The organism is Aeromonas sp. PI_26 (genome assembly GCF_027854445.1).
GTDB lineage: Bacteria > Pseudomonadota > Gammaproteobacteria > Enterobacterales > Aeromonadaceae > Aeromonas > Aeromonas veronii.
In genome coordinates this window covers 57,672-171,293 of the sequence record NZ_JAJNOE010000002.1, presented here as the reverse complement: position 1 = coordinate 171,293, position 113,622 = coordinate 57,672, and the positions used below count along the sequence as shown (strand labels likewise).

General features: G+C 60.5%; 98 protein-coding genes and 1 riboswitch (1 of these 99 cut by a window edge). Of the genes, 54 read left to right on the top strand and 44 right to left on the bottom strand.

Annotation, left to right across the window (positions count from 1 at the left end; genetic code table 11):
* The 4 genes from rsmE to metK form a co-directional block, all read right to left on the bottom strand.
* Positions 1-380, bottom strand: partial view of a 16S rRNA (uracil(1498)-N(3))-methyltransferase gene (gene rsmE / locus LRL22_RS03255; protein ID WP_069556423.1) — the 5' portion only. It extends 352 nt beyond the left edge of the window; only the first 380 of its 732 coding nucleotides appear in the window; its start codon is at positions 378-380; its stop codon lies off the left edge, out of view.
* 119 nt (positions 381-499) lie between these two features.
* Positions 500-1,204: an endonuclease gene (locus tag LRL22_RS03250; RefSeq protein WP_139493634.1), complete on the bottom strand. Its 705-nt coding sequence runs from the start codon at positions 1,202-1,204 to the stop codon at positions 500-502.
* A 73-nt stretch (positions 1,205-1,277) separates the two neighbouring features.
* Positions 1,278-1,805: a SprT family zinc-dependent metalloprotease gene (locus LRL22_RS03245; RefSeq protein ID WP_270904714.1), complete on the bottom strand. Its 528-nt coding sequence runs from the start codon at positions 1,803-1,805 to the stop codon at positions 1,278-1,280.
* Between the two features lie 68 nt (positions 1,806-1,873).
* Positions 1,874-3,025, bottom strand: coding sequence for a methionine adenosyltransferase (gene metK / locus LRL22_RS03240; RefSeq protein WP_270904713.1), 1,152 nt, complete (start codon positions 3,023-3,025; stop codon positions 1,874-1,876).
* Positions 3,026-3,374: 349 nt separating this feature from the next.
* On the opposite strand from metK, the gene tkt reads away from it, so the two are divergent.
* Positions 3,375-5,366, top strand: coding sequence for a transketolase (tkt, locus tag LRL22_RS03235; RefSeq protein ID WP_005343828.1), 1,992 nt, complete (start codon positions 3,375-3,377; stop codon positions 5,364-5,366).
* A 192-nt stretch (positions 5,367-5,558) separates the two neighbouring features.
* Positions 5,559-6,233, top strand: coding sequence for a hypothetical protein (locus tag LRL22_RS03230; RefSeq protein ID WP_270904712.1), 675 nt, complete (start codon positions 5,559-5,561; stop codon positions 6,231-6,233).
* Between the two features lie 233 nt (positions 6,234-6,466).
* Here the strand turns inward: LRL22_RS03230 and LRL22_RS03225 are convergent, their stop codons facing one another.
* Positions 6,467-7,495, bottom strand: coding sequence for an NAD(P)H-quinone oxidoreductase (locus tag LRL22_RS03225; RefSeq protein WP_005358734.1), 1,029 nt, complete (start codon positions 7,493-7,495; stop codon positions 6,467-6,469).
* Between the two features lie 135 nt (positions 7,496-7,630).
* On the opposite strand from LRL22_RS03225, the gene LRL22_RS03220 reads away from it, so the two are divergent.
* The 3 genes from LRL22_RS03220 to LRL22_RS03210 all read left to right on the top strand — a co-directional run bounded on the left by LRL22_RS03220 (position 7,631) and on the right by LRL22_RS03210 (position 10,231).
* Entirely contained in the window at positions 7,631-8,503 is an 873-nt protein-coding gene (locus tag LRL22_RS03220; protein WP_005358736.1) for a LysR family transcriptional regulator, read from the top strand.
* Between the two features lie 145 nt (positions 8,504-8,648).
* Positions 8,649-9,512, top strand: a complete 864-nt coding sequence (gene hchA, locus LRL22_RS03215) for a glyoxalase III HchA (RefSeq protein WP_104015454.1) — start codon at positions 8,649-8,651, stop codon at positions 9,510-9,512.
* Positions 9,509-10,231, top strand: a complete 723-nt coding sequence (locus LRL22_RS03210) for a PA1136 family autoinducer-binding transcriptional regulator (RefSeq protein ID WP_270904711.1) — start codon at positions 9,509-9,511, stop codon at positions 10,229-10,231. Before hchA ends, LRL22_RS03210 begins: the two co-directional genes overlap by 4 nt.
* A gap of 72 nt (positions 10,232-10,303) precedes the next feature.
* On the opposite strand, the gene LRL22_RS03205 is transcribed toward LRL22_RS03210, so the two are convergent.
* Positions 10,304-11,569 (bottom strand): RidA family protein, encoded by a 1,266-nt coding sequence (locus tag LRL22_RS03205; RefSeq protein ID WP_270904710.1) that lies wholly within the window; start codon positions 11,567-11,569, stop codon positions 10,304-10,306.
* A gap of 1,180 nt (positions 11,570-12,749) precedes the next feature.
* Here LRL22_RS03205 and LRL22_RS03200 point away from each other — a divergent pair.
* A complete protein-coding gene (locus LRL22_RS03200; RefSeq protein ID WP_270904709.1) occupies positions 12,750-13,622 on the top strand; it encodes a hypothetical protein in 873 nt (290 codons plus the stop codon).
* 22 nt (positions 13,623-13,644) lie between these two features.
* On the opposite strand, the gene LRL22_RS03195 is transcribed toward LRL22_RS03200, so the two are convergent.
* Positions 13,645-14,766: an anhydro-N-acetylmuramic acid kinase gene (locus tag LRL22_RS03195; RefSeq protein WP_270904708.1), complete on the bottom strand. Its 1,122-nt coding sequence runs from the start codon at positions 14,764-14,766 to the stop codon at positions 13,645-13,647.
* A gap of 312 nt (positions 14,767-15,078) precedes the next feature.
* Positions 15,079-16,404: a peptidoglycan DD-metalloendopeptidase family protein gene (locus tag LRL22_RS03190; RefSeq protein WP_270904707.1), complete on the bottom strand. Its 1,326-nt coding sequence runs from the start codon at positions 16,402-16,404 to the stop codon at positions 15,079-15,081.
* 109 nt (positions 16,405-16,513) lie between these two features.
* Between LRL22_RS03190 and tyrS the strand changes: the two genes are divergently transcribed.
* A complete protein-coding gene (gene tyrS, locus LRL22_RS03185; RefSeq protein ID WP_040066622.1) occupies positions 16,514-17,713 on the top strand; it encodes a tyrosine--tRNA ligase in 1,200 nt (399 codons plus the stop codon).
* Between the two features lie 42 nt (positions 17,714-17,755).
* Here the strand turns inward: tyrS and LRL22_RS03180 are convergent, their stop codons facing one another.
* The gene (locus tag LRL22_RS03180) at positions 17,756-18,691 is read right to left on the bottom strand and encodes a LysR family transcriptional regulator (protein WP_270904706.1); all 936 of its coding nucleotides are present in this window, start codon (positions 18,689-18,691) and stop codon (positions 17,756-17,758) included.
* A 108-nt stretch (positions 18,692-18,799) separates the two neighbouring features.
* Between LRL22_RS03180 and budA the strand changes: the two genes are divergently transcribed.
* Both budA and alsS read left to right on the top strand, forming a co-directional pair.
* On the top strand, positions 18,800-19,594 hold the full coding sequence (gene budA / locus LRL22_RS03175) for an acetolactate decarboxylase (RefSeq protein ID WP_270904705.1): 795 nt from the start codon (positions 18,800-18,802) through the stop codon (positions 19,592-19,594).
* Positions 19,595-19,612: 18 nt separating this feature from the next.
* Complete coding sequence (gene alsS / locus LRL22_RS03170) at positions 19,613-21,283, top strand: acetolactate synthase AlsS (RefSeq protein ID WP_005338504.1); 1,671 nt, start codon at positions 19,613-19,615, stop codon at positions 21,281-21,283.
* 114 nt (positions 21,284-21,397) lie between these two features.
* Here the strand turns inward: alsS and LRL22_RS03165 are convergent, their stop codons facing one another.
* Complete coding sequence (locus LRL22_RS03165; protein WP_270904704.1) at positions 21,398-22,810, bottom strand: MATE family efflux transporter; 1,413 nt, start codon at positions 22,808-22,810, stop codon at positions 21,398-21,400.
* A 73-nt stretch (positions 22,811-22,883) separates the two neighbouring features.
* Entirely contained in the window at positions 22,884-23,822 is a 939-nt protein-coding gene (locus tag LRL22_RS03160; protein WP_064338523.1) for a LysR family transcriptional regulator, read from the bottom strand.
* Between the two features lie 498 nt (positions 23,823-24,320).
* Here LRL22_RS03160 and LRL22_RS03155 point away from each other — a divergent pair, with 498 nt between their 5' ends.
* Positions 24,321-25,613 carry an HAAAP family serine/threonine permease gene (locus LRL22_RS03155; protein WP_005338498.1) on the top strand — a complete coding sequence of 431 codons (1,293 nt, stop codon included), beginning with the start codon at positions 24,321-24,323 and terminating at the stop codon, positions 25,611-25,613.
* Between the two features lie 91 nt (positions 25,614-25,704).
* Here the strand turns inward: LRL22_RS03155 and LRL22_RS03150 are convergent, their stop codons facing one another.
* Together LRL22_RS03150 and LRL22_RS03145 are read right to left on the bottom strand one after the other, a co-directional pair.
* Positions 25,705-26,424: a substrate-binding periplasmic protein gene (locus tag LRL22_RS03150; RefSeq protein WP_245096953.1), complete on the bottom strand. Its 720-nt coding sequence runs from the start codon at positions 26,422-26,424 to the stop codon at positions 25,705-25,707.
* A gap of 91 nt (positions 26,425-26,515) precedes the next feature.
* Positions 26,516-27,538 (bottom strand): MBL fold metallo-hydrolase, encoded by a 1,023-nt coding sequence (locus LRL22_RS03145; RefSeq protein WP_270904703.1) that lies wholly within the window; start codon positions 27,536-27,538, stop codon positions 26,516-26,518.
* Between the two features lie 154 nt (positions 27,539-27,692).
* On the opposite strand from LRL22_RS03145, the gene LRL22_RS03140 reads away from it, so the two are divergent.
* The 6 genes from LRL22_RS03140 to pdxY all read left to right on the top strand — a co-directional run bounded on the left by LRL22_RS03140 (position 27,693) and on the right by pdxY (position 37,170).
* Positions 27,693-28,592 (top strand): LysR family transcriptional regulator, encoded by a 900-nt coding sequence (locus LRL22_RS03140; protein ID WP_270904702.1) that lies wholly within the window; start codon positions 27,693-27,695, stop codon positions 28,590-28,592.
* Between the two features lie 88 nt (positions 28,593-28,680).
* Complete coding sequence (gene yjeH, locus LRL22_RS03135; RefSeq protein WP_270904701.1) at positions 28,681-29,961, top strand: L-methionine/branched-chain amino acid transporter; 1,281 nt, start codon at positions 28,681-28,683, stop codon at positions 29,959-29,961.
* 392 nt (positions 29,962-30,353) lie between these two features.
* A complete protein-coding gene (gene cadC, locus LRL22_RS03130; RefSeq protein ID WP_270904700.1) occupies positions 30,354-31,907 on the top strand; it encodes a lysine decarboxylation/transport transcriptional activator CadC in 1,554 nt (517 codons plus the stop codon).
* Positions 31,908-32,671: 764 nt separating this feature from the next.
* On the top strand, positions 32,672-34,006 hold the full coding sequence (gene cadB, locus LRL22_RS03125) for a cadaverine/lysine antiporter (RefSeq protein WP_069554518.1): 1,335 nt from the start codon (positions 32,672-32,674) through the stop codon (positions 34,004-34,006).
* A 77-nt stretch (positions 34,007-34,083) separates the two neighbouring features.
* Positions 34,084-36,216 carry a lysine decarboxylase CadA gene (locus tag LRL22_RS03120; protein ID WP_270904699.1) on the top strand — a complete coding sequence of 711 codons (2,133 nt, stop codon included), beginning with the start codon at positions 34,084-34,086 and terminating at the stop codon, positions 36,214-36,216.
* A gap of 93 nt (positions 36,217-36,309) precedes the next feature.
* On the top strand, positions 36,310-37,170 hold the full coding sequence (pdxY, locus tag LRL22_RS03115) for a pyridoxal kinase PdxY (RefSeq protein WP_270904698.1): 861 nt from the start codon (positions 36,310-36,312) through the stop codon (positions 37,168-37,170).
* Between the two features lie 76 nt (positions 37,171-37,246).
* Here the strand turns inward: pdxY and LRL22_RS03110 are convergent, their stop codons facing one another.
* Positions 37,247-37,684, bottom strand: coding sequence for a PliI family lysozyme inhibitor of I-type lysozyme (locus tag LRL22_RS03110; protein WP_040066645.1), 438 nt, complete (start codon positions 37,682-37,684; stop codon positions 37,247-37,249).
* A 58-nt stretch (positions 37,685-37,742) separates the two neighbouring features.
* Positions 37,743-39,776: a M13 family metallopeptidase gene (locus tag LRL22_RS03105; RefSeq protein WP_236301710.1), complete on the bottom strand. Its 2,034-nt coding sequence runs from the start codon at positions 39,774-39,776 to the stop codon at positions 37,743-37,745.
* 180 nt (positions 39,777-39,956) lie between these two features.
* Here LRL22_RS03105 and tilS point away from each other — a divergent pair, with 180 nt between their 5' ends.
* Complete coding sequence (gene tilS / locus LRL22_RS03100; protein WP_270904697.1) at positions 39,957-41,315, top strand: tRNA lysidine(34) synthetase TilS; 1,359 nt, start codon at positions 39,957-39,959, stop codon at positions 41,313-41,315.
* An 89-nt stretch (positions 41,316-41,404) separates the two neighbouring features.
* Here tilS and LRL22_RS03095 read toward each other — a convergent pair whose 3' ends face one another.
* Positions 41,405-42,307: a GGDEF domain-containing protein gene (locus LRL22_RS03095; protein ID WP_204380084.1), complete on the bottom strand. Its 903-nt coding sequence runs from the start codon at positions 42,305-42,307 to the stop codon at positions 41,405-41,407.
* Positions 42,308-42,425: 118 nt separating this feature from the next.
* Here LRL22_RS03095 and LRL22_RS03090 point away from each other — a divergent pair, with 118 nt between their 5' ends.
* A complete protein-coding gene (locus LRL22_RS03090) occupies positions 42,426-44,378 on the top strand; it encodes a monovalent cation:proton antiporter family protein (protein ID WP_162519638.1) in 1,953 nt (650 codons plus the stop codon).
* A 28-nt stretch (positions 44,379-44,406) separates the two neighbouring features.
* On the opposite strand, the gene LRL22_RS03085 is transcribed toward LRL22_RS03090, so the two are convergent.
* The 4 genes from LRL22_RS03085 to LRL22_RS03070 form a co-directional block, all read right to left on the bottom strand.
* The gene (locus LRL22_RS03085; RefSeq protein ID WP_270904696.1) at positions 44,407-45,552 is read right to left on the bottom strand and encodes a patatin-like phospholipase family protein; all 1,146 of its coding nucleotides are present in this window, start codon (positions 45,550-45,552) and stop codon (positions 44,407-44,409) included.
* A gap of 111 nt (positions 45,553-45,663) precedes the next feature.
* Positions 45,664-46,542, bottom strand: coding sequence for an alpha/beta hydrolase (locus LRL22_RS03080; protein ID WP_270904695.1), 879 nt, complete (start codon positions 46,540-46,542; stop codon positions 45,664-45,666).
* Positions 46,543-46,624: 82 nt separating this feature from the next.
* Positions 46,625-47,221: a TetR/AcrR family transcriptional regulator gene (locus LRL22_RS03075; RefSeq protein ID WP_270904694.1), complete on the bottom strand. Its 597-nt coding sequence runs from the start codon at positions 47,219-47,221 to the stop codon at positions 46,625-46,627.
* Between the two features lie 113 nt (positions 47,222-47,334).
* Positions 47,335-47,979 carry a response regulator gene (locus tag LRL22_RS03070; protein WP_005338467.1) on the bottom strand — a complete coding sequence of 215 codons (645 nt, stop codon included), beginning with the start codon at positions 47,977-47,979 and terminating at the stop codon, positions 47,335-47,337.
* Between the two features lie 170 nt (positions 47,980-48,149).
* On the opposite strand from LRL22_RS03070, the gene LRL22_RS03065 reads away from it, so the two are divergent.
* Positions 48,150-48,776, top strand: a complete 627-nt coding sequence (locus tag LRL22_RS03065; protein WP_270904693.1) for a glutathione S-transferase — start codon at positions 48,150-48,152, stop codon at positions 48,774-48,776.
* Between the two features lie 75 nt (positions 48,777-48,851).
* Here LRL22_RS03065 and LRL22_RS03060 read toward each other — a convergent pair whose 3' ends face one another.
* The 5 genes from LRL22_RS03060 to LRL22_RS03040 form a co-directional block, all read right to left on the bottom strand.
* The gene (locus LRL22_RS03060) at positions 48,852-50,963 is read right to left on the bottom strand and encodes an alpha-amylase (protein ID WP_270904692.1); all 2,112 of its coding nucleotides are present in this window, start codon (positions 50,961-50,963) and stop codon (positions 48,852-48,854) included.
* A gap of 229 nt (positions 50,964-51,192) precedes the next feature.
* Positions 51,193-52,359 carry a hypothetical protein gene (locus tag LRL22_RS03055; RefSeq protein ID WP_042079851.1) on the bottom strand — a complete coding sequence of 389 codons (1,167 nt, stop codon included), beginning with the start codon at positions 52,357-52,359 and terminating at the stop codon, positions 51,193-51,195.
* A complete protein-coding gene (locus LRL22_RS03050) occupies positions 52,359-52,730 on the bottom strand; it encodes a GtrA family protein (RefSeq protein WP_005338463.1) in 372 nt (123 codons plus the stop codon). The genes LRL22_RS03055 and LRL22_RS03050 overlap by 1 nt, the downstream gene beginning before the upstream one ends.
* Complete coding sequence (locus LRL22_RS03045; protein WP_005338462.1) at positions 52,727-53,746, bottom strand: glycosyltransferase family 2 protein; 1,020 nt, start codon at positions 53,744-53,746, stop codon at positions 52,727-52,729. The genes LRL22_RS03050 and LRL22_RS03045 overlap by 4 nt, the downstream gene beginning before the upstream one ends.
* A gap of 55 nt (positions 53,747-53,801) precedes the next feature.
* Positions 53,802-54,347 (bottom strand): hypothetical protein, encoded by a 546-nt coding sequence (locus LRL22_RS03040; RefSeq protein ID WP_236368024.1) that lies wholly within the window; start codon positions 54,345-54,347, stop codon positions 53,802-53,804.
* Between the two features lie 316 nt (positions 54,348-54,663).
* On the opposite strand from LRL22_RS03040, the gene LRL22_RS03035 reads away from it, so the two are divergent.
* The 4 genes from LRL22_RS03035 (at position 54,664) to LRL22_RS03020 (ending at position 58,015) form a co-directional block, all read left to right on the top strand.
* Positions 54,664-55,428 carry a substrate-binding periplasmic protein gene (locus LRL22_RS03035; protein WP_270904691.1) on the top strand — a complete coding sequence of 255 codons (765 nt, stop codon included), beginning with the start codon at positions 54,664-54,666 and terminating at the stop codon, positions 55,426-55,428.
* 92 nt (positions 55,429-55,520) lie between these two features.
* Complete coding sequence (locus LRL22_RS03030; RefSeq protein ID WP_270904690.1) at positions 55,521-57,005, top strand: L,D-transpeptidase family protein; 1,485 nt, start codon at positions 55,521-55,523, stop codon at positions 57,003-57,005.
* A 165-nt stretch (positions 57,006-57,170) separates the two neighbouring features.
* On the top strand, positions 57,171-57,716 hold the full coding sequence (locus LRL22_RS03025) for a DUF882 domain-containing protein (protein ID WP_139493770.1): 546 nt from the start codon (positions 57,171-57,173) through the stop codon (positions 57,714-57,716).
* Positions 57,717-57,763: 47 nt separating this feature from the next.
* A complete protein-coding gene (locus LRL22_RS03020) occupies positions 57,764-58,015 on the top strand; it encodes a lipoprotein (protein ID WP_005338457.1) in 252 nt (83 codons plus the stop codon).
* An 85-nt stretch (positions 58,016-58,100) separates the two neighbouring features.
* On the opposite strand, the gene LRL22_RS03015 is transcribed toward LRL22_RS03020, so the two are convergent.
* Positions 58,101-58,715, bottom strand: coding sequence for a trimeric intracellular cation channel family protein (locus LRL22_RS03015; protein ID WP_005338456.1), 615 nt, complete (start codon positions 58,713-58,715; stop codon positions 58,101-58,103).
* A gap of 146 nt (positions 58,716-58,861) precedes the next feature.
* The gene (cysZ, locus tag LRL22_RS03010; RefSeq protein ID WP_069526274.1) at positions 58,862-59,626 is read right to left on the bottom strand and encodes a sulfate transporter CysZ; all 765 of its coding nucleotides are present in this window, start codon (positions 59,624-59,626) and stop codon (positions 58,862-58,864) included.
* 213 nt (positions 59,627-59,839) lie between these two features.
* Here cysZ and LRL22_RS03005 point away from each other — a divergent pair, with 213 nt between their 5' ends.
* The 3 genes from LRL22_RS03005 to ligA all read left to right on the top strand — a co-directional run bounded on the left by LRL22_RS03005 (position 59,840) and on the right by ligA (position 66,505).
* Entirely contained in the window at positions 59,840-63,214 is a 3,375-nt protein-coding gene (locus LRL22_RS03005; RefSeq protein WP_270904689.1) for an AAA family ATPase, read from the top strand.
* 15 nt (positions 63,215-63,229) lie between these two features.
* The gene (gene zipA, locus LRL22_RS03000) at positions 63,230-64,399 is read left to right on the top strand and encodes a cell division protein ZipA (protein WP_206874796.1); all 1,170 of its coding nucleotides are present in this window, start codon (positions 63,230-63,232) and stop codon (positions 64,397-64,399) included.
* A gap of 99 nt (positions 64,400-64,498) precedes the next feature.
* A complete protein-coding gene (gene ligA, locus LRL22_RS02995; RefSeq protein ID WP_270904688.1) occupies positions 64,499-66,505 on the top strand; it encodes an NAD-dependent DNA ligase LigA in 2,007 nt (668 codons plus the stop codon).
* Between the two features lie 81 nt (positions 66,506-66,586).
* Here ligA and LRL22_RS02990 read toward each other — a convergent pair whose 3' ends face one another.
* Positions 66,587-67,561: an ABC transporter substrate-binding protein gene (locus LRL22_RS02990; protein ID WP_139493609.1), complete on the bottom strand. Its 975-nt coding sequence runs from the start codon at positions 67,559-67,561 to the stop codon at positions 66,587-66,589.
* Between the two features lie 445 nt (positions 67,562-68,006).
* Here LRL22_RS02990 and nrdD point away from each other — a divergent pair, with 445 nt between their 5' ends.
* The 4 genes from nrdD to LRL22_RS02970 all read left to right on the top strand — a co-directional run bounded on the left by nrdD (position 68,007) and on the right by LRL22_RS02970 (position 71,538).
* Entirely contained in the window at positions 68,007-70,124 is a 2,118-nt protein-coding gene (nrdD, locus tag LRL22_RS02985; protein WP_042079841.1) for an anaerobic ribonucleoside-triphosphate reductase, read from the top strand.
* A 100-nt stretch (positions 70,125-70,224) separates the two neighbouring features.
* Positions 70,225-70,734, top strand: a complete 510-nt coding sequence (gene nrdG, locus LRL22_RS02980; protein WP_270904687.1) for an anaerobic ribonucleoside-triphosphate reductase-activating protein — start codon at positions 70,225-70,227, stop codon at positions 70,732-70,734.
* Between the two features lie 64 nt (positions 70,735-70,798).
* The gene (locus LRL22_RS02975) at positions 70,799-70,969 is read left to right on the top strand and encodes a YqaE/Pmp3 family membrane protein (RefSeq protein WP_005338440.1); all 171 of its coding nucleotides are present in this window, start codon (positions 70,799-70,801) and stop codon (positions 70,967-70,969) included.
* Between the two features lie 176 nt (positions 70,970-71,145).
* On the top strand, positions 71,146-71,538 hold the full coding sequence (locus LRL22_RS02970) for a TonB family protein (protein WP_042055245.1): 393 nt from the start codon (positions 71,146-71,148) through the stop codon (positions 71,536-71,538).
* Positions 71,539-71,594: 56 nt separating this feature from the next.
* Here the strand turns inward: LRL22_RS02970 and LRL22_RS02965 are convergent, their stop codons facing one another.
* The 5 genes from LRL22_RS02965 to LRL22_RS02945 form a co-directional block, all read right to left on the bottom strand.
* Positions 71,595-71,951, bottom strand: a complete 357-nt coding sequence (locus LRL22_RS02965; RefSeq protein ID WP_042055249.1) for an MliC family protein — start codon at positions 71,949-71,951, stop codon at positions 71,595-71,597.
* 143 nt (positions 71,952-72,094) lie between these two features.
* Positions 72,095-72,859, bottom strand: a complete 765-nt coding sequence (locus tag LRL22_RS02960; protein ID WP_106842426.1) for a substrate-binding periplasmic protein — start codon at positions 72,857-72,859, stop codon at positions 72,095-72,097.
* Positions 72,860-73,030: 171 nt separating this feature from the next.
* On the bottom strand, positions 73,031-74,128 hold the full coding sequence (locus LRL22_RS02955) for a DUF2955 domain-containing protein (RefSeq protein ID WP_270904686.1): 1,098 nt from the start codon (positions 74,126-74,128) through the stop codon (positions 73,031-73,033).
* Positions 74,118-75,173 (bottom strand): HlyD family secretion protein, encoded by a 1,056-nt coding sequence (locus LRL22_RS02950; RefSeq protein ID WP_270904685.1) that lies wholly within the window; start codon positions 75,171-75,173, stop codon positions 74,118-74,120. Before LRL22_RS02950 ends, LRL22_RS02955 begins: the two co-directional genes overlap by 11 nt.
* Position 75,174: 1 nt before the next feature.
* Entirely contained in the window at positions 75,175-75,687 is a 513-nt protein-coding gene (locus tag LRL22_RS02945) for a MarR family transcriptional regulator (RefSeq protein WP_199427507.1), read from the bottom strand.
* 322 nt (positions 75,688-76,009) lie between these two features.
* Here LRL22_RS02945 and LRL22_RS02940 point away from each other — a divergent pair, with 322 nt between their 5' ends.
* From LRL22_RS02940 to LRL22_RS02920, 5 genes are all read left to right on the top strand, one after another.
* A complete protein-coding gene (locus tag LRL22_RS02940) occupies positions 76,010-76,156 on the top strand; it encodes a hypothetical protein (RefSeq protein WP_270904684.1) in 147 nt (48 codons plus the stop codon).
* A gap of 517 nt (positions 76,157-76,673) precedes the next feature.
* On the top strand, positions 76,674-77,990 hold the full coding sequence (locus LRL22_RS02935; RefSeq protein WP_219296055.1) for a 2-hydroxycarboxylate transporter family protein: 1,317 nt from the start codon (positions 76,674-76,676) through the stop codon (positions 77,988-77,990).
* A 23-nt stretch (positions 77,991-78,013) separates the two neighbouring features.
* The gene (locus tag LRL22_RS02930) at positions 78,014-79,564 is read left to right on the top strand and encodes an NAD-dependent malic enzyme (RefSeq protein ID WP_270904683.1); all 1,551 of its coding nucleotides are present in this window, start codon (positions 78,014-78,016) and stop codon (positions 79,562-79,564) included.
* 17 nt (positions 79,565-79,581) lie between these two features.
* On the top strand, positions 79,582-81,150 hold the full coding sequence (locus tag LRL22_RS02925) for an ATP-binding protein (RefSeq protein WP_263084395.1): 1,569 nt from the start codon (positions 79,582-79,584) through the stop codon (positions 81,148-81,150).
* A 3-nt stretch (positions 81,151-81,153) separates the two neighbouring features.
* Positions 81,154-81,849, top strand: a complete 696-nt coding sequence (locus LRL22_RS02920; protein WP_005338420.1) for a response regulator — start codon at positions 81,154-81,156, stop codon at positions 81,847-81,849.
* An 81-nt stretch (positions 81,850-81,930) separates the two neighbouring features.
* Here LRL22_RS02920 and LRL22_RS02915 read toward each other — a convergent pair whose 3' ends face one another.
* Positions 81,931-82,830, bottom strand: a complete 900-nt coding sequence (locus tag LRL22_RS02915) for a DMT family transporter (protein WP_270904682.1) — start codon at positions 82,828-82,830, stop codon at positions 81,931-81,933.
* A gap of 233 nt (positions 82,831-83,063) precedes the next feature.
* Between LRL22_RS02915 and LRL22_RS02910 the strand changes: the two genes are divergently transcribed.
* Positions 83,064-83,849, top strand: coding sequence for a helix-turn-helix transcriptional regulator (locus tag LRL22_RS02910; protein ID WP_270904681.1), 786 nt, complete (start codon positions 83,064-83,066; stop codon positions 83,847-83,849).
* Positions 83,850-83,929: 80 nt separating this feature from the next.
* Here LRL22_RS02910 and exaC read toward each other — a convergent pair whose 3' ends face one another.
* Positions 83,930-85,447, bottom strand: coding sequence for an acetaldehyde dehydrogenase ExaC (gene exaC, locus LRL22_RS02905; protein ID WP_100646534.1), 1,518 nt, complete (start codon positions 85,445-85,447; stop codon positions 83,930-83,932).
* A 236-nt stretch (positions 85,448-85,683) separates the two neighbouring features.
* On the opposite strand from exaC, the gene LRL22_RS02900 reads away from it, so the two are divergent.
* The 11 genes from LRL22_RS02900 (at position 85,684) to LRL22_RS02850 (ending at position 95,828) form a co-directional block, all read left to right on the top strand.
* A complete protein-coding gene (locus tag LRL22_RS02900; protein WP_270904680.1) occupies positions 85,684-87,363 on the top strand; it encodes a sigma-54-dependent Fis family transcriptional regulator in 1,680 nt (559 codons plus the stop codon).
* A gap of 129 nt (positions 87,364-87,492) precedes the next feature.
* Positions 87,493-87,903: a VOC family protein gene (locus tag LRL22_RS02895; RefSeq protein ID WP_107682390.1), complete on the top strand. Its 411-nt coding sequence runs from the start codon at positions 87,493-87,495 to the stop codon at positions 87,901-87,903.
* 101 nt (positions 87,904-88,004) lie between these two features.
* On the top strand, positions 88,005-88,694 hold the full coding sequence (phoB, locus tag LRL22_RS02890) for a phosphate regulon transcriptional regulator PhoB (RefSeq protein WP_005338414.1): 690 nt from the start codon (positions 88,005-88,007) through the stop codon (positions 88,692-88,694).
* An 8-nt stretch (positions 88,695-88,702) separates the two neighbouring features.
* Complete coding sequence (gene phoR / locus LRL22_RS02885) at positions 88,703-89,998, top strand: phosphate regulon sensor histidine kinase PhoR (RefSeq protein ID WP_005338413.1); 1,296 nt, start codon at positions 88,703-88,705, stop codon at positions 89,996-89,998.
* A 330-nt stretch (positions 89,999-90,328) separates the two neighbouring features.
* Positions 90,329-91,303, top strand: coding sequence for a PstS family phosphate ABC transporter substrate-binding protein (locus LRL22_RS02880; RefSeq protein ID WP_005338411.1), 975 nt, complete (start codon positions 90,329-90,331; stop codon positions 91,301-91,303).
* Positions 91,304-91,484: 181 nt separating this feature from the next.
* Positions 91,485-92,291, top strand: coding sequence for a M48 family metallopeptidase (locus tag LRL22_RS02875; RefSeq protein ID WP_005358873.1), 807 nt, complete (start codon positions 91,485-91,487; stop codon positions 92,289-92,291).
* Positions 92,279-92,785: a GNAT family N-acetyltransferase gene (locus LRL22_RS02870; protein WP_118854181.1), complete on the top strand. Its 507-nt coding sequence runs from the start codon at positions 92,279-92,281 to the stop codon at positions 92,783-92,785. Before LRL22_RS02875 ends, LRL22_RS02870 begins: the two co-directional genes overlap by 13 nt.
* 108 nt (positions 92,786-92,893) lie before the next feature.
* Entirely contained in the window at positions 92,894-93,796 is a 903-nt protein-coding gene (locus LRL22_RS02865; protein ID WP_005338407.1) for an ROK family protein, read from the top strand.
* A gap of 41 nt (positions 93,797-93,837) precedes the next feature.
* Entirely contained in the window at positions 93,838-94,563 is a 726-nt protein-coding gene (locus tag LRL22_RS02860; RefSeq protein WP_270904679.1) for a copper homeostasis protein CutC, read from the top strand.
* A 150-nt stretch (positions 94,564-94,713) separates the two neighbouring features.
* The gene (locus tag LRL22_RS02855) at positions 94,714-95,325 is read left to right on the top strand and encodes an FKBP-type peptidyl-prolyl cis-trans isomerase (protein ID WP_005338405.1); all 612 of its coding nucleotides are present in this window, start codon (positions 94,714-94,716) and stop codon (positions 95,323-95,325) included.
* 188 nt (positions 95,326-95,513) lie between these two features.
* A complete protein-coding gene (locus LRL22_RS02850) occupies positions 95,514-95,828 on the top strand; it encodes a DUF2845 domain-containing protein (protein WP_139464172.1) in 315 nt (104 codons plus the stop codon).
* Positions 95,829-95,880: 52 nt separating this feature from the next.
* On the opposite strand, the gene LRL22_RS02845 is transcribed toward LRL22_RS02850, so the two are convergent.
* Positions 95,881-96,099, bottom strand: coding sequence for a DUF1107 family protein (locus tag LRL22_RS02845; protein WP_005338403.1), 219 nt, complete (start codon positions 96,097-96,099; stop codon positions 95,881-95,883).
* A 203-nt stretch (positions 96,100-96,302) separates the two neighbouring features.
* Here LRL22_RS02845 and yfcD point away from each other — a divergent pair, with 203 nt between their 5' ends.
* Positions 96,303-96,785 carry an NUDIX hydrolase YfcD gene (yfcD, locus tag LRL22_RS02840; protein WP_107682387.1) on the top strand — a complete coding sequence of 161 codons (483 nt, stop codon included), beginning with the start codon at positions 96,303-96,305 and terminating at the stop codon, positions 96,783-96,785.
* Positions 96,786-96,868: 83 nt separating this feature from the next.
* Here the strand turns inward: yfcD and LRL22_RS02835 are convergent, their stop codons facing one another.
* On the bottom strand, positions 96,869-97,795 hold the full coding sequence (locus LRL22_RS02835; protein ID WP_270904678.1) for a phenylacetate--CoA ligase family protein: 927 nt from the start codon (positions 97,793-97,795) through the stop codon (positions 96,869-96,871).
* A gap of 155 nt (positions 97,796-97,950) precedes the next feature.
* On the opposite strand from LRL22_RS02835, the gene LRL22_RS02830 reads away from it, so the two are divergent.
* Both LRL22_RS02830 and LRL22_RS02825 read left to right on the top strand, forming a co-directional pair.
* The gene (locus tag LRL22_RS02830; RefSeq protein WP_005358893.1) at positions 97,951-98,424 is read left to right on the top strand and encodes a peroxiredoxin; all 474 of its coding nucleotides are present in this window, start codon (positions 97,951-97,953) and stop codon (positions 98,422-98,424) included.
* A gap of 126 nt (positions 98,425-98,550) precedes the next feature.
* Complete coding sequence (locus LRL22_RS02825; protein ID WP_005343920.1) at positions 98,551-99,519, top strand: calcium/sodium antiporter; 969 nt, start codon at positions 98,551-98,553, stop codon at positions 99,517-99,519.
* An 88-nt stretch (positions 99,520-99,607) separates the two neighbouring features.
* Here LRL22_RS02825 and LRL22_RS02820 read toward each other — a convergent pair whose 3' ends face one another.
* The gene (locus tag LRL22_RS02820; protein ID WP_270904677.1) at positions 99,608-100,774 is read right to left on the bottom strand and encodes a type III PLP-dependent enzyme; all 1,167 of its coding nucleotides are present in this window, start codon (positions 100,772-100,774) and stop codon (positions 99,608-99,610) included.
* A gap of 507 nt (positions 100,775-101,281) precedes the next feature.
* A riboswitch (glycine riboswitch) is annotated at positions 101,282-101,397 on the top strand.
* Between the two features lie 107 nt (positions 101,398-101,504).
* Between LRL22_RS02820 and LRL22_RS02815 the strand changes: the two genes are divergently transcribed.
* Positions 101,505-102,881: an alanine/glycine:cation symporter family protein gene (locus LRL22_RS02815; protein ID WP_270904676.1), complete on the top strand. Its 1,377-nt coding sequence runs from the start codon at positions 101,505-101,507 to the stop codon at positions 102,879-102,881.
* 114 nt (positions 102,882-102,995) lie between these two features.
* On the opposite strand, the gene LRL22_RS02810 is transcribed toward LRL22_RS02815, so the two are convergent.
* Positions 102,996-103,712, bottom strand: a complete 717-nt coding sequence (locus LRL22_RS02810; protein WP_270904675.1) for a lipoyl protein ligase domain-containing protein — start codon at positions 103,710-103,712, stop codon at positions 102,996-102,998.
* A 102-nt stretch (positions 103,713-103,814) separates the two neighbouring features.
* Positions 103,815-105,212 carry a nucleobase:cation symporter-2 family protein gene (locus LRL22_RS02805; RefSeq protein WP_040066712.1) on the bottom strand — a complete coding sequence of 466 codons (1,398 nt, stop codon included), beginning with the start codon at positions 105,210-105,212 and terminating at the stop codon, positions 103,815-103,817.
* A 246-nt stretch (positions 105,213-105,458) separates the two neighbouring features.
* Between LRL22_RS02805 and LRL22_RS02800 the strand changes: the two genes are divergently transcribed.
* Positions 105,459-106,580 carry a GGDEF domain-containing protein gene (locus tag LRL22_RS02800; RefSeq protein ID WP_270904674.1) on the top strand — a complete coding sequence of 374 codons (1,122 nt, stop codon included), beginning with the start codon at positions 105,459-105,461 and terminating at the stop codon, positions 106,578-106,580.
* Positions 106,581-106,613: 33 nt separating this feature from the next.
* On the opposite strand, the gene LRL22_RS02795 is transcribed toward LRL22_RS02800, so the two are convergent.
* Both LRL22_RS02795 and LRL22_RS02790 read right to left on the bottom strand, forming a co-directional pair.
* Complete coding sequence (locus LRL22_RS02795) at positions 106,614-106,862, bottom strand: YciN family protein (RefSeq protein WP_005338382.1); 249 nt, start codon at positions 106,860-106,862, stop codon at positions 106,614-106,616.
* A gap of 123 nt (positions 106,863-106,985) precedes the next feature.
* Entirely contained in the window at positions 106,986-108,365 is a 1,380-nt protein-coding gene (locus LRL22_RS02790; protein WP_270904673.1) for an MATE family efflux transporter, read from the bottom strand.
* A 120-nt stretch (positions 108,366-108,485) separates the two neighbouring features.
* Between LRL22_RS02790 and LRL22_RS02785 the strand changes: the two genes are divergently transcribed.
* Both LRL22_RS02785 and LRL22_RS02780 read left to right on the top strand, forming a co-directional pair.
* The gene (locus LRL22_RS02785) at positions 108,486-109,343 is read left to right on the top strand and encodes a helix-turn-helix transcriptional regulator (protein ID WP_270904672.1); all 858 of its coding nucleotides are present in this window, start codon (positions 108,486-108,488) and stop codon (positions 109,341-109,343) included.
* A 69-nt stretch (positions 109,344-109,412) separates the two neighbouring features.
* Positions 109,413-111,107, top strand: coding sequence for an NAD-dependent malic enzyme (locus LRL22_RS02780; RefSeq protein ID WP_100654267.1), 1,695 nt, complete (start codon positions 109,413-109,415; stop codon positions 111,105-111,107).
* A gap of 85 nt (positions 111,108-111,192) precedes the next feature.
* On the opposite strand, the gene LRL22_RS02775 is transcribed toward LRL22_RS02780, so the two are convergent.
* Complete coding sequence (locus LRL22_RS02775) at positions 111,193-112,230, bottom strand: OmpA family protein (protein WP_270904671.1); 1,038 nt, start codon at positions 112,228-112,230, stop codon at positions 111,193-111,195.
* Positions 112,231-112,461: 231 nt separating this feature from the next.
* On the bottom strand, positions 112,462-113,460 hold the full coding sequence (ompA, locus tag LRL22_RS02770; protein ID WP_270904670.1) for a porin OmpA: 999 nt from the start codon (positions 113,458-113,460) through the stop codon (positions 112,462-112,464).
* Positions 113,461-113,622: the final 162 nt, after the last annotated feature.

Below are 113,622 nucleotides of genomic sequence, written 5' to 3'. Positions count from 1 at the left end.
TTCTTCTCCAGTCGATCGGCCGGCAGCTTGACGCCGCAGCGCTCGGAGAAGAGCGGGGTGATGCAGGTGACGCCCAGCTCCACCGATTTCTGGATGGTGAAGTCCATCTTGTCGCCACGGCTGATCACCTGACCGAGGTGGATGGCCAGCGGTGACTCCACTGATTGGACGTCGCAGCGGTCGATGGTCACTTCCACCGACTTCTTGCCGACGCTGGCGATGGTGGCGGGATATTGATTGCCATCGCCGTTGAACAGCTCGAGCTGCTGGCCCGGCTGCATGCGCAGTACCCGGCCGATATGGTTGGCGCCGTCTTCCGACAGGGCGATGGTCTGGCCAACTTGCAGGGTGGCCGGTTCATAGATACGTGGAATGCGCATGTCTGCTAGTCAGTCTCTTGCTTGGAAACCCTTTATATCCTGCGGCGAGCAAGGCTCACGCGGCAGTGGGGAAGGGCTTCATGATAGGAGGGGCGATCCCCCTCCCTGGTCAAATGGGGTTATTGGCACTGCTTTTCAATAAAGGGATTGGTATTGCCCTGCAGCTTGCCGATGCGGCGGTTGCGCTCGCACTCCCAGCCCTCTGCCGGGTATTGGCGATCCCAAGCTTCAAACAGTTTACGCTGTTGCGCTGCCAGACGCAGCCCATACTGCTGGCTCATGTAGAGGTAGGCGCGAGCAATCTGGCCCCGCACCGGCCCCTTGGGCGGCTGCACCCGACGATCCTTGAAATCCACCAGCATCTGGCACTGACCGTACTGATCCGGCTTGCCGTTCCAGTCGGAGAAGCGGTAATTGGCCCGGTCGCCGTTCACTTCGCCAATGGCGGGGAAGAGGTTGTGCATGTCCCCCTCCATCTTGTTGAACTCGGGACTCGCTTTTTCGCAATTCTTGCGACCGCCATCCTGCCAGCACTGCAGCTGGTGGCCGAACTCCCAGGCCGGGACCACGTGTTCCCACTCGATGCGGGCGGCGCGCTTGGCCTGCTTGCGCGGCTCATAGCCGCAACTGGCGAGATCCGGGCGCATCGATTTGCCCTGATAGTCGATGTCACAGCCGCAGTAGAAGGTGGTGACCGCAGGCTGGCTGCGATAGAGCTTCACCAGATCCTGCTTGGCTTCGCGAAAGGTCTGGGCGTGCAGGGGGGCGCTGAGCAGCGGCAAACCGGCCAGCAGGGTCAGGGCGAGGGAGGAGATGAAACGCATGGGATTCCTTGCAAACGGGGTGATTGACGAACGATGGCGGGCACCCTACCACAGGGGCGCGACACAAGCTGGCTTACTGCTCTGGCTCCGGCCGTTCCCGCTCCAGCGGTTGTTTGCAGCGGCGGCAGTGATAGCGGGCCTCGCCACGCACCACCTTGTTGTGGCGGCGTATCGACAGTTGATGCTGCTGGCAGAGGCAGCGATAGGGCACGGTGCGCTGGGCCAATACTGCCAGATCGAAGCTGTGGGTGGTTCTGGGCTCAAGGCCGAATACCTCCCGCATCACCGATTGCCACTGACGGCCGTGGGGTAGCACCCGGTTTTTGCCGCGTCCTTCACCCCACAGGGCATAGACCAGCAGATGGGCCACCTCGTGGGGCACCACCTCATCCAGAAACGCCTGCTGGTTGGCCTGATAGAGGGCGGGATTGAAGCGCAGCTCCCAGGTTTGCAGCCGCGCCGAACCCGCCGCCCGGCCCCGCATATTGCAGTAGATCCGCGGGCGGGGGAAGGTGCGGCCAAGGTGCGCCTCGGCCTGCACAAAGCAGGCTTCTACGCGTTGTTGCAGCAGGGCGACAAGCTGGGCAGGGGTGGCAGACATCAACATCTCGTCAGATAGCGGATAAGCAAAAGGGGAGCCAGGCTCCCCTTTTATCACAACAGCGAGCCTTACAGGCCAGCAGCAGAACGCAGCAGCTCGGCCTTGTCGGTCTGCTCCCACGGGAACTCGTCGCGACCGAAGTGACCGTAGGCAGCGGTAGCCTGGTAGATCGGGCGCTTCAGATCCAGCATTTCGATCAGGCCATACGGGCGCAGTTCGAAGTGCTCGCGCACCAGCTTGACCAGCAGCTCTTCAGCGACCTTGGCAGTGCCGAAGGTTTCAACGCTGATGGAGGTCGGCTCGGCCACGCCGATGGCGTAGGAGATCTGGATTTCACAGCGATCGGCCAGACCGGCGGCAACGATGTTTTTGGCAACGTAGCGGGCGGCGTAAGCAGCGGAGCGGTCAACCTTGGAAGGATCCTTACCGGAGAAGGCGCCACCACCGTGACGGGCCATGCCGCCGTAGGTGTCGACGATGATCTTGCGACCGGTCAGACCGCAGTCACCCATCGGGCCGCCGATAACGAAACGGCCGGTCGGGTTGATGAAGTATTTGGTGTCCTTGTTGACCCACTCGGCCGGCAGCACCGGCTTGATGATCTCTTCGCGTACCGCTTCAACCAGATCTTTGTGGCTGATGGATTCGGCGTGCTGGGTAGACAGCACCACGGCATCCACACCGATGATCTTGCCTGCATCGTCGTAGGCAAAGGTCAGCTGGCTCTTGGCATCCGGACGCAGCCACGGCAGGGTGCCGTTCTTGCGCACTTCAGCCTGACGCTTCACCAGCCGGTGAGAGTAGGTGATGGGGGCTGGCATCAGCACGTCGGTTTCGTTGGTGGCGTAGCCGAACATCAGGCCCTGGTCGCCAGCGCCCTGCTCCAGCGGATCGCTGCGGTCAACACCCTGGTTGATGTCCGGGGACTGCTTGCCGATGGCGTTCAGCACGGCGCAGGAGTCAGCATCGAAGCCCATGTCGGAGTGGGTGTAGCCGATTTCACGTACGGTATCACGCACGATCTCTTCGATATCAACCCAGGCAGAGGTGGTTACTTCGCCGGCCACCATGACCATACCGGTCTTGACCAGGGTCTCACAGGCAACGCGTGCCTTGGTATCTTGCTTGAGGATGGCGTCCAGTACCGCATCGGAGATCTGGTCCGCAATCTTGTCGGGATGGCCTTCGGAGACCGACTCGGAAGTAAACAGCTTTGCCATGATAAGAGTCTCAGCTTGTCTGGGTTATCGCCACAGCAATAACCGGATGAATGGGATGGTGTAGAGGTATCTACATCTGGACGTCTATTTTAATTAGCGCCCCCCGTGATTGCCAGCACTATTTTGTCGCGCAGTGTCCAATGGGTCACAAGCGGTGCTCTCCTATCCCGAAAGGGATGGAAATCAAACGTTTTTCTCTGGTTGCTTTGGTCAATAGAGGGCAAGAAAAGCGATTGTCCTCCCAAAGCCACTTTATTCATCCAGATAATATTTGCACGCCGCGCGCCCTGCTGGGACAATAACGCGCCTTAATCTTGGCCATCAAATGAAGCAATCGCAGGAGATTCAGATGCCTTCTCGTAAAGAGCTTGCCAATGCCATTCGTGCATTGAGTATGGATGCCGTTCAAAAAGCCAACTCCGGTCACCCGGGCGCCCCCATGGGAATGGCGGATATCGCCGAAGTGCTGTGGCGTAGCCACCTCAGACATAACCCGAACAACCCCAAGTGGGCCGACCGCGACCGTTTCATTCTCTCCAACGGCCACGGCTCCATGCTGCTGTACTCCCTGCTGCACCTCTCCGGTTATGACCTCTCCATCGACGATCTGAAAAACTTCCGCCAACTGCACTCTCGCACCCCGGGTCACCCGGAGTACGGCTATGCACCGGGCGTTGAAACCACCACTGGCCCGCTGGGTCAGGGCATCACCAACGCCGTTGGTATGGCGATCGCCGAAAAAGCCATGGCTGAGCAGTTCAACCAGCCGGGCCACGACATCGTTGACCACTACACCTACGCCTTTATGGGCGACGGCTGCCTGATGGAAGGTATCTCCCACGAAGCGTGCTCTCTGGCAGGTACCCTGCAACTGGGCAAACTGATCGCGTTCTGGGATGACAACGGTATCTCCATCGACGGTCACGTAGAAGGCTGGTTCACCGACGACACCGTCAAGCGCTTCGAAGCTTACGGCTGGCACGTTATCCCGGCTGTTGACGGTCACAGCCCGGAAGCCATCAATGCCGCCATCGAAGCCGCCAAGGCCGAGACCGGCAAGCCGACCCTGATCTGCTGCCGCACCATCATCGGTTACGGCTCCCCGAACAAATCCGGTTCTCACGACTGCCACGGCTCACCGCTGGGCAACGACGAGATCGCCGCTGCTCGTGCCTTCCTGAAGTGGGACCACGCGCCGTTCGTTATCCCGGCCGATATCGCTGCCGAGTGGAACGCTCAGGAGAAGGGCGCCAAACTGGAAGCCGACTGGGCTGCCAAGTTCGCTGCCTATGAAGCCGCTCACCCGACTCTGGCTGCCGAATTCAAGCGCCGTACCGCTGGCGAACTGCCGGCCAACTGGGCTGCCGAATCCGCCAAGATCATCGAAACCCTGCAAGCCAACCCGGCCAAGATTGCTACCCGTAAAGCGTCCCAGAACTCTCTGGAAGCCTTCGGCAAGCTGCTGCCGGAGTTCATGGGCGGCTCTGCTGACCTGGCGCCTTCCAACCTGACCATGTGGTCCGGCTCCAAGTCTCTGACCAACGACGATGCCTCCGGCAACTACATCCACTACGGTGTACGCGAGTTCGGCATGTCCGCCATCATGAACGGTATCGCCCTGCACGGTGGTTTCATCCCCTACGGCGCCACCTTCCTGATGTTCATGGAGTATGCCCGCAACGCCCTGCGCATGGCCGCCCTGATGAAGCAGCGCGCCATCTTCGTTTACACCCACGACTCCATCGGTCTGGGTGAAGATGGCCCGACTCACCAGCCGGTTGAGCAGATCGCCTCCCTGCGTCTGACTCCGAACATGAGCACCTGGCGTCCGTGTGACCAGGTTGAATCCGCCATCGCCTGGAAACACGCCATCGAGCGTACCGACGGCCCGACCTCTCTGATCTTCTCTCGTCAGAACCTGGCCCAGATGGACCGTACTGCCCAGCAGCTGGCCGACACCGCCAAGGGTGGCTACGTGCTGAAGGATTGCGCCGGTACTCCGGAGCTGATCCTGATCGCCACCGGTTCCGAAGTGGAACTGGCCGTTGCCGCCTATGAGCAGCTGACTGCCAAGGGCCGTGCCGTGCGCGTGGTCTCTCTGCCGTCTACCGACGTGTTCGACGCTCAATCTGCCGAGTACAAAGAATCTGTCCTGCCATCTTCCGTCACCAAGCGTGTGGCCATCGAAGCCGGCATCGCCGACTACTGGTACAAGTACGTCGGTTTCGGCGGCAAGATCATCGGTATGACCACCTTTGGTGAGTCCGCACCGGCCGAGCTGCTGTTCAAGGAATTCGGCTTTACCGTGGAAAACGTGGTTGCGACCGCTGAGTCCCTGTAATAGCTGACTATTGGGCCACGATGGCTCAATAGCCGGAACGATAAAACGCCCTCCATCGCAAGATGGGGGGCGTTTTTTATTCACATTAGAGATTTTTATTAGTGTTGATTTGTTATATCAAAAGCTTTTATCCTTGATTATGTAAGTTCAGATATAGAAAAATAATTCACGACGATGCATAAAAGGAACAATATGGACCGTTTTCGGTTGATAACAAAAAAACTATTAAGTACTAATTATAAGAATAGTATTCTAATAGCATCACTCATTACCATGGTTGTATCCCCAATATTTATTTATGTTAATATTTTTAATGGTGGGATATCACATGAACACTCTCGCTGGGCTGAGTTTGGTTCAGCTATTGGTGGGATCTATGCCCCAATAGTTGGGGGGCTCACGTTATTTGTTTTACTCCGTCAGGTTGGTTTGCAGAAACAGGTAAACGACCAGTATTATTTACAGCAGGCAAGAGAGGATATCGAGTTTTATGCGTCACAATTATCGACTATCCTCGATGACCCCTTGGTTGGTGACGTGTCATTGCGTGCGGTGCTTCATGAGAGGTTTATGTTATGTAACACTGAAACGTTATCTTCTGAAGAGATGAAAGAGATTGCTATCGATATTCATCGAATAATACCTAAATCGATTGATATGTGGTCTGCAATTTATCATATTTTAATCGGTTTAACTGCTGTTGATTCTGCTCAATTCAAAATGACATTATCGTCATCTAAACAGAAGCTTATTGCATTACTTAGTATAGAAATTTGTGTGGCTTTAGATAATCTTCATTTTTCTCGGTCACATGAAACTTGTAGCTTCAACTATGAGTTTAGCCCCTACTTGGATAAAGTTAATTAAAAGTCCGTAGGTTCGATTCATGTACAGCTCGTAGGTTCGATTAGCGAAGCGTAATCGGACGTTCGCGTTCTTTTAGACGGTGCCATAAAAATAATGCCCTTCCTGTTACCTAAAAAAGAGACCGGCATATAGCCGGTCTCTTTTTTATTTACCGCAACATTACACCTGCGGCGGGGTACTTTCCGCGTTGGATATCACCGCATCCACCTCGGCCTGCTCCACTATGGGCCTTATCAATCTGACGACAAGGGTGCCATGGTTAATACCAGCTTGCCGATATGACGGCCTGAATCCAGCAAATGGTGGGCGGCCGCCGCCTCATGCAGCGGGAAGGTCTGGTAAACCTGCGGTTTGACCTCGCCGCGTTCGATAAATGGCCAGACATGAGTTTGCAACTGGGCAATCAGTTCGGCTTTTTCTTGCGGAGTCCGCGAGCGCAGGGTGGATCCGATATGGGTCAGCCGCTTTTGCAGCATGGGAAACAGATCCAGATTGGGGGCGGCGCCCGCAATAATGCCGATCTGGACTATGCGACCATTGATGGCGGCCGCTGCATAGTTGCGCGCGACATACTCCCCGCCAATGATATCGAGAATGATGTCGGCGCCATGGCCATCGGTGGCGGCATGCACGGCCTCGACAAAATCCTCCTCCTTGTAGAGCACGGCCACATCGGCGCCCAGCTTGATGCTGGCGGCCTGCTGCTCGGGTGAGCCGACCGTGGTGATGATTTTGGCGGCGCCAAATGCCTTGGCCAGCATGGTGGCGGTCGTGCCGATGCCGGAGGCGCCGCCATGAATCAAGATGATGTCGCCTTTTTTAAACTGGCCCCGTTCAAACATATTTGACCAGACCGTCATAAAGGTTTCCGGCAGTGCCGCGGCTTCGACAAAGCTCAATCCGGGCGGCAGGGGCAGGACATTGCTCTGGTGGGCGACGCTGTACTCGGCATAGCCGCCACCCGAAATCAGCGCGGCGACCTTGTCGCCAATCTTGAGATGGGTTACCTGCTCCCCTTTGGCGACCACGACCCCGGCGACCTCCAGCCCGGGAATATCCGATGCCCCTGCCGGAGGCGGGTAGAGCCCTTTGCGCTGCATCACATCCGGCCCATTGATGCCGGTCGCATAGTGCCGGATCAAGACCTCATCGGGCTTGGGCGCCGGTGTGGCGCGGGTGGTCAGTTGCAAGACATCGGGGCCACCTGGCTGGGTAATCTCTACCGCGCTCATGGTGGCGGGAATGGAATAGGCGTTATGCATCAGCGGCTCCTTGTAACGAGGTGATATGCGGTTCCCCGGATGGGATGAGCACCAAGATAGTGGAGATTACTGATGAATAAACGCAGTATTATCCCTTATCTGTAATGCAAAAATGCATTTCAACCGGGAGTCGTGATGAACTGGGATGATGCGAAAATTTTTCTGGCGTTGCATCGGGAAGGGAGCCTGCGAGGCGCCGCCCGTGTGGTCGGGGTCGATCAGGCCACCATTGGCAGACGGATTGCCGCACTGGAGCATCGTCTGGCGGCCACGCTGTTTCTCCGCACATCCAAAGGGTATGTGCTGACCCATGTCGGGGAGATAGTGCTGGCCAGCGCCCAGCAGATGGAGCTGGCGGCCATTGATTTTGTGCGGGCGGCGCAAGGGGTCGACAACCGCTTGGTCGGTGAGGTCAGCGTGGCGACCACAGACACCCTGGGGATGGATTTTCTGATACCGGCCCTGACCGAGCTGCATCAGCGTTATCCCGATATCAGGGTCATCCTCAATACCTCGACCCAGGTGGTCAATCTGTCCCTGCGGGAAGCGGATATCGCGATCCGGACGGTGAAGCCGGACAATCCTGACCTGATTATCCGCAAGCTGGCCTCCTGGCCGGTCGGGTTGTATGCCTCCGCCGACTATCTGGTTCGCCATGGCATTCCCGAAGCGGGCACCGGTTTTGCGGGCCATTCGCTGGTGGTGTATGAGCCCCACTGGCAGAGCGCTCGCTCGCCAATGATGCTCGAAGAGGCGGCCGAGGGGGCCACGGTCGCTGCGGGAGTCAATACCAGCCTGATGCTGCGTCAGGCCCTGTTGATGGGGCTGGGGCTTGGCGAGGTAGCGGTTCCGCTCGCAGAGCAAGCCGGGTTGGTGCGGGTCTGGCCCGAGCGGCAGTTACAGCAATCCTACGATGTGTGGTTGGTGACCCATCAGGATGTGCAGCATGCCGCGCGGGTCAGGGCGGTCATGGATGCCATCGTCAGGGCATTTGCCGCGATGGCCTAAGTCTGGCGGGGATTCTGTTCAGGTTTTGTCGCAGCGTGGTCACACCTCTTGCCATAGTCATGGCGGTTGAGGGAAAACCCTCATTTACTTGGTCTCTGACAGTCAATACTGTGAGACCGAGTCCACCACTACTGGAGCTTGACCCATGACCGACATGCTTGTTGACGATAAACAACCGACCCCGGATCCGGCAGAGCAGAATGCCTTCTTCCCGTCGCCCTACTCCCTGAGCCAGTTCACCTCGCGCAAATCTGACCTTGCCGGGGCCGACTATCCCGCTCCCTATCGGGAGGGGCGCTGGAAGATCCTGCTGATCGGGGCCGATGAGCGTTATCTGCCCACCGACAACGGCACCCTGTTTTCCACCGGCAACCATCCGGTCGAAACCCTGCTGCCCATGTATCACCTCGACAAGGCGGGCTTTGCCTTTGATGTGGCCACCCTCTCCGGCAATCCGGTCAAGTTCGAGTGGTGGGCCATGCCCGGCGAAGACGAAGAGGTGCTGGGGCTCTATGCCAAATATCAGGCGCAGTTCCGCCAACCGGCCAAGCTGGCCGATCTGCTGAAAGAGGCGCTGGCCGCCGACTCGGACTATATCGGCGTCTTTATTCCCGGCGGCCACGGCGCCCTGATGGGGCTGCCGGAGAGTGCCGAGGTGAAAGCGCTGCTGGAGTGGGCGATGGCCAACGATCGCTTCATCATCTCCCTCTGTCACGGGCCTGCTGCGCTGCTGGCGGTGGCCAATCCAGAGACCTTCGCGGGCTACAAGATCTGCGCCTTTCCAGACGAGCTGGATGCCCAGACCCCGGCAATTGGCTATATGCCTGGCCACCTCACCTGGAAGTTTGGCGAGAAGCTCAAAGAGATTGGCTTCGAGATCGTCAACAACGGCATCTCGGGAGAGGTGTGCCGGGATCGCAATCTGCTGACCGGTGACAGCCCGCTGGCGGGCAATAACCTCGGCAAGCTGGCCGCTACCACCTTGCTGGAGGCGGTTGCCAAGCGATGAGGTTGTCGTCGTCGCCAGCCAATGCGCTGCAGGTCGCGGTGGCGCTGGAAGGGTGCCAGCGGCTGGAGGAGATCCAGCAACTGGTGCGCGCTTTTGCCACCCCGCTGGGGTATCACCGCTTTGCGCTCTTCTCCATCAGTGCCAGCGAGGAGGGGGTGGTCGAGCATCTCTACTGGCTTGAGGGGGAGTGGCTGGAGAGCGGCGAGGCGGTCGACCTGCATGCCTATATGCGCGAGTGCCCGATGGCGATGCATATCAGGGAGCGAGACCAGCCCTTCTTCTGGAGCAAAACGGTTGGCGCCGTTGGCGAGCAGTACCGTATCGTTCGCCAGCCTGAGGGGCCGGGCCGACATGGCTTGCAGGTACCCGTCTATGGGCCGCTGGGGCTGGAAGGGGCGATGAGCTTTGGTGGCGATCAGATCGATGCCAGCGCTCCCGCTCGGGTTGGCCTTGCGCTGATCGCGGCTGCGGCTTTTCATGCAGCTCGTCGGCTGATGGAGATGCCGGTAGCGGGTCACGAGCGTGGCCTCACTGGGCGCGAGCGCGAAGTGCTGGAGTGGGTCTCTCGGGGTTGGCGCCATGCCGATATCGCCACCACCCTGACACTCTCGGTGCGCACGGTCGAGAACCATCTGCGCAGTGCCCGCCGTCGACTCGGTGTAGCCACCACGGCAGAGGCGGTCAGAGTGGCGATCAGGAACCGCGATATCGAGGGCTGAGGGGCCATCCCTTTGTCTGGAATGTAAAAAGAGACCGGCCATCAGCCGGTCTCTTTTTTATTTCCCGCAACATTACACCTGCGGCGGGGTGCTTTCCGCGTTGGACATCACTGCATCGATTTGTACCAGAGCACCGGCGGGAAGTTCACTTACCCCGATTACGGTGCGGGCAGGCAGGTAGCCCGGGAAGTATTTGGTGTAGACGGCGTTGACCGCATCCAGATCCGCGATATTGCCGAGCTGGATATTGACCTTGACGATATCGTCCATCACATGGCCGATGCTCTCCACAATTGCCTTGATATTGCTCAGGCTCTGGGCGGTCTGCTCCTTGATGCAGCCAGCCAGGATCTTGCCAGTGGCGGGGTCTATCGGTAACTGCGCAGAGAGATGGTTGTAGTGGGAGAAGGCGACAGTCTGGCAATGGAGCGTGCTGCGCGGTGCCTTGTCGGTATTGCGGGCGCGGATCACCAGATTGTGACGGTCTTCCACCAGTTGCGGCGGGGTGCCGTCACCGTGGGAGATGACCGCATCCATCTGCACCCGTGACCCCATGGGCAGGGCAGCGGCGCTGACCACAGAGCGGGCAGGCAGATAGGCCACGGCGCGGGCAATGGCGGAGTCGGGGAAGAAGGTGGTGTAGACCTCGTTGACGGCCTCCAGATCGGCCAGATCGGTCAGATAGACGGTAACCTTGACGATATCGTCAAACGGCACGTCGATGCTCTCCAGCACGTGCTTGATGTTGCGCAGGCACTGACCCGCCTGCTCCTTGATGCCACCGGCGACCAGTTGGCCCGAGGCGGCCTCGACCGGCAGTTGCGCACCGATATTGTTGTAGTGGGAGAAGGCCACGGTATGGGTGGAGAGCGGATTGTGCGGCGCCTTGTCACTGTTGCGCGCTAGTTTAATCAGCGGGCAGGGGGCTTGCGGGAAGGTGCCTTCGCCGTTGGAGATGATGGCATCGATCTGCACCAGCGCGCCCAGCGGCAGGGCGGCGACGGCGAGGGTGGTGCGGGTCGGCAGATAGCCCGGGAAGAATTCGCGATAGACGGCGTTGACTGCCTCCAGATCCGCCATCTCTTTGAGGAAGATGGTCGCTTTGACCATATCGTCCATCACATGGCCGATGCTCTCGATGATCGCCTTGAGGTTGCTCAGGCACTGTCTGGCCTGCGCGGTGACATCGCCACTCACCATCTTGCCGGTGGCGGGATCGACCGGCAGCTGGGCGGAGATATTGTTGTAATGAGAAAACGCCACCGTTTGGGTGCAGGGGCTCAGATCTTGGGGTGCATGGGGGGTATTTCTTGCCGACTTGATGATGGTGCCACTCATAGATATGCCTCTTTTTAATATTTGTTGTTCATTCAGGTACAGGTTTACCCCATCTTGTTGTGTGCCACGGCCACTGCGCCAGCGACGGCATCCCCGGTTATTATTTGTGATCCACTCAATCGCTGAGAGGAATAAGGGAGAAGAGGACAGGGTAGATATTTCAGACGCTGCGATTCTATGAGTGGCTATCAGGGGTTGCAAACCGCTTATTGCATTTCTATGAGATGGCTCAATGGGCGCAAATTTAATCACATTGCTATTCAATTCACCCGAAATAGGAGCCAATTTGTGTGCAAATGGTGCCGAACCGGCGGACAGCCTTGTCCTGACTGGGTTTGCTCTCCCCCTCTTCGGGATATTGGCGTGTGAATAAAGGGTTAATATTATGCGCCGATGTGCAAATAATGCATATTATGGTGCATGGATATCTGTTTTCAGCTCTTTTAAGGGGCTATGAAAATTCCCGTTAATATGCATATCCACCTTATTAAAGATACCTCTGGAATATAATTCACGGCTTTTGCATTCCTCTCTGTTAATGATGATTCCGGCATACTCGATGACGCCTTGCTGGCAGCCGGGATCTGTTATTAACACCATAAAATTCTATGCCATGAATTTGCACGGCAGATCTGCCCCGGCTGCACAGGAGTGGGGAGCATGGCGTTGGCGTGACGGTGTGCAGGAGCGGTGGCGCTCGATAAGAGATGGCGATGGATGAGAGGTGGCGTTGGATGAGGGGCGGTGGTGGCAATCCGCTTATCTTCACGCCGGTTGCATCCCTCGATGTGTGGGGTTGCCCCGCGTCGTCGATTTTTCCACTTTTTTGCGGCTTTGTCTGATCTCCCTCTTATCTTTTGCTGGTTGTGATGATTGGGATGGTTTTCAGGGCTCGGGAACAGCTCAGGTGATTTCGCAGGAATAAAGTTCAATGTGCTGTTTTTAAAGGGAAATTCGTCAAAAAATGGATTTATTGACCGCTTTTTATGGTTTCTTGATGAAACTGTTAATTAGTGGCGTGATTGCGAGTCAGGTCGCTTTTTTCACTCGCTATTAATCGTATGATTAATAAGGTAATCAAGGAGCCCTGACGGAGAGCATCGATGCACCGGCAGGCCATTGCCCAGGATTGGCAAGCGAGATCGCATCGCGATCATCATTACCTGACTGTGGAGGATTTATGCTGGGTTTCGTTCTGGGCGATATGTATTGTCAAACATCTGGGCAGCGGTTACCTCCTCGCCTGGGAAAGAGTTTTCCCATTCCTGCCGATTACCGACTGCGCGGCCGGGTATCCGCCGCCATCATGACCATCGAGAGCCTGCTCGATACCCCTTATCCGCAAAAGCAGTTTCGTGATCTGGTCTTTGGCGCCTTTATCGAGCGCCAGCGTAGGCTGTTTGGCGAACATGTGATTGTTGCCCGCATGGAAGGGGAGGAGGGGCTGGAGCTGTCGATTGATCTCTCGTTTGTCAGCACCGCCGTACCTGTGGGCCTGCTGGCCATCTCTGAAGAGCTGGCACTCGCCACGGCGCCGCGTCCCAAGAAGAGCCATCCCCACTACAAGGCGCTGTGCAAGGCGATCGACTGCATGGTGATGCTGATGTTTTATGGCAAGGTGATCCGCCAGCGTAATACGGTGTTGGAAAATATCGCCCATCAGTTTGGTTATCAGCCCGCGGCGACCCTGACGGCGCGTGTTGGCAAGGGTGGGGAGGATGATTACGACGCCTTCATGGTCAATATCATGACCTGTATTGCCCACTCCAACTCGCTCAAGGAGGCGCTGGAGAACGCCAGCCGGATGGGAACTCAGGAGCCCGCTTTCTTCTGCATCGTCGGGGCGATTGCCAGCACCCTGTGGGGCATTCCCAGACTGTGGGCGTATCAAGCCTCACAGTTGATCCATCGCTCCCACCATCACTACATCCAGAATCTGCTTCGCTGTGAAACCCGTGCCGGGCGGCGCCATATCAATCTGGAGCCGCCAAAGCCCCCGCTGTTTGCACCGATCCGGCAACAGGTTGTGCGTCTGTTCAAGGGGGCACACTGATCCGCAGCCCCCTTGTCATCACTCAGGCGGGATAAAGCGCCCCCAGCACAGCCGGACGGCTGGCACCGGTGACGGCGGGCAGGTTGCCCGGCTTGCGGTGGACAAAGCACATGGCCAGCCAGGCAAAGGCTGCGCCTTCCACCCAGTCGGGGGCCAGCCCCAGCTCGGCGGTGCTGGCGATGCGCCATGTAGGCAGCAGGCTGGCCAGCTCCTTCAGCAAGGGGGCGTTATGGGCACCGCCGCCGCAGACAAACAGCTCGGCTTTCGGCTGGCTGGCACCGACTGATTCGGGCCGGGCGGGCAGTTGGCGGGCGATGCTGTGGCAGGTGAGCGCTTGCAGGGTGCGCTGCACGTCCACGGGGGCGTATGAAGTGCCTGCCAGCTCCCCATCGAGCCAATTGAGGGTAAACATCTCCCGTCCGGTGCTCTTGGGGGCGGGGGCGGCGAAATAGGGGTGAGCCAGCAGTTTCTCCAGCAGGGCCGGGATGGGCTTGCCACTGGCGGCCCATTTGCCACCGGCGTCATAGCTGCCGCCGTGGGGCTGATGGCGGCGATACCAGCCATCGAGCAGGGTGTTGGCCGGGCCGGTATCAAAACCATATACCCCGCCCGGATTGCCCGGCAGCACCGAGATATTGGCGATGCCGCCGAGGTTCAGTACCACTCGCAGGGCGCCGGGCTTGGCAAACAGCGCTTGATGGAAGGCGGGCACCAGCGGCGCCCCCTGACCGCCGAGGGCCATATCCATGGTGCGAAAATCGGCGATAACGTCGATGCCGGTCAGGGCGGCCAGCAGGGCGGCATTGCCGATCTGCAGGGTAAAGCCGAGCTGGGGACGGTGGCGGATGGTTTGGCCGTGGCTTCCGATGGCGCGAATATCTTTGGGTTCGAGCCGCGCCTTGGCCAGCAACGCGTGGGTGGCGGCGGCAAACTCTCGCGCCACCAGATTATCGGCCACCCCCATGCGGTCGATTTCGTTGTCGCCCGGGGTGCAGAGTGCATGCAGCGTGCGGGCGGTCTCTTGTGGCCAGGGGTGACAAAGCGCCGCTTCGACCCGCAGTTCATCACCGGCGATCATCACCAGCACGGCATCAATGCCGTCCATGCTGGTTCCCGACATCAGACCGATATAGCGTTCAGCCATGTGTCTCCTTACATTGCTGTTCGAAAATACGGTGTGCAGAGAGGGTGAAGAGGGGAACGGCTTTCATCCCATGCCACATGGCGTGATCTTTGACATCAGACCGATATAACGCTCAACCATGTTGCATCCTCAATGCGGACCGGAAAAAGAGTGAGAGAGACAGGATAGATAAGCCCTTGCTTCCGTGCCACATGCCGCTCCCAGTGTTCCATCTCATCTTATGCTTGAAAGTGGACTCATTTCAATCTGATTGCCTGGCACGGGTTCAATAAAAGGGGCTGGCAGGGCCTTCACCCTGCCAGCCCTGATGGCTTAGTTGCCGCGACTATCCCGCTTGTTCTGGGCCAGCTGCAGCTCGGGGTTGTCGAGCTTGGCCAGTTGCGGCATCGCCAGCTTTTTGAAGTTGGCCAGCTCGCGTCCGCTCAGGGTCTCTGCCTGCGGCAGGGTGAGGGTGCGCGGGTTCTTGTGAATGCCGCCCACCACGAATTCGTAGTGCAGGTGCGGGCCGGTGACGCGGCCGGTGCCACCCAGAGTGCCGATGGTCTGGCCCTGCTTCACCCGCTGCCCCTTGTTGACGGTGCGCTTGGAGAGGTGCAGGTACTTGGTCACATAGTTGCCGGCATGCTTGATAAAGACGTAGTTGCCGTTGAACTGGTTGTAACCGGCGGCCACCACGCTGCCGGAGCCCGCCGCCATGATGGGGGTGCCCACTGGCGCCACATAGTCGATGCCGTTGTGGGGGCGGATCTTGCCGGTCACCGGATGGAGGCGGCGCGGGTTGAAGTTGGAGCTGATGTATTTGAAGTTGACCGGCGCACGCAGGAAGCTCTTGCGCATCGCCTTCCCTTCCGGGGTGTAGTAGTTGCCATCTTCATTGAGCACGGCGCGGTAGGCGGTGCCCTGGTTGACGAACTCCGCCGCCAGAATATCGCCGGAGGCGACCCGCTCGTCGTCGCGGAACTTGTCTTCATAGACCACCCGGAAGCTGTCCCCCGGCTGCAAGTCCTGGGCAAAGTCGATGTCCCAGCCGAAGATGGCGGCCAAGTCCATGATCTGATCTTCGGTCATCCCCGCATCCACCGCGGCGCCCCAGAAGCTGGAGCGGATCTCCCCTTTGCTCACCTGTTCGCGGGTGTCGAGGGCGATTTTGACGTTGCGGGCGACAAAGGTCTCCTCCTTGCGGCTCACCTTGAGCGCCTGCTCCAGACTGTGGGGGTAATAGAGGCTGTGTAGCTCGCCGTTCTCGGTGAGCTTGAAGGTGAGCTCCTGCCCCGGTTGCAGCATCCGCAGGGGATCGCTGCCCTCGAGTTGGTCGATTAGGTGCAGATCCGTGGTGCTCAGGCCAATGCGCTGGAAGATCACCCCCATGTTGTCGCCACGGCGCACCTTCACCTGCTTGGTGATGTAGCGCGGCTTGGGCGGGGTAACGGGCTGGGCGGCTTCGGCAGTCAGCTCGTCGTTCAGCGCGTTATCGTTAGCTGGTTCCCGCAGGGCAAGCTCGTTGCCGTTTTCATCGACCCGTGTTGCTACTGCCTGTTCGCTGGGCCAGGCAGCCAGCATCATGATCATGATGCTCAAGATCAGCACCATCTTGCGGTGCCAGTGGGGGAGTGCGTTGAAGGCGTGCCAAATAACCATGAGAAGCAGATGAAGTCGGGCAGAATGGACGGATTTTACAGCCTTTCCAATTGGCCCGCCATTCCAGTAATATGTTTGGCCCTGTGGAATCGTGATGGAGAGTCAAAAAATGTCCCAGCTCGAGGTGGCGCTAGCCGAGATCAAGCGCGGAGCGGAAGAAATTCTGGTTGAAGAAGAACTTGTCGCCAAGTTGAAGGAAGGGCGCCCGCTGCGCATCAAGTTGGGCATGGACCCGACGGCCCCCGACATTCACCTGGGTCATACCGTGATCCTCAACAAGCTGAAGACCTTCCAGGATCTGGGCCACGAGATCATCCTGCTGATCGGTGACTTCACTGCCATGGTGGGTGACCCCTCCGGCAAGAACGCCACCCGTCCGCCGCTCTCCGAAGAGGCCATCAAGCATAACGCCCTCACCTATGCGGAGCAGGCGTTCAAGATCCTCGACCCGGCCAAGACCCGCATCGAGTACAACTCGACCTGGCTGAGCGAGCTGGGTGCGACCGGCATGATCAAGCTGGCGGCCAAGCAGACCGTGGCCCGCATGATGGAGCGCGACGACTTCAAAAAGCGCTACACCGGCGGCCAATCCATCGCGATTCACGAATTCCTCTATCCGCTGCTGCAAGGCTATGACTCGGTCGCGCTGAAGGCGGACGTTGAGCTGGGCGGTACCGACCAGAAGTTTAACCTGCTGATGGGCCGCGAGCTGCAAAAAGATGCCGGCATGGCGACCCAGTGCGTGCTGATGATGCCGCTGCTGGTGGGTCTGGATGGCGTTAAGAAGATGTCCAAGTCCGCAGGCAACTACATCGGCGTCCACGACGCCCCGGGCGAGATGTTCGGCAAGATCATGTCCATCACCGACGATCTGATGTGGAACTACTACGAGCTGCTCTCCTTCCGTCCGCTGGTTGAAATCGAAGAGTTCAAGGCGGGCATCGCTGCCGGTACTCTCAACCCTCGCGATGTGAAGATCTGGCTGGCCAAAGAGATCATCGCCCGTTATCACGATGAAGCGGCGGCCGAAGCGGCCCACGAAGATTTCACCCAGCGTTTCTCCAAGAACGCCATTCCGGACGAAATGCCGGAGGTCGAGCTGGCACTGGAAGGCGAAGGTCTGGCCATCGCCAACCTGCTGAAAGAGGCCGATCTGGTGGCCACCACCTCCGAAGCGCTGCGGATGATCAAGCAGGGTGCGGTCAAGGTGGATGGCGAGAAGCTGGAAGATGGCAAGGCACTCATCGGTGCCGGTACCGCCGTCTATCAGGTCGGCAAGCGCAAGTTTGCCCGCGTGACTGTCAAATAAGCAGTACCGTCAAATAAGCAGTCGCATCAGGCAAGCTGGTCATCAAACCGGTTCAAGCTTGTTCAACAGGGCCTCCTTCGGGAGGCCTTGTCGTATATGGGCGGCACGGATCTGGGCGATAAAGTGCCGCAGCACGGCACTGCTTGGGTGTGGTCGTGTCGCCAGACTGATACTGGTCATCATGCCGTTGCCCTCAATGGAGTGATAACTGACCCCGAGCGGGCGCAGCGCCGCCACCGAGCTGGGCACCAGAGTCACGCCAAAGCCCGCCTGCACCATGCCGACGGTAGAGATCACCTGCGGGCATTCGGGCCCCAGTATCGGCTCAAACCCCGCCTCCCGGCAGAGGCCCACGATGCCGTCATAGAGCCCGGGCCCGATGGCGTGGGGAAACAGAATAAAACTCTCGTCCTTCAGGCTGGCCAGTGGCAAGGGGCCCGGCTTGGCCTTGGGATGGCTGGTCGGCAGGGCGATCAGCAGCGGCTCCTGCTCGATAAGGTGATGGGCAAAGCCCTCGCTGCCCCGGCAGGGGAGCCGCAAGATGGCGGCATCCAGCCGATCGTTGCGCAGCGCCTCCACCAGTGCCGGCATGGTGCCCTCCTGCGGGCTGAGGGCCACCTCGGGGTAGCGCTCCCGGTAGTCGTGCAGCAGGGTCAGCACAGCGGGGTGGAGCACGGTGGAACCGGCAAAGCCGATCCGCAGTGCCCCCTGCTCGCCCCGGGCAATCCGCTTTACCTTCAGTTTTGCCGCATCGGCCAGCGCCAGGATCTGCGCCGCATCCCGATAGAGGCTCTCGCCCGCCTCGGTCAGTTCGACACTGCGGGTCAAACGGCGCAGTAGCGGGGTGCCGAGGGTCTCCTCCAGCTTGCGGATCTGCTGGCTCAGCGGCGGCTGGGCCATGTTGAGTGATTCGGCTGCGCGGGTGAAATTCTGCTTTTCAACAACGGCCATGAAGTAGCGGAGCGTACGAAGTTCCATATCGATTGAGTCTCAAAGTCATGGGATCAGCGTATTGGTGTTGAAATGTGAACCAAGTCACCATTGGATCCGAACGCTAACAGGATTCACGGTGGAGGTGAAACCCGAATGGAACATATTGCAACATCTGACAGTGCCGGGTGCAGCTGTGCCCTCGAAGTGAGCCAGCAGTTTTCCCGCTGGCGCAGGCAGCATGACGGTGGCGAGATCTACCAGAGTTCCCTGATGAGCGCCCTGCTGGCGGGGGTCTACGAAGGGGAGACCACCATGTGCGAGCTGCTGCGCCACGGCGACTTTGGCCTCGGCACCTTCAACCACCTAGATGGTGAGCTGATCGCCTTCGAGCGCCAGATCCACCAGTTGCGCTCCGATGGCTCGGCCCGGCCCGCCCGCGCCGATCAGAAGACCCCCTTTGCGGTGATGACCCATTTTCGCCCCTGTCTGGAGCGTCGCTTCGATCACCCCCTGAGCCGTGACGAGATCCACCAGTGGGTGGATCGGCTGGTGGGATCCGACAACGTCTTTGTCGCCCTGCGCCTCGACGGCCAGTTTGAAACAGCCAAGGTCCGTACCGTGCCGCGTCAGGAGCCCCCCTATCGCCCCATGCTGGAAGCCATCGAACAGCAGCCGCTATTCCGCTTTGCCGCGGTGGCGGGAACTCTGGTGGGCTTTCGCTGCCCGCCGTTCGTGCAGGGGGTCAATGTGGCGGGTTTTCACGAGCACATGATCACCGCCGATCGCAAGGGGGGCGGCCATCTGCTCGACTACACCATGGCCCACGGCACCCTGCGGCTTTCTGTGGTGCGTCACCTCAATCTGGCCCTGCCATCGGATCTCGCTTTCCGGCAGGCCGACCTCAACCCCGCCGATCTCGATCGCGCCATTCAGGCCGCCGAAGGCTGATAGACAAGGAGCAATATCATGGAAAACAGACAGTGGAAGTGCGGTGCCGAGCTGGTGGTTCGTCATCTGGAGGCGCAAGGGGTCAAGCAGGTGTTCGGTATCCCGGGGGCCAAGATTGACCGGGTGTTCGATGCGCTGGAGGACTCCCCCATCGAGACCATAGTGGTACGCCACGAGGCGAACGCTGCCTTTATGGCTGCCGCCGTGGGGCGTCTCACCGGCAAGGCGGGGGTGGCGCTGGTCACCTCGGGCCCCGGTTGCTCCAACCTCATTACCGGGCTGGCGACCGCCACCTCGGAGGGGGACCCCATGGTGGCGCTGGGCGGTGCGGTGCGCCGTGCCGACGGCCTCAAGCTCACTCATCAGAGCATGGATACGGTCAACCTCTGCCGTCCGGTCACCAAGTTCAGCGCCCAGGTCAACAGCGGGGCGGCAATTTCGGAAGTGATGGCCAACGCTTTTCGCGCCGCCGAGCTGGGACGGCCGGGGGCGGCGTTTGTCAGCCTGCCGATGGACATCATCAACAAGCCGGTGCAGGGCAATGTGCTGGTGCCCCGCGAGGTGCCGGAGCCGGGCTGCGCCGATGAGCAGAATATGGAGCAGGCATTGACCCTGCTGCGCAATGCCCAGAATCCGGTGGTGCTGCTCGGCCTGATGGCGAGCCGGCCGGAGAATGCCGAGGCGGTGCGCGCCTTCCTCGACAAGGCGCGGTTGCCGGTGACCGGTACCTATCAGGCCGCCGGGGTGGTGGACAGCTGCCACTTCGATGACTTTGCAGGACGGGTCGGGCTCTTTAACAACCAGCCGGGGGATCAGCTGCTGGCTGGGGCCGATCTGGTGATCTGCATCGGCTACAGCCCCATCGAGTACGACCCCGTGCTGTGGAATGGCGATCGGGAGCGGCGCATCCTCCATATCGACGTGCTGCCCGCCGATATCGACAGTAGCTACTGCCCGACCGCTGAGCTGGTGGGGTCGATCCGCGCCAACCTGTTGCAGCTGACCCGCATCATGGGCAATCCGAAAATCCGTCCCCCCGAGGTAGATCGGCTGCTGCAAGGGGTACGCCAGCAGCGACTGCGACTGGCAATGCGGGCCGACGATCTGCACGGCAATCCTGTTCACCCCTTGCGTATCGTGCGCGAGCTGCAGGATCTGGTGCGCGACGACATGACCCTCTGCGTCGACATGGGCAGCTTCCATATCTGGATTGCCCGCTACCTCTACAGCTTCCGCGCTCGTCAGGTGTTGATCTCCAATGGTCAGCAGACCATGGGGGTGGCACTGCCGTGGGCTATCGGCGCAGCGCTGGTACGGCCGGGGGAGAAGGTGATCTCGGTATCGGGGGATGGCAGCTTCATGCAGTCGAGCATGGAGCTGGAGACGGCGGTGCGGCTCAAGAGCAATATCGTTCACATCATCTGGGTCGATAACGGCTACAACATGGTCGCGATGCAGGAGCAGCAGAAATATTGCCGCACCTCCGGCGTCTCTTTTGGCCCCATCGACTTCAAACGCTATGCCGAATCATTCGGGGCGGCCGGGTTTGCGGTGCGCTCGGCAGACGAGTTGCGCGCCACCCTGCGGGCCGCGCTGGCGGTGGAGGGGCCTGCTGTGGTGGCCATTCCGGTGGATTACTCCGACAACCCGGGGTTGATGGCCCAGCTCAGGCCAGAAGTATTGGCATAAGTGTGGGCAGCAGTGCTGGCCTGGCTTGTTGTGTCAGCGTAAGCAGACCCGCCCATATAGCAAAAACCGGCATCAATGATGCCGGTTTTTTATTGTTTTGCGGGATGGGTGGCCTTAACGGGCCAGCTGGACGGCGGCGCGTGCGCGGGCCGGTTGCGGGCGCTGTTTGGCTTTTGGCGCGCAGGCCATCTTCAGGCGCAGCCACTCGCGCCACAGCAGCCAGCAGAGCGGCAGGGTGAGCAGCAGCACGGTCGCGGGCTGGGCCATCAGAACCCCATCACGGCCCCACAGCAGCGGCAGCAGGAAGATGAGCGGCAGCAGCAACACGGTTTTGGCGATGGAGATGACCAGCGCCTGACGGGTACGCGCCATGGATTGCAGCAGCACTATGCCGAACATGATGATCCCCTCCAGCGGAATGGCACCGAGGTTGAGGGTCAGGCTGCTGATGGCAGCGGCCAGCAGTTCGGGATCCTTGTCGCCGGTATAAAGCATGGCGACCTGTCCCGGCAGTAGCTGGATGGTGAGCCACACCAGCATGCCGTAGATAAAGGTGAACTTGAGCCCCATCTCCATCAGGTACTTGAGGCTGCGATGGCGCTTGGCCCCCGCCGCCTTGCTGATGAGCGGCTGAATGCCGAACGCCAGCCCCTGCAGAATGACGATAAAGACCGCTTCGGTGTAACCGGCCACGGTAAAGCCCGCCAGATCCTTCACATTGCCGTACACCATCAGCTGGCTGTTGTGCAGCATCAGCAGCAGGCCGAGGTTGAACTGGGCAATCAGGCTAGGCAGGCCGGTAAAGAGCAGGTGCGGCATGGCGGGGAGGTTGGGCACCAGATCCCGCCAGCTGAGGCGAAGCCGCGCCCAGGGGGTAAAGAAGTAGCCAAGGCCGATCAGGCTCACCGCACCCTCTGCCATCAGGGTGGCTTGCGCGGTACCGATCAATCCCAGTCCCAGCAGACCCACCATGATGTAGTTGAGGATGATATTGAGCACGGCGCCGCTGCTCACCAGCACCATGGCCAGTTTCGGGCGACCATCGTTGCGCAGCAGATAGGGGACCGCCAGATTGCTGGCCAGCAGCAGGGTACCGCCGCCAATCCAGGTGAGGTAGTCACTCGCCTGTTTCCAGGTCTCGGTGCCCTGTTCTATTCCCAGCCCCAGCAGGATATCGGTGTGGGTGTAATAGAGCAGCACCGGCGCAACGCCCCCGAGTCCGGCCAGCAGCCAGAGGGCGTTGACCAGCGCCTGACGGGCCAGCGTGTCGTTTTTCGCCCCTTGCTGGAAGGAGATGGCGGTGGCCGCCCCCATGCTGATCATGGCGGCCAGACCGATCAGCACCATGATGACCGGATAGACCAGGTTTATCCCGGCGAGGCCAGCGGCGCCGACATAGTGGCCGACGAAGATGCCGTCGATGAGGTAGTAGGCCCCCGAGACCAGCATGGCAAGAATGGAGGGGAGGGCGTAAGCCCAGAAGCGACGGGTCATGGCCCGTTGCCGCAGTGTTAAATAGGCAGACATATCTGTTCTCTCGGGGAGTTCGATTATCGAACAGCTAGTCTAGATTAATACTTATTTGGTGATAATCAGGGTTTCACTTGATGAATTGCTGAGTATTACTCATTAATCCGGGGTTTTGGTAGTGCGCCTTGAGCATGTCGATCAGGATGCGCAGCCCGCTGCCCAGCTGATGCCGACTGGGATAGAAGAGATAGAAGCCGGCAAAGGTGGGGCACCAGGGCTCCAGCACGGTGAGCAGTTTCCCCTCCGCGACCTTCTGGCTCACCTCCTCTTCCAGACAGTAGGCGAGCCCCAGCCCCGCCTCGGCGGCGCCCAGATAGAGGGCCGGGGTGCTGGTGGTGAGCGGCCCGGTTACTTCGATCTCCAGCATGGTGCCGTCGGCGGCAAAGGCCCAGCGATAGTGATGGTGCGGAGTGAGGCGATAGCCGATGCAGGCGTGGCGGCTCAGCTCGCTCGGGTGCTCCGGCGTACCGTGCTCCGCCAGATAGGCCGGGGAGCCCACCACCAGATAACGTTGGGGCGGGCCGAGGGGGATGCCGATCATCTCCTTGGGCAGCAGATCGCCATAAAAGAGCGCGGCATCGTAGCCATCTTCAATCAGTCGGGGCATCAGCTCCTGCTCCACTACCTCCACCTGCATCCGCGGATAACGGGCCAGATAGTCGATGAGTACCGGTGCCAGCAGGCTGTCGATGGCGCCGCGGGGGGCGCAGAGCTTGAGCCTTCCCACCGGTTCATCGCTGTTGCGGGCTAGCTCGCAAAGCGCCTCTTCCAGGGTATTGAGGGTGGGGAGCAGCTGCTTGAGTAGCCGCTGGCCCGCTTCGGTCGGTACCACGGCGCGGGTGCTGCGGTTGAGCAGCCGCACCCCCAGACGGGCTTCCAGCCCCTTCAGGCTGTGGCTGAGGGCGGAGGCGGAGACCCCGAGTTCGAGGGCGGCCTTGCTGAAACTGCGGTGACGGGCGACGGCGGCAAACACTGCCAGTTCGGCGAGATCGGTACGGGTAATGGTCATCATCAATCAACAAAAAGGCGTAAGTCACAAGGGTACGCCAAGGCCGTGCTGCACACAATCCGCGCTAAACGGGTGGCTTGTTGCAAATATGTAGCTGCTCGCAGGCCATTGATTCCAGTGAAACTAAGTTGAATTGTTAAAAAAAACTCACAATAAGGCGCTTTTAGTGTGATCTTGGTCGTCCGAAAGGCGACCAAAATCAAACTTTGGTTGATTAATTCAAAAAAACGCTGTGATTAATAAGGGCATTTAATTAAAGTCAGCCCATCAAGAGTGGCGCACGTTAATCGGTTGTTAAGTGAAACGGGCGCCGACCCTGAGGGTCAAAATCTCGCACTGTTGTTTGTTGCAATCCTGTTGTCACAAGGAGTGATGGCGAGGTTGCCGGGGGGCGAGAGGTTAATATCAAGGACGGACAGCAGGCGTTCCAGGGAGATGGAACCGGGCCAAGGCCCGACCAAACAAGAATCCCATTTTCCTAGATGACAGGAACAACGTATGTCTGACATGAATATTGCAGCTGATGGTCGTTTAGCCAGCAACACCTCCCGCGGCGTCAACAAGGCCGATGTGGTCTGGATGCTGGGTCTGTACGGTACCGCGATCGGTGCCGGTGTGCTCTTCCTGCCAATCAACGCCGGTGTAGGTGGCCTGTGGCCGCTGGTTGCTATGTTGATTCTGGCGCTGCCGCTGACTTTCTTTGCTCACCGTGGTCTGACTCGCTTCGTGCTGTCCGGCTCTACCCGTGATGGAGACATCACTGAAGTAGTAGAAGAGCACTTCGGCAAGACCGCAGGCAAATTCATCACCCTGCTCTACTTCTTTGCCATCTACCCGATCGTGCTGATGTATTCAGTCGCCATCACCAACACCGTCGAGAGCGTGATTGTTCACCAGCTGGGCATGTCTGCACCTCCCCGTGCCGTTCTGTCACTGGCTCTGATCCTCGGTCTGATGGCGGTTGTTCGTCTGGGCGGCCAGGTTATCGTCAAAGCGATGAGCGTGCTGGTATTCCCGTTCGTGCTCACCCTGATGGGTCTGGCGTTCTACCTGATCCCGCACTGGAACGGTGCCATCATCACTGAAGCTCCGGCCCTGTCCGACGCCTTCAACGGTGACTTTATCAAGACCCTGTGGCTGGCTATCCCGGTAATGGTGTTCTCCTTCAACCACTCCCCGATCATCTCCTCCTTCGCGGTGGACAACAAAGGTCGTTACGGTGAAGGTGCCGAGAAGAAGTGCAGCAACATCCTGCTGGGCGCCCACGTCATGATGGTGATGACCGTTATGTTCTTCGTATTCAGCTGCGTACTGAGCCTCTCCCCGGCTGACCTGGCTGCTGCCAAAGAACAGAACATCTCCATCCTGTCCTACCTGGCCAACCACTTCGATAACCCGGTTATCGGTACTGTGGCTCCGCTGATCGCCATGGTTGCCATCAGCAAATCCTTCCTGGGTCACTACCTGGGTGCGCAAGAAGGCATGAACGGCCTGATGGCCAAGGCGCTGCGCGAGAAGGGCAAGAACGTTGACACCAAGCAACTGAACAAAGTCACTGCCGTGTTCATGATCCTGACCACCTGGGCCATCGCTACCATCAACCCGAGCATCCTCGGCATGATTGAAGACCTGGGCGGCCCGATCATCGCAATGCTGCTGTTCCTGATGCCGATGTACGCCATCACCAAGGTTCCGGCCATGCGCAAATACGCTGGCAACATCAGCAACGGCTTCGTGACCATCATCGGCCTGATCGCCATGTCCGGTATCATCTACAAGCTGATTGCCTGATAACTCCGGTTACCAAGTTGAATGAAGAAGCCGCCTCGCAAGAGGCGGCTTTTTTTATGGGTGTTTGGGGCGCTAAGCGGATGCGGTATCGCTACTTCATCAGCTTCTTCACCTCATCGCTGGCCAGCGCCTTGTTGAATTTGTCCCGCGCCTCTTTCCCCTTGGCAGAGTTGGTAAAACAGACGTGGAGGGACTTGTCCTCGAGGATCTTGCCGTTGAAGCCGAGGTTGGCGGCAACGTCCTTGAGTTGGGGATCGCTCTCCAGCAGATAGGTCATCACATTCTGGTCGATGACCGCCAGATCGAGCCGACCGTTGCCGAGCTTGAGCAGGTTCTGGCTGTCCGAGCTGGTGGCGTCAGCCGAGAGCACCTTGCTGGCCACTTTTTCGTCGAACTCGGTGGTATTCACATAGCCGGTGACGACACCAATTTTCTTGCCCTTGAGGTCATCAAGGCTCTGCCAGGTGACCGGCTGATCGGCTCGCTGGGCAAACCCGAGAGGGCCGTTACCTATGGGGTCGGAGAAGAGGCAGCTGCTCTTGGGGTCGAGATACTCGGGGAAGTAGCCCAGTACCTCGGGGTTGTTGGTTGCCTCGTCCACGGCCCGTTGCCAGGGATAGAACTTGATGGTCAGCGGGTCGCCAGCCAGGGCAAAGGCTGCGGTCACCACCTGACTGCTCTTGCCCTGTTCAGGGAGGCTGGCGCTGGTGTAAGGGGGCCATTCAAGGCTGGTCAACACCGCCGCCTGAGCGGCCGACATGCCGAACAAGGGAAGAGTGGCCAGGGCGAGGTGCTTCCATTTCAGGCTCATAGAGATAACTCCTTGTGGTCAAACACCCCTTAAAGATAGCCCCCGGTGTCGATTGCGGATGCCGGCCATGGCTGACCGGCATCCGTGCCAGCTATTTATTGTCGATATTCTCCGACTGCCAGAGGGCATAGCCCTTGCCGGAGGCCGTGGTGGGCAGATCAATCTGCATCAGGTCGTTGCCGATGACAAAGGGGCCCGAGTAGCGGGCGCGCAGATCCTGCGCCAGATCTTTGACCATGATCTTGCCGTTGAGGCCGATATGGCTGAACACGGTCAGCGCCGGTTGGGCTTCGTTCATTACCCGGGCCGCCTGCTCAGGGGAGGCGAGGTGACCGGCGATCGCCTTGTAGCCGGGGTTGGCCTTCATCTGCTCGGCAGAGGTCATGGAGACGCAGTGCACCAGCAGGTCGGCCCCTTTGGCCTGCTTCACCACTTCGGGGCTGTAGCGGGTATCGCCGGAGAGCACCACGCTGTGGCCGTGGTAGTCGATGCGATAGCCGAATGACGGCTTGATGTTGACCCCGTGGTCGTTGTCAAAGGCGGTTACCTTGACCCCGTCATGGTTGTAGACCACCCCGGCGGTGACCTCGTGGCTGTTGATCTCCACCCCGTCCAGCGGCGTTCCCTCATCCTTGACCCGGGTGGCGATGTCGGTGGCGTAGGCCTGCTGCAAGCCACGGGCGAGAGCTGTGGTGCCTTTGGGGCCGTAGAGTTCCATCGGCGCGTGGCGCTGGCCATAGGCCGGTTGCAGCCAGCCGGTCAGCCAGAGATCCGCCAGCCCGTTGGTGTGGTCGGAGTGAAAGTGGGTGAGGAAGAAGGCGTTGACCCGGCCGATGGGGATATGCAGCTGCCACAGGCGAGTGGCGGAGTTGCGGCCAAAATCGAACACCAGCTTCTGGTTGCCCGCTTCGACCAGGGTGCTGTAACCGCCCCGGCTGATCTGGGGCACCGGAGTGCCGGTGCCGAGCAGGCTGACCCGAAAGATATCGGGCCGGGCCTGAGTTGCTGAGGCAGGGGCATGATCGTGGTTGCTGATAAAGCTGCTCTCGGCGGCCTGACTGGCGCCGCTGGCCAGCAGACCGACCAGCAGGGCGGCCAGATAGGTGCTTTTCATGGGAATTTATCCTGTGGGGGAGGGATGGCATCACTGTATTGGCAACTAAAAGTTGAATAAATTGGCTAAAATCCATTTCTTACTAAACTTTTGGTTGTGAATAGAGCCCTCGTCGCGGGCCAAACGGCCTTGAAACGGGCAAAAAGGAGGGGTTGTGGACCGATTGACCAGCATGCGTATCTTCACCCGGGTGGTGGATCTCGGCTCCTACAGCGCGGTGGCGAGCGAAGAGGGGGTCAGCGCCCAGATGGTGGGCAAGCATGTGCTGGGACTGGAGCAGTGGCTGGGGGGCAAGCTGTTTTACAAGACCACCCGCCAGCAGACTCTCACCGAGCTGGGCCAGCTTTTTCTCGCTCGCTGTCAGCGGGTACTGGAGGAGATGGCATTGACCGAGTCGCTCACCCAGAATCTGCTGGCCGAGCCGGCCGGACGGCTGCGCATCGCCGCCCCCCTCAGCTTTGGCCACCACCGGCTGGTGCCGCTGCTGCCTGCTTTTCTCGACCGTTACCCCAAGCTGGATCTGGATCTGCAGCTCACCCCCCGCTGGGTCGATCTGGTGGAGGAGGGGTTCGATGCCGCCATCCGCACCCTGCGTCCGCAGGATGAGGCGCTGATTGCCCGTCCGCTGCTGACCCAGCACTACCGGCTCTGCGCTGCTCCCGACTACCTCAATCGCCACGGCGTGCCCCGTCATCCGGCCGATCTAGTTCGCCACCAGTGTCTGCACGGCAACTGGGGGGAGCACGAGCGCTGGCAATTTGTTAGCCAGGATGGCCAGAGCGAGGAGGTGCGGGTCGCCTCGCGCCTGCGCATCAATCACTGGCCAGCCTTGTTGACGGCTGCGCTCTCGGGGGCTGGCATCACCTTGCAGCCCGCCGAACAGGTGCGTGAGCATATCGCTGCGGGGCGTTTGCTGCCGCTGCTTGGTCGCTATCAGAGCCCGGCCAAGACCCTCTACTTCATCTATCCGGCGGCGCGGCGGCAGGTGCTCAAAATCACCCTGCTGGGGGATTTTCTGGCCGAATCCCTGCAAGCTGAGTCCGAGCCTGAATAAAAGGCTGCATATTCTCGCTGCCGTGCTTAACAAAGGGGCGGGGCAGGCCTAACATGGCGGGATGTTTTTTTAGTCAGGACAAAAGGATATGTCTGGGTTGAAAAAGGATCTCGGGCTCTGGCAGGGGATGGGGCTGCTCACCACCTCGCTGCTCGGCACCGGGATCTTCGTGGTGCCGGCGACCGCTGCCTCGCTGGCGGGCGGGGCATCGCTGTGGGCCTGGTTACTGCTGATTCCGCTGGTGCTGCCCATCGCCTTTACCTTCGCCCGCCTCGGGCGCCGCTATCCCCATGCGGGCGGTGCGCCGCACCTGATTGGTCTCGCCTTTGGCAATGGCGCCGAGCGTTTCTCTGCCTTTCTCTTTCTGGCGGTGCTGCCGGTGGGGCTGCCCGCCGCCCTGATGATCGCTGCCGGTTTCTGGCACGCCCTGCTCGAGATGGGGGAGTGGGCCCTCTGGGGTATCCAGCTGCTGACCCTGCTCGGGGTCTTTCTGCTGGGGCTGCGTGGGGCGCGATCTTCCGGCAACCTGCAACTGCTGATTGCGCTCGCCATTTTGGGGCTCACCCTGCTTATCTGGTTCAAGGGGGAGGTGAGCTGGCGCGATGCAGCGCGACCGCTGCCGAGCGCGGACGAGTGGCCCCCTATGGCCACCGCGCTGGCGGTGATGTTCTGGTGTTTCGTCGGGCTGGAAGCCTTTGCCCACATGGGGGAGGAGTTCAAGCGGCCGGAGCGGGACTACCCCATCGCCCTGCTTGGCGGTGTGCTGCTGGCGGGGCTTATCTACTGGATCCACTCGCTGGTGGTGCTCAAATATGGCTTCTACGGCGATGAGGCGAAAAACGCCACCGCTATCCCCTCCCTGCTGGCGCTGCTGTTCGGCCCCACCGCCAAGTGGCTGGTGGCAGTGCTCGGTTACCTCTCCTGTTTTGCCAGCATCAACATCTACATTCAGGGCTTTGCCCGGCTGATCTGGAGCATGGCGCGGGAAGGCAAACTGCCCCCCTCGCTGGCCGTGCTCACCGCGCGCGGCGCGCCGCTGCGGGCGCTCGGTCTGGTGCTCGCCATCTGTCTGATCTGTATCACCCTGATCATCTGGCTGCGACTGCCCCTTGATGAGCTGATCCGCTACGCCAACGGCAACTTCGTGCTGGTCTACCTGCTCTGCATGGCGGCGGGCTGGCGTCTGCTCGGCGGGGTGGGTAAGGGGCTGGCGGGGATAAGCGTGCTGCTCTGCGCTCTGGTGCTGGTGGCGCTCGCCACTCAGGTCCTCTATGCGGTGGTGCTCAGTCTTGGCTACGGCAGCTTCTCGTTGTGGCGGCGTCATCTGCGCCGCAGTCGTCAGCAGGATGCGCTCCCGCTGGCGAAGTAACGTCTCCCCGATAGTCGAAGAAATGAGAAAGCCCTGATGTTCAGGGCTTTTTGATTCCGGTATATGTGATGTTCATATGAATACTAGTTGGCACGCTATTTGCCGAAAAGTGCGGTGTCGGATCAACTCAACGGCGATTTATAGCCAAAAAAAGTGGGATCCAGCTCCCGTTTTGCTTAAAGTGATCCCTTCCGATCCCGGTGGTCGGAATGCCCGCAAGGATGCCCTTCAGACGTAAACAGGATGGCCTGGCCAGACTGACTCTCAGAGATGTGATTGCTTCGGTTCTCTTTTTATCTGTCACCTGTGGTGATAGCGCCTTGTTCCGTTCAGTCAGCCCGGGTTTTGCGTCTCTCTCATCGTGCATTGTCACCATCTGCAGCGAGTGAATCATGAGCGAATCGGTTTTTGAGATCCACGACTGGACCCTGAGCGTTGACGACAACATGTTGTGTCGCCCCGACCGTGAGGTCTACCTCGAACCCAGACTGGTCAATCTGTTGCGGTTTCTGGCCCACAATGCCGGCACCGTGTTTGGCCGCGATGCCCTGATCAACGAGGTGTGGGATGGCGCCGAGGTGACCGATCAGGTAGTGACCCAGTCCATCTTCGAACTGCGCAAGATCCTCAAAGATGGTCGCACCGATGCGACCGACTATATCGTCACCGTACCCAAGCGCGGCTACAAGCTGGTGGCACCGGTGCGGCCGTTGCAGGTGGTTTCCGCGGTGATGGCGGACGAGCAGCCCGCGCCCGCGGTCAATACCGCTCTCTCCGACAACCCGACGCTCTCCGATCTGAGCCCGCCCGTGGCTGAGCAGGATGATGATGCACAGCCCAATGTCGCCCCTTTTCCCGCCGGGCCCCTGACCCGCGCCATCTCCACCCATGCCAAGGATGCTCGCAGCCGCTGGAAGATGGTGAGTTTCGATATCTTCGTTGCCATCGTGCTGATCGTCATTGTCAGCATGCTCAGCTACCAGCACACCAGCCCCCAGGTACACGCCATGCTGGATCCCAATCTGCTGGTGTTCCGCTTCCACTCCGGCATGGATGACAACAACGAGAACGTGCGCCTCGCCGATGGCATTACCCGCGCCCTGATGGGGGAAGTGGCCGTGGCTACGCCGCTGCGGGTGCAGTACGGCGCCACCACTCTGATGGGGGGCATCATGCCCGGCAAGGAGCTGAGTGTGCGGGTCACCCGCCAGCCGCGCGGCACCTATCTCGATCTGGAGTATCGCAATATCAACACTAACCGGGTGCTGTTCAGCCATCAGTACCAGCTCAGTCGCCACAGTGTGCACGGCGTGTTGCAGGCCAGCAGTCAGGATCTGCTGCGCGCCCTCGACCAACCCGATGCCGAGCCGGGGATGGGCTGGCCGACCGATGATGCCTCCCTGATGGCGATGATGGAGGCGCAGTACTACATCAACAGCCGGGATCCGGTCGCCCTCAAGCGCGGCATCGATCTGCTGGAGCAGGCGCTGATTGCCCATCCGGATCAGCCGCTGCTGCTGGCGGAGCGCTATCTGGCTGGCGAGGCGCTGGCCACCCTGGCGGGCAAATCCGAGAGCGAGCGACTGCAGGGGATTGGCACCCATCTCGCCAGCGTGGTGCAAAACAGCGGCGCCCTGCCAGCCCGGGTGTGGGAGGCGTTGACCCTGCAGGCGATCCTCAACGGCCAGCAACAGCAGGCCAACTATCTGCTGGAGAAGGCGGCGAGTCGCGGCCGCTCGGTGCTCTATTACATACTGCAGGGCAAGCTGGCGGAGCTGGATGGTCGCCCCGAGGCGGCGGGGGATGCCTACAGTCAGGCCTTCCTGATGGAGGCGACCGAGCAGACCTATCTGCTCTGCCAGCAGCTCGGTTTCTACAGCAATATGGAGAGCCTCACCCCGGCTCTGTTCAATGCGCTGGGTCAGAGCAAGGTGAAGCTCTTCTAACACCGCAGTGTTGGTTTTCCCCCGGTCGGCGCGGTTGCCGACCCCATCCACAGGCTGCCTTCGGGCGGCCTGTGCGGTTTCTGCTTGTTTCAATCCTGCTTGTTTGCCACCGGGGATAGTCGCTCTGGTGCGGCCCGATTTATCCCCCCGCAGATCCCCCGCTATCCCCCTTTGCCTTTGCCTTTGTCTTGCTCGCGGCATTCGCTGCACTCGCGTTTGTTCGGCTTCACGCCGCGCACGCAGCTTGTGACATCTGCTCATTGTCGGTTGCGGGATAAGCTGTCTGTCTCGACCCATTTCTCATTGCTTACCGGTTATCGCCGTTGCGCTTTACCTCTGAGTTTGGATTGTGATGAGCCGAGCTGAGGGGCGAACAGGAGGTGAGTGGCCACTCAGGGTGATGGTCAGCTGGGCGTTCGGATGGTTACAAGGGGAGGGGGCGCAATGGGCGCTGCTTTATCCCGGGTTTATCTGACCAAAAATATCAAGACGGCGAGATAAGGGGGTTATCAAGGGGCAAAAACGGGTTGGCCGGATATCAAGGTTTTATCAAGAAGGCTGTGTGATGTGATGTCAATTTACTGTTTTTAAATGGTTTTTATCAAAAATAATGAGGCAGCGAAAAAAGTTGGCTCATATTTTTATCCGTTAGCTGGTCTTTATGTTTTCCGGGGATGAGAGGCCTAGTCTGTGCCCATTCTTTGGCGGGGCGTTCCGCCAAATGTGTATGTGACGACCCGACCTTTTATAGAACCGGAGATCTTATGTCCCTCGATACGAGCAAGAAGATTGGCCTTATCGCCTGTACAGGTGTGGTGGCCGGCAACATGATGGGGAGTGGTATTGCGCTGCTGCCTTCGGCACTGGCCACCATCGGCTCCATCTCTGTCTTTAGCTGGGCAATCTGTCTGGTAGGCGCCATGGGCCTCGCCTTCGTCTTCGCCCGCCTGGCTACCAAGAACCCGCAAGAGGGTGGCCCCATTGCTTACGCTGGCGAGATCTCTCCGGTGTTCGGTTTCCAGACCGGTGTGCTTTATTACCACGCCAACTGGATCGGTAACCTGGCTATCGCCATTACCGGCGTCTCCTACCTCTCGGTCTTCTTCCCCATTCTCAATAGCCCAATTCCGGCCGCCGCAGCCACCATCGCTGCCGTCTGGATCTTCACCTTCGTCAACCTGCTTGGCGGTAGCTGGGTGAGCCGACTCTGTACCCTGGGTCTGGTGCTGATCCTGCTGCCGGTTGTCGGTACTGCAGTGATGGGTTGGGGTCATTTTGATGCCACTGTCTACAGCCAGAACTGGAACACCACCAGCGGTAGCGACCTGCATGCTGTCATCAGCGCCGTGCTGATCTGCCTCTGGTCCTTCGTCGGTGTTGAATCTGCCGCCGTCTCTTCCGGCATGGTGAAGAACCCCAAGCGCACCGTACCGCTCGCTACCATGCTGGGTACCGGTATCGCCGGTGTTATCTACATCCTCTCTACCCAGGTGATCAGCGGCATGTTCCCAGCCGGTGAAGTGGCAGCCTCCGGCGCCCCGTTTGCCATGGCCTCTTCCGCCATCTTCGGTAGCTGGTCTGCGCCGTTTGTCTCTGCCTTCACCGCCCTGGCCTGCTTCACCTCGCTGGGCTCCTGGATGATGCTGGTGGGCGAGGCGGGCAAGCGTGCCGCCAACGACGGCAACTTCCCGAAAATCTACGGCGAAGTGGACAAGAACGGTGTGGCCAAGAAGGGGCTGATCCTGGGCTCCCTGAAGATGACTGCCCTGATGATTGGCCTGACCGCCTTCACCTCCCAGTCTGCCCACGCTGCCGACCTCTTCAACGTGCTGACCACAGATGCGGTGCTGCTGACTATGCTGCCCTACTTCTACTCCAGCATTAACCTGATCCGCTTCGAGGGCATGACCTCCCGCAGCATCGGCGCGATGATCTTCTCCGGTGTGGCCTGTGTCTTCTGTCTGGTGGCCCTGATGGGTGCCAAGGGTTCCAACCTCACCGCTACCTTCGTGGTGTCGCTCATCATCCTGATGTTCTACGCCAAAAAACTGGGTCTGCGTCAGCACGATGCCCTGCTGAACGAACAACCCAGCAACTGATTTCCCCTTTTATCTTCCGAGCGCTCTTCACTCACCATCCCTGATGGAGAGCGCCCCTTTACGTGTGGAGCATTACGATGAATATCATTGCCATCCTCAACCACCTCGGCGTTTTCTTTAAAGAAGAACCTATTCGCCAGCTGCAAGCCTCCCTCGAGCGCAAGGGTTTCGAGGTTGTTTATCCGGTCGACGTCGCCGACCTGCTGAAACTGATCGAGAAGAACCCCCGCGTTTGCGGCGCCATCTTCGACTGGGACAAATACTCTCTGGGCCTGTGCAAGGAGATCCATGATCGCAACGAGAAGCTGCCGATCTTCGCCTTCGCCAACGACCAGTCCACTCTGGATATTCACCTGACCGACCTGCGTCTGAACGTACACTTCTTCGAGTACCGTCTCGGCATGGCTGACGACATCGCCCTCAAGATGGGTCAGGCCACTCAGGAGTATCAGGACGCTATCCTGCCGCCGTTCACCAAGGCACTGTTCAAGTACGTGGAAGAGGGTAAATACACCTTCTGTACCCCGGGTCACATGGGCGGTACCGCCTTCCAGATGAGCCCGGCCGGCAGCATCTTCTATGACTTCTATGGCCCGAACGCGTTCAAGGCTGACGTCTCCATCTCCATGCCGGAGCTGGGCTCCCTGCTGGATCACTCAGGTCCGCACAAGGAAGCCGAAGAGTACATCGCCCGTACTTTCAACGCCGATCGCTCCTATATCGTTACCAACGGCACCTCCACTGCCAACAAGATCGTCGGCATGTACTCCGCGCCGGCCGGCAGCACAGTGCTGGTTGACCGTAACTGCCACAAGTCGCTCACTCACCTGATGATGATGAACGACGTGACGCCGATCTACTTCCGTCCGACCCGCAACGCCTACGGCATTCTGGGTGGTATCCCGCAGAGCGAATTCAGCCGCGACACCATCGCAGCCAAGGTTGCCGCGACACCGGGTGCCCAGGCTCCCCGTTACGCCGTCGTCACCAACTCCACCTATGATGGCCTGCTCTACAACACCGGCTTCATCAAGGAGAGTCTGGATACCCCTTACATCCACTTCGACAGTGCCTGGGTGCCTTACACCAACTTCAGCCCGATCTATGAAGGCAAGTGCGGCATGAGCGGTGAAGCGATGCCGGGCAAGGTGTTCTACGAAACCCAGTCCACCCACAAGCTGCTGGCGGCCTTCTCCCAGGCCTCGATGATCCACATCAAGGGTGACGTGGAGGAAGAGACCTTCAACGAAGCCTTCATGATGCACACCTCCACCTCGCCGCAGTACGGCATCGTGGCATCTACCGAGATCTCTGCCGCCATGATGCGTGGCAACACCGGCAAGCGTCTGATCAAGGACTCCATCGATCGCGCCATCTCCTTCCGCAAAGAGATCAAGCGTCTGCGTGATCAGAGCGAAGGCTGGTTCTTCGACGTATGGCAGCCGGACAACATCGACACCGTCGAGTGCTGGAAGCTGGATCCGAAAGATGACTGGCACGGCTTCAAGGACATCGATGACAACCACATGTACCTGGATCCGATCAAGGTCACTCTGCTGACTCCGGGTATGGGCCGTGACGGCCAGCTGCTGGAGAAGGGCATCCCTGCCTCTCTGGTCTCCAAGTTCCTGGACGAGCGCGGCATCGTGGTCGAGAAGACCGGCCCCTACAACATGCTGTTCCTCTTCTCCATCGGTATCGATCAGTCCAAGGCGATGCAGCTGCTGCGTGCCCTGACCGAGTTCAAGCGTGGCTACGACCTGAACCTGACCATCAAGAGCATCCTGCCGAGCCTCTATCGTGAAGACCCGAGCTTCTACGAAGGGATGCGTATCCAGGAGCTGGCGCAGAGCATCCACGATCTGACCTGCAAATACCGTCTGCCGGAGCTGATGTTCAAGGCGTTCGACGTGCTGCCGGAGATGAAGATGACCCCGCATGCTGCATGGCAGCAAGAGCTGGCGGGCAATCTGGAAGAGGTGCCGTTGCGTGACATGGTTGACCGCATCAGCGCCAACATGATCCTGCCGTACCCGCCGGGAGTTCCGTTGGTACTGCCGGGCGAGATGGTGACCCAGGATTCTCTGCCGGTGCTCGAGTTCCTCGAGATGCTGTGCGAGATCGGTGCCCACTACCCGGGTTTCGAGACCGACATCCACGGCCTCTATCGTCAGGCCGATGGCAGCTACACCGTCAAGGTGCTGCGTTAATCGACAGTGACAACAGTCGAAAGTGACAACAACGGGCCGCAAGGCCCGTTTTTCCCTCCGGAATTCCTGTTCTTATTGCGTGAGTCGCCAACCATGAAGCGAGTGCTCTCCATTCAATCCCACGTAGTCTTTGGCTGTGCCGGCAACAGCGCCGCCGTTTTTCCCATGCGTCGCCTCGGGATCGAGGTGTGGCCGATGAACACGGTGCAGTTTTCCAACCACACCCAATACCGCGAAGGCTGGCAGGGGATGGTGATGCCCGGCGGCCATATCCGTCAGCTGGTAAACGGCCTGGCGGAGATCGGCGTGCTGGCCGAGTGCGATGCGCTGCTGAGCGGCTACCTCGGTTCGGCCGAACAGGGGGAGGAGATCCTGGCGGCGGTGGCCCGGCTCAAGGCGCTCAATCCGGCCGCCCTCTATTTTTGTGACCCCGTGATGGGTCATCCCGACAAGGGGTGCATAGTGGCACCCGGCGTCGCCGATTTTCTGAAACACCGGGCACTGGCCTGCGCCGATATGCTGGCCCCCAATCTGCTGGAGCTGGAACAGCTCACCGGCCGCGATATCCGCAATGTGCCGGAGGCCATCGAGGCGTGCCAGCAGCTGCGCGCGCAAGGGGTCAAGCTGGTGATGGTCAAGCATCTGGGCAAGGCTGGCTTTGCCATGGACCGCTTCGAAATGCTGCTGGTGTGCGAGGAGGGGACTTTTCACCTCTCCCGCCCGCTCTACCCTTTTGCTCGCCACCCCATCGGGGTGGGGGATCTGCTGATCGCCACCATGCTGGCCAATCTGCTGGCCGGTTGTACCCCGGTAGCGGCGTTCGAACTTACCAACGCCAGCGTGGATGCGGTGCTGGCTCGTACCTGGCTGGCGGGGGCCTACGAGCTGCAACTGGTGGCGGCCCAGCACGAGATGGCGCTGCCGCAGGTCTCCATTCGGGCGACCCGCCTCTAGGCTATTTACGTCAACAGCAGAAACAACAAAGCCCTGTTCATCAGGGCTTTTTATATTTCAGATTCGGGGAGATGGCTTAGTCTTGCGGGCTTTTGAGCGCCTTGACCACATCCTCTTTGGGCTCCAGCTCCTTGACCTGATTGAAGATCTCCAGCTCCCCTTGCGGGCTGACGGTGTAGGCATCGGCATCCTGATAGCTGCCGCTGCCAGCGCTCTCGATGATGACCACCAGCTCGGGCTGTTTGTCGCCATTCAAATCGACCAGTTTCAGCTCCCGGATAAAGCCGTTGCGGGCCATCACCTTGCCATCCTGAAACTCATCCAGTGGAAATTGGGCGTTCTGACCCGAATAGAGCCGCACGTCATAGCTGCCGATGGAGGCGGGCTCACCGGCCCCCTGCGCTACCCGGATCACCTGCCCGGAGGGGAGGGTCAGCTGCTTGCTAAATCCCTCTTCGGCTTGTGCCGCCAGCGGCAGGGTCAGCAGCCCTGCCATCATCAATGCTCTGTTCATCTTGCAACCTCTTGCTGTCTCTTGAGTGCGGGCTCCCGGGGAGCCCGCCGTGATGTTGCTACCAGATCTTCACCCGCTTCTGGGGCGGCAGATAGAGCTTGTCCCCCGGCTGGATGTTGAATGCCTCGTAGAAGGCGGGAATGTTCGGCACCACACCGTTGACCCGGTACTCGGGCGGCGAGTGGGGGTCGGAGCGCAGCAGCATCTGCATCAGCTCGGGGCGATACATCCCCTTCCACACCTGCGCCCAGCCGAGGAAGAAGCGCTGTTCGCCGGTGAAGCCATCCAGCACCGGCGCCTCCTTGCCATCCAGTGACAGCTCATAGGCCTTGTGGGCGATGGTGAGACCACCCAGATCGCCGATGTTCTCCCCCAGGGTGAACTGGCCGTTGACGAACTGACCGTTGATGGGCTCGAAGCGGTTGTACTGGGCCACCAGCCGGCTGGTGCGGAAGCGGAACTCCTTGAGATCTTGCGGCGTCCACCAGTCGCGCATCATGCCGTCGCCGTCGGATTTGGCCCCCTGATCATCAAAACCGTGGCCCATCTCGTGACCAATGACCCCGCCGATGGCGCCGTAGTTGACCGCATCATCCGCCGTCATGTCGAAGAAGGGGGGCTGCAAAATGGCCGCCGGGAAGACGATCTCGTTGTTGCTCGGGTTGTAGTAGGCGTTCACCGTTTGCGGCGACATGTGCCACTCGTCCCGGTCGACCGGCTTGCCGAGGCGCGCCAGACTGTCTGCGTATTCAAAGGCTTGGGAGCGTTGCAGGTTGCCGACCAGATCATCCGGTTTGATGGTGATGGCGCTGTAATCCTTCCACTTGTCGGGGTAGCCGATCTTGGGGCGGAACTTGGCCAGCTTCTCGAGTGCCTGTGCCTTGGTCTCGGGCGACATCCAGTCGAGCTCCTTGATGCTCTGGCCGTAGGCGGTGCGCAGGTTCTCCACCAGCTGCTCCATCCGCTCCTTGGCCGCTGGCGGGAAGTAGCGGGCCACATAGAGCTGGCCGACCGCTTCACCCAGATGATCGTTCAGCACCCCGAGCGCCCGCTCCCAGCTGGCGCGCTGCTTGGGCGTGCCGCTCAATGTGGTGCCGTAGAAGGCGAAGTTGGCCCGGTCGGTCTCGCTGTCGAGATAGGGGGCGTAGTCGGTCAGCAGTTGCCACTTGAGGTAGGCCTGCCAATCGGCGATGGGGGTCTGGGCCATCACCTGATCCAGCGCGCTCAGATAGGTCGGCTGGCCGATGATGAGCTCCGGCTGGCCAGCAATGCCCGCGGCATTGAGATAAGCCTGCCAGTCGAGATGAGGGGCGAGCCGTGCCAGTTCACTGGCGGGGCGCTTGTTGTAGTTCTTCTCCCGATCCCGCAGCGCGACGTTGTCCCACTGGATGGTGGCGAGCCGGGTTTCGAGGGCCAGAATCCGCTTGGCCTTGCCGCTCGGGTCAGATTCCCCGAGGCGGCTCAGCATGGCGGCGATATGCTGCTGGTACTTCTGGCGCAGGGCCTGACTCTCGGGATCCTGCTTGAGGTAGTAGTCCCGATCCGGTAGCCCCAAGCCCCCTTGGTAGAGGTAGACCGCATAGCGGTCAGGGGACTTGGCATCGGCGTCGATCCAGATGCCGAACGGCGCGCCGCCGCCCATGCGGCCCGATTGGGCAAAGGCACGGGCCAGCGCGGCCTGATCACCGATCCGATCGATGTCGGCCAGCGCCGGTGCCAGCGGGGTAAGCCCCTTGGCGTCACGGCCTGCCTGATCCAGATAGCTGGCGTAGAGATCGCGGATCTGCTGGGTCGGCGTGCCGGTGGCGGCCTCCTGCTTGGCCAGCCCCTCGACCAGCACCCGCACATCGGCGAGGGATTTGTCCCGCAGCATGTAGAAGGCGCCATCGGCGGGTCGATCGTCGGGGATCTTGGCGGTGGCGAGCCACTTGCCATTGACGTAGCGGAAGAAGTCATCGCCGGGTTTGACCTGGGTGTCCATATTGGCCAGCGCCAGCCCGGAGTGTTTGGGGGAGTCTTGCGGTGCCTGACTGCAGCCAGCCAGCAGGGCCAGTCCAATCAGGCCGGCCAGTAAGCTTTTCTTATTGTTCATCTTGTTTGATTCCAATTCGGATTGTTTGCTTCCCTGCCCATCTTCCTTGCTCCAACCGGTTGTGCGACCGCCTTGCGGCCTGCCTGGTGGAGAGGGCGGGCGAGCCTCACTCTAGCAGCAGGGTTGCAGCTTGATAAGCCCGACTCTGCTAAGATCGGCCGGTCCGTTTTGGGGAAGCCTATGATTTCTGATCTTTATTCTCGCTTTTGTCTGACTATGCCAGCGCCGGAAGGTTCCACCGGTCTGCTGGTGGCCTTCAGTGGCGGCCTCGACTCCACCCTGCTGCTGGTGCTGGCGGCCCAGTATGCCCGCGAGCATGGCCTGCCAGTTCGCGCCCTGCACGTGCACCACGGCCTCAGTCCCCATGCCGATGAGTGGGTCGCTCATTGTGAAGCCGTGTGTCAGCAATTGGCGGTGGAGCTGCTGGTGGAGCGGGTAACACTGGCCCGTGGCAATGGCGAGAGTCTGGAGGCGCAGGCCCGCACAGCCCGTTACCAGCGGCTGACCGCCCGGATGCGGGAGGGGGAGTGGCTGCTCACCGCCCACCATCAGGACGATCAGCTGGAGACCCTGCTGCTGGCCCTCAAGCGCGGCGCCGGTCTGCGTGGACTGGCGGGGATCCTGCCAAGCCAGCCCTTTGCCGGCGGCCTGCTGCTACGGCCGCTGCTCGATATGAGTCGCGCCGAGCTGGCCGAGGCGGCGGCGAGCCTCCCCTTTGGCTGGGTGGAGGATGAGAGCAATCTGGACGTGAGTTATGACCGCAACTTTTTGCGCCAGACGCTTATCCCCCAGCTCAAGGCGCGCTGGCCCGCCATGGCCCAGACCGCGGCGCGCAGCATGGCCCTGTGCGCCGAGCAGGAGGCGCTGCTGGATGAGCTGGCCGAGAGCGACTGGCAGCTGGCGGGCGAGGGGGAGGCGCTCCATATCGGCCCGCTGCACGCCCTTTCACCCACCCGGCGCAACAACCTGCTGCGCTACTGGATCCGCCGTCAGGGGGGGGAGATGCCATCACGTGAACAGCTTGCCCGACTGTGGCAGGAGGTAGCGCTGGCGCGCGGCGATGCCAATCCCCGGCTCAACTGGGGGCGCCAGAGCTGCCGCCGTTTTCAGGAGCGGCTCTATCTGGTGAGCCCGGACTTGCAACCCTGCCATCAGGTATTGCCGCTGACAGTGGGTGAGCCGCTGACCCTGCCGGACGGGCTGGGTGAGCTGGTGGTACGCATGGCGGAGCACGGCGAGGGGCTGCTGCGTGCCCCCCGAGCGGACGAGCCGCTCTCGGTGCGTTTTCAGGTAGCGCCCGGGATCCCCCTCAAACCGGTGGGGCGAAGCGGCAGTCGGCGGATGAAGAAGCTGCTGCAAGAGTATGGTGTTCCCTCGTGGCAACGGGGACGCATTCCCATCCTCTACTATGGCGAGCAGGTGGCGGCGGTGGTGGGGCTCTTTGTCTGCGACGGTTTTATGGCACAGAGTGCCGGGCTGGTCTGTCACTGGCAGGGAAACGGTGCCGCCCCAATCCTGCCCGAGCAGGATCTTGCATGAGGTGATCTCGGTGTGAGGGAGGATTAGCCCCAAAAAAAGAAGCTCCGGTCACATGGCGCGCATGTGCCGGAGCAAAGAAGAGTTCGGGATTATTCGTTAGAGCTGGCCTTGCCTGCTTTTTTGCGGGCGTAGAGGTGGCTGTCGGCCGCCTCGTAGAGGCTCGGCACATCGACCCCGGATTGCCAGCTGGCGGCGCCAAGGCTGCATCCGACCGAGAAGGTGCTGAGCTCCTTGTTGGTCATCAACATATGCTGCAGTCGCAGCCAGACCGGGCGCCACGCCTCGGGTTCGGCCGGTTGCAGCAGCAGGGCAAATTCATCTCCCCCGAGCCGGAAAGCTTGATCCGTGCTGCGGATGCACCCCTTGAGCAGCTGGGCGAAGCGACTCAGCACCAGATCCCCCACCGGATGACCCCAGGTGTCATTGATCTGCTTGAAGCGATCGAGATCCAGCAGCACCAGCACCAGACCGTGGGGCTCTCGGCTGTGCTGCTCGATGGCGCGACCGATGGCCTCGTCAAAGTAGGAGCGGTTGCCAAGGCCGGTCAGGTGATCGAGCCGGACCAGCTGATCCAGTTTTTCCAGCCGCAGATAGAGGGGCAGCAGCAGGCAGAGCAGCTGATGGTATTGCATCAGTACCCGTTGCTGGCTGCCGCTCAGCGGATGTTCCAGCTCGTAGTGAAGCTGGCCGAGCAGCTGGCCATGCTGACCGCGCAGCTCGAACGGATAGTTGTGCAGGTTGAGGGTGGCCAGCGGCGGGTGCTGGATCAGCACATGGGGCTGGCCACAATCGAGGTAGAGACTGTGGATCCTGACAATTCTTGCCGCACGATCGGCAAAAGTTGTCAGCAGACCGCCGAGATCGCTCTGCCCCAACAACTGCTCGAGCAACTGGTTGCGTTCAACGCTGGGCAACGGCGTGAGCCGCTCCATCTGGCGAACCCACTGCTCGATGCCATGGCTAAAGCCATTAAGTGACGACGTATTTTCCATGGTCTTCCACCTGTAACACCTGACTACTGTCTCCTCCCTGCAATTGGCATGCCCAATATATCTTTCCTGCCCGCCAGATCGGCTGACTAAGCTTAAGTCGATAAAAGGAGAGGAAAATTTGTACACCGACCTGTTGATCCTGCTGTTCGCCGCCGTCCTGCTGGTGGCAACTTTCCGGCGCCTCGGCTTGCCGGTGATCCTCGCCTACCTGATTGCCGGCGTCTTGCTCGGCCCCCACGGGCTGGCGGTGATCACCGGCCAGTCGATCATGCAGACCATTGCAGAGCTCGGGATCGTCTTTCTGATGTTCTCGCTGGGGCTGGAGTTCTCCCTGCCGAAATTGCTGGCGATGCGGCGATTGGTGCTGGGGGTGGGGATGTTGCAGGTGCTGCTCACGTCACTGCTCTTCTTCGCCATCGGCTGGTGGTGGGGGCTGGGTCTGGCCCAGTCGCTGGTGGTGGCGGGGACGCTGGCGCTCTCCTCGACGGCGGTGGTGATCAAGCAGCTCGGCGAGCAGAAGCAGCTCCATACCCGCCGTGCCCAGCTGGGGGTGAGCGTGCTGCTGTTTCAGGATCTGGCGGTGGTGCCCCTGCTGGTGATGATCCCGATCCTCGCCCAGCCGGAAGTGCAGGGGAGCGCCCTTGCCGCCGAGATCGCCTGGGCCACCCTCAAGGGGCTGTTTGCCCTCTTCACTCTGCTGGCGGTGGGTAAGTGGTTGCTGCCGCTGCTGTTTCACGAGGTGGCGCGGGCCCGCTCCGACGAGCTTTTTGTGCTGAGTGCCCTGCTGGTGGCGCTGCTGGCTGCCTACATGACCCATTCGCTGGGGTTGTCGATGGCGCTGGGGGCGTTTCTGGCGGGGATGATGCTGGGGGAGTCCCACTACCGTCATCAGCTTGAGGTAGACATCAAGCCCTTTCGCGACGTGTTGATGGGGCTCTTCTTTATCACCATAGGCATGGCCATGGAGTGGGAGCTGGTGGCGCGGGCATGGTGGCAGGTACTGATCTGCGTGGTGTTGCTGGTGCTGTGCAAATCTCTTCTGGTGCTGCTGGCCGGGCGGCTGATGGGGGAGCGCAAGCGCGACAGCATGGCCGCCGGTATCATGCTCAGTCAGGTGGGGGAGTTCGGCTTCGTGCTGCTGGCGCTGGCGCTCCACCACGGCTTGCTGGATCAGCAACTGGTCTCCCTGCTGATCGGCATCGGCATCATCTCCATCGCCATGACCCCCTGGCTGGTGACCCAGGCCCATTCGCTGGCTCGCAGCCTCACCGATCCGGCGCTGCTGACTCGCTCCGAAGTCGCCCAGTCGGGCCTGAGCAAAAACCAGCACGTCATCATCGCCGGCTTTGGCCGGGCGGGGCAGACCTGTGCCCGCTTTCTCAAGCTCGAGGAGATCCCCTTTCTGGCCCTCGATCTTGACCCGGAGCGGGTGAGCGAGGCCAAGCTGGCGGGGGAGCAGGTGGCCTTCGGCGATGCCAGCCGCCGCGATATTCTGCTGGCCGCCGGGCTGCTGCGGGCGCGGCTGGTGATCATCACCTTCGATGATCGCAAGCGGGTGGAGGCGATGCTGGCACTGATCCGCGAATTGGCGGGGGATCTCAAGGTGCTGGTGCGTACCCGGGATGACAGTTTTCTGGAGCAGTACAAGCAGGCGGGGGCGTTTGAGGTGATCCCCGAATCCCAGGAGGGGGCCCTGATGCTGGTCTCCCACCTGCTGCTCAATTGCGATATCCCCATCGGTCGGGTGATCCGCCGGATGGAGCTGGAGCGCAGCAGTCAATATCGCTTTCTGCACGGCTTCTACTGGGGGGATCAAAGCGCCAGCAATCTGGAAGCGGATCAGCTGCTCGAACGCCTCCATCCGCTGTTGCTGCACGATCAGGCGTGGGCGGTAGGCCGTGAAGTGCGCGAGCTGCCGCTCGATGAGGTGCGGATCAAGGAGGTGCAGCGCGGGGATCAGAGTCTGGAACCCAGACCCGAGTTGGTGCTGGCGGCTGGCGATCGACTGATCCTGTTTGGCACCGTGGTGGCGATGGAGCAGGCGGAGCAGCGTTTGCTGGAGGGGCGCTGAGCCCCCTCGCACTCATCGGCCGCGTCCTTTACTCCCGCTCTTTTGGTAGCCCTTCGATATCGAGGAAGGCGACGACCCGCTCCCGCTCCCTCAGGGTGTCCTGATAGCCCAGCTTGATCAACTGCTGGCAGTAACCCGGATAGAACATCAAAAAGCTGGCCAGACTGCTGGTCTCATCCCCCTTCACGCCCAGCACCCGCAACAGCCGGCGCAACTTTAGCGGCAGTTTGCGCAGATAGGCCAGTGCGATGGTGTCGAGATCCTGACTCGGTTTCAGCACACAGGTCTCCACCCGCTTCAGCTTGAGGCGGTTGCGCTCCCGCTCTGGGATAAGATCCAGAGTCTGGTTGATGCGCCACAGCCGCTCCAGATCGGAGTTGAGGGTGTCAGTAAAGACCGTATCGAGCAGATGGCTGGCAATATTGGAGCTGGTGAGGTGGCCGTGGTGATGGGTCGGTGCTGAGTGCTCAGGCGGATCTAGGGCGATCAGAAGGATCCGTTCACCCCCCAGATGGATGGCGGGGCTGAGCGGGCTCAGCTGGTGGATGGATCCGTCGCCGTAGAACTTCTCGCCGATCCGGGTGGCCGGAAAGACGAAGGGGAGCGCCGAGGAGGCGAGCAGATGCTCAGATGTAAGCACTGTGCGCACCCCGCGCCGTCTGGCCCGCTCCCACGGATGGTGGTCGGCACGCCCCTGAAAGAAGGTGGTGGAGAGGCCGTCATCGTAATCCGACGCCGTGATGGCGAGCGCCTCCAGACTGCCGTAGAGGATGTTATCATCGATCCGATGATAGTCGATGAGCTGATCCAGCAGGCGGTGCAGCGGCGCGTTGTCAAAGAGGTGAAAGGCGTGGTTGGTGTGGGGGTTGATCAGCCCCGCCGACCCCTCGTACAACAACCGCCACAGCAGGCGCCCCGGGTGAAAATCGAAGATGTGGTGAGTCTCGAAGCGGCGCCAGACCCACTCCAGCTTGCGCACTCCCAGATGGAAGCAGGAGGCGTAGCAGGCCAGTGCAGTGACATTGATGGCCCCCGCCGAGGTGCCACAGAGGATGGGAAAAGGGATGCCGAGATTGCGCGGGTAGAGCTCCGCAATCGCCTTGAGGGCACCGACCTGATAGGCGGCGCGAGCACCGCCACCGGTGAGCAACAACGCTGTATTGGGTCTGGCCATATGCTGGCGCCTTATTGTGTACTGACAAGAATGTTCCCACTGACAAGTTAACTATAAGGCGCTGTATCAAATATAAAAACGGGCGCTCGCCCGTTTTTTCATGGCCCCATGTCAAAGGGCGCGGTGAGGATTTTCCGGCCGCGCCAGCTGATCGAAGGCGGCGAATACCGGGGCGCTGGCGAGGATGCGACCGTGGCCCAGACCCCGGGTGCTCACCAGCCGGGTATGACCATCCTGACTGGCCCGCAAGGAGTCGCTATGGGGGGCGAATCTGTCCTCCTCGTCATGCACGATCATTGCCGCACCGCTGCGACTGGCGAGGCGACCCAGCGGATCGACCGTGCTCAAGGGGTGCTGGTACTCTTGCTCAATTTCCTTGACCACCGCATCGAACAACCGGATGGAGTAGCCGGAGCGCGCCACCATGCCGTAGAGCTGGGGCACATAGTCGAGCACCGGCGAAATCAACAGCAGCGGCAGGGTATCGATACCCGGCTGACGGCTGGAGAGGGTGACGGCGCCTCCCATGCTGTGGGCGATGACCCCGTGCAGCGGGCCTGCTTCGCTGGCCAGCTTGGTCGCCAGCTCGTCGAAGGCGCGCACGAAACGGGGCAGGTGACCAGTGTTGCCCGCGCTCTGGCCGTGGGCCGGATGATCGTAGGCAATTGCGGTGAAACCCTGCGCGGCGATATGGCTCATCAGCGGATAGAACTGGCTGGCGCTGCCGGACCAGCCGTGCATCAGCAGCCACAGCGGCCCCTGACCGAGCCGATAGCTCATCAATACCCCTTCGCTGGTATGGACGGCCTGCTTCACCAGACCGGCTGGTTCGTGGCCACCGCGCTGGTTGCGCTGGGGGGTGAGCAGCAACTTGCTGGCGGTGCGCTTGGCATGGGTGGGGGCGAGTCTGTGGTGCAACCGGGTGCCGATCCCCAGCAGCCATTTGCTCGGGCTGAAGCGGCGGGTGTTGAAGTAGATCTTGCTGCTCATGGTCATCCTGTGGTTTTTATGTGCGAACGGTCGTGCTTTTTTGTCGGTTTTTAAAAAGTCGTGTTGAACGGATGCTAAAACATCAGCGCCAGCTGGCGAGCAGAGCATCCACTTCGGGCCAGAAGTGGCGAGCCGGATCCTGACACAGTTCGAGGTCGTTGAACACCTGATCCGCCAGATAGAGGCCATAGAGGCGATAAACGGCGCGCCAGGGATCCATCTCGCGTCGCCACTCGCCTGCGGCCTGACCCTGCACCACCTGACGGGCCAGATAGTCGAGCCAGAAGCGCACCAGTTGCCGGGCGGCTTGCTGCACCTGGCTCTTTTGCTCATGGCCATCCTGCACCGAGGTCCAGGCGTCGAGGAACATGCAGCGTCCGGCGAAGCAGTGGTTCCAAGCCTGCCAGGCACGCAGCAGGGCGATCAGCTTGTCGTGCTGGCTCTGGTGCTCCTGCTGGCGTACCGGCTGGATCACCCGCAGCCGGAACACCTCGGCGGCGTACTCCAGCACGGCGATCTGCAGATTGTCTCGGGATTGAAAGTGGGCAAACAGGCCGCTTTTCGACATCTCGCAGGCGCTGGCCAGCGAGCCGATGGTCAGGCTCTCCAGCCCTTGCTGGCTCGCCTGCTCAAAGGCTGTCTGCAAAATGTTGTCCCGGGTCAGGCGACCTTTGCTCATCACTCTCTCCTCGTTGGCGCTGGCAGCATAAAGTACGATCGTGCTAATTGTCGAGCAACAAATAGCCAGCATGGCTGGCTATGTCGTCTCGCGCGTGTCGCCGCGTTCGGGGCTCAGCTCTCCTTGATATCGAGCTGTTGCAGGGCGATAACCGCCTGAGTGCGGTTCTTGACGCCCAGTTTTCTGAAGATGGCGGTGATATGGGCCTTGATGGTGGCTTCAGAGACGTTGAGCTCCCAGGCGATCTGTTTGTTCAGGCTGCCATCGCGCAGCATGATCAGCACCTTGTACTGCTGGGGGGTGAGGCTGGCCAGCTTGCTGGCGAAATCGGGGCCATCTTCCGATTCGGGATGGAGCGAGATGCCTTCCGGCACCCAGTTATCCCCCCCGATCACCGTATTGAGGGCATTGACCAGCTCCTTCATCGGTACCGATTTGGGAATGAAGCCGAGCGCCCCGAGCCGCAATACCTGCTGGATGATGGCCGCATCTTCCGAGGCGGAGACCACCACTATGGGCAGGTCGGGATACTGGCCGCGCAGGTGGGCCAGCCCCTCGAAGCCATTGGCTCCCGGCATCTTGAGGTCGAGCAGCAACAGGTCGACCTCGGGGTGCTCGCCGAGCAGGCTGGTCAGGCTATCGATGGAGTCCGCTTCCAGCAATTGAGCGTCGTTGATGGCCATGTGCACCGCTTGGTAAAGGGCGCCCCGAAACAGGGGGTGGTCATCTGCGATGACGATGGTAAATTGGCTGTCCATATTTCGGTTAATGGCTCACATTGTTGCTAACTGATTGTTTTGAAAAATCAAACTAGCATCGCTCACCAAGAGGGTCAAACCCGCCGGTGCGCAAATGTGAAGCGAACATCGGATGTTTTGCCATCAGGGCAGATCGGCCGGTCGCAGGCAACTCATGCAGGAGGCAACAGATGGGATCCTTGGTATTGGCGGTGGGCACCGGCTCCACCTGGGCGATGCGGGCGGCACTGGTGCTCGCCATGAGCGGGCTGGCGTGGCAGGAGCAGGTGTTCGATCTGGAGGATGCCAAGTCGCTGGCGCGGCTCAAGCGGTTGGCACCGGCCGGTCTGGTGCCCTGGCTCGAACACGATGGCGTGCGGGTTCAAGACTCGCTGGCCATCGCTGAATATGTTCACGAGCTCTGTCCCGACCGCCAGCTCTATCCCGTTTCGCTGGCCGAGCGGGCACAGGCTCGCAGCCTCTGTGCCGAGTTGCACGCCGGATTTCGGCAGATCCGTTCTCTGCTCCCCTTCTTTCTTGGGGCGCCAACCCGTATCGATCCCCCGGTGGAGGCGGTCGGTGAGCTGGCCCGTTTGCAGGAGATCTGGTCGCAGGCGCGGGGCCCCTTCTACTTTGGCGAGGCGGGCATTGTCGATGCCTTCTATGCGGTGATGGCCTATCGGCTGGCCAGCTACGGCATCCTGTTACCCGGTCAGGCGGGAGTCTATCAGCAGGCGCTGCTCTCTTGGCCTCTGTGGCAGGAGACCCTGCTCAAGGCGCGGTTGCAGTGGCCGGTGGCGGCGCGCCAGTCACAGTGAGCCTTGGCAGATAGATAAACGAGAGAGGGGAGCCAGTGGCTCCCCTCTCTGTTGCTGGTATATATGGCCCAAGAGTTACTTCTGCCGACCGGCAAAGACCACCACCACCTTGTCATCCCCCTTCTCCCGCACAAAGGCGTAGGGGGCATTCGAGAGTTTCTGGTGGCTGCCTGCCGCAATGGCCGGATGGGCGGCGCGGAATTGGCCCAGTTGCTGCCAGTGCTTGACCAGCTCAGCCTTGTCTCCGCTAGCCAGATCCTGCCAGTTCATGTCCGAGCGCAGCGCCTGATCGAACACCCCGCCATCCTTGGCCAGCCCGCGGCCGGACTCGTCGCCGTAGTAGAGCTGGATGCCGCCTGGCAGCAGCATAAAGCTGTTGGCGACCCGGCGCTGTAGCGGCACATCCTGATAGTCGCCAAAGAACAGCTTGGTGTCGTGGGAGCTGATGTAGCTCAACACGTTGAACTCGGGATCCTGATTGATGCGGCTGGCGTAGCTGGCATAGGTGGGCTCGGCGCTGGCCATGCACTGGGCCTGGGGCAGGGCGAACTCGCGCTGATAGTCGAAGTTGATCAGGGAATCGAAACCGTTCTGATACCAGAAATCCTTGGCCACCCCGTGATCCCACACCTCGCCCACCATGTAGAAGGGCAGATCGTCGAGGGCCTTGCCCGGGTTGTTGGTCTTCCACTCCTTGAGTGCAGCAGTGCCCGCCTGCTTGAGCTTGGCCCACACCTCAGGCTCCAGATGCTTGACGGTGTCGGCGCGGAAGCCGTCGATGCCAAAGCGGCGCACCCAGTCGGTGTGCCAGGCGATCAGGTAGTCGCTCACTGTAGCGTTGGGCAGCGCCTTGGCGAGGGTGTCTTTTTTCGCGGCCAGCAACGGCGGCAGCCCTACCGGTTTGGTCGATTCGGTCAGAAAGTCCGGCAGCCCCGCCACCGAGCCGGTGACATCGTCGGTGCCGGGCTGCGGGTAGCCGGGCAGACCGGCGCGCACCCAGTCACCGCTCCACCACTTGTTCCACGCAGGTGATTGATAGTCGATGAACTGGTTGTAGCCATGCCAGTTGAGACCGCCGCTCGGGCGCCACTGGTTCCAGACGGTCGGCAGCTTGGCTGTGTTCTGGGTCAGTTCGGTGAGTCCCAAATCTTGCAGATCGGCGAGAGTGGCGTAACCGGCGTGGTTCATCACCACGTCGAGGATGATCCGCATGCCGCGCTTGTGGGCCTCGTCCACCAGGGTTTTCAGGCTCTCTTCATCGCCGTAGTTGGGGTCGATTTTGGTGAAGTCGAGCGCCCAGTAGCCGTGGTAGGCGTAGAAGGGGAAGTTGCCCTGCTCGCCACCGCCGATAAAGCCGTGCACCTGCTCCACCATGGGGGTGATCCAGATTGCGTTCATGCCGAGGCTCTTGATGTAGTCGAGCTTCTCGGTCAGCCCCTTGAAGTCACCGCCGTGCCAGGTGGCCACCTCGTCCTGACCATCTTTCTGGCGGCCGAAGCTGTGGTCGTTGGCGGGGTCACCATTGTGGAAGCGATCGGTCAGCAGAAAATAGACGCTCGCCTGATCCCAGCTGAACGGTGCTGGCTTGGCTGCCTTGACTGGCTCGAGCAGCAGCAGGCCTCCGCTCTCTTTGCTCGGGGCCAGGGTCAGTTTGCCCTGTTTGACCACCGCCTCCTGTTTTGAGTAGGCATCCCTCAGTCGGGTGCCGTCGGGCCAAGCCCCTTTCAGGGATACCGTGACCGGGCCGCCATCCCAGCTGATGCAGGGCTCTTCTGGTGGCTGGCGCTTGAACTCGCTCTTCTTGGTCGCCCGCAACACCTTGAGGCTGGGGGTATCCGGGTTGAAGGTGAACTGATACTCCCCGGCCAGCATCACCCGCAGGGTAAAGCTCTGATCCTTGCTGCATTTGTCCATGGGCTGTGCGGTGCCGAAGGGGAGCGGTCTGCTCTTGCTCGGGCCAAAGCTGGTGCCGCAACTGTTGTCTGCATCGCTGATACGGATCTGGTGGCTCCCCTTGGCAAGGGGATGGGTCAGCTCCACCGTGCCCTTGTCCAGCGCGATCGGGGCCGAGACCGGTTGACCATCCACATAGAGGCGAACCTCGGGGGCGGCCATCGCCTGTTGGGTGAACAGAGGGGCGGCCAGCAGTGCAAGCCAGAGGGGGGATAAGTTTTGAGCACGACGCATAAGCCATTCCTTGAGCAGGGCAGTTCGGACAAGGGCCCATTCTAGGAGCAGCAAAGCGCGCCTTGGATCGGCAAAACGCCGATTTGTGACTTCAGTTCAAATGGTTACGTTTTCAAGCCGAGGAAAGTGTGACGGAGAGGAGATGGGAGGCTCTGTCGATAAAAATAGCGGCCATAAAAAAATGCCGGTCAGGTGACCGGCATTTGGTGTATCAGGCATCGTCGTCACATCAGACGGTGAAGAACTTGAAGTTGACGAAGGCCACCGCGATGAAGGAGGCAACCATGCCGCTAATGCAGAGCACAGCAGGGCGGATGGCGGGCCAGCGATGGGTCAGCAGAATGATGGCCAGCAGGGTCGGGTAGAGCCCGAACATGTAGCGCGGCATGGCGTTGAGGCCGGTCATCAGCGGGATGGTGCAGCAGATGAACATCAGGGTCGCTTCGGCCCAGCGCTTCTGGCTGAACAGGTAACCGTTCAGGCACCAGCCGAAGATCACCATGATGGAGAGGTAAGCCTTGCGGCCGCCCAGTTCGAAACCGCTCAGCCACCAGTCCAGCGGGCTGTCCATGTAGCGACCCCAGGCCACCTGAATGTGCTTGAAGGCAAAGGCATCACCGGTCAGGTGATAGAGGTAGACCATGTAGGCAAACAGGCCAAACGGGATCATCCAGAGGGTGAACACCACCTTGAAGGCGCGCTCGGTGAAGCGGAAAAATTCCCGCCAGCCGTAGGCTTGCAGCGCCAGGATCAGTACCGGGAAGACCATCATCACCCCCAGGTTGCGGGTGGCGGAGATACAGACCCCCAGCACGGCCACCATCAGCCACTGCTCCCGATAGGCGAACAGGAACATCCCCAGCATCAGCGCCATAAAGGTCGACTCGGTATAACCGGAGACGAAGTAGGCGGAGAAGGGGGAGAAGGCGAGCAGCCAGACGCCGAAGCGGGCGGTATCGTCCCCCAGCTTGAGCTGACGCAACACCAGCAGCATCAGCGGCAGGCTGGCGAAGAAGGAGATATTGGTAACAATGATGAGGCCGATCAGGCTCTCGACATTGAACAGGTTGGAGATGGCACCGGAGACCATCGGATAGAGAGGCATAAAGGCCCAGTTGGCCGCATTGCCCTTGCTCAGCCAGCGCGGGTAGAGGTCGTAGCCGTTCTCGATGATGCGCTGGAACCAGACGCAGTCGAACTGGCAATAGGCCTGCAGCGGGCCGATGTCGGGGGAGCCATAGAGCTGGACACCGAAGTAGCCCATGCCATACAGCGCCACCCGGCTCAGCATGAAGGCGGCGATGATCATCAGCCAGTCACGACCGCTGATGCGCAGTGACGGGCGATAGGGGAGTGCAGCCCCGGTTAGCGGGACAGTATTGGTCATATCATTCATCAGGCAAAAACCCAGACGCGAGAGAGAACGTAAGTGAGGACAGTAACGGTCAGGGTGGCGATGACCACCGGCAGCAGACCAGAGAGCCCTGCAAACAGCAGGCCGCTCAGGATCAGGTTACGCACCGCCAGCGAGAAGAGGGCGACCAGCAGAAACTTGCTGGCGGCTCCCTGCTTCTGGAAGGTGATGTAGCGGTGACCAAAGAAGGAGAACCAGAACGCGATGGCAAAAGCCAGCGTGGTAACCAGGTGCTCCGAGATGGTGGGCCAGGTATGAAACAGTGCGATGGAGGTGCCAAGGTCGACGAGGGTAGCCCCCCCGCCGACAAAACCGAAACGTACCAGCCGCCAGAATTCCTCGCGGGAGATCATTGAGGCGCTTGCTCCTGCTGCTCTTGCGGGTTGCTGTCAGCGCTCTGTGGTTTGGCCGCATCTTGCTTGGCATACTGGCCATAGACCCCTTCAATGAGGTAGACCGGGCGCTGTTTCACTTCCACAAACATGCGGCCGATGTATTCGCCGATGATGCCGAGCGACAACAGCTGGATACCGCCGAGGAACAGCACTACGGACATCAGTGAGGCATAACCGGGTACGTCGATGCCGAAGAAGACCACCTGGGTCACGATCTTGAGGATGTAGAGGAAGGCGACGAAGGAGACGCCGACACCCACATAGCTCCAGACCCGCAGCGGCCAGCTGGAGAAGCTGAGCAGACCGTCGAGGGCGAAGTTCCACAGTTTCCAGTAGTTGAATTTGGTTTCACCGGCGTGACGGGCCGGGCGCTCGTAGGGGACGCCAACGGCACGGAAACCGGCCCAGGCAAACAGACCCTTCATGAAACGGTTGCGCTCTGGCAGCAGCTTGATCGCCTCGACCACGCGACGGTCGATCAGGCGGAAGTCACCTGCGTTCTCCGGCAGCTTGGTGCTGGTGGAGAGGGCGTTGAAGAAACGGTAGAAGCCACCGGCAGTCAGGCGCTTCATCGGGGTATCGGCGCTGCGATCGACGCGGATGCCGTAGACGGTGTCATAGTCACCGGTCTGCCACAGTTTGACGAACTCCAGGATCAGGGCAGGCGGGTCTTGCAGATCCACGTCCATCGGCACGATGGCATCCCCTTTGGCCTGATGCAGACCGGCGGTCAAGGCCGCTTCTTTACCGAAGTTGCGTGCCAGGTTGACCAGGGTTACGCGCGGATCGCGGGCGATGGCCTGCTCGACCACTTCACGGGTGCGGTCACGGCTGCCATCGTTGACGAATACAATTTCAAGCTGGTCTTTCAGCGGGGCCAGTTCGTTGTCTATCGCGTTGATGAAGGCATCGATGCTCTCTTCCTCGTTGTAAACGGGAACGACCAGAGAGAGTCGAAAATCTGGATGCGACATAAGAACGTCCTTATTTGGGATAGTTGTTTTTATAAAATGGTATTCGGGGCAAGGATCACTGGGCTACGGTCAAACGTACCGACTGCACATTGATGGGAGTAGGTGCCGAGAGCGCCAGAAAATTGGGGCGCTTGGGATCTGCCGTGAGCGAGTCGCCGGGCAGACTGAGGCGGATTTCGTTGATGCCCGCTTTGGCCAGTTTCACCGTGGTGGTGAAGTCGTGACCCAGCGCCACTTTCAACAGGGCTCCGGCTTCCGGGCTGTTGATGCGGGCCTGTACGGTAAGCTGATCCGGATTGGCCGCCTGCTTGGGCAGCACAAAGTAGAGACCGCCCTGACCGCTGAGCAGGGTACCTTCGTCGCTCGGCTTCTTGGCCCAGCCTTCGCTGGAGAGGAAACGGCTCGGCTTGGTCAGATTGAGCTCGTTACCCGGCTGATAGGTCATGCTGGAGTTGTGTTCCCAGAAGCGGGTTTTGCCTTCCAGATAATAGAGTTTGTAGGCCAGGCTCACGTTGGGGTGAGCAGCCAGATAGAGGGTGTAAATATAAAAACCGCTTAACGCCAGAATGGCAGTCAAAAAACCGAACTTTTTGTACGTCATATCACTCTCTATGCCTGACAGAATGGGTAGGCCGATGTCGCGCATATGCTAATCCAATTGCAAAAAAAGCATAGTGGATCACAAAAAAATATTTGGTCACATATTAACCCCTTTTTACCCCTGTTCCAAACGTTGCTGTTTCCCGGTTAAACAGGTCTGGCGGGGCGCAGGTTGCCAGTAGTGCTCCGGCAGGGCAATTGGCAAATAGAAGCGCTTTGCTGCGTCATTTTCTAGCGGATGCGATAGTCATCTGGCCTCTATCGCCATTTTGCAGGGGGCGATTTATGATGACTCACCTATTCGTCAAGGATGACATATGAAGTGGATCTCTTGCTGTCTGTTGCTTGGATTATGGGCGCCAATGGCATTGGCCAGGGCTTTGTGTCCCGAGCCTATTCAGGTCGGTTACGATAACTGGCCCCCTTACCATTATTACGAAGCCGATTCACCGCAAGAGGTGCGCGGTTATGCCGCCGAGGTGCTGACGGCTGTGCTCACTTCCATGCACTGCAAGGTCAACTATGTGGAGCTGCCCTGGAAGCGGGTACTGCACGAAATGGAGTATGGCGAAATAGATATGGCGATGGAGGCGAATATCAATGATGAGCGCGCCCGTTATGCCTGGTTTTCCGACTCCTACAACCCGGGGCGCACCTTGCTGTGGATCCGCAAGGGCAGCCATTACCCCGAGCAGGATCTGGCGAACTGGCTGGCCAGTGGTTACTCCCTCGGCGTTACCAAAGAGTACTTCTATGGTGAGGAAGTGATGTCGCTGCTCGCTCGCTATGCCAAACAGGTGAGTGCGGTGAGCGACCAGCAAAATTTTGAGAAGCTGGCCCGCGGCCGGATCGACGGTTTTCTCGGTGACATGCTGGCTACCCCCAGCGCCCTTAACAAGGAGGGGATGAGCGGTCTGTTCACCAGTCACCCCATGGTGGTATCTGAATCGCCGAGCTTCTTTATGTTGGGCAAGCGCAGCTTTTCGCCGCAGTTCTTGCAACAATTCAATCAGGCGTTGGCGCGGTTCAAGGAGACAGATGCGTATGACATTATCTGGCAGCGTTATGCCCCCGGGCGCTAGCAAAGTATTGGCCGTTCACGCATCATGAGCGGCCTGAGCATCGGGTCTGCTTGTCAGGCCTGACAGAGTGAACAAACCGTTTTGAGGTACCCATGGGGATGAAGTATTGGCTGGCCCTTGCCAATCTGGTGTGGCTGGGATGTTTGCCCGCTGGCGCGGTACATGCGACCGAAGCACAAGTCGTGGTGGCGGCCAGTGAAGCCGGACACGACTGGTATCAGGGCAGTCAGGCCGAACAGGCCCGTGTCGAGCTGGAGCAGCAGTTGCAAGAGGCTGTGCTAGCCCAGCTGCACCCCGATTTTTTCACGCTGTGGAAGCGTCTGCAGGCCACCCCTGCAGACAAGCGTGGTGCCATCTATGACGACATTTTTACCAAGCTGAGCCGTTTCCAGCACGCCTGGCGGGGGATGGATCTGGTCTCGCGCGAGCAGATGAAGACCCTCAAACTCGATTTGAACCGCCCTGTGGTAACCCAACCCAGCGATGATGACCTGCTCACCCAGGTGAAATCTCTGCGCCCCCAGGTGGCGGAATACGAGGCGGTGCGGGCCAAAGTGCACAAACTGCTGGCAATGCCGATGGCCAGCAAGTGGCCGACCCTCGATATGCCGACCCTGCGTGCCGGAGAGAGCTCCACCGAGCTCGGCCAAATCCGCGCGATGCTCAACGAGCTGGGCGACAGCGCCCCGAGCCATGGTGATCAGATTTACGATGGTGATACCGAGCAGGCCATCAAGCAGTTCCAGCGTCGTCACGGTCTCACCGCGGACGGCATTATCGGTCGTCAGACCCGCTCCTGGCTCAATACCGGCCCGCAAGTGCGCGCCAGCCTGCTGCTGCGCAACCTGTGGCGTCGTGATCTGGTGGATCAGCTCGCCGGTGGCCGCTACGTGTTGGTCAATATTCCCGACTACCGTCTGAGCGTGGTGGAGTCCGGCAACGAGGTATTCACCAGCCGGGTCATCGTCGGCAAGGAGCAGCGAGCCACGCCCATCCTCGCCAGCGAAATTCGCTCCATCGTGCTCAATCCCTCCTGGCATGTGCCGCGCTCCATCCTGAGCAAGGACATCCTGCCCAAGCTGGGTCGCGATCCCGCGTACCTGAGTCGCGAGCAGTTCGAGGTGATCGACAGCGAGGGCAATCCGGTCCAGTTCACCGAAGAGGGGTGGCATCAGGCGCTGGCCGCCGGTTTCCCCTATCGCCTGCGGCAAAAGCCGGGGGATCATAATGCTCTGGGGCGCTACAAGTTCTACCTGCCCAACAATGACGCCATCTATCTGCACTCCACCCCGCGCAAGGCGCTGTTCGAGCAGGGGGCGCGCGCCTTCAGTTCGGGCTGCATCCGGGTGGAGCATGCGGACGATCTGGCCGAGCTGTTGCTGGCGGACTCCCGCTATCAGCCGGACAAGGTGGCCAATATCCTCAAGGAGAGCCAGACCAAATGGTTGCCGCTCACCACGCCGATCCCGGTCTTTACCGTCTACTGGAGCAGCTGGATCGACGAAAATGGTCGCCAGCAACTGCGCAACGATATCTACGGATTTGATCGGGTCAGCTTCCAGAGCCGCCTGCTGTGATCCCTGCCACAGAGTGAAAAGCCCGGCCTGTGCCGGGCTTTTCTATGGGCGATTGAGGTTTGACAGGGCCCCCCGCCGGAGGGTAGTTTCAAGCGCCTGTATCACATTCAATCAGTGATCTTATTCAACTATTTTTCGCTTGAATCTGCGATGGACGAACCCCTTATGCTGGAACAAGAGATAAGTCGACGTCGCCTGTTGTTGGGAGCCGGTTGCCTGCTGGGCAGCTCGCTGATCACCTTCCCTGCACTGGCCAGCCGCAGTACCACCGGGCGTGAACTCAGTTTCTTCAATCTCAATACCGGCGAGCGGGTGCGCGCCAGCTATTGGGAGAATGGCCACTATCTGAGCGACGGGTTGGCCGAGCTCAACCACATCTTCCGCGATTACCGGCGAAATGAAGTGTTCAACATCGACAAGAAGCTGTTTGATCAGTTGTTTCTGTTGCAGCACAAGCTGGGCCGGCGCAGCGAAATCCAGCTGATCTCCGGCTATCGCGCCCCGGCGACCAATCGTCAGAAGCGCCACAAGAGCCGCGGCGTGGCCAAGCACAGCTACCACACCTTGGGGCAGGCGGTGGATGTGCGGATCCCCGGCGTACAGCTGGCCCATCTGCGCAAGGCGGCGCTCCAGCTCAAGGTGGGTGGGGTTGGTTACTATCCCCGTGATAACTTCGTTCACCTCGATACCGGCCCGGTGCGCAGCTGGTAAAGGGGTTGGCAAACTGCCAAGCTCTTCCCACCAGAGAGGAGATAGCGATGAAAAAGATAGTGATTGGCGGCCTGATCGCCCTGTTGTTGACCGGTTGCAGCAAGCTCAACCGTGAAAATTACGACCAGTTGAAGATGGGGATGAGTTACGCCGAGGCCAGCACCATTCTGGGCAAGGCGGAGCGTTGTGATGATGCCTTGGGCACTACCAGTTGCCTCTGGGGCGGGGAAGGGAAGAACATCAAGATCCGCTTTATCGCCGACAAGGCGACCTTCTTCAGCTCGGAAGGGATTAACTGAGTCGCAGACCGTCCATGAAAAAAGCGCCGCTCGGGCGCTTTTTTGTTGCTCGCAATCCAACCCGCCTCGCCAGAAGCTGGCGTACTCAGTGGGTCGCGTACTGGTAGTTGAAGGTGGGCAGACCCCACTTGAAGCGTACCGCCAGCAGCCGCAGCACAAAGCCGATCCCGATGGAACCGAACGCGGCCCAGTTGGTCGGCAAGCCCTGATCCAGCGCCAGACAGTAGAGGGCTGCGGTGATCAGCGAAATGGCTGCATAGAGCTCGCGACGAAATACCAGTGGAATCCGCTGGCAGAGCAGGTCCCGCAGCACACCGCCAAAGACCCCGGTCACTACCGCCATGATGCAGGCAATACCGGCGCCGTGGCCCATATCCAGCGCCCGGGCCGCACCGAAGATGGAGAAGACCACCAGTCCCAGGGCATCGAGGGCCATGAACAGCTTGCCGAGGTAGCGCATCAGGGGGGCGGAGACCACACCCGCCATCGCAGCTGCGGCAACCAGCAGCACGTATTCCGGATGTTCAATCCAGAGCAGCGGATAGTGGCCGAGCAGCACATCGCGAATGGTGCCACCACCGATGGCCGTCGCCGAGGCGATGATCACCACACCAAACAGATCCATCCGTCGCCGACCCGCGGCCAGCGCGCCGGTCATCCCTTCGGCCACCAGGCCAACCAAGAAGAGTGCATGTAACATGAGATATCCCAGGGAACGAGAAAGGCCAGAATCCTACCAACTCGTGTCATATGGGACAAGCTATCGAATGCATGCATTAATTTAATTCATGCTAAATGCGAAAAAGGCACCGTTTCGGGTGCCTTTTTCTAATCAATTTTCAAGGGTTAGCGCCCCAACTGCTCCTTACGGTAGTGATCGACCCACATGGCGGTGGCGCCACAGATAGCAACCGGCATCACGAAGAGGTTCACCACCGGAATGGCGGAGAAGAGGGTCACCAAAGCGCCGAAGCTGAGGCATTTGCCGCGGCGCTGCTTCAAGGCATCGCGCATGGTGATGAAGTCGATCTTGTGGTTGTCGAACGGATAATCCACATACTGGATCGCCATCATCCAGGCGCTGAACAGGAACCAGAGCACAGGCGCCAGGGTCTGGCCCACCACCGGGATCAGGAACAGGATCAGGCAGCCGATGGCCTTGGGCAGGTAATACTTCAGCTTGGTCCATTCGCGGCCGAAGGTGCGTGGCACATCCTTGACGATATCCAGCATGCCGCTGTCATTGGCGGGCTGACCGGTGAGGATCTGCTCCACCTTCTCCGCCAGCAGGCCGTTGAAGGGGGCGGCTACCCAGTTGGCAACCGAGCTGAAGATAAAGGAGAAGACCACCAGTATGGTGATGAGGGCGATGGGCCAGAGCAGATAGTCCAGCCAGTCGAGCCAGGCGGGGATCTGCTGATGGAGCCAGGCGAACAGGCCGTCCAGTTGCAGCAGCAGGGCATAGAAGGCCCCGGCAAACAGCACGAAGTTGACCAGCAGGGGGATCAGCACAAAGGTGCGGATGCCCGGTTGGCGAATGAGGGAAAACCCGCGCAGAAAGTAGTCTGCACCGCTGATTGAATCTTTGACCATATGGGGTGATTGGCTCATGTGAGCTCCATCTATGCATGGGAGAACTGCCAGCATATTACAAACAAGCCTTTGATTTGGTAAAGTCGCCGACTATTCCTTATTTCGTGCCGTGGCGACCAAAAATCGGGCATGAATGGGGATGATGCCTGCATATTACAAACAAAGCCGGGTCTGGATTTGATAAAATCGCCTGCCCGCCTCCTCTTTATTTAGTCACTGATACAGGTCGCCATGCGTCTGAAACTGATCAAACTCGCCGGCTTCAAGTCGTTCGTCGAGCCGACCCGCATCGAACTGTCGGCAGACATGACCGCCGTGGTGGGCCCCAACGGCTGTGGCAAATCCAACGTCATCGACGCGGTGCGCTGGGTGTTGGGGGAGAGCTCCGCTCGTCATCTGCGCGGCGAGAACATGACCGATGTCATCTTCAACGGCTCTATCAATCGCAGTGCGCACGGGCGCGCTTCGGTCGAGCTGGTGTTCGACAATCCCCACAACCGGGTGCCCGGCGAGTTTGGCCGCTTTACAGAGATCTCGGTGCGCCGCGAAGTGCTGCGCGATGGCTCCAACCACTATCAGATCAACGGCCAAAAGTGCCGCCGAAAGGATGTGACCGACCTCTTCCTCGGCACCGGTCTTGGCCCCCGCAGCTACGCCATCATCGAGCAGGGCACCGTCAGCCGACTGGTGGAGTCGCGTCCGGCCGATCTCAAGCTCTTTATGGAAGAAGCCGCCGGGGTCTCCCGCTACAAGGAGCGGCGCCGCGAGACCGAGCAGCGCATTCGCCACACTCAGGAGAACCTGGAGCGCCTCGGCGATATTCGCGGCGAGCTGGGTTCGCGCCTTGACCACCTCAAAGCCCAGGCCGAAACGGCCGAGCGCTACAAACAGCTCAAGAGTCGTTCGCGCGCAGCTCGCGCCGAGCTGATTGGCTCCGAGTTGTGGGCGCTGGAGACGCGCCTTGGCGAGGCTAAAACCGAACTTGCGCAGGCCGAGCAGGCGCTGGCGGCGCTCGATGCCAAGCGCACCGCCGATGAGGGGCGCCACGTCACCCTGTCGGTCGCCAGACAAGAGGCACAAGCCGAGCAGGCGAGCCGTCAGCAACAGATTTTTCTCGGCGGGCAGGCCATCGCCCGTCTCGAGCAACAGCAACTGCACCAGAGTGAACTGGGGCGCGACTGGCAGGCCCGTGCAGAGGCGCTGGGCGAACGGATTGCTACCCGCAAGGCGCAGCTTGCCAGCCAGCAGGATCAACTGACCGAAGGGGTATTGCGTGCAGAGCAGGAGAGCGCCCGGCTGGAGCAGTGTGAGCAATTGCTCACCGAGCAGCAGGAGGCCCGCCAGCACGCCAGCGAGCAGCTGGAGCAGGCCCGCCTGTGTCAGCAGCAGTGGCAACAACAGTTGGCCGGGTTGCAGGGGCAGCTCAATCAGACCCGTACCCGGTTGGGTGGTTTGCAGGAGCTGCAAGCCAAGACCCGGCTGGCGCGCCTCAAGCTGGAAGATGAACGCGCTGGCCCCCTCGGTACAGAGGCCGACGATCTGCAACCGGCCCTCGATGCCCTGAGTGGTGAGCTGGAGCTGACGCGGGCGGCCAATGGCGAGCTGACCGAGCAGCTGGCGCAGGCGGTCGACACCCATGAACAACTCAAGCAGCAGCATGGCCAGCAGTTGAGCCTGCAACGGGAGCTGGAGGCGCGGCTGGCGACCTTGGATCAGATCCTCGGCGAACAGATGGAGGGGGCGACTCTGGCCGACCGGTTGCAGGTTGCCCCCGAGTGGGCACAGGCGCTCGATAAAGTGCTGGGTCGCTGGCTCACCGCAACGCCGGCGGACGAGTGCAATCTGGCGCAAGAGGGGCTCTGGATTGGCCCGGCGCAACCGGCGGTTGCCGGTACGCTGGCGGCGCAACTGGGTGGTGAGCATATTCCTGCCTTCCTCAACGCCATCTGGCTGGTGGAGAGCCGGGAGGCCGCATTGGCCCGCCAGCCAAGCCTTGCGGCCGGTGAGTCGGTACTGACTCCTGCTGGCGACTGGCTGGGGCCAAACTGGGCAGATCTGGGGCAGGGCGTGGCGCTCGGCACCATGGCGCTGCTCGGTGAGCGTGAGCGGTTGCATACCGAGCAGGAGAAGGTTGCCGCGGGGCTGGCACAGCTGAGCGAGCAACTTGTCTCAGCCGATGCCCGGCGTGCCCAGCTTGCCAGTGCGCAGGAGTTGTCGCAGCGAACCTTGCGCGAGCAAGAGCTGAAATGGCAACAACTGCGCGAAGCCTGGAGCCTGCAACAGGGTCAGCGGCAGGAGCGGTTGCAGCGGCTCGGTCAGCTCGGCGAAGAGCTGATCCGGCTCGATCAGGAGCAGGCCGAAGAGGCAGAGCGACTGGCCAGCGCCCGCGAACAACTGGAACTCGATGAGGCGCGCCTTGCCGAGTTGCAGGAGCAGGGGGAGCCGCTGACGCAAGGGTTACAGGTTGCTCAGGAGCAGCTGACCCGCTGCGAGCGGGCGGTCGACGAGGCCCGTGCGCGCCGCGAACAGCAACAAGCGACCTGCCAGCGTTTGCAACTGGAGTTGGGCAATCTGCGCCAACTCATTACCATGGGCGAAGAGGAGTTGGCGAGGCTCGGACTGGAGCTGGCCGGGTTGAAAGGGCCGGATAGCGAGGCAGTGCCGGATCTGGCGCCCCTGTTGGCCGAGCAGCGCAATCTGGAGGCGCAGCAGCTTGCCTGCCATCAACGGCTTGCGGAGCTGGAGCGCCAGCTCGGTGAGCTGGAACAGGCCAGAAGTGCCGATCACAAGCAGCTGGTGACGTTGCAAGAGAAGCTGGCAACCCTGCGCCTTGAGCGCGAACGTAACCTCACCCGTCGACAGGGGCTGCACGAGCAGTTCGAAGAGCTGGGGGTTCGACTGGTCGATCTCGATCAGGCGGTGCTCATCGCCGCTGATCGCAGCAAGTTGCGGCAGGAGATCCAGACCCTGGAGGGGCAAGTGGAGGCGCTCGGCGCCATCAACCTGGCGGCGCTGGAGGAGTACGAAGAGGCGAAAACTCGGGCAACCTATCTTGAAAATCAGTGTCAGGATCTCGAGCAAGCGCTGGAAACCTTGAGCCAAGCCATTAAAAGAATTGATAAAGAGACACAAATACGGTTCCGGGACACTTTCGATAAGGTCAACGAAGATTTAAAATCCCTGTTTCCGAAAGTGTTCGGTGGGGGCAGTGCCTGGCTTGAGCTCACCTCTGATGATCTTTTGGAGGCCGGAGTGAGCATCATGGCGAGACCTCCGGGTAAGAAGAATGCTACCATTGCCCTGCTTTCCGGGGGGGAGAAGGCGTTAACCGCGCTTGCGCTGGTTTTTGCCATCTTCAGACTCAACCCAGCACCTTTTTGTCTGCTGGATGAGGTGGATGCACCGCTCGATGAAGTGAACGTCGGTCGCTTCTGTTCTCTTGTCAAAGAGATGTCGAGCACAGTACAGTTCGTTTACATCAGTCATAATAAGGTCTCCATGGAGATGGCTGAGCAGCTGGTTGGCGTCACGATGCAAGAGCCCGGGGTTTCTCGCATTGTGTCGGTCGATATCGGTGAAGCCGTCGCTTTGGCTGAGCAAAACTAGAAAGAGAAGCAGCTAATGCAGGAATTGCGTTACATCTTGGTTGCCCTGGGCGGTATTGCTATTGCGGCATTGCTCATTCACGGGTTGTGGAGCAACAAAAAGAATCGTCAGGCACCGATCAAAGAGAAACCGATTGGACGGATGGACTCCAAGTCGCGGGATCGTGATAACGACGCCTTCGACAGCGATGGCATCGGCCAGGTACGTGTGGTCAGTGGTGGCCGTCGTGCCGAGCCCAAGCTGCGCAGTGAAGAGAGCCGCCAGCCGGAACTCGGTCGTCGCCCTGCCGTCCCCGCCTTTGATGATGAAGATGACGAGGACGATCTGCCGCCGCCCGTAGTGCGCAAGCCTGCTGCCCGCCCGGTTCCGCCGCCTCCTGTCTATGAAGAGGAGGAAGTGTTCGACGAACCGCTGCCCGAGGAGCTCGACGAGGCGCCCGCCGCGCCGGTGCGCAAACCTGCTCAGGTCAATCGTCGTACCCCGGTCTACCGTTCCCGTCCCCAGCGCGAGCCCATGATGCAGTCGCTGGATGACGAGCCGCTGGTCGAGCCCGCCTATGCGACCGCCCCGACCTTTGGTGCCCGTGCAGAGACAGTCCGTACCGCCGACACCGTTCGTGCCGAACCGGTGCGTGCTCCCGAGCCGGAATATCAGCCGCAGCCCCGTCATGTGGCTCCCGAGCCTGTTTATGAAGAGCCGGCCTATGTGGCACCTGCTCCTGTGGTGGAAGAGCCGCGCATGGCCCCCCAGCCGGTCGAGAAGATCTGGCAGGATGTCTATGTCATCAACCTGATGGGCCGTCCGGGTCACGACTTGCAAGGTGCAACCCTGCTCTCATCCCTGATGGCGCTGGGCTTCAAGTTTGGCGAGATGGATATCTTCCACCGTCACGAAGATGCCAATGGCAAGGGTGAAGTGCTCTTCTCCATGATCAACATGGTCAAGCCAGGCACCTTCAATCCGTACCGGATGGAACAGTTCACCACGCCGGGTGTCTCCCTGTTCATGCAACTGCCGCTGCGCAGCAATGCCGCGTTTGCCTTCGAGGACATGCTGCAAGCTGCCGATCAGCTGGCCAGCGATCTCGATGCCATGCTGACCGATATGGATCGCAGCCCGCTGAGCGACGAGACCATTGCCCGTTACCGTCATGAGCTGGCTGCCTACGAGGCCAGTCGCGACTAATACGCCATGCGGGTCGAGTGAAGAAAAAGTGCGGTACCCAGGTACCGCATTTTTGTTTCTACCCCGGCCGTATGTTCAATCACACTTCGAGACTTTTTCATGAGCGACACCCTCTCCCGCCACCGTCAATTGTGTGAACTGCTTACCGAATATGGTCACCAGTACTATGTGCTGGATAACCCCACAGTGCCGGATGCCGAATACGACCGTCTGATGCGCGAATTGATCGCACTGGAGGCTGACCACCCCGAGCTGAAAACCCCGGCTTCGCCGAGTGTGCGGGTCGGCGGTCAGCCGCTGACCGCCTTCAAACAGGTGCGCCACGAGATCCCCATGCTGAGTCTGGACAACGTCTTTAGCAGCGAAGAGCTGCAGGCGTTCGAACAACGGATGAGCGATCGCCTCAAGCGTGACGTGCGTTTCACCTTCTGCTGCGAGCCCAAGCTCGATGGCTTGGCGGTGAGCCTGCTCTATGTAAATGGCCAGCTGGTGCAGGCGGCCACCCGGGGCGATGGCGCCACCGGTGAGGAGATCACCGAGAACGTGCGCACCATCAAGGCCATTCCGCTCGCATTGCGGGGCACTGGCTGGCCAGAGCGGCTGGAGGTGCGTGGCGAAGTCTTTATGCCCAAGGCCGGTTTCGAGGCGATGAACGCCAAGGCACTGGCCGCAGGCGAGAAGGTGTTCGTCAACCCGCGTAACGCCGCCGCCGGCAGCCTGCGTCAGCTCGATTCACGTATCACTGCCAGCCGTCCCCTGAGCTTTTACGCCTACGGCGTCGGTGTCGGCGGCGAGCAACTCGGTGGCTCTCACTTTGGTCGCCTCAATCAGCTCAAAGAGTGGGGGCTGCCGCTTAGTCCCGAGGTGAAACTCAAAGAGGGGGCTGCCGGTTGTCTGGCGTTCCACGACGACATTCTGGCCCGCCGTGGCGAGCTGCCCTATGAGATCGACGGCGTGGTCTACAAGGTGGATGCTATCGCTCTGCAAGAGGAGCTCGGCTTTGTGGCACGCGCGCCGCGTTGGGCGACCGCCCACAAGTTCCCGGCGCAGGAAGAGATGACTCTGCTTGAGAACGTCGAGTTTCAGGTTGGCCGTACCGGCGCCGTGACGCCGGTGGCCAAGCTCAAACCGGTGTTTGTCGGCGGTGTGACTGTCTCCAACGCCACCTTGCACAACGCCGACGAGATAGAGCGCCTTGGCGTCATGGTCGGTGATACCGTGATCGTGCGCCGGGCAGGGGACGTGATCCCTCAGATCGTTGCCGTGGTAGAGGCACAGCGCCCTGTTGATGCGCGCGAAATTCTCTTCCCGACCGAGTGCCCGGTGTGTGGCTCGGCAGTGGAGCGGCTGGAAGGAGAGGCGGTTGCCCGCTGCTCCGGTGGCCTGTTCTGCGAGGCGCAGCGCAAGGAGGCGATCAAGCACTTTGCTGCCCGTCGCGCCATGGATGTGGACGGCCTTGGCGACAAGATTGTCGAGCAGCTGGTGGACAAGGGACTGGTGAAGACCCCCGCCGATCTGTTCAGCCTCAATGCCATCCAGCTGGCCGGGCTTGAGCGGATGGGGCAAAAATCGGCCCTCAATCTGGTAGCCGCCATCGATGCGGCGCGCAGCACCACCCTGCCGCGCTTCCTGTTTGCCCTGGGGATCCGTGAAGTGGGGGAGGCGACAGCGCTCAATCTTGCCAACCACTTCCTCACCCTGGATGCTCTGCGCGCGGCTTCGGTGGATCAGCTGCTCGAAGTGGCCGACGTGGGCGATGTGGTGGCCAAGCATGTCTACTACTTCTTGCGTCAGCCCCATAACGTGGAGGTGCTGGAAGCCTTGCTGGCTGCCGGCATCCATTGGCCGGCCATCGAGAAGAAAGAGGCCGCGGAGCAACCCTTTGCCGGCAAGACCTTCGTGCTGACCGGCACCCTGACCACCTTGTCGCGCAACGATGCCAAGGCGGCACTGCAGGCACTGGGCGCCAAGGTGGCTGGCTCTGTGTCAGCCAAGACCGATGTGCTGGTCGCGGGGGAGGCGGCCGGTTCCAAGCTGACCAAAGCACAGGAGCTCGGCATTACCATCTGGACCGAAGAGGAGCTGCAACAGGCGCTGCAGGGCTGATAGCCCTCACCAAGCCTGCTAACCGCAGCACCCGATAAAAGAGAACCCGGCATGGCCGGGTTCTCTTTTTTGTTTCGGCGGTCACTCACGCCAGAGGATCTTGTGGCGCCATTTGTCGGGCACTGTGAGCTGCCAGCGGGCCAGCTCGCTCTTGCTGAAGACATATTCGCCGCGCAGGGCCGCGCGTGGGGAGATGGTACGGGGCAGGGTGCCCGCCAGTATGGTGTTGATGAGGCTGGCTGCCTGTATCCCCTGATCGTGGCCGTCCAGCACCAGCCCACCGATGGCCATCCCATTGCCGACGGTAAACTCCCAGAAACAGAAGAGCGGCACTGGCGTGTTGGCGCTGGTCCACTCCAGCACCGTCTTTTCGCTTACATGCTTGCCATTGTCATCGACCAGCGTGTGGTAGAGGCCGAGGAAGATTGCCTGATAGCCGTTTTTCTTGGCGTTGAGCACCGCCTCCTGCCAGAGGCTGTAATCCCCCATCAGCTGGCTGTTGACCCGGGTCTGACCGACCCGCAGCTCGGTCTGGGTCTTGAATTCATCCTCAATGGCAGTGAGGGCCACATTACTGGAATCAAACAATACCAGCGCCTTGTCGAGCCCCCCCATCATCTGGCTTATTTCGCTGATGTTGCGCTTGAGCAGGGGACGCTCCAGCACGCCGGTGATCTTGGGGTGGCCGACAAAGCCCTTGAGCCGCGGATTCTCGTTCATGCCGAGAAAGACCACCGGGGTACCCAGCGAGGCGATCTCGTTGGCCAGATAGTTGATGGCGTTGTCATCCCCCAGTACTACCAGATCCGGTTTGCTCTTCAGATAAAAGGCGATGGCTTGCTGGGCGATCTCGTCGAACTTCTCCCGTGGATGGCGTTTGGTGTCCATATAGAAGTGGGTGATCTTGTGCTCCCCCTGCAAGCCATCGAGCAGCCCCTTGTTGTAGCTTTGGTCCCACAGGTATTCGGGATGGTAGCTACTGATCACTAGAATGTTGGCGGCCCAGAGCGGCAGAGAGAGGGTGGATAACAGTAGCAACAGCAGAGAGGTGCGCATGGGTTGTCCCTTGTCGAGGGGGAGAGAGTTCTTGTTCAGTATGGGCGGTTTTGGTTGACGCTGTCATCTCGAAACCGGTGCGGCGGGGGGCGATTTTTTTTCGGGTGGGTGGATCGGACGCCAGCCCGCACCCTGCTTGAAGTTGGATTTGAATGGGGCTCTATTGGGTTGGTCGTGAACTGTCCCGCTCGCTGAAAAACCTGTCCTGGATCAAGAAATGAGGCTTCGCTTTGGTGCCTAATAGACACCACATATAGGGACGCATTCGTTTTTAATCCCTATATGTTGTGTTATTAAGCTGTGTATAAGCTGTTCCCCTCCTATCTTCAGCCCAGGCTTGTCAAGCCTCGGCTGAATTTATTTGCGTCCAGGACGAGATGCCGGGAGGGGGGCCCAACAAGGGTGAGCCAGAGGCAAATGCCTGGCCTTTTAACGGGGAAAATCCATGAAACCGGTTGTGATCAAACGTGACGGATGTCGCGCACCATTCAATGCCCAGCTGATTGCAGAGGCGGTCAGCCGTGCGGCGGAAGCGGTCAATCAGGCCAATCCGGCACTCGCCTCCCGCATTGCCAATGCGGTGAGTCAGGAGCTGGAAGGGCGTGGTGAAGTTGATATCCACGAGATCCAGAACCGGGTCGAAAACCACCTGATGGCTTCCGACGACAAGGCCATCGCCCGTGCCTATATCGAATATCGCCACGACAGGGATCAGGCTCGCGAGGCGCGCGGCCGTCTGGCGCAGGAGATCCGCGGTCTGGTCGAGCAGACCAACGCCGCCCTGCTCAACGAGAATGCCAACAAAGACTCCAAGGTGATCCCGACCCAGCGCGACCTGCTGGCCGGTATCGTCGCCAAGCACTATGCCACCAGCCACATGCTGCCCCGTGATGTGGTTCAGGCCCACGAGAGCGGTGATCTGCACTTCCACGATCTCGATTACTCACCTTTCTTCCCGATGTTCAACTGCATGTTGATCGATCTGAAAGGGATGCTGACTCACGGCTTCAAGATGGGCAATGCGGAGATCGATACCCCGAAATCCATCAGCACCGCCACGGCCGTGACCGCCCAGATCATCGCCCAGGTGGCGAGCCACATCTATGGCGGCACCACCATCAACCGCATCGACGAAGTGCTGGCCCCCTATGTGACCATCAGCTGGCAGAAACACCGTGAAGTGGCCGAAGAGTGGGGCATTGCCGACGTAGAAGCCTACGCCATGGCCCGCACCGAGAAAGAGTGCTACGACGCCTTCCAGTCGCTGGAGTACGAGGTCAACACCCTGCACACCGCCAACGGTCAGACGCCGTTCGTCACCTTCGGCTTTGGTCTGGGGGACAGCTGGGAGTCGCGGATGATCCAGCGTGCCATCCTCAGCAATCGCATCGCTGGCCTTGGCAAGAACAAGAAGACCGCCGTGTTCCCGAAACTGGTGTTCGCCATCAAGGATGGCCTCAACCACAAGCAGGGCGATCCCAACTACGACATCAAGCAGCTGGCGCTGGAGTGTGCCTCCAAGCGGATGTATCCAGACATCCTCAACTACGACCAGGTCGTGAAAGTGACCGGCTCCTTCAAGACCCCCATGGGTTGCCGCTCCTTCCTCGGTGCCTACGAGGAGAATGGCGAGCTTATCCACGAAGGTCGCAACAACCTGGGTGTGGTGAGCCTCAACCTGCCGCGCATTGCCCTGAAATCCCGTGACGAAGCGGACTTCTGGGATCGTCTCGATGCCTCCCTGCGGGTCGCCAAGAAGGCGCTGATGTACCGCATCACCCGTCTGGACGGGGTGAAAGCACGGGTTGCGCCGATCCTCTATATGGAAGGGGCTTGTGGCGTGCGCCTCAAGGCCGACGACAACGTCAGCGAGATCTTCAAGAACGGTCGTGCCTCCATTTCCCTCGGGTATATCGGCGTTCACGAGACTATCAATGCCCTGTTTGGTGACAAGGTGCACCTGTTTGACAGCGCCGAGCTGCAACAGAAGGCGATCGCCATTATCGCCCGTCTCAGGGCAGCCATTGACGAGTGGAAAGAGGAGACTGGCTACGGCTTCAGCCTCTACTCCACCCCGAGCGAGAACCTCTGCACCCGTTTCTGCCGCATCGACGCCAAGGAGTTTGGCGTGGTATCCGGCGTGACCGACAAGGGCTACTACACCAACAGCTTCCACCTCGATGTGGAGAAGCAGGTCAACCCGTACGACAAGCTGGACTTTGAGGCGCCTTATCCGCCCATCGCCAGTGGCGGTTTCATCTGCTACGGCGAGTACCCCAACATCCAGCACAACCTGGAAGCGCTCGAAAACGTCTGGGATTACAGCTATGACAAGGTGCCCTACTACGGTACCAACACTCCCATCGACGAGTGCTACGACTGCGGCTTTACCGGAGAATTCGAGTGTACCTCCAAGGGCTTCACCTGCCCGCGCTGCGGCAACCACGACCCCGCCAAGGTGTCGGTGACCCGCCGTGTCTGCGGCTACCTCGGCAGCCCGGATGCGCGCCCCTTCAATGCGGGCAAGCAGGAAGAGGTGAAGCGCCGCGTCAAACATATGTAAGCGCACAGGCGATGAAGAGCTGGCCCCTGACTCAAGGGGCCATTTTCATTGGAGGGCGGCAGTTATGCCGCTGTCCCGTGAACGAGGCAGGAAACAAGCGATGCACTACCACCAATACTACCCGGTCGATGTGATCAACGGCCCTGGCACCCGTGCCACCCTGTTTGTCTCCGGTTGCGAGCACCAGTGCCCGGGTTGCTACAACCAGAGCACCTGGCGGCTCGATGGCGGCAAGCCGTTCGATCAGGCGATGAGCGATCGCGTCATTGCGGATCTCAACGACAGCCGCATCAAACGGCGAGGTCTGTCGCTCTCCGGCGGCGATCCGCTCCACCCTGCCAACGTGCCCCACGTGCTGGCACTGGTGAAACGGGTGCGCGCCGAGTGTCCGGGCAAGGATATCTGGTGCTGGACCGGCTATCTGCTCGGCGAGCTGTCAGAGGCCCAGCGCGAGCTGGTGGCCTTGCTGGATGTGCTGGTGGATGGCAAGTTTGAAAAGGAGTTGGCAGACCCGGGCCTGCTCTGGCGTGGCAGCAGCAATCAGCAGATCCACGACCTCAACGCCTGGCGTGATGCGGGTGAGCGAATTCCCTGTCTGGTTTGCAGTTGAAGTCCGGGATGTTTATGGTTAGCCCATTCCAATCCTGACGACATTTTTGAAAAGGAGAGCCGAGATGAACAATCTGCTCAAGATCCTGCTGGCCATTTTCCTGCCTCCGGTGTGCGCGTTTATCCAGGTGGGCTTTAGCCTGCACTTTTTAATCAACATAGTGCTGACCCTGATGGGCGGTCTGCCGGGCATGGTCCATGCGCTCTGGCTGGTGGTGAGCGACAAGCGCGGCTGATACCTTCGGCTGGTTAGTGAGCTTATTGACGATAAAAGGGCCAACCTCTCGGGGTTGGCCCTTTTGTTCATGTTCATACGAATACTTTTTCGTTAGGATGGGTGACTGACCAAGCGGGCCGCGTTGAGCGCCCTGCAGTCCGGCAACAAGCACCGGCAGAGAACAAGGAGCGTTACATGAAGTGGAAAGTCGCAGTATGGTCAGGTCTGGCAGTGACACTGTTGCTGGGGTGCTCATCCCGTCAGGAGGTAGCGCAAGAGCGCGCTCCGATCGCTATCCCTCTCGAGCAGTTGTCCAGCTACTGGGTTCAGGAGAAGCAGTGGTCATGGCTTGGCAATGACGAGCCCGCCCTGCCGGCCAAACCGGTCAAGGGGTATGTGGAAGTTCGCTATCAAATTGACGCCAGCGGCACGCCGGTCAAGCCGGAAGTGGTGGCGGCCGAGCCCCCCGGCGAACTGGAACAGAGCGCGCTGGCGACCCTCTCGCGGATCCGCTACAGCCCGGCAGAGGGCAACCCGGATGCCATACCGGTCGAGGTGACCAACCGCTTCGAGATCGAGATCAACTGATCCCCCACCACTCTGATGCCAGAGAAAGAGAGACCCCGGCCAGGCCGGGGTCACGTTTATTGCTGTTTGCAGTCGTTGTAGGCGGTCTGCCACTCGCCATCCTGATCCCGAAGCTCGACAAAGCCCTCATCCCCCTTGTTCCACCAAACGGCCTCATGTTCGTCCGTATAGCGGGCGCCGGAGGCCGAAATGGCTTGGGGCAGGGTGTAATCCTTGCCGTCCGGCAGTGACAGCTTGATAAAGTTGAGGCTTTCGTCGGAGAGGGAGAAGTAGCGCACCTGCACCTTCTTGCCCTGCTCGCACTGGTAACTGACCGGTTCGCCACCGGTGACTGAGAGGGTATTGCCCTGATTGCAGCCAGCGAGCAGGCCGAGGGCCAGCGCACCAGCGGCCATCATATGTGCCTTATTCATGATTACAGCTCCATTGGTGTCATACGGGCGTGAGCCTAACAGGTTGCCGTTATTGTGCAATCCGCACGGCCATTCGGTGCGTCGCTGGCTGTCCGGCATACCGCGCGAGTATGAGGGGGACGCAATCAGGAAGGTATCGCCAATCAGTAGAGGCCAAGTCTGGTTTCAAACTGGCGGATCAGCGTCTCATAGATGCCGTTGTTTTTGATCTTCTGCAGCCCCTGCTCGAACTGTTTGGCCAGCGCTTCCCCTTGCGGGTGGTGGCGGGAGAAGGCGAGCCAGAAGCCATCGGTGGAGAGTTTGCCAACCTTGACCACCTTGCCGGTCAGCTGCTTCTGCTGGATCTTGAGATAGCCCGGCATGCCGTTCATCAGGATGTAGTCGACCCGGCCGCGTACCAGCATCTCGAGGATCTGGGCATCGGATTTGGCCTGAAAGCGGGTGATCCTGGGGTTCTCCATAAAATCGGTGGGGTAGGTGTAGCCGAGGGTGATGCCCACCCGCTTGCCCTCCAGCGAGGTGAGCTTGAGATCCCGTTGCGGCTCGCTGGCGAGTGCGAAGATGGCAAGATCCTCCTCGAACATGGGGGTATCGTGCCAGTGGTACTGGTAGCGGTTATCTTCGGTGATGGTGGCGTTGAAGCACCCCGCAAGTTTGCCGCTTTTCGCATCGTGCATGCAGCGGGCGAAGGGGAGGGTGCGAAAGACAATCTCGATCCCTTCGGCGGCGAACACCGCCTTGACCAGCTCAGGCGCCAGTCCGTGGGGTTGGTCATCCTCATTGTCCTTGTCGCGCTCGCAGTAGGGGGCCCAGTCATCTTCGGCACCAATGACAAGCGGGGTGGCCCCGAGCGGGCTGGTAGCCAACAGCATCAGACAAACCAGCCATTTTTTTAACAACGCGACCATAGGTACACCTCATCGACAGCAGCCTTACAAGCATAGCCGTACTTCTGCGCTGAGCTGTGGTGGTGGGGGGATGACAAGGGAGGAACACGAGGTAGAGAAAAAACGCCCCGGCAGGCGACGGGGCGAAAGAGAGCTCATCCATGGGCTGACAACAGTGCTTACAATAGGAAATCAATAACCGAAGCGGGTCGCCTCGAAGCGATTGAGCAACCGGTGGACGAGGTAGCAGGCCAACAGGGTGACCACAATGGCAAACAGGATGCTGCTCACCCGGTAGAGGGCGCTGAACACCAGATCGTTGCCCGGGGTGAGGTACTGGCCAAACAGGATGCCGAGGGTGGTGAGGGCGCCAAAGCCGACCCCGGAGCCGCCTGCCTCCTTGACGTGGGCATGGCTGAACAGCATGGCGCCGAGCCACAGTAACGGGGCGACAAGCAGCAGTTGCCCTGACCAGTCATAGAGCAGCAACTGGCCGAGCAAGCCGAAGGTGACCCCCAGCAAGGTGCCCATCGCCCGTTTGCGGGCATAACTCAGCGCGCCGTTCCAGTGCATGGGGAACAGCACCAGCAGGGTTGTGGCCTGGGCAGACATGGAGTCGCGCAGGTCAAACACCTGAAATACCAGAAACGACAGGGTGGCCACCGTGGCCCCCAGCAGGGCTTCATGGCGCATCCGGTGCGGCGCTTTGGGGGCCGAGGCGGGCTTGGGTCTGGCCTCCACATCCGGGATCAGCATGGTCATGAGGTAGGCGATCAACACCGACAGCACGCTCGCCCAGATATTGTTGAGGATCAGGTCGCTGAGGTCGGTCTGCGGATAGCTGGCAAAGTGCAGCATGATGCTGAGGCTCAGCACCCCGTTGGCTCCGAACAGAAACAGGCTGCCCCGCGACATGGCGGCGAAACGGTAGAGAAACAGCAGAAAGGCGATGGGAGTCATCAGCGCCGGATGGCTGCCAAACAGCCCTCCCAGCAGCCCGACCTCCACCCCACAGACCACCGCCGCCGCGATCAGCTGGCGTGCGGCATGGCCATTCATCACCGGCACCATCCCCAGCAGCAGCACCGGTGTGACCGTATAGAAGACCCCGTAATTCCAGCCAAACAGCTTGCAGAGCAAAAAGCCCGTGGTGCAGCCAAAGGCGATGCGCAGGCACTGGCGCAGCTCGTTGCCGGTGAGGGGCCGATACCAGAGGTGAGCGGCAGCACCACCGGCGGGGTGTGCTGGGGCGGTATTGGCCGACGGGTGAGTGGCGTGGTTAGTAGACATAATGGAGCAGGCTGAGCAGGTGGATCTGGCCCCGTGCCAGCATGGCGGTCAGGGCATTGTCCGGTAGCAGTTGCACCGTGGCCCGCGCCCCGGCTGGCAGATGATCGGGGAGCTGGTCCAGCTCGAGGTGCAGCCGCATCCGCTGGGCATCCCGTACCCAGCGATCAGACTCCACCGGTGCGGCCAGTCTACCGTTGGCATCAAATTGACCGGCACTCACCCCGGCATCCAGACTGCTTACCCGGGCAGGATAGAGCTGACCCGGCTCGCCATCGAAGGCGACCAGTGCGCGGGTTTGCTCGCCAACATGGCGCAGGCTCTTCTCCCGAAAATCGGCTATGACATCTACCTGTTCCGACACCAGCGCCAGCAGCGGGCTGCCAGCGCTGGCGATACTGCCCGGCTTGAGCTGCAGGTTGGTGATGGTGCCATCCTGATCCGCGTGGACCTGGCTGTAAGAGAGGGCCAGCTGCGCTTGCGCCAGCTTGTTGCGGGCCTGGCGCAGCAACAGATTGTCCTCACCTGTTACGCCACGACTGGCCTTTATCTGGGCCAGTTTGGCCTGACTGGCGCGCAGGTTGGCCTGGGCGCTGCGCAGGGTACTGTCAGCTTCATCTTTTTGTTGCAGCGAAACCATGTGACGTTGGTAGAGCGCATCGATCCGCTCAGCCTCGCGCCACTTCTGGCTGGCCAGGGTCTCCTTGGCGTTGATTTCGGCAACGGCGGCAGTCAGGGCCGCATCCAGTTCACTGTTCTGCTGCTCTGCCTGCGCCAGCGCTAGGCGGGCCTGCTCCACCGCCAGTTCAAAAGGGGCCGGATCCAGCCTGAACAGCAGATCCCCCTTCTTGACCTGCTGGTTGTTGTGAACGGCAACCTCGATCACCTTGCCGCTCACCTGGGGGGCCAGCTTGGTGACCACCCGGGTCGCCATCGCCTGAGGGGTGAGGGGCATCAGCAGGTCGGCTATCAGAAAATAGGCAAACAGGGTGGCAAAGCCAGCCATGGACCATTTGATCCAGCGGGTAAATTGTTGATCCGGGGTCATCTTATTCTCTCTCTGTGTCGGTCTCGGGAGGGCTTGTATCGCCTCCGGCTTGTCGGTCGTGGTGTTGTTCAATTTTGCTGAGGGCGTTGGCCGAGATCCGTTGCACCGTGGTTTCAAACAGTTGCAGGGTCTGCTCGTCAATGCCCCCCAGCAGCTCCCGGCGGATATTCATGATGCGGTCGGCGATCTGATCGAGCAGGGTCTGGCCAGCCGGGGTCACGCAGACGATGCGGGCCCGCTTGTCCTGACTGCAGCAGTGACGCTCAATCAGTCCCTGCTCTTCCAGCTGGCCCAAGGTGCGCATCAGGGAGGGGAGCTCTATCTCGAGGGCTTCGGCCAGGGTCTTCTGGCTGACATGGTTCCCCATGCGGGAGAGTTTCCACAGCGCGGTCCAGCGGGGATGGGTGAGGCCAAGGGGAGCCAGCTCCAGGTCGGCGGCAGTACGCCATAGCCGGTGCATCCGCGCTATCTGCTCGGCGAGCGACAGCTCGCGCAACCTTTCCAGATCCGTCATCTTCTCATCCTCAATGTACTTAGCATGCTAACTATCATACTTGTTTAGCAGGCTAAGTAAATAATGTGATGCTGATCATGTTTCTGGTCGGATCTTTCGTTGGTGAGGGCGAGCAGCATTCGAGCCCCTGATATTATTCTCGGGGCTGATCCACTCGAGGCTCTCTTGCCGATTCGGATATTGCGCCGTGAATGGAGGATATTCGGAAGTTATTTTCATGAAATTTTCAGCTTCAGCGAGCAGCTCTTTTTTTATCCGCTAATATTGATGGGGTTATAAAACAAGGGGGAAACGGGTTGTGGATGGATATGACAGTGGATGTATGTATCTGGCAATTGAAGTGCTGTTGAGTGATGGGGAATATGGTGCAGAGTTACACCATGGCGTGAATCGGGAAGGCGCAATCAGAAGTACCGATATCAGTCATGATTTTGACCCCGCCAATATTCCATTGCTGTTGGCAGAATAGACCTGACCGTGTGTGATCCTTGTGAGTTCAAGCCAGTGCTCTGGTATTCGCTGGCTTGGCTCATCACTATTTCAATCTCCCCTTTTTGCATCTTTCTCCTCACCATTTTTCATCGTGCGTGCTTCCTGCACGCCGACTCAAACCCTGATGTGGCACGCCGTGGCACTCGCGTTATAGCGATGACATTGCCCGCTGATTATCACCCACAGGAGCTGTGGCGATAAATGGTCGCAGAGCTTGTCATCTGGCTCTGTTATTTCCCCGAATGGGGGAGATCATCCCATCGTTATTACTGCTGATCACCCAAATATCCGCCATTATGGTCGCTCGTTTTATCACCCTATTTCCTGACTTGGTCGGGTATCGGATGTCTGGTGTTCTATTGTGCTGCGCACGTTGGCGGCACCATGATGTTTAAGTTTTTAATGTTTTTATATGGCTTTGCAGTCTGGCTAACCGACAGGGGAGAGGGGGATCAATAAAGTAGCGGCCACAATCACACGCAGAGTACATAACAATGAAAAACCTCTCACCCCTACAAACCACACAAGAAAAGGCCGCCTTTATGGGCGGCCAACAAATTGCCGGTATGCCGCTCTTTATATTTCTGGGGCTGGCGACCTGCGTTCTCTTTTCCGGCTGGAACGGCTCGTTGCCGCTCGGCATGGTCGGTGCGCTGGCACTGATGTTCGTGCTGGGCACCCTGCTGACCGAGCTGGGTGAGCGGATCATGCCGATCCGTGAATATCTGGGGGGCGGCACCATCCTCGCCATCTTTGGCGGCGCCGCTCTGTTCGAATACCAGCTGCTGCCGGTGCAGGCGGGGCAGGTCATCACCAACTTCATGAAGGAGGGGGGCTTTCTCAACTTCTTTATCGCCAGTCTGGTGACCGGTTCGGTGTTCGGTATGAGCGGCGCTTTGCTGAAAAATGCCGCCATGCGCTACCTGCCGGTCATTCTTGGTGGCGTCGCACTGGCACTGCTGAGCGTTGGTCTGGTCGGCTCCCTGATGGGGTATGGCTTCAAGAATGCGGTGCTGCTGATCGGCCTGCCGATCATGGGCGGTGGCATGGGGGCTGGTGCGGTGCCCTTGGTGGAGATCCTCTCCGGCCCGATGCAGATGTCCAGTGCGGATCTATTGTCGCGCATGGTACCGGCGGTGGTGATCGCCAATACCCTGGCCATTTTGGTGGGCTCCCTGCTGGCGCGGCTCGGTCGCCGTTACCCCTCCCTGACCGGCAACGGCAAGCTAATGGTCAAAGAGAATAGCCAGAACATTGCTGACGAGCAGGCCGAATCGCCGACCCTGCAGAGTCTTGGCATGGGCCTTTTCATCAGCTCCAGCATGTTTGTGCTGGGTTCCCTGCTTGGTAACTTTATCCCCATGCACCCCTTTGCCCTGATGATTTTGGCGGTCGCTTTTATCAAGGTGAGCGGCCTGCTGCCGCGCCGTTATGAGCAGGCGGCGGCCGACTGGTATCAGTTTGTGGTGAGCAACCTCACTCCCTCCCTGCTGGTGGGGATCGGCGTCGCCTATACCAGTATTCCGGAGCTGATCAGCGCTTTTTCCATCAGCTACTTCGTGCTGGTCATGGTCACCGTGATCGGTGGCGCCCTCGGCGCGGCACTGGTGGGCCGGATGATCGGTTTCTATCCCATCGAGGCGGCCATCACCGGCGGGCTATGTATGGCCAACATGGGCGGCACCGGCGACGTAGCCGTGCTCTCGGCGGCCCAGCGGATGAAGCTGATGCCCTTTGCCCAGATCTCCTCCCGTCTTGGCGGCGCCGTGATGCTGATCCTGGCTACTGCTCTAATCTCCCTGTTCGCCTGATACCGGATTGAGGAACAAACAAAATGAACGACATCATGATGGGCACCAGCCTGCCCTATGCAGAACGCAAGCGTCAGGGGGTGCGGGGGCGTATGCCCCACAAGGAGGAGTCCCTCTCCCAGCAGCGGCGCCGGATCTACCGATTGGTCAGCGCCATGCAGAGTCCGTTTGACCAGCATCTGCTGCTGCGTCAGCTGCAGGAGGACAACCCGGTGCTCTTCTACGATCTGGTGCGCCACCACCTGCCGGAGCTGCTGCCGATCATCTACACCCCGGTGGTGGGGGAGGCGTGTCAGCGCCACAGTGACCTCTATCTGCGCAGCCACGGTCTCTATCTCTCCTGGCATGACAGGGACGATCTCGACGACATACTCGAGTCGGTGGAGCAGGAGGTAGACGTGATCGTCATCTCCGATGGGGAGCGGGTGCTGGGGCTCGGCGATCTCGGTATCGGCGGCATGGGGATCTGTATCGGCAAGCTGGCGCTTTACTCCGCTGCTGGCGGCATCAATCCGGCGCGTACCCTGCCGCTCTGCGTCGATGTGGGCACCAACAACCCCGAGCTGCTGGAGGATGACTCCTACCTCGGCTGGCAATCCCCGCGCATCGACGGCGAGAGCTACTACCACTTCATGGACAAGGTGGTGGCCGCCATTCGCAAGCGCTGGCCGCAGGTGGTGCTGCAGTTTGAAGACTTTGCCGGCAAGCATGCCGCCAACCTGCTGACCCGCTATCGGGACGAGCTCTGCATGTTCAACGACGATATTCAGGGCACGGCGGCGGTCGCCTCCGCTTGCGTGCTGGCCGGTCTGCAGCAGGCGGGGACCCCCCTCAGTGATGCCCTGGTGCTGATCGTCGGGGCGGGTTCTGCCGGTTGCGGCATCGCCGCCATGCTGGCCCAGCTGGCGGGGAGTCACGACGGCGTCTGGCTGTTTGATCAGGACGGGGTGGTCTGCGCCGATCGTCCCAACCTGACACGTGCCCAGCAGCCGTTTGCCCGCGCAGTTGAGGAGGGGAGCAGTTCGCTGCTGGAGACCATCCGCCAGGTGCGCCCGGCGGTCTTGATTGGCGTGAGCGGTCAGGGCGGCCTCTTTAATGGCGAGGTGTTGCAGGCGATGGGGGAGGTGTGCGATCAGCCGGTGATCCTGCCACTCTCCAACCCGACCCGCAGCGCCGAGGCCACCCCCGAGCAGGTGTGGGCTGCCACAGATGGCCGCGCCCTGCTGGCCACCGGCAGCCCCTTTGCGCCGGTGACGGTGGCGGGTGAGCGGCGGGTGGTCTCCCAGTGCAACAACGTCTATGTCTTCCCGGGGATTGGTCTCGGGGCCTGCGCGGTCAAGGCGCGCCGCATCAGCGATGGCATGTTGCTGGCCGCGGTGCGGGCTGTCGGCGCCTATCCGCTGGTGGCGGGCCGGCTGTTGCCCCCCATCGAGCAGGTGGGAGAGGTGGCCCGCGCCGTCGCCAGAGCGGTGGCACTCTGTGCCCGCGAGGAGGGGTTGGCCGATTTTGTCGGCGATCCGGCTCCTTTGATTGACCAGACCTGGTGGCATCCGCACTATTGGGCAGCGTCCTGACGTTTTAAGGTATGTGCATGAAACTTCGCCACCAGTTGGTCACCCTCTCTCTCGGGCTCTCCCTGCTGCTGATCCTCATTCTGGGCAGTCTGCTGGCCCTCTTTATCCGTCATCTGCTGGAGAGCAATCTGCAGGATAAGGGAAGCGATCTGGCACGGGTGATGGCGGCGGATACCCGAGTGGTCGAAGCTCTGCGTCAGGGGAGTGATCCTACCCTGCGCGACTACGTGGAGGCGGTCTGCAACCGCACCGATGCCACCTATATGGTGGTGACCGATGAGCATGGTCGCCGCCTCAGCCACCCCAACCCCGAGCTGGTGGGGCAGAAGTTTCGCGGCGAGGATATCTGGCCCGCGCTGCAGGAGCGGCGCAGCTACTGCTCCAAGGATCGGGGCACCATGGGGCCGGCTATCCGCTGCTTCTCCCCGGTGGTTGGCGGGGATGGGCGGGTCATGGGGGCCGTGGTGGTGGGCTACCTGATGCAGCAGGTGGAGGGCATCTATATGGAGCGGGTGGCCCTGCTCATCTGCGCCATCGTGGCTGTGCTGGGGTGCGGCCTGCTGCTGGCGCTCTGGGTGCAATACCTGCTGCGCAAGACCCTGCTCGATCTGGAGCCGGAGGCGATCGTGCGCCGCTTTACCCTGCAGGATCTGGTACTGGAGCACATTACCGAAGGGGTCATCGCCCTCGATGGCCGCGGCAATATCAATATGATCAACAGTACCGCCAGCTATCAGTTGCGGCTGCCGGTCACCGGGCGCCACGCCCTGCAGGGACAGTCGCTGGCGGAGCTGGTGCCGCCCCTTGCCCCCTGTCTGGAGCAAGAGGGTGGGGAAGTGAGCTTCACCATTCAGGGGGAGTCCTTTGTCGGTCGCTGGCAGGCGGTGCAGGGCAAGGCGCCGGGGCGGCTTCTGATCTTCAGTCGTCCGGAGGTGGCTGCCAGTCTGGGGGTACAGGTGACCCATCTGCGCCAGTATGCCGAGATGCTGCGGATGCAGAGCCACGAGTTCGCCAACAAGCTGAGCAGCCTCTCCGGCTTGTTGCAGCTGGGCCATGTGGAGCAGGCGGTGGAGCTGATCCAGCAGGAGAACGAAGCGTGCCAGACCATGCTGCAGGAGCTGCTGCGGCTGATCGACAACAAGCCGGTGGCGGGGCTTATTCTCGGCAAGTTCAGCCGGGCCCGCGAGCTGGGGGTGACCCTGGAACTCGATCCCGATTCGGCGCTGGCGGAGTATCCGGCCTCGGTCTCGGCCGATCTCATTACCCTCATTGGCAACCTGCTGGATAATGGTCTGCAGGCAGCCTGGCGCAACCGCCAGCAGCGGCCGCCCAGGGTGCTGCTCTCCCTGTGCGATGTGGGGCGGCGACTGGTGATCGAGGTGGAGGATAGCGGCGAGGGGGTCGACGAGGAGCTGGCCGATCATCTGTTCGATTACGGGGTGAGTCGCCAGAGCGGCGATCACGGGGTGGGTCTGTTCCTGGTCAAGGAGACCGTGGGTCGGCACGAGGGTGTGATAGAATGGCGGCGAACCGCCGAGCAGACCACCCTGTTTGGTATCTACTTGAATAAAAACCAATTAATGTGAGCCATGGATCCAATAATCACGCTTGTTATTGAAGATGACGATCGGATCGGTGCCATCTTGTCAGAACTGGTGGCGGCGACACCCGGTTTCTCCCTGCTGGGGCGGGCCGGCACCCTGGCCCAGGCCGATGCCATGATGGCCGGTGTGGTGCCCCAACTGCTGCTGGTGGATGTCTCCCTGCCCGATGGCTCCGGCCTTGAGTGGGTGAGCCGCCTGCGTAGCCACAACCGCGAAGCCTACGTCATCATGGTGACTGCCTCGCGGGATGTGGAGACCATCCAGCAGGCCCTCAATCTGGGGGTTCATGACTACGTCATCAAACCATTGCGGCTGTTTCGCATCCAGCAGAGTCTGGACGAGATCCTGCAACTGCACAGCCGCCTCTGCGAGCGGGGTCGGCTGGAGCAGGAAGATCTCGACAAGCTGCTGGGCAAGGGAGGGCGCTCCCAGATCAAGGAGATGCGCGTCACTCCCAAGGGGATCGACAGCATCACCCTGCGTCAGGTGCTGGATCTGCTGGCGGGTGAGCCGGAGAACGTCTTCTCCACCGACACGGTGGCGCTGCGACTCTCCCTCAGCCGCACCACGGCGCGCCGCTATCTGGAGTATCTGGAGTCGGAAGACCGGGTGGATGTGGATCTCAACTATGGTCAGCGGGGGCGGCCGGAGCGGCGTTACCGCTGGCGCCGGGCGGGGTGAAGTCGGTTCACCGTCGTTAGAGCACGATAGAAATGAACAAGGGAGCCAGCGGCTCCCTTGTTGTTTTTTGCATGTTGCCCGTCAGGCCGCATTGCGTTCCGGCAGTGGGACACGCTTTTTCAGCTGGGAGATCATCACCCCGCCCAGGATCAGTCCGCCACCCAGCAGGTGGTAGCCGTGGATCGGCTCGCCCAGGCCGACGACGGCGATCAGCGCCGTACAGAGTGGCATCAGGTTCATAAAGACCGAGGTGCGCTCTGCCCCCATGCAAGCGAGGCCGCGCATCCAGCAGTAAGCCGCCAGCAGGGAGGAGGCAAGCCCAGCGAAGAGCACCAGTCCCCACCCTTCAGCTGGCACCGCCATCGAGTCGGCACTGAGAGCGAGCGGCACCAGCAGCAGTACCGCCAGCAGGATCTGCAGGTAGAGGTTGAGCCAGGGGCCGAACGGCAGCTGCCAGCGGCGGATCAATAGGCCGTAAAGGGCGTAGCTGGCGGAGCCCAGCAGCATCATGCCATCCCCCGGGTTGATGCCGTTATGGAGCAGGGCAAGCGGTTCGCCCTTGCCAAGCAGCCAGAGCACCCCGAACAGGGAGAGACTCATGCCGAGCAGTGCCTGTTTGCCGGGACGCTGGCCGAAGAAGAGCGCCCCTTGCAGCAGGGTGAGCAGCGGAATCAGGGAGCCGATCACCCCCATATTGGTAGCCGAGGTGCTGTGGGCGGCGTAGTAAGCGAGGCACTGGTAGAGCACCATACCGAGCGCCGCCAGCACCAGCAGCTTGCCGAGCCAGGGGCGAACCTCACTGCGTCGCCGCCAGAGGGTGGGCAGGCAGAAGGGGGTCAGCGCCAGGGCGGCGATCACCCAGCGATAGAAGGAGATGGCCGCGGGATCGAGCACGTTGGCGGCCGCCTTGGAAACCACGGTATTGGTAGCCCAGATCAGCACAGCCATCAGCGGAAAGAGAAGAGGGGAAAAGATTCGCATCAGAGGCTCCTTATTAACAGGGGGCCAAGTCTACCCTTGTCTTTATATTATCAAGTAGCGTAAAACAGACAGATGACCCAGCGGAAAAGACAACTCTTTCGGATGCATCTTATTCCGGCCCACACGGGCTGCGTTTGCTCGCAACTGATGGCTGCTTTTGGCCTGTGCCGGAGACCGAGCCAACAGGGCGTTGCATCACGCCAGCTCCTCTCTCTCACTGACAAGGGGCGCTGATGGCCACTCACCACTTTCAGCCGGTAGATGTCGTTCTGCCCGCTCCCAATCCGCTCTATTTCAGTTACCAGCAGATGCTGGCCGACAGCGCGACCGTGCTGCACTCCCACCCCTGGGGCCAGCTCAACATGATCAGCCTGGGGATCATGGAGATAGAGCTGGGGGATCAGCGACTGGTGGCCCCTGCCGACTACCTTATCTGGGTACCGGCGGGTCTCGACCACACCTCCTACAACGAGCAGACCCTCGACTACACCTCCATCTACGTCAGCCACGAGCTGGCGGCCAAGCTGCCGCCAGAGCCCAGATTGCTGCTGCTCACCCCGCTGATCCGCACCCTGCTGAGCGACTTTTGCGAACGGCGGGTAAGCCATATGGCGGATGAGTGGGATCAGCGTCAGGCCGAGTTGCTGGTGGAGCGACTGGCGCGCACCCGTTGTCAGGAGAGCTACCTGCCGATGAGTCAGGACAAGCTGCTGGCTCCCATGCTGGCGGCGTTGCACAGCGATCCTGCCGATCCCCGTACTCTGGTCCAGTGGGCCGGACAACTGCACACCACAGAGCGCACCCTGGCGCGGCGCTGCCTGCGGGAGCTGGGGATGAGTTTCGGTCAGTGGCGGGCCCGGCTGCGGTTGCTCAAGGCGCTGGCCTGGCTCAAGGGGGACATGCCCATTCAGGAGATCAGCTGGCGGCTCGGTTACGGCTCCACCTCGGCCTTTATCGCCATGTTCAACCGGGAGCTGGGCTGCTCCCCCCAGCGTTATCGCCTACAGTCAGCCCGATAACAAATTGCCGGACATGTCATATGGTGAAGCAAAACAAGAAGGGCGCCCGCAGGCGCCCTTTCTGATGACATCTGCTTGCGCTAGAAGAAGCCGAGCGGGTTGATGTCGTGACTTACCAGCAGGTTCTTGGTGTTCTGGTAGTGGTCCAGCATCATCTTGTGGGTCTCACGGCCGATCCCCGACTTTTTGTAACCGCCAAAGGCGGCGTGTGCCGGGTAGGCGTGGTAGCAGTTGACCCAGACCCGGCCAGCCTGAATGCCACGCCCCATGCGCCAGGCCAGATTGCTGTCGCGGGTCCACAGGCCTGCCCCCAACCCGTACTGGGTGTCGTTGGCAATGGCCAGAGCATCCGCCTCGTCCTTGAAGGTGGTGACCCCGAGTGCCGGCCCGAAGATCTCCTCCTGGAACACCCGCATCTTGTTCTGACCGGAGAAGATGGTGGGCTGGATGTAGAATCCCCCCTCCAGTCCGCTCACCTTGGCCGGGCCGCCGCCGATCAGCATCTTGGCCCCTTCGCCGCGGCCGATCTCCATGTAGCCCAGGATCTTGTCGAACTGCTCGCGGGACGCCTGCGCCCCCACCTGAGTGGCGGTATCGAGGGGGTTGCCCTGCACTATGGTGCGGGCACGGGCCAGCACTCGGTCCATGAAGTCGTCATAGATGCTGGCCTGCACTAGCGCGCGGGAGGGGCAGGTACACACTTCCCCTTGGTTGAAGAAGGTCATCAGCATCCCTTCTACCGCCTTGTCGATGTAGCTGCTCTCGTGCTGCATCACGTCGGCGAAGTAGATATTGGGGGACTTGCCGCCCAGCTCCACGGTGGAGGGGATCAGCTTGTCGGCTGCGCAGCGAAGGATATGGGCGCCCACTTCGGTCGAACCGGTAAAGGCCAGTTTCTGGATCCGGCTGCTGGTGGCGAGCGCCTGACCTGCCTCGGCGCCGAAGCCGTTGACCACGTTGACTACGCCGGGGGGCAGGATGTCCTTGATGAGATCCATCATCAGCATAATGGTGACCGGGGTCTGCTCGGCGGGCTTGAGCACGCTGCAGCAACCCGCCGCCAGCACAGGGGCGAGCTTCCAGGCGGCCATCAGCAGCGGGAAGTTCCACGGGATGATCTGGCCGACCACGCCGATGGGCTCTTTGAAGTGGTAGCTGACGGTGTTCTGATCCAGCTCGGCGGCCGAGCCCTCCTGAGCACGAATGCAGCCAGCGAAGTAGCGGAAGTGATCCACCACCAGCGGCAGGTCGGCGGCCAGGGTTTCACGCACCGCCTTGCCGTTCTCCCAGGTTTCGGCGATGGCGAGCCGTTCGATGTTCTGCTCGATGCGATCGGCGATGCGCAGCAGCAGGTTGCTGCGCTCGGTGACGCTGGTTTTGCTCCAGCTGGTGAACGCCTTGTGGGCGGCATCCAGCGCCAGCTCGATATCGGCGGCGTCGGAGCGAGCGACCTCGCAGAATACTTTGCCATCCACCGGCGAGATGTTTTCAAAGTAGCGGCCGGCGCGAGGAGCCACCCACTCACCACCGATGAAGTTGTCGTAACGGGACTTGAAGCTGACCAGGGCACCTGCCTGACCGGGAGCGGTATAAATCATCTCATCATCCTTTATGTGTGTGATCCTGACCGGACTGGCTGACAGACCGGTTGGCAGCTGATATCGCAAGGGGCGTGCCAAAGGGTCTGACCAGCAGGCAAAAGGTTACAAAAACGTTATCAAATGGGGTGTGGCGGCGTATCTTGGTTAACCAATGACCACGGCTATTGCGATAAAACTGTACCGTTTCTGGACAGTGGCCGAGACAGTCGTGCTGTTTGTGAACAGGAGGCGTGATGAGTGAGTCACTTCAACCCGGTCCCGGTCCGATCCAGCGTTCCTGGCTGCGCTGCCTGTATCAGGGGCTGAGCCGCCAGCAGAGCGCCGATCTGGACTTGCTGCCCCAGGGGGAGCTGTCGGCCCGTCAGGAGCAGCACAGGGGGCTGATCGCCTGCTTCCAGCGCTTTGTGCTGCCGCTGTTTGCCCAGTTGCTGGCGGGTCGCCCCTGTCGCCTGTTGTTGTGTGACGGTGAGGGGGCCATTCTGGCCGCCAGTGGTGATGAGGGGTTCGCCCGCCATGCCGAGCGTATCTTTTTGCGCAGTGGCGCCCGCTGGGGGGAGGCGAGCAAGGGTACCAACGCCATCGGTACCGCGCTGGCCGAGCAGAGCGAAGTGCAGGTGCTCGGCAATCAGCACTTCTTCGCCCAGCACAGCTTCCTTAGTTGCAGTGCTTGCCCGTTGCTCGGGTCGGATGGGCAATTGCTCGGGGTGCTCGATATCTCCACCGATGCGGCCCATCACGATGGCGATATGCTGGGCACGGTGCGGCTGCTGGCGATGACCCTCGAAAACGCACTGCTGGCGCGTCAGCCGGGCTGGCTGGTGGATCTCGATCCCCAGAGCCTCTGGTCCGCTCGCCTGTTGCTGGGAGAGGAGGGGGAACTGCTCGGCGCCAACCGGGCAGGCCGACTCTGGCTCGGTCAGCATCCTTTCGATGGCAGGCAACTGCTGCGCGAGGGGCGTGGCTTGCGGCTGGTGCCAGAAACGGACGCGACATCTTCCTGCACCGCGCTGCCGGGTCACTCAAGCCCGGTGCCACATCCGCAGCAGGTGCCGCTCAAGATGCTGGAGCGCGGCATTTCGCTGCTTATCGAGGGGGAGACCGGCAGCGGTAAAGAGCATCTGGTGCGGGCCCTGCACCGAGCATCGAGTCGGCGGGATCAGCCACTGGTGTGCGTCAACTGTGGCGCGTTGCCAGCAGATCTGGTGGAAGCCGAGCTGTTTGGCTATGTGGGCGGGGCTTTCAGCGGTGCCCGCAGCCAGGGCAGTCAGGGTTATCTGCGCGCAGCCCACGGCGGCATGCTGATGCTCGATGAAATTGGCGAACTGCCGCTGCATGCTCAAACCCGACTGCTGCGGGTATTGCAGGAGCGCAGCGTGACGCCGGTTGGCAGTCACAAGCCGGAGGCGGTGGATTTCTGGTTGGTCAGTGCCAGCCACCGGGATCTGGCGGCCATGGTGCAGAGTGACGCATTTCGCGAAGACCTCTATTACCGGATCTGCGGCTGGCGCCAGCAGCTGATGCCGCTGCGCCGTTGGCCTGCCGTTGAGCGTCTGGGGCTGATCCAGCGACTGTTGGCGGAGATGGACCCGACCCTGCGTCTGACCCGCGATGCGGAGCAACAGCTGCTGGCCCATCCGCTGCCCGGCAACGTGCGCCAGCTCAAGCAGGCACTGGAAGTGGCCTGTGTGCTGGCAGAGGGGTTGGGTTGGATAGAACCCGCCCACCTGCATCTGCCCAGTGTGGCCACAGAGCCCGGCGTCTTACCGATGGGGGAGGCGACCAGCTTGCGTGAACAAACCCGGCGGCAGGTGCAGCAAACGCTGGCGGCATGCGGCGGCAATGTGAGCGAGGCCGCGCGCCAGCTGGGGATCAGCCGCACCACCCTCTACCGGACACTGCGCGAAGCCCCTTGAGTGCTCACTCCCCCTCACCGGTCGTTTTCAAGACGCACATGACGGCTGGAGCCCTGCCCATCCAGCCGCTATGATGCGCCCTTGCCGGGGCATTGCGCCCGTTGACTCATCCGTTGAGGATTTTCTGCCATGTCACAACACATAGGGGCGCTGACCCTGCTGGTGGCTGATTACGATCAGGCCATTCGCTTTTTTACCGAGGGACTTGGCTTTGCGCTCCTGGAAGACACTCGGCTCGATGAACCGGGCAAACCGGGCAAGCGCTGGGTGCGGGTTGCCCCCAAAGGCGCCCCCGGTTCCGCGTTGCTGCTGGCACAAGCGGCCAATGCGCAGCAGCAGGCCGCCATCGGCCAGCAGGGCGGTGGCCGGGTATTTCTGTTCCTCGAGACCACTGATTTCTGGGGGGATTACCAGCGCATGCAGGCGTACGGTGTTCATTTTTGTGAACAGCCTCGTGACGAGCCTTATGGCACTGTGGTGGTGTTTGAGGATATCAGCGGCAACCGGTGGGACTTGTTGCAACGTACTGCTGCCAACTGAATCTGAAAACGTTTATCATCCCGCCTGTCATAAAGTCATAAAAGTGTCACAGAAAATTCTAATAATTGGCGCACCCATCTTCACAGAGGAGAGAGAAGGGAATGGCTAAGCGAATTCTGGTGGTCGAGGACGAAGCACCGATCCGCGAAATGCTCTGCTTCGTGTTGGAGCAGAAGGGATATGAGACGATTGAAGCGGAAGATTACGCCGATGGACTGGCGAAGGTGCGCGAACCCTACCCCGAACTCATCGTGCTCGACTGGATGATGCCGGGCGGCAGTGGCATCCAGTTTATCAAGCAGCTCAAGCAGGATGAGGTGACGCGCCAGATCCCGGTGGTGATGCTCACCGCTCGCGGTGAAGAGGAGGACAAGGTGCGTGGTCTGGAGGCCGGAGCCGACGACTACATCACCAAGCCGTTCTCGCCCAAGGAGCTGACCGCTCGCCTCCATGCGGTGATGCGCCGCGTGTCGCCCACCTCGGTGGATGAGGTGATCGAGGTGCAGGGGCTGAAACTCGATCCTGTCTCCCACCGGGTCAGTGCCGAAGAGAAGGCGCTCGACATGGGGCCGACCGAATTCAAGCTGCTTCACTTCTTTATGACTCACCCCGAGCGGGTCTACAGCCGTGAACAGCTGCTCAATAATGTCTGGGGTACCAATGTGTACGTCGAGGACAGAACCGTGGATGTGCATATTCGTCGCCTGCGCAAGGCGATTGAAGAGACAGGGCACGACAGATTGATCCAGACGGTGCGTGGAGCCGGATACCGCTTCTCAACCCGTCTCTAGAGGCAGTTATGTTGCAACCTTACGCCTGGCGGCGACAGTTGTGGCGAATGGCGTTTTTCTACGCCCCCTTCGCATTGGTTGGCTGGTTGATTGATCATCTTGCCCTCTGCCTGCTGGTGGCGGCCGTGTTGCATCTGGGCTGGCACTATCGCTTCCAGAAGCGGCTCTCTGACTGGTTGTGGCACGACCGCAGCCTGGTGCCCCCCAGCGGCAATGGCAGCTGGGAGTACATCTTCAACGGTATCTACAAGCTGCAGCAGCGTCACCGCGCCCGTCGCCGCGAGCTGGCGGGGCTGATCCGCCGCTTCCGGGAAGGTGCCGAGGCGCTACCCGATGCCGCAGTGGTGTTTCGCACCGATGGCAGCATCCTCTGGTGCAACCGGCTGGCGGAGCAACTGCTCGGTTTTCGCTGGCCGGAGGATGCCGGCCAGCATATCGGCAACCTCATTCGCAATCCGGCCTTTAACGCCTATCTGGGCAAGGGGGCGTATGACGAGCCCCTCGAGATGCACTCCCCGGTCAACGAGGAGAAGTTTCTCGAGTTTCGCATCATGCCCTACGCCTCGGATCAGGCGATGCTGGTGGTGCGGGATGTCACCCGCTTGCGCAGTCTCGAGAAGACCCGCAAGCACTTTGTCTCCAACGTATCTCACGAACTGCGCACTCCGCTGACCGTGCTCAAGGGTTATCTGGAGATGACCGAGGAGCCGCCCCCGCCCGCCATGTGGGCCAAGGCGCATCGGGTGATGATGGAGCAGACCATCCGGATGGATAATCTGGTCAATCAGCTGCTCACCCTCTCCCGTATCGAGGCGGCCCCGACCGTGGATCTCTCCCATCTGGTGGACATGCCTGCCATGCTGGGACTGCTGGAGCAGGAGGCGCGGGCGCTCTCGGGCGAACGGGCCCACCAGCTCGAATTTGTGGTGCAGCCCAATCTGTTGGTGCGCGGGGATCAGGAGCAACTGCGCAGTGCCGTCTCCAACCTGGTCTACAACGCCATTCACTACACCCCGGCGGGGCGAAAAATTACCGTGGAGTGGCGCAAGCAGGGGGCGATGGCGCTGTTTGCCGTGAGCGATGAAGGGGAGGGGATTGCCCCCGAGCATCTGGCGCGGCTGACCGAGCGGTTCTATCGGGTGGACAAGGCTCGCTCGCGCCACACCGGTGGCTCCGGCCTCGGCCTTGCCATCGTCAAGCATGCCCTCAGTCATCACGACTGCCAGCTCGATATCGAGAGCCGTGTTGGCCTTGGCAGCCGCTTCAGCTTTCTCATCCCGAGCCGTATGGTGGTGATTAAATAGTCTTTTATGGCAATGAGTTAGCTGCAAAAAGAGGGCCTTTGAACGGGCCCTCTTTTCATTTGTTCAAATCTGCCGCCATGTCATTAAAGTGTCACATTAAATCCATAAATTTGTCACTGCCAGGTCAGATACTGGCGCCGTCTTAAGAACGGACCTTCTGTAACTTTGGAGAGTGAGTCGGAATGGAACTCACCGCTGACTCAGTCGAATTGACTACCGCAAGACAGTGTTAATCGGCGCCATGTATTGGCAATAGCCTTCTGTCACCTCGGAGATAGGAGACAGAATGAAGCTCAAGGTAATCGCCTTTTGTAACTTTGGAGAGATTGGATGAAACTCAACAAACTGGCTGGTGTAATCGGATTCACCGCAGCAACCCTGTTTTCTGTCAGCGCCCTGGCTGCCGGTGTGGATAAAGACCTGCCGGATTACACACCGACCAGCGGCATTTCGGGCAACCTGTCCTCTGTCGGCTCGGACACCCTGGCCAACATGATGACCCTGTGGGCCGAAGAATTTAAGCGTTTGTACCCCAACGTCAACGTGCAGATCCAGGCCGCCGGTTCTTCTACCGCGCCGACTGCCCTGACCGAAGGTGTTGCCCAGTTCGGTCCGATGAGCCGCGCCATGAAGGCCGGTGAAGAGGAAGCATTCGAGAAGCGTTACGGCTACAAGCCGACTGCCATCCGCGTTGCAGTCGATGCCCTGGCGGTGTTCGTCAACAAGGACAACCCCATCAAGGGGCTGACCATGCCGCAGATCGATGCCATCTTCTCCAGCACCCTGAAGTGCGGCGAAGCCAAGGCTGCCACCAAGTGGTCTGATCTGGGTCTGGACGGCAACTGGTCCTCTAAGGATCTGCAACTGTTCGGTCGCAACTCCGTATCCGGTACCTACGGTTACTTCAAGGAGCACGCCCTGTGTAACGGCGACTTCAAGAGCGGCGTGAACGAGCAGCCGGGTTCTGCCTCCGTGGTGCAGTCTGTCTCTGCCTCCCTGAACGGCATCGGCTACTCCGGTATCGGTTATGTCACCTCTGGTGTGCGTGCAGTACCGCTCTCCAAAGATGGCAAGACCTTCATCGAAGCGACCTCTGATAACGCCATCACCGGCAAGTATCCGCTGTCACGCTTCCTGTACGTTTACGTGAACAAGCATCCGAACAAGCCGCTCTCCCCGATGGAGCAAGAGTTCGTCAAGATGATGCTCTCCAAAGCAGGCCAGAACATCGTTGCCAAAGATGGCTACGTGCCGGTGCCGGCCAAGGTGGTACAGGCTGACCTGAAAAAGCTGGGTATCATGTAACTGCCTGCAGTCAGCATGCCCTGATAAAACGAGCCCCAAGCGGGCTCGTTTTGTTTTTGGCGGCTGTCAGTTTTGTTAATAGCGCAGGATGGATATTTTTCCGCCAGCCGGGGGCTGGCTCCCTTGCGCAGCAGGGCGGCATTTCCGAGAATAGGGCAACGTTATGGCAAAGGATCCCTTCATGATTGCGTCCCTCACCAAGTTTGGCCTGGTAGCCCTCTGTAGTTCCCTGCTGGTCGCCTGCGCCCAGTCGCCGACCGGCCGCAGCCAGATGCTGCTCTACTCTCCCCAGCAGATGAACCAGCTGGGCGCTGACTCCTTCGAGCAGATGAAAAAGCAGGAGAAGGTGAGCAAGGATGCCAAACTCAACGCCTATGTCTCCTGTGTCGCCAAGGCGGTGACCGCCCAGGTGCCGGCCAGCTATGGCATCACCAACTGGGAAGTGGTGGTGTTTGACTCCAAACAGGTCAACGCCTTCGCCCTGCCCGGCGGCAAGATCGGGGTCTACAGCGGCCTGCTCAAGGTGGCCAAGAATCAGGATCAGCTGGCGACCGTCATCGGCCACGAGTTGACTCACGTGCTGGCCCAGCACTCCAACGAACGACTCTCGCGCAGCCAGCTGGCGGGGATCGGTCTGGCGGCTGCGGACATCGCCATGGGCACCAGCGAGTATCGCGGCGCCACCATGGCCGCCCTTGGCCTCGGGGTCGAGGTGGGGGTGATGCTGCCCTACGGCCGCACTCAGGAGAGCGAAGCGGATCGGCTGGGGCTTGAGCTGATGGCGCGTGCCGGGTTCAATCCGGCCGAGGCAATCCCCCTGTGGCAAAACATGAGTGCCGCCGCCGGTGGCAACACCCCGCCGCAACTGCTCTCCACCCACCCGAGCAACGAGAACCGGATCGCCGAGTTGCAGGCGCAACAGGCGCAAGTGCTGCCGCTCTATGAGCAGGCTCGCGCCAATGGTCTGGTGCCCCAATGCAAGGCATAAGCCTGCGCATGGCGCGCAGCGACGATGCCGCCGCCATGACGGTGATGCAGCGAGCCAGCTGGCTCGCTGCCTATGGCCAGGTGCTCGGTGCCGACCTGCTGGAACAGCTGGACGTCACCGCTCATCTGCAAATCTGGCAGAGCCGTCTGGCCGAGCCGGGCCCAAGGCCCATGCTGCTTTGTCTCGATGAGGTGGTGATTGGCCTGCTCTACTGGCAACCACTGCAGGAAGCGGGGCAGAGCATCGCCCTGATCCGCGCTTTTTACCTCCATCCCGACCACTGGCGACAAGGCTATGGCAAACGGCTGTGGCAGGCGGTGGCGATGCAGATGCGCCGCGCCGGTTGCCATAGCGTCAAATTGTGGCTGCTCGATGGCAACCACATTGGCGAGGGATTCTACCTGCGCCGCGGCTTCGTCTTTGATGGCGAGGAGCGCACCCTGATAAGCCTCGGGCAGCCCTGCCTGCAGCGACAAATGAGCCGTTTGCTCTGATCACTCTCCCGTTTTTCGCCTTCGGTCACTTTATTTTTTTTGCGAATTAATACAATGTCCCCCTTGGAACAGAGTTGGATAAACACGGGCTGACAAGGGAGTGCTGGCATGTATTACGGCTTTGATATCGGTGGCACCAAGATTGCTTTTGCGGTCTATGACGGTGCATTGAACCTCTGCCACGAGGAGCGCATGAGCACCCCGGGCAACGATTACGAGGGGTTGCAGCAGCTGATCCGCTCCCGGGTCGAGCAGGCGGATGCCCGCTTCGGCGCACGGGGCTCGGTCGGCATCGGTTTCCCCGGTGTCATCAACAGCCACGATCACAGCATAGTGGCGGCCAATCTGCCCTCCATCAATGGTCGCCATCTGGGCGCCGATCTGGCCGAGCTGCTGGAGCGGCCGGTCAAGGTGGATAACGACGCCAACTGCTTCCTCTGGTCCGAAGTGCATCAAGGGGCAGCCGACGGCGCAGGCAGTGCGCTCGGCGTCACCATCGGCACCGGCATCGGCGGCGCCGTCTATCTGGCGGGCAAGCTTATTCAGGGGCGCAACTGGCTGGCTGGCGAGATTGGTCACTACCCCTTGCCCGCGACCATGCTGATGAAGTACCCCGAGTTGCCCCGTCCCCGTTGCGGCTGTGGCCGTCTGGTCTGTTTTGAAACCTATGCCTCCGGCACCGGTCTGGAGCGTCTCTATCACCATTTCCATGGCCAGCGCGCCACGGGTCACCAGATTGTGGGACGCTTCGAGGCCCATGAACCCCATGCGGTCGAGACGGTCGACTGCTGGCTGGAGATCATGGCCGCCGGGCTTGCTACCGCCATTTCGGTGATTGATCCCGAGGTGGTGGTATTGGGGGGCGGCCTGAGCGGCCTGCCCGCCCTCTATGAACAGCTGCCGCTGCGTCTGCCCGGTCACTTGCTGCCCGGGGTCGCCCTGCCCGAGATCCGCCAGGCCCGCTTCGGTGGTGCCGGTGGTGTGCGCGGCGCAGCCTTGCTCAATCTATGAGATCAGATGTGGGGTCTGATCTCCCCGAAAAAGGAGTCCTCATGACCCGTCTTGAAATCTGTATCGACAACCTGGAATCCCTGTTTACTGCCCAGCAATCCGGGGCGGATCGCATCGAGCTCTGCTCTGCGCTGGGTCTGGGCGGCCTGACCCCCTCCTACGGTTTTATGCAGCAGGCGGCCCGCCACGCCACCGTGCCGGTTTATGCCATGATCCGCCCGCGCGCCGGGGATTTTTGCTTCAATGACGGCGAGTTCGAGATGATGCTGCAAGATATCGCGGCGGCACGCGCTGCGGGGCTGCAAGGGGTGGTGGTCGGTTTGCTGGATGAGGAGGGGCGGGTGCCTGCCGCCAAGCTCAAACAGCTGGTGGATGCTGCAGGACCGTTGGGGGTCACCTTCCATCGCGCCATCGACCTCTCCTCCGATTGGCGCCTCGATCTGGAGACCATAGTCGCTGCCGGTTGCGAGCGCATTCTGAGCTCGGGCCATGCGCCGACCGCGTTGGCGGGGCTGGAAACCCTGCAGGAGATGCAACAAGCGCTGGCGGGACGTGCCAGCCTGATGCCGGGGGCCGGGGTCAATGCCGACAACGTGCGTACCATAATTGAGTTCACCGGGGTGAGCGAAGTGCATATGTCCGGCATGGGCTGGCGCGGTGGCATAGTGCCGCACGGAGTGAATATGGGCACTTCGGATGATGGTCGGGTCAATATCACCGATGGCGCCAAGGTGGCTGCGGTCAGAGTCTTGCTGGATCGCGGTTAAGCAGATCGCCGCCGTTGGGCGGCGTTCATCCGCATCTTGTGTGAAGTTCCTCCCACTGACGGGGAAATCAGGGGTGCCCCCGGCAGCACCCCGGCCAAAAGTCTGATATTATCCCGCCTCTTTACTACATGGATCTGGAGCAACATCTCAATGTCCCAATACGACTCTATCGAACAGAAGGCCAGCTATGGCATCGGCCGCAACATGGGTGATCAGCTGGCGCAGCAAGCCTTCGCCGGTCTGGATATCCCGGCCCTGCAACAAGGTCTGGCAGATGCCCTGAATGGTCTGGAGTTCGCGGTCAGCCGTGACGATATCAATGATGCCTTCCAGGTGATCACTGCGCGTATGCAAGAAGAGCAGGAAGCCGCCGCCAAGGCCGCCGCTGCTGACGGCGAAGCCTTCCTGGCTGATAACGCCAAGCGCGCTGAAGTGAAGGTGACCGACTCCGGTCTGCAGTACGAAGTGCTGGTAGAAGGCAACGGTGCCGTTCCGGTAGCCGGTCAGTCCGTGCGTGTGCACTACCACGGAACCTTCACCCACGGTGGCGTATTCGACAGCTCTGTCGCTCGCGGCCAGCCGGCTGAATTCCCGGTAACCGGCGTGATCGCTGGCTGGGTTGAAGCGCTGCAGCTGATGCCGGTTGGTTCCAAGTGGAAGCTCTACATCCCCCACGATCTGGCCTACGGTGCCCGTGGTGCGGGCTCCATCCCGCCTTACTCTGCGCTGGTATTTGAAGTCGAGCTGCTGGACATCCTGTGATCCTGCTGGCTTGATGCAAACGGCGACCCTCGGGTCGCCGTTTGTTTTTGGGTTATGTGATAGACAGCATTTGTCGCGACCAGCGGGCTGGAAAGGAGAAAAGGGCGGCTCTTTTGCGCTTTTTACTGCTTTTTTCAGAAACGGGAACAGGCATACTGCGACTCATTAGAGAGGATAAGGAGAACCCGATGAGCAAGAAGATGAAGAGAGTAGCGGGGCTAGCCCTGTTGCTGCTGAGCATTCCGGCCAGTGCGGATGCCATGCGCTGCAAGAACGCCCTGATAACCGAGGGAGATACCACCGCCGAGATGCTGCTCAAGTGCGGTGAGCCGATGTTGCGTGAAGAGCTCAACCGCAACGAGGAGAACCAGTTTGGCAACATGGTGCAGGTCAAATATGGTGAACGCTGGACCTACAACTTCGGCAAGAACGAGTTCATGCGCTTTGTGACGGTGCGCAACGGCATCATTACCGATATCGAAAACGGCCCGCGCGGCGAGTAGCCGGCGGGCAAAGCATGGATGCACAACAGACAGTAGGGCAAGACCCTTTGACTCACATGTCCGGCAAGGGGTCGCGGTGACCAAGTTGTCTGACCGCCAGATTGATCTGGCGAGCCAGTCTTAGCCGCTGGCGGCAGGTCAGGCCATGGAGGCTGATCCTGCCCGCGTTGAATTCAAATGTCCCCAGCGACTCGATGGCAAAATAGCCTCGATGAAAGCTCTTGATGTAGCGAGCGATCTGCCGTGGGGATAACTGCTTGAATACCTTCATCACACGGTTCCCTGATTGCCTGGACAGGGCACACTATGGTGTCGGTCGATGACACTGATATGACGGTTTATAAAGATTTGCATGAATCCTTATTTTGCCTGTGGGCTCGGCAAATTGACGGCGTCATCGAAAAAGTTGTGCCATGGCAAACCACTGCACCGATATACTGCGGGCTTGAATGGAACAAATAAAAGGGCCTGTGCGTGGAATGGGTTGATGTGGTGGACGGTAATAACCGGGTGATTGGCGTGGCCGAGCGAGCCAAGGTGCGGCGGGAGAATCTCTGCCATCGCGCCAGCTATATTCTGGTGCTCGACGACGCGGATCGGATCCTGGTGCAGCGACGCACCCTCAGCAAGGATTTCTGCCCCGGCATGCTGGATGCCTGCGCCGGTGGCGTGGTCACCACCGGTGAGGAGATGGAGCGCTCCGCCCGCCGCGAGCTGGCCGAGGAGCTGGGGATTATGGATGTTCCACTGCAGGGCTTTGGCAGCTTTTATGCGGAAGGGGAGGGCTACCGGGTTTGGGGCGGCCTCTTCAGTTGCCGTTATCAGGGGCCGCTGCAGTTGCAGGCCGAAGAGGTGAGCGCGGTGCACTGGATGAGCCAGGCCGAGATTGCCGAGCGCGCCAGCGAATTTACCCCCGACTCCCTGCTCGCCATCGCCACCTGGCAGGCGAGGCGCTGACCAACTTCATATATCCTCTTCTCCAGAGACAAGACGGGCAGCCTGATGGCTGCCCGTCTGCCTTTGTGCATTTATTTGGTCTGCTACACCAGCTTGAGGCGCCGGTTGGTGCGCCCGCAAGCGCTCGGTTTGGCGAGCCAGTGCCCTTGCCAGTCGGTGGCTAGCCGCAGCAGCGGATACTCCAGATCGAGCCTTGTCACCACCAGCGGGCCGGTCTCGTCGCCACTCACAGGATTGCCGCTGGCGGGATCGATGATTTCGACGATGCAGCTCTCGTTGACGATAAAGCCCTGACCAGGCTGACTCTCGTAGGCCACCACCCCCACATCCTGCCACACCAGGCAGTTGAGGGCCGCAATGCCGTGGATGGCGTGCAGTGGCGCGGTTTCGGGATGGGTGGCTTCGCACAATAGGGCGTGGCGCAGCGAGTCGCTCGGGATTTCCGCCGCTTCGGCCGCTTCCAGCAGGTCGAGCAGGGTCACCAGCGGGCCGACATAGCCGGTGGGTTGATAGCGCAACAGTGCCTCCAGCTGGCGCTGGGTATCGTGGGGCCCGCAGGGCACCACGGGAGCCCCCAGCTGGCGGGCGCCGTTATCGAAGATAAAGGCGGTGGGGCCAGCGTGATAGTCGTGGCCGTTGAGCATCACTTCCCCCGCCTTGAAACCGGCGGCAAACAGTGCCCGGGCGGCGCCCCACCAGTCTGCTCCCGCATACTCGGGGATGGCCAGCTGGCCCGGACAGGAGAAGACCCGCAGCGCCTGACTGGCGGGGCGGCCGGTGAGACCGGCAAAGGGGGGATGAGCCTGCTGGGCGGCAAAGAGCTCTTTGCTGTCGAGCAGTGGCAGGGTGGCCAGCTCTGCCAGATCCTCGAGGCGACACTGGCGATAGGCGCTGGAGTAACCGGCGCAGTATTGACTGACATGGGTAAGCTGATGATTGAGCTGGTCCAGTTGCTGCTGTTCGCGCATGGCGGGGGGACGAATTTCCAGACCATCGTAATAGTGTTGCATGGGGCCTCCTGGCGCCGTGAAACCAGCTCAAGAGTAGTCTGCCCAAGGGGAAAATGCCTGCCGCTATCCATGGTCAGGCTCAGAGCCGCTGTTAGGCGGCATCGTCACTCTGGGATAAACTGGCGACTTCCCATCACGACTCAGGACGAGAAATCATGATTGCTGTAGGACACCCCCTGCCTGCGGGCGAATTTACCTTTATCACCGCCGAGGGCAAGCAGCTGCGGGATAGCCAGACGCTGTTCGCCGGTAAAAAAGTGGTGCTGTTTGCGGTACCCGGCGCCTTTACTCCCACCTGCTCCAATGCTCATCTGCCCGGTTATGTGGTGCTGGCCGATCAGTTTATGGCCAAAGGGGTGGATGCCATCTGTTGTCTGTCGGTCAACGATGCTTTCGTGATGCGGGCCTGGCAGACGGCCCAGAATGCCGAGGCGATCACCATGCTGGCGGATGGCGATGGCAGCTGGACCCGGGCGCTGGATCTGGCCAAGGATACCGGCGCCTTTGGCGGCATCCGTGCCCAGCGCTTTGCGTTGATCGCCAACGATGGTGTGGTCGAGCAGCTGTTTGTGGAGGCGCCGGGCAAGTTTGAGGTCTCCGATGCCGCGAGCCTGCTGGCTGCACTGTGAAATGTTAATCACGGTTTGATTTCCCCTTGAAATGGGAGGTGGCACAGCTACACTGGCGCCACTTTCCCATGGTGCCTGCCCGTTTGGGCTGGCGCTTCGTTGCAGATCACAAGAGATGAAGATCCTATGACCCTGGCTTTTGTTGCCCTGATTGCCGGACTGGCGCTGCTGGTCTGGAGTGCAGACAAGTTTGTCGACGGTGCCGCCGCCACTGCCCGTTATGCGGGGATGCCGCCGCTGCTGATCGGCATGGTGATCATCGGTTTTGGTACCTCGGCCCCGGAGATGGTGGTCTCGGCACTGGCGGCGTCCCAGGGCAATCCCGGGTTGGCGCTTGGTAATGCCTATGGCTCCAACATCACCAATATCGCGCTGATCCTGGGTCTGACGGCACTGATCAGTCCTATCGCGGTGGCCTCTCAGGTTGTGCGCAAGGAGATCCCCATTCTGCTCGGTATTACCCTGCTCTCCGGTGCCCTGCTGATCGATGGGCATCTGGGCCGGATGGATGCGGTCATTCTGGGGGCCGTCTTCGTTGCCCTGATGGGGTGGTCCATCTGGGCTGGCATGAATGGCAAGGGAGATGCGCTGGATACCGAGACAGCCGAGGATATCGAGAGCGAGGGGATGTCCCTCAAGAGCGCCATCTTCTGGCTGGTGGTAGGGCTGGTGCTGCTGATCGGTGCTTCCCGTCTGCTGGTCTGGGGGGCGGTGACCATCGCTCAGGCGCTCGGTATCAGCGATCTGGTGATTGGTCTCACCATAGTCGCGGTAGGAACCTCCCTGCCGGAGCTGGCCTCGTCGCTGATCGCCATTCGCAAGAACGAGCATGATCTGGCCCTTGGCAACGTGCTCGGCTCCAACCTGTTCAACACCCTGGCGGTGGTGGGGATTGCGGCAGGCATCCACCCGCTCGATGTGGCTCCGGAGGTGCTCACCCGTGACTGGAGCATCATGATGGGGCTGACCCTGCTGCTGCTGGTGATGTGTCTGGGCCGCAAGGGACAAGGCCGTATCAACCGGTTGGAGGGGGGTGTGCTGCTCACCTGCTTCGTTGCCTACACCGGCTGGCTGCTGACCAGTCAGTTTATCTGATAGGGGTTGGTGAAATGAGAGAGGGGGAAGCTCAAGCTTCCCCCTCTTGTTTTTGCCCAGTGAACCTGTTGGCGAGCGAGCGGTGTGCTCAGGCTACTGCCACCAGCTTCTGCCCCTTCTGGCTGCTGTCCAGAATGAGGATGCTGGCCTTGGGGAAGAAGTTGAAGGTGGAGGCCGAGGCCCAGGTGTAGGCGCCCATTACCTTGCCAACCACCAGTTCGCCGATAGCCAGATCCGGCAGCATGATGCCATCGCGGATCACATCCACGCTGTCGCAGGTGGGGCCGGAGAGCACCGAGTTGTGTTGCTCGCCGCTGGCATAAGGCGTGCTCACCGGATAGGTAACGTGGTCATAGAGCTGGCCGTTGTAGCTGCCGTAGAGACCGTCATCCAGGTAGTACCAGATCTTGTCGCCGCGGTGGGCCTTGCCCATTACGCTGGATACCGAAGTCATGGCCGGTGCGCTGATAAAGCGGCCCGGTTCGGCAATTTTCTGCACGGTAGCGGGCAACTTGGCCAGCGCTTCGCGGATCGGGGCGCAGAAGCCGCCGATATCGAACTCGCCCCCTTCATAGTCGACCGGGAAACCGCCGCCGATATCCAGCACCCAGGGCTTGAGCCCGAGCGCCCAGGCCTGCTCCATGATCTCGCGGCAGGCGTCGATGGCCTGCACATGGCGACGGGCGTGGGGTACCTGGGAGCCGACGTGGAACGACAGCCCCATCACCTTGATCCCCTTGGCGTGGGCCAGTTGCAACAGCGGCAGCGCCTGCTCCGGAGTGCAGCCGAACTTCTTGGAGAGATCGACCTTGGTCTCGGGGTTCGGGAAGCTGACCCGCAGCAGCAGTTTCACTTCGTCCTTGTAGGGAATGAACTTTTCCAGCTCCAGCGGGTTGTCATAGACAAACACAGTGCAGCCGAACTCCAGCGCGTAACGGATATCGCTGTCGCGCTTGATGGGATGGGTATGAATGCAACGCCCCGGGCGAACCCCCTGACTGCGCACCAGATCCACTTCGCCATTGGTGGCCAGATCGAAACAGGCCCCCTCTTCCTTCAAGACAGAGACCACCGCCTCATGGGGCAGGGGTTTGAGTGCATAGTGCAATCGTACATCGGGCAGGGCTGCGGCCAGGGCCCGATACTGTTTGCGGACGGCTGCCTTGTCGAGCAGCAGCAGGGGGGAGCCGAATTGTTCAACCAGCTGACGGTAATCTTGTGCGACCACATCTTTTGCAACCAGGGCGTCGTTCATTCTCTTTTGGTCATCCTTAGGGGGCGTGATATGCCCAAGCCATATGCGATTGAACCGGCGACGGCCGGGTCAGGCGAGCGGTCCGGTGGGACCAACCGAACACAGTGCATAAATTGATAGCAAAGTGCTTGGTTATGCAGCTGATTATCGGCTTATTGATTCTGTGTGCAAGAATTTTGATTGGATATGTCGGCAAGATTTTCTTGGCGAAACGAGAGGGATCACTGTTCTCTATCCGCCATTTTTCCCGTTTGGGCCACATTTGATCCGTGAGAACCTAACTTGTTGATAGTTAACTAACATCTAACATTCTTGTCGCTGCTCTGGCGGTCACTAAAAAAATATAAATGGGGGCGGCCAAGTGCGAGACAGCTCACATTTTTTGGATTAACATGCCGACTTCCTAATCCAAACTAGTTCGGATGAAGGTAGCAGGAGAGCGATGGGCAACCATCCACCGAAGAAGTGAATCTTTCAGGTACCGGGCAACCGGTGTGGACTGCTACTGGACGATACTCTGGAGAGACCCGTTAAATCGGGCGCCGAAGGAGCAAGGCACCATGACTACCCGTAAGGGCAGGCTGGCGCCGGAAACTCTCAGGCAAAAGGACAGAGGGGATGGGATGGTTGTACCTGGGCTTGGCCCGCATCCGATCGCCTCTGGCCGATCGCGACACCTATGGGAAGATCATCCTTCTCCTCCTTAATTTCTGTTTCTTAAGGAGGATGCATGTCATCAATTCAATCGGCGTTAACCGCCATCGATAGCTTTATCTGGGGTCCACCCCTGCTGATCCTGCTGGTCGGGACCGGTATCTATCTCACCCTGCGTCTGGGTCTGCTTCAGGTGGTGCGCTTGCCGCTCGCTCTGCGGCTGGTCTTTGGTCGCGATCAGGGGCAGGGCAAGCAGGGGGATGTCTCCAGCTTCGGCGCTCTCTGTACCGCTCTCTCTGCCACCATCGGTACCGGCAACATCGTCGGGGTGGCTACCGCCATCAAGCTCGGCGGCCCCGGTGCCCTGTTCTGGATGTGGATGGCGGCACTGTTCGGCATGGCCACCAAGTATGCCGAGTGCCTGCTGGCGGTGAAATATCGCGAGCAGGATGCCAACGGCCAGATGGCGGGTGGCCCCATGTACTATCTGGAGAAGGGGCTCGGCTCCAAGCCGCTCGCCAAGCTGTTTGCCCTGTTTGGCATCGGCGTCGCCTTCTTCGGGATCGGTACCTTCCCGCAGGTCAATGCCATCTCCGATGCCATGAGCCTCTCCTTCTCGGTGCCCCGTGAAGCGACCGCCGTGGTGCTGACCCTGATCGTGGCGCTGGTGACCCTGGGAGGGATCAAATCCATCTCCAGCGTGTCGAGCAAGGTGGTGCCCTTCATGGCCATCTTCTACATCGTCGCCTGTCTGGGCGTGCTGGTGAACAACGCCAGCGCCCTGCCCGATGCTGTCATGCTGGTGCTCGAGAGTGCCTTCACCGGCCATGCGGCGACCGGCGGCTTCGTCGGTGCCAGCATCATGCTGGCCATTCAGTCCGGGGTGGCGCGCGGGGTCTTCTCCAACGAATCGGGACTGGGCTCTGCGCCCATCGCGGCGGCGGCAGCCAAGACCGACTCGTGCGTGGAGCAGGGGCTGGTCTCCATGACAGGTACCTTCATCGACACCATCATCATCTGCACCATGACCGGCCTGACCCTGGTGGTGACCGGCGTGTGGAGCGGCGATGCAAGCGGCGCGGCCATGACCAGTCTGGCTTTTGCCCAGGGGCTCGATGCTCATGTCGGCCAGTATCTGGTGAGCATTGGCCTGCTGTTCTTCGCCTTTACCACCATCCTTGGCTGGAACTACTACGGCGAGCGCTGCACCGAATACCTGTTCGGGGTGAAGGCGATCAAGCCCTATCGTCTGGTCTATCTGGCGCTGGTTGCGAGCGGTGCTTTCCTCCATCTGGATATGATTTGGCTGCTGGCCGATATCGTTAACGGCCTGATGGCGGTGCCCAACCTCATCGGCCTGATTGGCCTGCGCCATGTGGTGATCGCCGAGACCCGCGCCTACTTTAGCCGGGATTTGGATAGCGAAGCCGAGCCGGAGCCGCAGACGGCCTGAACGCCTCAGCCCGTTTCACGCTCCTCTTGAAAAGAACAAGCCACGACTCCGGTCGTGGCTTTTTTGTGCGCTGTGTCTACGGATGGGTACTTTCCCTCTCCCTTCGGGATAAGGTCAGGACGAGGGGGATAGCCCCTCGCTCAGCAGGCTATCCAGACGTGCTTGCACTTTCTCTACCAGTGCCTGATCGCTACCGCGCCAGCCGATGCAGCTTGCCAGCGTGGTGGAGGTTCCCGTCATAAAGCGCAGCTCGCCGCCCGCGAGCTCGTAGAAGCGGCTCGCCATCTTGGTTCCCTCATCCACATCACCCGCCACCAGCAGCATGGCTTGCGCCAGCACGGCGCCCTGGTGATCCTGCCCCGGCGCCAGCCAGCGCTGGGCGGTACCGGTGATCTTGCGTCCCCCGATCACCAGATTGTACTGACCATCGCAAAAGGAGCCGGGTACGAAGTCATAGCTTCCCTCAAGGCCGTATTCCGCCAGCAGGGTCAGCAGCGGCGCCCCCAGCAGCCGGTAGTAGTGGGCGAGATCTGTGGTGGTGCGGGGCAGCAGCAGGGATAGGTTGAGGATCCCCGCCCCGTGGGGCACGGCGGTGCCGCCGCTGTCGCGCACATGCACTGGCCAGCCTTCAGCTGCAAGTTGCTGGCAGGCGGCTTCGTAATGGGGGAGGCGGGTATCTTTGCGAGTGACAATCAGGCATTGGGGCGCCTGCCAGAGGTGAGCGCGGGGCTGGCCGTCATGGGCACAGTCGCGCAGCCAGTGCTGCTCTTGCGCCAGTATTTGTGCGGGTGAAGCGGTATCGGGGAGGGGAGAGAGCAGGCGATAGGGCATGGCGGCATCCTCAAAAAAGGCTGCTCAGCACACTACCCGTGGCGGCTGACAAGGTAAAGCCCCGCAGTGCGGGGCTTGAGTCTGCTATCGGTTGATGACGTCTCAGGAGTGGCGCGCTTCGCGCTTGGGCAGCAGCAGGTTGAGCACGATGGCGGTAATGCCACCGGTGGCGACGCCGTAGGAGAGTACGCTCTTGGCCAGCTCCGGCAGGTGTTGCAGCACTTCCGGCACCTGTGCGACCCCCAGCCCCATGGCCAGCGACACCGCCAGGATCATCAGGGCGCGGCGATCCAGCTCCTCGCGGGCAATGATGCGCACGCCAGCGGCGGCGATGGTGCCAAACATGACGATGGTCGCTCCGCCCAGCACGGGCTCCGGGATCTGTTGCACCAGACTGGCGACCGCCGGGAACAGGCCGAGCAGGGCCAGCATGGCGGCGATAAAGAGCCCGACGTGACGGCTGGCGACGCCGGTCAGCTGAATGACGCCGTTATTCTGGGCGAAGGTGGACATGGGGAAGGTGGAGAAAACCGCTGCCAGCATGGAGTTGGCACCATCGGCCAGCACGCCGCCTTTGATCCGCTCCATATAGACAGGCCCTTCCAGTGGCTCGCCGGAGATATCCGAGGTGGCGGTCATGTCGCCGATCGCTTCGAGCGCCGTCACCACGAAGATGATGGCGAGCGGCACGAACAGCTGCCAGTCAAAGCCGAGACCGTAGTGAAGCGGAATAGGCACCATCACCAGCGGGCCGTCGAAGGTGGGGGCGCTCACTTTGCCCAACAGCAGGGCCACGGCATAGCCCGCCAGCATGGCGATCATGATGGCGGAGAGACGCAGCCAGGGGTTGCGACTGCGTTGCAGCAACACGATAAGGCCGAGCACCAGCAGGGAGAGGAAGAGGTTGGTGTGACTGGCGAAGCTGCCATCAGAGAGGGCTGCATAGCCGCCGCCCATGCTGATCAGGCCCACTTTGATCAGGGTCAGGCCGATCAGCAGCACCACTATGCCGGTGACCAGCGGGGTGATGATCCGTTTCACCAGATGGAGGAAGCGGCTCATCACCACGATAGTGAGTGCGGCAACCATCATGGTGCCAAACAATGTGCCCAACAGATCCTCGGTGGGCATGGCGGCCTGTTTGAGGGCGAGACCGGAGGCGATGATGGGGCCGAGGAAGTTGAAGCTGGTACCTTGCACCGAGAGCAGGCCGGAACCGATGGGGCCGAAGCGGCGGGTTTGAATGAAGGAGGCGATGCCGGACATGACCAGCGACATGGAGACGATATAACGGGTGTCGGCGGCAGGGAGGCCGAGGGCATTGGCGATAATCAGGGGCGGGGTAATGATGGCGACAAACATGGCGAGCATATGCTGCAAGGCGGCGAACAGCGTCTGGGGCAGAGGCGGGACATCCTCTATGCCATAGACCAGTTCGCTATGGGCTCGCCTGGGTGGATGTGCCTCTCGATTGGCGCGTGTGACAGCAGCCTGTTCCATAAGTACCTCGAATTGTGTGGGGAGGGGGAGAAAATTGGGCGCTATTGTAGTGATTGAAATGAGGCTGACCAGCGCTAATTATGCAAAAAAAGGTTTATTTTTTGATGGGTTGAAACGTTTGCGCGCTGCGATTATCATCTGTCGGTTTGTGTGACAGACCTCTCCTTTTTATTCTCCCCGCTAATGACAATTTTACCACTTTGTAGGTGTAGAATGAGCCCTCAGTATTCATCGTGGAGACTCTGGATGCTCAAGTTGTCAGAGTTCTGGAGTGCGAGGGTTCACTCCGAAGACTTTACTCGTACTCGCATGGGCTTTATGACGGTGCGTTTGCGCCTGCTGACCTGCTTGCTGATGCTCGGATTGCCCGCTTGGGCCGTGGTGGATTGGTTGACCTTGCCCGCCCTTCATTTCGAGCAGCTGTTCCAGGCTAGGATCTTCTGCACCCTGGCGCTCTCGCCACTTATTCCGCTCTCGTACCTCATCCACTTCAAGCGGGAACGGATGAAGCTGGCCCTTGGCTACCTGATGGCCGTGATGATGCTCTTCTCCCTCTTCTGCCTGAACAGCTTTGGCGCCGGACAGGAGTTGCAGGCGGGTTATGCGGCCTTTCCCTATCTGCTGATCACCCTGTTTGCCATCTTCCCCATCCCCCTCTCCCTCGGCTTGCAACTGGCTGGTGTGGTACTGGTGACCATGCTGCTGGGCCACTGGCTGCTGGTGGGCCAGAGCATCTGGAGTCAGGCCACCCTGAATCAGGTGTGGGTGCTCGGCATGTTTACCATGGCCAGCTGCTGGGTGCAGTGTGGCCAGCTCAACATGCTGCTGCGGCTATATCGGGAATCGACCACCGATGAGCTGACCGGCATGATGAACCGCCGCCTGCTGATGAAGCAGCTGGAGCAGGCCAGAATCCGGCTGCAACTCAAGAAGAAGCCCTTTGCAGTGATGCTGCTGGATCTCGATCGCTTCAAGCGGATCAACGATATCTACGGCCATCTGGCGGGGGATGCGGTGCTCAAGGAGGTGGCGACCACCCTGGGGGAGCAGCTGGAGCCTGACATGGTGCTGGGGCGTTATGGCGGCGAAGAGTTTGCCATCCTGATGCACAACTGCGCAGATCCGGCGCTGGCGAGCAAAATGGCCGAGCGGCTGCGCATTGCCGTTGAGGCGCGGCTGGTGAAGAGCCCCACCTCGGACGAATTGCTGGAGGTGACGGTGAGTATCGGGATGGCCATGGCCCGTTCCGATGACACCATCGATATTCTGATCAACCGTGCTGACGAGTGCCTCTATCAGGCCAAGATGGCGGGACGCAACTGCGTGGTGGTCGAGGGGCAAAACCGCGCAAAAACAGATGCCGCCTGAGGGCGGCATCCTGTAGGCAATGAGCTGACGAGATCAGGCCAGCTTGTACTTGCCGGAGAGCTGCTGGGCCAGCAGCTTGAACATGTTGAAGACTGCCATGGTCTTGCCGGTCGGGGTGCCGTCTTCGGCCAGGAAATACTCCCCCTTGAACACCAGAATATCCCCCTTCTGCTCCACCGAATCGGCGCGCATACCGTGGATGAAGTCTTCATGCTCTTTGATGATCTTGTTGGCCATCTCAAGCAGGGCCGTCTCGGTGATCAGCTCTTTCTGTGGTTGCATGCTCGTCTCCTTAAACGACTACTGGACAGGGAAATCGTGGATCCCTGCCTCTGATTGAAGAGGCGCCCAGCATACTGCAAACAGGGTTTTTCTGTCATTGATATGACCCCGATTTGTGGCTGTTTATCCGATCACCAGATTCTTCAACCAGCAGCGTTGGCGAATACGGCGCTGCACCAGCAACACTTTGCTGAGCTCCTCCAGCAAGACCACCGCCACCACCCAGGAGAGGGGCCAGCCGAGCAGCGTGACCGCCACCCAGGCGAGCGGGATGCCGATGCACCACATGCCGACAATATCGATGAAGATGCTGTAGTTCACATCGCCGCCAGAGCGCAGCACCCCGATGATCCCCACCATGTTGAACACCTTGAGCAGCATCCCGAGGCACATGATGCCGAGCACCTGTCCCGCTTCCGTCATCAGCTCGGGGGGCAGGTTGCCGACCCACTGCAGCAGGTTGGCTTGCAGCAGCCAGACGATGATCCCCACCAGTAGCGCGCCAATCGGTGCCAGCAGCAGGAACAGCTGGGAGTGCTGCCAGGCAATCTCGTACTCCTCGGCCCCGAGCCGGTGGCCGAGCAGGGTGGAGCAGGCCACCGCCAGTCCGAAGAAGAGGGAGATAAGGATGCTCTCCAGGGTGCCGAGGGTGGTCATGATGGCCAGCGAATCGGTGCCAAGATGGGCATAGAGAAAGCCGTAAATCAGCATGCCGAAGGCCCAGAGGCCGTCATGGAACAGCAGCGGCAGGGCGATCAGGGTAAAGCGCACCACCTCCTTGCGTTTGAAGGCGGCCAGCCAGTCTGGTGCACGCGGGATCAGGCGCGCTTCATAACGCTTTACGTAGAGCAGCAGCAGGGCTGTCTGCAGCAGCCGTGAAATGGTGGTGCCCCAGGCCGAACCGGCCACCCCCATCGCCTCGAAGCCGAAGTGACCGAAGATGAGGGCGTAGTTGAGGATGACGTTGGCGATGATGGCGATAATGCCGATGCGGGTCGGCGCGGCGGCATTGCCGACCGAGCGCAGGGCTGACTCCAGCGGCACCACGATGGCGGTACAGAGGATGGTGGCGCCGGTGATCATCAAGAATTGATCCGCCAGCTCGCGCAGTGCCGGATCCTGACTGGCAAAACCCAGCACGCTGCCCGGTGATAACACATAGATGAAGGCAAAGGGCAGGGTGACCAGCAGGGCGCCCACTATGGCCAGCGCCAGGGAGCGGCGCACCCCGGCCATCTCACCGCGCCCGAAGTATTGTGCTGCCAATACCGAGACCCCGCCCGCGAGGCCCGCTATCACCAGCAGATTGAAGAAGAAGACCCGGTTACCCAAGCCGACCGCCGCCACAGCCATGGTGCCAAGCTGGCTCACCATCATGATATCGATGAGGCCGAGCAGGGAGAACATCATGGATTGCAGCGAGACAGGCAGAGCCAGCCGCCACAATCGAGTCATGAACTCGCGATCGGTGGTTTGTTTTAAAATCGCTTGCCAATAATTCATAGTTGTTAACCGGGTATGAGAAAAGCAAGGTTTGTCAGGGGTATGATAGGGACTAGCGAGGCTCTTCTCACTGTGAGTAGCTCTCGATTTTCTTGTGTAAAACTATCCTGTTGAGGTGTTATGCCATTTGCCAGCGAGTGTCTGGAGATAGCGCCAGCCTGTGAAGAGCAGATGCTGGGACGTGAAGGGCTGCCCCTGCTCGGCGAGGCAGGGATCTTCCTGACCGGCCTATCCCGGGTGCGGGATCACTACCTCATTCGCCGCAATCGCCCCGAGTTTCACATTCTGATGGTGAGTCACGATGGGGGGGGCGCGCTGCTCACCGACGAGGGGGAGCAAGCCATTCCGGCCGGATCGCTGATTTTCCTGCCCGCCGCCGTGCCCGGTGGTCTCAAGCTGATTGGCGAAAGCTGGCAGATCAGCTGGATTTTGCTCGATGACGTGCCGCGCTGGCAGCATCTGCACTGCCTTGGCCACCGTATCTGGCAAGGGGATGGCGGCGATCAGCTCTACCATCTGCTCAGCCTGATGCAGGGGGAAGGGGTTCGATCTTCGCTGCAACCCCAACTGCTTAGCCTGTTGCTGGCGCTGCTGGAGCGTACCCTGCAAGGGGAGGTGCGCGGTACCCCTGAACTCAGATTGCAGGCGCTGTTTCGCCGGGTGGAGGCGCGCCTGGACGAGCCCTGGAGTGTCGCCCTGTTGGCCCGACAGATGGCCTGCTCCGTCCCCCATCTGCACCGGCTTTGTCAGCAAGTGTTCGGTATGGGGCCGATGGCGAGGGTGACCGAGCTCAGAATGAACAAGGCACGCCAGCTGCTGCTCTATACCAACTGGCCACTTGGCGAGCTGGCGGCCCGGGTCGGTTACAGCGATGGGGCCAACTTTGCCAACTGCTTTCGCCGTCTGACTGGTCAGACCCCCGGCGCCTTTCGTCGACTGGGTCGCAAACCTTTTGCAACGGATGTGCAAACTCTTTGAAATTAATGACACAAGCCCCTAGGATCGGCGGGTCCCTGCGTCTAGCTAACCGTTTAGGTACCAAGATCCATGTTTGAAGATAATAACCAGAAACGTCCTCTCTACATTCCCTACGCCGGTCCCGCCCTGCTGGAGACCCCTTTGCTCAACAAGGGCAGCGCCTTCACCAGCGAAGAGCGCAGCAACTTCAACCTCGAAGGTCTGTTGCCCCAGAATATCGAGACCATCGAAGAGCAGGCCGAGCGTGCCTATCGCCAGTTCATGGCGTTTGGCAACGACATGGACAAGCACATCTATCTGCGCAACATCCAGGATACCAACGAGACGCTGTTCTACCGTCTGCTGCACAACCACTTGACCGAGATGCTGCCCATCATCTACACCCCGACGGTGGGCAAGGCGTGCGAGGAGTTCTCCAACATCTATCGCCGCGCCCGTGGCCTGTTTATCTCCTATCCGGACAAGGACAGGATCGATGACATGCTGCAAAACGCCACCAAGCAGAACGTCAAGGTGATCGTAGTGACCGATGGCGAGCGGATCCTGGGTCTGGGTGATCAGGGGATCGGCGGCATGGGCATTCCCATCGGCAAGCTCTCCCTCTACACCGCCTGTGGTGGCATCTCGCCCGCCTACTGCCTGCCGGTGGTGTTGGATGTCGGCACCAACAACCAGCAACTGCTGAATGACCCCTTCTATATGGGGTGGCGCAATCCGCGTATCTCGGGGGATGAGTACGCCGAGTTTGTCGATGCCTTCATTCAGGCGGTCAAACGCCGCTGGCCCGACATCCTGCTGCAGTTCGAGGACTTCGCCCAGAACAACGCCATGCCGCTGCTTAACCGCTACAAGAACGAGCTCTGCTGCTTCAACGACGATATTCAGGGCACTGCAGCGGTGACCTTGGGCAGCCTGATCGCCGCCTGCAAGGCCTCCGGCGCCAAGCTCTCCGAGAAGCGGGTTGCCTTCCTCGGGGCGGGCAGCGCCGGTTGCGGTATCGCCGAGCAGATCGTGGCGCAGATGAAGGCCGAAGGGCTGACCGATGCGCAGGCCCGCAGCCGGGTCTTTATGGTGGACCGCTTTGGTCTTATCACCGACAAGATCCCCAACCAGCTCGACTTCCAGCGCCGTCTCTCCCAGCCGGTGGAGCGGATCAAAGACTGGCCAGTGGGGGACAATATCTCCCTGCTGGAGGTGATGGAGCACGGTCGCCCGGACATCCTGATCGGGGTATCCGGCCAGCCTGGGCTGTTTACCGAAGAGGTGGTCAAGACCATGCACAAGCACTGTGCCCGTCCCATCATCTTCCCGCTCTCCAACCCCACCTCCCGGGTCGAGGCGACGCCGGCAGACCTCATCCGCTGGACCGACGGCCAGGCGCTGGTGGCCACCGGCAGCCCGTTCGCACCGGTGGAGCACAAGGGCAAGCGCTACGTCATCGCCCAGTGCAACAACTCCTTCATCTTCCCGGGGATCGGCCTTGGCGTCATCGCCTCCGGCGCCACCCGGGTGACCGACGCCATGCTGATGTCGGCCAGCCGCGCGCTGGCAGAGTGCTCGCCGCTGGTGAAAGGGGAGGAGGGCTCGCTGCTGCCGGATCTGGCGGATATCCATCAGGTCTCCCGCTACATCGCCAAGATGGTGGCCAAGACCGCCATGCTGCAGGGCAAGGCGGTGCAGACCCCGGACGAGGTGATCGATCAGGCCATCGACGCCAACTTCTGGCATCCGGAATATCGCCGCTACCGCCGCACCTCGTTCTGATTTCTGCGAAAAGACGCAAAGCAAAAGGGATGCCTCGGCATCCCTTTTTACTGCACGTCTGACATGGTTATCGCCTCAAGATCAACTACTCGCTGCCGCCCTGTACGCCGGTGACGCGCACCTCGACCCGGCGATCTGGCCCAAGGCAGTCGATGAGCGCCGCTTTCGCCTTGAAGGCATTACACTGGTTGCCGGTGACCGGATTGCTCGCACCATTGCCCTGGATGCTCACCTTGTCGGCAGGCAATCCCTTGCTGATCAGAAAGTCGGCAACGGTTTGGGCCCGAGCTTCTGACAACTTCTGATTGTTGGCATCCGAGCCGATACGGTCGGTATACCCCATCACGACCGCACTGCCATCCTTGGGCTGCACGTCGACGATCTGCTGGTAGAGATCGTCCAGCGCACTCATCCCCTCCTGCTTGAGATCGGCCTTGCCAAAGGCGAACAGCACATCGGAACTGAGGTTGAAGGTCTGATCCACCACTTCCGGTTCGGCCGGTGGCGGGGGAACCACGACCGGGGCGGGCGTGGGGGCGGCTTCTTTGGGTTGGCTGCGGTTCGGGTGGATCACCAGCTCCAGCGTGGCGGTGCTGATGTCGCTGACCCAGCGCTGGGTGCCGCTGTTGGCTTTGCCGTTATCCGGATCATCGCCAACGCGCACTATGTAGCGGTAGCGTGCCTGCAGATCGACCCAGTCATGGAGCCGGGCCGTCACTCCCAGACCCGCCAGCGGCGCCAGGTTGTCGTCCCCGCCATTGACTGACTCGACGTGATAGATATAGCCACCGCCTTCGGCAAAGATCGAAAACATCTCGCTGAGCGGCAGGCGGCCAATGACTGACAGTGTGGCTCCCTTGCTGTTGAAGTCATGGCCGCTGATATCCCAGTCACCGGTGGAGAGATAGCCAATCTCTGCCCCCAGGTTTTCCGTGAAGTTGTAGCCGCCAAACAGGGAGAGCGCAGTCGCATCCTTGCCGACATCCTGACTGAAATCATTCAGATTGTGGGCAATGGCCCAGCCACCGCCAACCCCGGCATACCAGTCGTGAACCGGTTCCGCTTGTGCGCCTGTGCTCGCCAATGCCAGTGCAATCCACACAGGTTTTACTCTTATGTTCATCGCGTATCCTCGTCGATGTTTGGTGTAGTGGGGTTGCCTGCTGGTCAAACCCCACACTTATGTATAGGTGACGGGCTGTTTTTAACCACCAAAGAGGTATGGGGGGCGACACGCCGTGAACTAGGGCGCGAGACGGGAAGAGGAAGGGGGCAAAAGAGGGTACAAGGTGGGTGAAATAAGCGGCAAGAAAAAGGAGGCCAGGTGGCCTCCTTGTTATGTCGGACTGCAGGATTACTGTTGTACTTGCTGCACGCCGGTGACGCGTACTTCTACACGGCGATCCGGTGCCAGGCAGGTGATCAGCTGAGCCTTGCCCTTGACGCTGTTGCACTGGGTGCCGGTGACCGGATTGGCTTCACCGCGACCTTCGATGGCAACTTTGCCAGCCGGCAGACCTTTGCCAACCAGGAAGTCGGCCACGGTACGGGCACGCGCTTCGGAGAGTTTCAGGTTGTAGGCGTCAGAGCCGATACGGTCGGTGTAACCGACGACCACGGCGCTGCCATCTTTCGGCTGAACATCAACGATCTGCTGATACAGGGTGTTCAGCGCTGCGACACCTTCTGGCTTGAGGGTGGATTTGCCAAAGGCAAACAGCACGTCTGAACTCAGGGCGAAGTTCTTGTCGACCAGTACCGGCTCGGGAACCGGCTCAGGCGCAGGGGCGGCAACCGGGGCAACATAAGAGGTACGGTTCGGGTGCATCACCAGCTCCAGGGTCGCGATGCTCATGTCGCTCTCCCAGGTTTTCTGCTCGTCACCCAGATTCCACAGATAGCGGTAGCGTGCTTGCACATCGATAAGGTCGGAAAGCTTGGCAGTCAGACCCAGACCCGCCAGCGGCGCAGTGCCGTTGTCGCTGTTGCCATTGCCGTTGACGTGATTGAAGTAGGCACCACCTTCAGCAAACACCGAGAAGATGTCGCCCAGCGGCAGGCGGGCGATACCGGAGAGGGTGGCACCCTGGGTTTTGAAATCTGCACCGTCAACGCCCGCTTTACCGGCGTAGAGGTAGCCCAGCTCAGCTGCGTAGTAGTCGTTGAAGTTGTAACCGCCGAACAGGCTCAGCGCAGTGGCGTCTTTGTCAGTGTCTTTGCCAAAATCATCCAGACCGTGGGCATAAGCCCAACCTGCACCAACACCGGTGTACCAGTCATCGGCAGCCTGAGCTGTGGTACCTGTGGCGGCGAGCGCCAGTGCAATCAGGGTAGGAGCCATTTTGAGTTTCATCGGTTTATCCTCGTTGTGTTAGCCCATGTCGGGCAATGCACTTGTTTTTATTGCTGCGAAAAAACCGCCAGCAAAGTGGATAGCGAAGGCTTATGGACACTCATGAGGCAGTGGCGTCATGGACAACAGACCGGACAAGAAGCGCTTTTTAGTGCTTATCCA

What these genes read in the sequence shown, in the direction of transcription:
- LRL22_RS03250 (WP_139493634.1), bottom strand. Translation starts at nt 1,204, where the DNA reads ATGCGTTTCATCTCCTCCCTCGCCCTGACCCTGCTGGCCGGTTTGCCG.
- LRL22_RS03245 (WP_270904714.1), bottom strand. Translation starts at nt 1,805, where the DNA reads ATGTCTGCCACCCCTGCCCAGCTTGTCGCCCTGCTGCAACAACGCGTA.
- metK (WP_270904713.1), bottom strand. Translation starts at nt 3,025, where the DNA reads ATGGCAAAGCTGTTTACTTCCGAGTCGGTCTCCGAAGGCCATCCCGAC.
- tkt (WP_005343828.1), top strand. Translation starts at nt 3,375, where the DNA reads ATGCCTTCTCGTAAAGAGCTTGCCAATGCCATTCGTGCATTGAGTATG.
- LRL22_RS03230 (WP_270904712.1), top strand. Translation starts at nt 5,559, where the DNA reads ATGGACCGTTTTCGGTTGATAACAAAAAAACTATTAAGTACTAATTAT.
- LRL22_RS03225 (WP_005358734.1), bottom strand. Translation starts at nt 7,495, where the DNA reads ATGCATAACGCCTATTCCATTCCCGCCACCATGAGCGCGGTAGAGATT.
- LRL22_RS03220 (WP_005358736.1), top strand. Translation starts at nt 7,631, where the DNA reads ATGAACTGGGATGATGCGAAAATTTTTCTGGCGTTGCATCGGGAAGGG.
- hchA (WP_104015454.1), top strand. Translation starts at nt 8,649, where the DNA reads ATGACCGACATGCTTGTTGACGATAAACAACCGACCCCGGATCCGGCA.
- LRL22_RS03210 (WP_270904711.1), top strand. Translation starts at nt 9,509, where the DNA reads ATGAGGTTGTCGTCGTCGCCAGCCAATGCGCTGCAGGTCGCGGTGGCG.
- LRL22_RS03205 (WP_270904710.1), bottom strand. Translation starts at nt 11,569, where the DNA reads ATGAGTGGCACCATCATCAAGTCGGCAAGAAATACCCCCCATGCACCC.
- LRL22_RS03200 (WP_270904709.1), top strand. Translation starts at nt 12,750, where the DNA reads ATGCTGGGTTTCGTTCTGGGCGATATGTATTGTCAAACATCTGGGCAG.
- LRL22_RS03195 (WP_270904708.1), bottom strand. Translation starts at nt 14,766, where the DNA reads ATGGCTGAACGCTATATCGGTCTGATGTCGGGAACCAGCATGGACGGC.
- LRL22_RS03190 (WP_270904707.1), bottom strand. Translation starts at nt 16,404, where the DNA reads ATGGTTATTTGGCACGCCTTCAACGCACTCCCCCACTGGCACCGCAAG.
- tyrS (WP_040066622.1), top strand. Translation starts at nt 16,514, where the DNA reads ATGTCCCAGCTCGAGGTGGCGCTAGCCGAGATCAAGCGCGGAGCGGAA.
- LRL22_RS03180 (WP_270904706.1), bottom strand. Translation starts at nt 18,691, where the DNA reads ATGGAACTTCGTACGCTCCGCTACTTCATGGCCGTTGTTGAAAAGCAG.
- budA (WP_270904705.1), top strand. Translation starts at nt 18,800, where the DNA reads ATGGAACATATTGCAACATCTGACAGTGCCGGGTGCAGCTGTGCCCTC.
- alsS (WP_005338504.1), top strand. Translation starts at nt 19,613, where the DNA reads ATGGAAAACAGACAGTGGAAGTGCGGTGCCGAGCTGGTGGTTCGTCAT.
- LRL22_RS03165 (WP_270904704.1), bottom strand. Translation starts at nt 22,810, where the DNA reads ATGTCTGCCTATTTAACACTGCGGCAACGGGCCATGACCCGTCGCTTC.
- LRL22_RS03160 (WP_064338523.1), bottom strand. Translation starts at nt 23,822, where the DNA reads ATGACCATTACCCGTACCGATCTCGCCGAACTGGCAGTGTTTGCCGCC.
- LRL22_RS03155 (WP_005338498.1), top strand. Translation starts at nt 24,321, where the DNA reads ATGTCTGACATGAATATTGCAGCTGATGGTCGTTTAGCCAGCAACACC.
- LRL22_RS03150 (WP_245096953.1), bottom strand. Translation starts at nt 26,424, where the DNA reads ATGAGCCTGAAATGGAAGCACCTCGCCCTGGCCACTCTTCCCTTGTTC.
- LRL22_RS03145 (WP_270904703.1), bottom strand. Translation starts at nt 27,538, where the DNA reads ATGAAAAGCACCTATCTGGCCGCCCTGCTGGTCGGTCTGCTGGCCAGC.
- yjeH (WP_270904701.1), top strand. Translation starts at nt 28,681, where the DNA reads ATGTCTGGGTTGAAAAAGGATCTCGGGCTCTGGCAGGGGATGGGGCTG.
- cadC (WP_270904700.1), top strand. Translation starts at nt 30,354, where the DNA reads ATGAGCGAATCGGTTTTTGAGATCCACGACTGGACCCTGAGCGTTGAC.
- cadB (WP_069554518.1), top strand. Translation starts at nt 32,672, where the DNA reads ATGTCCCTCGATACGAGCAAGAAGATTGGCCTTATCGCCTGTACAGGT.
- LRL22_RS03120 (WP_270904699.1), top strand. Translation starts at nt 34,084, where the DNA reads ATGAATATCATTGCCATCCTCAACCACCTCGGCGTTTTCTTTAAAGAA.
- pdxY (WP_270904698.1), top strand. Translation starts at nt 36,310, where the DNA reads ATGAAGCGAGTGCTCTCCATTCAATCCCACGTAGTCTTTGGCTGTGCC.
- LRL22_RS03110 (WP_040066645.1), bottom strand. Translation starts at nt 37,684, where the DNA reads ATGAACAGAGCATTGATGATGGCAGGGCTGCTGACCCTGCCGCTGGCG.
- LRL22_RS03105 (WP_236301710.1), bottom strand. Translation starts at nt 39,776, where the DNA reads ATGAACAATAAGAAAAGCTTACTGGCCGGCCTGATTGGACTGGCCCTG.
- tilS (WP_270904697.1), top strand. Translation starts at nt 39,957, where the DNA reads ATGATTTCTGATCTTTATTCTCGCTTTTGTCTGACTATGCCAGCGCCG.
- LRL22_RS03095 (WP_204380084.1), bottom strand. Translation starts at nt 42,307, where the DNA reads ATGGAAAATACGTCGTCACTTAATGGCTTTAGCCATGGCATCGAGCAG.
- LRL22_RS03085 (WP_270904696.1), bottom strand. Translation starts at nt 45,552, where the DNA reads ATGGCCAGACCCAATACAGCGTTGTTGCTCACCGGTGGCGGTGCTCGC.
- LRL22_RS03080 (WP_270904695.1), bottom strand. Translation starts at nt 46,542, where the DNA reads ATGAGCAGCAAGATCTACTTCAACACCCGCCGCTTCAGCCCGAGCAAA.
- LRL22_RS03075 (WP_270904694.1), bottom strand. Translation starts at nt 47,221, where the DNA reads ATGAGCAAAGGTCGCCTGACCCGGGACAACATTTTGCAGACAGCCTTT.
- LRL22_RS03070 (WP_005338467.1), bottom strand. Translation starts at nt 47,979, where the DNA reads ATGGACAGCCAATTTACCATCGTCATCGCAGATGACCACCCCCTGTTT.
- LRL22_RS03065 (WP_270904693.1), top strand. Translation starts at nt 48,150, where the DNA reads ATGGGATCCTTGGTATTGGCGGTGGGCACCGGCTCCACCTGGGCGATG.
- LRL22_RS03060 (WP_270904692.1), bottom strand. Translation starts at nt 50,963, where the DNA reads ATGCGTCGTGCTCAAAACTTATCCCCCCTCTGGCTTGCACTGCTGGCC.
- LRL22_RS03055 (WP_042079851.1), bottom strand. Translation starts at nt 52,359, where the DNA reads ATGAATGATATGACCAATACTGTCCCGCTAACCGGGGCTGCACTCCCC.
- LRL22_RS03050 (WP_005338463.1), bottom strand. Translation starts at nt 52,730, where the DNA reads ATGATCTCCCGCGAGGAATTCTGGCGGCTGGTACGTTTCGGTTTTGTC.
- LRL22_RS03045 (WP_005338462.1), bottom strand. Translation starts at nt 53,746, where the DNA reads ATGTCGCATCCAGATTTTCGACTCTCTCTGGTCGTTCCCGTTTACAAC.
- LRL22_RS03040 (WP_236368024.1), bottom strand. Translation starts at nt 54,347, where the DNA reads ATGACGTACAAAAAGTTCGGTTTTTTGACTGCCATTCTGGCGTTAAGC.
- LRL22_RS03035 (WP_270904691.1), top strand. Translation starts at nt 54,664, where the DNA reads ATGAAGTGGATCTCTTGCTGTCTGTTGCTTGGATTATGGGCGCCAATG.
- LRL22_RS03030 (WP_270904690.1), top strand. Translation starts at nt 55,521, where the DNA reads ATGGGGATGAAGTATTGGCTGGCCCTTGCCAATCTGGTGTGGCTGGGA.
- LRL22_RS03025 (WP_139493770.1), top strand. Translation starts at nt 57,171, where the DNA reads ATGCTGGAACAAGAGATAAGTCGACGTCGCCTGTTGTTGGGAGCCGGT.
- LRL22_RS03020 (WP_005338457.1), top strand. Translation starts at nt 57,764, where the DNA reads ATGAAAAAGATAGTGATTGGCGGCCTGATCGCCCTGTTGTTGACCGGT.
- LRL22_RS03015 (WP_005338456.1), bottom strand. Translation starts at nt 58,715, where the DNA reads ATGTTACATGCACTCTTCTTGGTTGGCCTGGTGGCCGAAGGGATGACC.
- cysZ (WP_069526274.1), bottom strand. Translation starts at nt 59,626, where the DNA reads ATGAGCCAATCACCCCATATGGTCAAAGATTCAATCAGCGGTGCAGAC.
- LRL22_RS03005 (WP_270904689.1), top strand. Translation starts at nt 59,840, where the DNA reads ATGCGTCTGAAACTGATCAAACTCGCCGGCTTCAAGTCGTTCGTCGAG.
- zipA (WP_206874796.1), top strand. Translation starts at nt 63,230, where the DNA reads ATGCAGGAATTGCGTTACATCTTGGTTGCCCTGGGCGGTATTGCTATT.
- ligA (WP_270904688.1), top strand. Translation starts at nt 64,499, where the DNA reads ATGAGCGACACCCTCTCCCGCCACCGTCAATTGTGTGAACTGCTTACC.
- LRL22_RS02990 (WP_139493609.1), bottom strand. Translation starts at nt 67,561, where the DNA reads ATGCGCACCTCTCTGCTGTTGCTACTGTTATCCACCCTCTCTCTGCCG.
- nrdD (WP_042079841.1), top strand. Translation starts at nt 68,007, where the DNA reads ATGAAACCGGTTGTGATCAAACGTGACGGATGTCGCGCACCATTCAAT.
- nrdG (WP_270904687.1), top strand. Translation starts at nt 70,225, where the DNA reads ATGCACTACCACCAATACTACCCGGTCGATGTGATCAACGGCCCTGGC.
- LRL22_RS02975 (WP_005338440.1), top strand. Translation starts at nt 70,799, where the DNA reads ATGAACAATCTGCTCAAGATCCTGCTGGCCATTTTCCTGCCTCCGGTG.
- LRL22_RS02970 (WP_042055245.1), top strand. Translation starts at nt 71,146, where the DNA reads ATGAAGTGGAAAGTCGCAGTATGGTCAGGTCTGGCAGTGACACTGTTG.
- LRL22_RS02965 (WP_042055249.1), bottom strand. Translation starts at nt 71,951, where the DNA reads ATGAATAAGGCACATATGATGGCCGCTGGTGCGCTGGCCCTCGGCCTG.
- LRL22_RS02960 (WP_106842426.1), bottom strand. Translation starts at nt 72,859, where the DNA reads ATGGTCGCGTTGTTAAAAAAATGGCTGGTTTGTCTGATGCTGTTGGCT.
- LRL22_RS02955 (WP_270904686.1), bottom strand. Translation starts at nt 74,128, where the DNA reads ATGTCTACTAACCACGCCACTCACCCGTCGGCCAATACCGCCCCAGCA.
- LRL22_RS02950 (WP_270904685.1), bottom strand. Translation starts at nt 75,173, where the DNA reads ATGACCCCGGATCAACAATTTACCCGCTGGATCAAATGGTCCATGGCT.
- LRL22_RS02945 (WP_199427507.1), bottom strand. Translation starts at nt 75,687, where the DNA reads ATGACGGATCTGGAAAGGTTGCGCGAGCTGTCGCTCGCCGAGCAGATA.
- LRL22_RS02940 (WP_270904684.1), top strand. Translation starts at nt 76,010, where the DNA reads ATGTATCTGGCAATTGAAGTGCTGTTGAGTGATGGGGAATATGGTGCA.
- LRL22_RS02935 (WP_219296055.1), top strand. Translation starts at nt 76,674, where the DNA reads ATGAAAAACCTCTCACCCCTACAAACCACACAAGAAAAGGCCGCCTTT.
- LRL22_RS02930 (WP_270904683.1), top strand. Translation starts at nt 78,014, where the DNA reads ATGAACGACATCATGATGGGCACCAGCCTGCCCTATGCAGAACGCAAG.
- LRL22_RS02925 (WP_263084395.1), top strand. Translation starts at nt 79,582, where the DNA reads ATGAAACTTCGCCACCAGTTGGTCACCCTCTCTCTCGGGCTCTCCCTG.
- LRL22_RS02920 (WP_005338420.1), top strand. Translation starts at nt 81,154, where the DNA reads ATGGATCCAATAATCACGCTTGTTATTGAAGATGACGATCGGATCGGT.
- LRL22_RS02915 (WP_270904682.1), bottom strand. Translation starts at nt 82,830, where the DNA reads ATGCGAATCTTTTCCCCTCTTCTCTTTCCGCTGATGGCTGTGCTGATC.
- LRL22_RS02910 (WP_270904681.1), top strand. Translation starts at nt 83,064, where the DNA reads ATGGCCACTCACCACTTTCAGCCGGTAGATGTCGTTCTGCCCGCTCCC.
- exaC (WP_100646534.1), bottom strand. Translation starts at nt 85,447, where the DNA reads ATGATTTATACCGCTCCCGGTCAGGCAGGTGCCCTGGTCAGCTTCAAG.
- LRL22_RS02900 (WP_270904680.1), top strand. Translation starts at nt 85,684, where the DNA reads ATGAGTGAGTCACTTCAACCCGGTCCCGGTCCGATCCAGCGTTCCTGG.
- LRL22_RS02895 (WP_107682390.1), top strand. Translation starts at nt 87,493, where the DNA reads ATGTCACAACACATAGGGGCGCTGACCCTGCTGGTGGCTGATTACGAT.
- phoB (WP_005338414.1), top strand. Translation starts at nt 88,005, where the DNA reads ATGGCTAAGCGAATTCTGGTGGTCGAGGACGAAGCACCGATCCGCGAA.
- phoR (WP_005338413.1), top strand. Translation starts at nt 88,703, where the DNA reads ATGTTGCAACCTTACGCCTGGCGGCGACAGTTGTGGCGAATGGCGTTT.
- LRL22_RS02880 (WP_005338411.1), top strand. Translation starts at nt 90,329, where the DNA reads ATGAAACTCAACAAACTGGCTGGTGTAATCGGATTCACCGCAGCAACC.
- LRL22_RS02875 (WP_005358873.1), top strand. Translation starts at nt 91,485, where the DNA reads ATGATTGCGTCCCTCACCAAGTTTGGCCTGGTAGCCCTCTGTAGTTCC.
- LRL22_RS02870 (WP_118854181.1), top strand. Translation starts at nt 92,279, where the DNA reads ATGCAAGGCATAAGCCTGCGCATGGCGCGCAGCGACGATGCCGCCGCC.
- LRL22_RS02865 (WP_005338407.1), top strand. Translation starts at nt 92,894, where the DNA reads ATGTATTACGGCTTTGATATCGGTGGCACCAAGATTGCTTTTGCGGTC.
- LRL22_RS02860 (WP_270904679.1), top strand. Translation starts at nt 93,838, where the DNA reads ATGACCCGTCTTGAAATCTGTATCGACAACCTGGAATCCCTGTTTACT.
- LRL22_RS02855 (WP_005338405.1), top strand. Translation starts at nt 94,714, where the DNA reads ATGTCCCAATACGACTCTATCGAACAGAAGGCCAGCTATGGCATCGGC.
- LRL22_RS02850 (WP_139464172.1), top strand. Translation starts at nt 95,514, where the DNA reads ATGAGCAAGAAGATGAAGAGAGTAGCGGGGCTAGCCCTGTTGCTGCTG.
- LRL22_RS02845 (WP_005338403.1), bottom strand. Translation starts at nt 96,099, where the DNA reads ATGAAGGTATTCAAGCAGTTATCCCCACGGCAGATCGCTCGCTACATC.
- LRL22_RS02835 (WP_270904678.1), bottom strand. Translation starts at nt 97,795, where the DNA reads ATGCAACACTATTACGATGGTCTGGAAATTCGTCCCCCCGCCATGCGC.
- LRL22_RS02830 (WP_005358893.1), top strand. Translation starts at nt 97,951, where the DNA reads ATGATTGCTGTAGGACACCCCCTGCCTGCGGGCGAATTTACCTTTATC.
- LRL22_RS02825 (WP_005343920.1), top strand. Translation starts at nt 98,551, where the DNA reads ATGACCCTGGCTTTTGTTGCCCTGATTGCCGGACTGGCGCTGCTGGTC.
- LRL22_RS02820 (WP_270904677.1), bottom strand. Translation starts at nt 100,774, where the DNA reads ATGAACGACGCCCTGGTTGCAAAAGATGTGGTCGCACAAGATTACCGT.
- LRL22_RS02815 (WP_270904676.1), top strand. Translation starts at nt 101,505, where the DNA reads ATGTCATCAATTCAATCGGCGTTAACCGCCATCGATAGCTTTATCTGG.
- LRL22_RS02810 (WP_270904675.1), bottom strand. Translation starts at nt 103,712, where the DNA reads ATGCCCTATCGCCTGCTCTCTCCCCTCCCCGATACCGCTTCACCCGCA.
- LRL22_RS02805 (WP_040066712.1), bottom strand. Translation starts at nt 105,212, where the DNA reads ATGGAACAGGCTGCTGTCACACGCGCCAATCGAGAGGCACATCCACCC.
- LRL22_RS02800 (WP_270904674.1), top strand. Translation starts at nt 105,459, where the DNA reads ATGCTCAAGTTGTCAGAGTTCTGGAGTGCGAGGGTTCACTCCGAAGAC.
- LRL22_RS02795 (WP_005338382.1), bottom strand. Translation starts at nt 106,862, where the DNA reads ATGCAACCACAGAAAGAGCTGATCACCGAGACGGCCCTGCTTGAGATG.
- LRL22_RS02790 (WP_270904673.1), bottom strand. Translation starts at nt 108,365, where the DNA reads ATGAATTATTGGCAAGCGATTTTAAAACAAACCACCGATCGCGAGTTC.
- LRL22_RS02785 (WP_270904672.1), top strand. Translation starts at nt 108,486, where the DNA reads ATGCCATTTGCCAGCGAGTGTCTGGAGATAGCGCCAGCCTGTGAAGAG.
- LRL22_RS02780 (WP_100654267.1), top strand. Translation starts at nt 109,413, where the DNA reads ATGTTTGAAGATAATAACCAGAAACGTCCTCTCTACATTCCCTACGCC.
- LRL22_RS02775 (WP_270904671.1), bottom strand. Translation starts at nt 112,230, where the DNA reads ATGAACATAAGAGTAAAACCTGTGTGGATTGCACTGGCATTGGCGAGC.
- ompA (WP_270904670.1), bottom strand. Translation starts at nt 113,460, where the DNA reads ATGAAACTCAAAATGGCTCCTACCCTGATTGCACTGGCGCTCGCCGCC.